The organism is Rhodococcus sp. IEGM 1241, assembly GCF_033142365.1.
In the GTDB taxonomy this organism is placed as follows: domain Bacteria; phylum Actinomycetota; class Actinomycetes; order Mycobacteriales; family Mycobacteriaceae; genus Rhodococcus_F; species Rhodococcus_F erythropolis.
The window spans coordinates 1,442,977-1,557,237 of sequence record NZ_JAWLSE010000001.1; the positions used below are offsets into that span (position 1 = coordinate 1,442,977).

Genomic DNA, 114,261 nt, shown 5'->3' on the forward strand with positions numbered 1-114,261 from the left:
GACGAACTGATCGAACTGATTTCGGATCGGGTGATCGGGCCACCGCCGGTGATTCCCGACGGCGTGACCTGGCGCGTCAAGCTCGAGGCGTGGGCGAATCAGGAGTATGCCACGATGCTGAGTCGACCGTGGTGGCTCAAGCTGCCCATCACGGCTCCACCGACCGGGCCCAACAACATGGCGTGGCTCGACGCGGGTCTGAGCGCTCTCGATGGTGTCGCTCTGAGTGCCGCGTCGAAGTTCCAGGTGGTGACCAACGTGTCGTTGTTCGTCATCGGCCGCGCCCGATTCTCGGCTGACCTTGCTACTCGTTCAGCGCAGTCGGAAGATGACGACGTCGCATACGGTGCTCTCATTGCTCGTGTCATCAATCGGGAGGAATTCCCCCACCTGAGTGCCGCAATCGAGGAGGGTGGCTTCGAGGACGGCAGCCCGGAGGGTGAGGCCGCCGGCGACGATGCCTTCGATTTCAGTTTCTCGCTTGGCTTACTGCTCGACGGAATCGAGAAGCTGGTGCAGCGGTCAGGACACCAGCGCGGTGGCACTGACGTCGTCGATGATCAGGTCGGTGATCAGCCCGCCCCGTAGTGCACCCTCCAGTGCGGGCAGTTTTGCTGTTCCGGCGACGATGCACACGCGCCTGGCGACCTTCTCGAAAAGGTCCAGTCGTGGGCCGCTCGCGCGCTCGTTGAGTTCGATTCCGCGGTAGCTCCCGTCTGAGCGGAAGAACACGGTTGCGATGTCGCCGACTACTCCGTCGCGTCGAAGTGCTTCTGCTTCATCGGGTTCGAGGTATCCGGCGGTGTAGACGTGACTCGGGACGTTGCCGCCCGGTACGCCGATGCTGAAGACTGCCAGGTCCATTCGCTTTTGCATGTCCAGTACGCGTTTGATACTTCGTTCGCGCCACAACTGCTCCCGGGTCTCCGGGTAGTCGAAGAATGCGGGGACCGGAAATCCTTGGGGGAGAGCGCCGTAGGCGTCGGCGATGGTTCTGATGATGTCACTGGCGTACGAGATTCCGGTGGTGCGAGTGTTCGCTGCGCCGTTGAGTTGCACGACGTACGAGTTGTACGTGCGTTTGGGGGCAAGGTGCTTGCTGACTTCACTGAGAGTGGTTCCCCAGGCGATCCCCATCACCATGTCGCTGTCGAAGAACGACGCGAGTAGGCGTCCGGCAAAGGTTGCGACCTTCTCGAGTCGCTCGAGATCGCCCACCAGTTCCGGCACCGTCACCACGTGGGCACGCACTCCGTACCGTTCCGAGAACTCGCGTTCGATGCGAGGAGCCTGGCCGTGCGGGGTGCTGATCTTGATCTCGACGAGGCCTGAGGTGCGCGCGTAGGTGATCAATCGGGAGACGGTGGATCGGGACACCCCCATGTCGCGGCCGATGGCAGCCATGGTCTGGTCCTGGAAGTAATAGAGGCGTGCGGCCTGAACGGCGTCGGCGATGCGAGGGTCCGCCGGATCGGAGGTAGCGGAGTCGGAAGTGGGAGTTTCCATGGGTTCGTCCTGTCTGCACGTACGTGCAAGAGCACTGAACCGAATCTTATCCGAGTCGGACCAGGTTGAGCCGCTCGATCACGCAAAGTCCCAGAAGTGTGTCTGTTACCCGCGTTACGGTGCGCAAATGACGCATTTGCACATATGTGCACGAGCTATGCGTGAATGTGCAATGGGCTTTACGCTACGGGTGCAGCAATCCAAACTATGACATGCATCACAACGAAGTGAGGGTGGGGATGGAGAAAGCCAAGCGATTGGGGCTTCCAGGCGAGTTGGCAGCCGAGTTCGCCGGAACGATGATCTTGATCTTGTTCGGCGTCGGAGTTGTGGCGCAGGTTGTGTCCGGCGGGAGCGGTGGGGGTCTCGGCGGACACGACAGTATTGCGTGGGCCTGGGGACTCGGCGTCATGTTCGGCATCTATGTCGCAGGCCGGGTGACGGGTGCTCATCTGAACCCCGCAGTGACCTTCGCCTTCGCGATCTTCCGGGGATTCTCCTGGCGCAAGGTGCTGCCGTACACCCTGGCGCAGACCGCTGGAGCCTTTGTCGCCGCGTTGATAGTCCGGTGGAATTACAACGACATGCTCAATGCGATCGATCCCGGACACACAACCGCCACCCAGACGATCTTCTCGACGATGCCCGGAAACGGAACGCTTCCGGTCAGTCTCGGCTCGGCTCTGATCGATCAGATCATCGGCACCGCCATCCTGTTGTTCCTCATCGTTGCAGTCACCGATTCTCGTGGAACTCCGCCGCTCGCGAATCTCGCGCCGTTTGTCGTCGGATTGATCGTGGTGGGAATCGGATTCGCCTGGGCGACCAACGCGGGGTACGCCATCAACCCGGCGCGCGACTTCGGGCCACGACTGGCGTCCTTCATCACCGGCTACGGCAGCGCCTGGCGAGATCAGTACGGGAGCTTGTATTTCTGGGTGCCCATCGTGGGACCCCTGATCGGCGCTCCGATCGGAGTGTTCCTCTACGACAAGCTGGTTGGAAGATTCCTGCCTGACGACGAGTCGGCGGAGGAAGCGACCGAAGAGCCGGCGTCGATACCGGCGTGACCGCGAAACATTATCTCTGACAGTCAATCTCTCGTACTTTCTTTCGATACCAAAGGGGTAGCACGATGACGCAGTTCGTAGCCGCGATAGACCAGGGAACCACCTCCACACGTTGCATGATCTTCGATCACAGTGGGCACGTAGTCGCTGTCGAACAGCACGAGCACACACAGATCTTTCCGCAGGCAGGCTGGGTCGAACACGATCCGATCGAAATTTGGGACAACGTCCGCAACGTCACCGCGGGCGCTTTGGCAAACGCAGACCTGACCGCGGCCGATATCGCGTCCGTCGGCATCACCAATCAGCGTGAGACAGCGGTGGTGTGGGAACGCGCCACCGGAAAACCCGTCTACAACGCAATTGTCTGGCAGGACACACGCACCGATCGAATCTGTACTGCACTCGCCGGCGAGGACGGGCCGAAGAAGTACACCGAAGTCACCGGATTGCCTTTGGCCACGTACTTCTCGGGTCCCAAGGTCAAGTGGATTCTCGACAACGTCGAGGGGGCGCGTGAGAAGGCCGAAGCAGGAGAGTTGTGCTTCGGCACGATGGACACCTGGGTGCTGTGGAACATGACCGGCGGCGTCGACGGCGGAGTGCACGCAACCGACCCCACCAATGCGTCGCGCACCCTGTTGATGGATCTCGACACTCTCGCTTGGGATTCGGCGATCTGCGCCGACATGGGCATCCCCGAATCGATGCTCCCCGAGATTCGCAGCTCGTCCGAAACTTTCGGATTCGTACGCGAACGCGGAACGTTGTCCGGTGTGCCGATCGCCGGAATCCTCGGCGATCAGCAAGCAGCGACTTTCGGTCAGGCCTGCCTCTCACCCGGAGAAGCGAAGAACACCTACGGAACCGGCAACTTCGTGCTCCTCAACACCGGCACCGAAAAGGTGATGAGCAAGAACGGTTTGTTGACTACGGTCTGTTACAAGATCGGTGAGCAGCCAACGGTTTACGCTCTGGAAGGATCGATCGCCGTGACCGGTTCGCTGGTCCAGTGGCTTCGGGACAACCTCGGCATGATCGACAACGCGGCCGACATCGAGGTCAATGCGCGCTCGGTGGACGACAACGGTGGCGCGTACTTCGTGCCTGCATTCTCGGGTCTGTTCGCACCGCACTGGCGCGCGGATGCCCGCGGTGCCATCGTCGGTCTGACCCGGTTCGTGAACAAGGGGCACCTTGCCCGGGCGGTACTCGAAGCGACTGCGTACCAGAGCCGTGAGGTGATCGAGGCGATGAACCTCGACTCGGGCGTCGACTTGAAGGTACTCAAGGTCGACGGCGGAATGGTCGCGAACGAACTCCTCATGCAATTCCAGGCCGATCTGCTCGACGTCGAGGTGATCCGCCCTGTCGTTGCGGAGACCACGGCATTGGGCGCTGCGTACGCCGCTGGTCTCGCGGTCGGGTACTGGGAGAGCGAGGACGACATTCGCAGCAACTGGGCGAAGGACAAGAGCTGGACGCCGTCGATGGATTCGGCCGAGCGTGAGCGGCTGTACGCAGGCTGGCAGAAAGCCGTCACTCGGACACTCGACTGGGTCGACGCAGACTGATAGCGGCGCCCGAATTTCTACCTATTTTCAAGTGAAGGAACCCTTTTCATGAGCACAGCACAAGCATTGAGTCCGTCCTCGCGGGCGGAGTCGCTGAAGAAGTTGGAAGAAACCGAACTCGACGTCCTGGTCATCGGCGGTGGCGTGGTCGGCGCGGGTAGCGCGCTCGATGCCGCAACTCGTGGTCTGAAGGTGGGCTTGGTGGAGGCTCGTGACTTCGCGTCCGGAACCTCGAGCAGGTCCAGCAAGTTGTTCCACGGCGGACTGCGTTACCTGGAGCAGTTCAATTTTGCGCTCGTGTTCGAGGCACTGCGTGAGCGTTCGCTGGTTCTGAACTCGCTGTGCCCGCATCTCGCGAAGCCGGTGCCGTTCATCTACCCGCTCGAGAAGTTGATCGACCGGCCGTACGTCGGTCTGGGCATCGGCGTCTACGACGTGATGGGCGCAGGCCGCGGGGTTCCCTCACACCACAAGCATGTGGGAAAGAAGAAGACTCTCGAGTCGTTCCCTTCCGGAAAGCGCTCTGCTATCAGGGGTTCGGTCAAGTTCTACGAGGGCCAGGTAGATGACGCCCGCCACACGATGATGCTGGCGCGCACAGCAGCCGAATACGGCGCACTGTGCGTGAACAGCACCCGCGTAATCGGTTTTCTCCGTGAGGAGGACCGCGTTGTCGGAGTGAAGGCAGTGGATCTGGAAACGGGTCGCGCGTTCGAGATCCGTGCTCGTCAGGTCATCAACGCCGCCGGGGTCTGGACCGACGAGATCCAGGAAATGGTCGGTGGGCGAGGGCAATTCCAGGTTCGCGCTTCGAAAGGTGTGCACCTGGTCGTCCCGCGAAACCGCATCAACTCCTCTACCGGAATCATCACGCGGACCGAGAAGAGTCTGCTGTTCGTGATCCCGTGGGGAAGCCACTGGATCATCGGTACGACGGACACCGACTGGAACCTCGACCTCGCGCATCCGGCAGCGAGCCGAAGCGATATCGACTACATCCTCGGACATGTCAACAAGCTGCTCCAGGACGAGTTGACGCACGAGGACGTTGTTGGTGTGTACGCGGGACTGCGTCCGTTGTTGTTCGGCGAATCGGACTCGACCAGCACTCTCTCGCGTGAGCACGCGGTGTCGAGTCCGGTTCGAGGGTTGACGGTGGTCGCCGGTGGCAAGTACACGACCTACCGCGTGATGGCCAAGGACGCAGTCGATTCCGCGGTACACGGACTCGAACAGAAGGTGCCGAAGTCCTGCACCGAGCGTATCCAGCTGGTGGGTGCCGACGGCTATTTTGCCGCACACAACAATCGGCATCTCACCGCTGAGCGCACCGGGCTCCACGTTTCGACCATCGAGCACCTACTCGGGCGGTACGGAACTTTGGCTGACGAGTTGTTCGAACTCATCGAGGCGAGGCCTGAACTGGGGCAGCCGTTGGACTCCGCCACTGAGTACCTCAAGGCGGAGATTCACTACGCCGCGAGTCACGAGGGTGCGCAGCATCTCGACGACATCCTCACCCGTCGTACCCGCATCTCCATCGAGGTGACCGACCGCGGCGACGCGGCAGCCGCGGAAGTAGCCGAACTGGTTGCGCCGGTGCTGGGTTGGACTCCCGAGCACATTGCCGAGGAGATCGAACACTACCGGTTGCGTGTTGCAGCCGAGCGGGAATCGCAGGAGCAGCCCGATGACCTGACCGCTGATGCGGCGCGCCTTGGTGCACCGGACGTTCGCACCGGAGTCACTGTCGGACAGGTTTGAACCTGAGACACCACCGATCGGCCGGGGCACTGCGTCCCGGCCGATCGGCCGAACTGGCTCGGTGTCAAGCGAACTCGTCTGGCGGGCATTCGGGGAGGTCGATCGTCACCACAGCGCCGCCGTTCGGATGGTTCGAGAAGTTGATACGAGCGCCGATGACCGCCGCTTGCCCGACTACGATCGTCAAGCCGAGGCCCAGGCCCGAGTTCGGGCCGCGTTCGACGCAATCGGTCTGAAATCTCTTCGGCCCCTGACGAAGCCACTCTTCAGTGAAGCCGCTTCCCCGATCCCGCACCGTGATGCGGGAGTGGTCGACGTCGACATTGATCGGCGGCTTTCCGTGATTTCGAGCATTCAAGATCAGGTTGGCGATGATCCGCTCGAGCCGACGTGCGTCGGTGTGCGACACAGGGGTCCCGTGAACTCTCACTTCGCACTCCACCCCGGTGGTGGAAATCGCGTGGTGAACCACCGGTGCCAGTTCCACCGATTGGATGTCAGCCTGCTCGGACGTGGTGTCGAGGCGGGCCACTTCGATGACGTCCTCGGCAAGCCTTCTGAGTTTATGGACGCCGTCGCGCACCAATTCGGTAGGCCTACCTGGCGGCAGAAGCTCTGCGGCGCCGACCAGTCCGGAGATGGGTGTTCTGAGGTCATGCGCGATGTTGGCTGTCACGCGCTTCTCGGCGTCCAATTGTCCCCGCAGCGCATCCGACATTGCGTCGACCGCATCCGCCAGCTCGGTGATCTCGTCGTCGAAAAGCGACCAGGTGACCGAGCGGACGCGGATGTTCGCTCCGGTGGACACTTTGCGAGCCGCACGGGCGGCCGAGCGCAATCGATACGACATCGCGAGTCCAAGCAGCACACCCAGGACGGCACCCGCTGCGATCACTGCGATGGTGGCATTGCGAAGTGTCCGATCGACGCTGGCGATCGATTCCCGCTGCGCGGTGTACGGGACGCGAATCGCCACCACCTGAGTGTTGACGTCGGCAGCAGCCCAGACAAATGGCTGGTCCCCGCTGTCGACAAGGTAGGTGGCACGTTTGCCGCCCGCCACGGCCTGACGCAACTCTTCCGGAACGTCGAGACCATCTGTGGTGGCGCGGAACAGCGCACGCATGCTGCCCGTTTCGTCCTGCAGCACCAGTTGGAGATTGCGATCCGCTGCCGCCCGCGCTGCATCCTCTTGGTTGTGTGAAAAGGTTTGATGCATCACGGTACTGAGCGTGATCGAGGCGACGGCAATCACGAACGTGATGGCCGCCGCGATCTTCCACTGAAACGACAACCTCCTCCCGGTGGACGGGAGCTTGGCGGCGAGATCCCGCGATCTCACCGATGGTTGTCCATCGTGTAGCCGAACCCCCGGACGGTTCGGATCTGTTCGGAGCCGATCTTCGTGCGCAAACGTTGAACGTGAACGTCGACGATGCGCGTATCGCCGCCCCAGTCGTAATCCCAGACGTCCGATAGCAGTTCGGAGCGAGACCAGACTTTGCGCGGCACACTCACCATGACCAGGAGCAGCTTCATTTCAGTGGGGGTGAGTGCCACTTCGGTGCCCGAACGCGTGACGGTCACCAACTCGCGATCGATCTCCAGATCGCCGAGAATCACGATGTCTTTCTCCGTACCGGAATGGGATTCGACCCGCCGGAGCACACTTCGGATACGGGCCACCAGGACACCGCTGTCGAAGGGCTTGGTGACGTAGTCGTCGGCACCGGCTTCCAATCCGAGAACGATGTCGACCGGGTCGTCGCGCGCGGACAGCATGATGACCGGCACCGACAGTTCCTCACGAATGCGTCGGCACAGGCTGATTCCGTTCAGGTCGGGAAGCATCACGTCGAGGACGGCGATATCCGGCTTGGCGTCGACCGCCAAATCCATTCCGGTCAACCCACCCGATGCGGTGATCACCCGAAACCCGTTGCGTTCGAGATTCAATTGCGTTGCTTCGCGGATGACAGCGTCGTCTTCGACCAGCAAAATCAACGGATCGGTCATCGGCCTTCGCTTTCATGGGAACGGAACACTCTCAAACCCTTCACCGGTCCACTTGTATGCAGTCGACGATTGACAGAACTCCGGAATGCCGGGGTCTTTGCACAGGTCGACCATGACCGACAATCCTCCGGTTGAGCCGACGACGTAGCGTCCTGGGTCTTGCACTCCGAAGACTTTGTGAGCGCCCGATTCGTCGATCTGGTAGACGAATCCGGCGACCATGAAGCTGACCGGTGGGGCCGGTCGTCCCCAGATGCCGACAGACTCGCAGGTGAAGACATTGACGACGGCATCTTGCCAAACGGCGTCCGTCACGTGGGAGTACCGGATTTCGAAGGGGAAGTTCGCATCACCGCACAGTCGGAGACTGTCCTTGACCGCATCGGACACTTCCGGGTCTGCTCTGAGGAGGGCAACAGGATCGATGCTCAAGCCCTGTGAGAGATCCGAGGGGTCGAGTGATGCTGCGATATTCGGAGTGGGTTCTGATTCAGGCTCGGTGGAACAGGAGGCGAGAGCAAACGCGACCGGCAGGCAAACACCGGCGAGCATCGCGCGGCGACGGCGATCAATCACGGATGAACTCCGTTCCATCCCAGTGGAACTCGGTCCGAAGCGGTGGACGGGGGCAACATTCGAACTCCGGTGGCCGCGGATCCGTTTCCAGGACAGACAAACTCGCGGCGCGTTGACCGCTGACGATGAACTTTCCGCGCTCTTCGACGGAGAACAGGCGCTCACCCAGTTCGGGATTGTCTTCACTCGAACCGGCCTTGCCGCTGCGGTAGACGTAGCCGGCGAGGTTGACCGAAATCGATACTCCGGTCCCGGGTTGGTGGGCCGGTTGGCACGGATACACATTCATGACGACCAGTTCGGTCTCCGGCACGATACGAGGTGCGCCTGGATCGAGAAGGATGGATCCGACAGAGATCGGATACCAGTCCGGGCACGATCGGAGTTCTGTCTTCACGCCCTCCGACACCCCTGGGTCGTCGAGAAGCGCACGGCCCAACCTCGAATTCTCGGCAACCCGTCTGGCCAGGTCGGCGGGCTGTGTGACGGACAATCCGGTGGAAGCGACATCGCCTTCGATCACAACACCCTGGGTGGACCCGCATCCGGTGATCACGGACGCTCCGACGGCCGCTGTCGCGAGTGCCGTACCGAACAGCCTGCGAGTGCGGCCTGTTCGGCCCTCGCAGATCTCATTCCGATACAACACTTTCCCCTCCCCGGCCGGTGCGAACTGTCTCATCGGCATGCGCACTTTCATACGATCACACGTGATCTCGATATCGGCGTTTCACCACTCACCGTTACGTAATCGTATGAATGTCGGGAACGTCGGGAGTTGGTACGCGACCGCCGGAATTCTGTTACGAAACCGATGGAATCAGGCTTTTAGAGTGATTCACGTCGATGTTCGCCATTTGGGGTGAACGGACCCGAATTTCTGTATCGAGGAGCGTGAGAGCACATGCCTGATGTTCTGCTGACCAACAAGTCTCGGCGCCTGCGAGTGTTGCTTGCCGTACTGACGATCGGAAGCGCGTGCGCCATGACCGCGTGTTCGAGTGAAGACACCACTGCACCTGAAAGCGGTTCGACGGCTACGTCAGTGGTCGCGGCGTCCGCGACCACACCCCCGCTGACCACGGTGGCACCTACGTCGGAGACAGTCGAAAATTCGAGTTCGGCCGGCAGTGCGGACGAATCCACCCCGGGAGTCCCGGCGGGTGGAGCAGCACCGGCCTGGACGCCGGTCTCGGCCAGCGCAGTTGCCCCTGCGGCCCCTGGTCCGGCTACCGGGTCGACCAAGTGCACCGATCAGATCAACTATGCGGGCGATCCTCGTTCGAATGCAGAGATCAACAGCATCGGAGAGCAGATGGGTTCATGCCCGGCCCCGCTCCCATCCGGTGCCGTCGAACCCCCCGAGAAGTGCACTGACCAGATCAACTACGGCGCTGACCCTCGTTCCAACGCCGAGATCAACATCATCGGGGAACAAACCGGGATCTGCCCCGAGCCGATACGCCCCTAGCGAGTTCGAAACCTGAGCAGTAGTCGGGAATTCGACCAAGGGTGGAACCAGGGGGAGATCGGAATGACAAGCAGGGCAGGTGGACGTTCGATCGACGGTGTTGCCGACGATGCGTCCCGAGGGGATCGTGACGCGATTGCGGAACTCCTTCAACGCATCGTGCCTTTGGTGACGCGGCGCTGTCGTGCCGAATTGCGACCGGTCGACGCTGACCGTATTGCCGTCGGAATCTGCCGTTCCGTCCTGGCCGATATCCAGCGACGACGACGCGCCGGAGAAGCGTTCCTTGCGCATCTGTACGACGCGATCAGTCGCGAAATCGATTCGCTACCCGCATCCAGTCGACTCACTCTGCCGTTCGTTGATCTGTCGGCCGTCGAACGCAATGTCTTGGTAGCTCGCATCGTTGTCGGTTTCGACGTGCGCGAGACGGCGCTGTCACTGAGAACAACAACGAGCGCCGTCGAACTCGTCCAACACCGCGCGCTGTCCAAGATCAGACGCGGCAGCCTCAGCGGCGCCTGAGCCAACGCTCGAAAGTCAACAGCTGCAACCCTTCGCAACTCCCGGCAACCTCACGCAACTCTTTCTCTTCGCCCGTGACCTACACGACACTGCATGGCGACGAGTGATCGAGAACGAGGAGTGTGACGGTGGTTCAACGGACGGCGCAGAAGCCGGCAACGTCAGGATCGAAAAAGACCGGGGCCAAGCCTCATTCAGGGCTGGACCGGGATGCATTGCTGAAGGCGTACGAGAAGATGTCGCGCATCCGCGCGTTCGAGGATCGATTGCACGAAGAGAATGCAACCGGTGACATCCCCGGCTTCATTCACCTCTACTCGGGCCAGGAAGCCATCGCGGTGGGAGTGTGCGAGAACCTGAGCGACGCCGACTACATCGGATCCACTCACCGCGGTCACGGGCATTGCATCGCCAAGGGCTGCGATCTGAACGGCATGATGGCCGAGATCTTCGGCAAGGACGACGGCCTGTGCCGCGGTAAGGGTGGGTCGATGCACATCGCCGACCTGTCCGTGGGAATGCTGGGTGCCAATGCGATTGTCGGCGGAGCCCCGTCGTTGGCGATCGGCGCTGCACTGAGTGGCAAGACACTTCGAAACGGCGTCATCGCAGCGTCGTTCACGGGAGACGGTGGATCCAACCAGGGAACCGTCTTCGAGGCGATGAACATGGCTGTGGTGCTGGATCTTCCGATCGTCTTCGTGATCGAGAACAACGGATTCGGTGAAGCAACAGGAACCGACTACGCGGTGGGCGCACCCGACATCGCCGCCCGCGCTGCATCCTTCGGAATGCCTGCCGTCAAGGTGGACGGCACCGACTTCTTCGCGGTCTACGACGCAATGGCGGAAGCCTCCGAGCGAGCCAGGACCGGCGGTGGCCCCACCACGATCGAGGCGGCCGCATTCCGTTGGCACGGCCACTTCGAGGGTGACGCGCAGCTGTATCGCACGGCGGAACAGGTTGCGCAACTGCGGGAAACCAAGGATCCGCTCAAGAATTTCCGTAGCAGTGTGGATGCGAAGAAGGTCAGCACCGCTGATCTGGACGCGGTGGACGAGCAGTCGCGAGTGCTGGTGGACGAGGCGGTGGCGAAGGCGCGCGCCGCAGCGTACCCACCAGTCGAAAATCTGCTGACCGATGTCTACGTGTCGTACTGAGGAGCCCGAGATGACAAGCGTGGAAGCCACGAACGTGTCGAAGAAGACCTACCGCGAGGCCGTCAAAGAGGCCATCGCTCAAGAAATGCAACGAGATCCGAGCGTCGTCCTGATCGGTGAGGACGTACGCGGTGGGCATGCCGGTACCAATCCCGATCTGGAGACGAAGAAGATCGAGGCATTCGGCGGTGTCCTGGGTGTCACCAAGGGATTGTGGACGGAGTTCGGATCGGAGCGTGTAATCGATACCCCCATCACCGAATCCGCGATCATCGGAATGGCTGCCGGAGCCGCACTGACCGGACTGAGGCCGGTCGCCGAGCTGATGTTCATGGACTTCTTCGGAGTCTCCTACGACGCGCTCTACAACCAGGCTGCCAAGTTCCGCTACATGTTCGGTGGCAAGGCCAGAACTCCGCTGGTGGTGCGAGGCATGATCGGCGCCGGCTTCTCTGCCGCTGCGCAGCACTCTCAGTCTCCATACAACGTGTTTGCTGCGGTGCCTGGCCTGAAAGTGGTCGCTCCGTCCAACGCCTACGACGCCAAAGGCCTTCTCATCCAGGCTATTCGGGACGACGATCCTGTTGTGTTCTGCGAGCACAAGGTGCTCTACGACCTCAAGGGCGAGGTGCCGGACGAGCCGTACGCGATTCCGTTCGGCGTCGCCAACTACACCAGGCAGGGCGACGACGTCACGATCATCGCTTTGTCCGCAATGGTGAACCGCGCCAATGACGTAGCGGACAAGCTGGCCGCCGAGGGTATTTCGGTCGAGGTTGTCGATCCTCGTACCGTCTCACCATTGGACGAGGACGGCATCCTCGAATCCGTCGCATCGACCGGACGCGTCGTGATCGTCGACGAATCCGCCGCCCGCTGCGGTTTCGGGCACGACGTGGCCGCGCTGATCGCCACCAAGGGATTCAACTACCTGAAAGCGCCGATCGAACTGATCACGCCGCCACATACTCCGGTTCCGTTCTCACCGACCCTCGAAACTGCCTGGCTGCCTGACGCTGCGCGCATCGAAGAGTCGGTTCGCAAGCTGGTGAGAGCCTGATCATGGCTGACATCAAAGCTATCGACATCCCCAAATGGGGGCTCTCCATGGAGGAGGGGTTGGTCAACGCGTGGCTCATCGAGGAAGGTGACTCGTTCACCAAGGGCCAGTTGATCTGTGAGATCGAGACCAGCAAGATCACCAACGAACTGGAGGCGCCGTTCGACGGTGTTCTCCGCAAGATCGTCGGCATACCGGGGCAGACTCTGCCCGTCGGTGCCGTGATCGGTGTGTCCGCCGATGCGTCCACGACGGATGCGGAGATCGAGCAGTTCCTCGCCGCTCGCGGCGCAACCGCGCCGGCGGAAGAGCCGGCACCCTCACCAGTTGCCGAACCGGAGGCTCCCGCGACACCTACGGCTACACCCGCTGCGAAGGTGGTTGTTGCAGCGAAACCTGCACCAACCGGTTCCACCGTCGTACCGAGTGTTCTGCAGGGCACGACGCAGAGCGACGTGTTTGCGAGTCCTCGAGCACTCCGACGTGCCGAAGCGCTCGGAATCGATCTCGCCGCCGTAGTGGGTACCGGCCCACTCGGGCGGATCAGTGTCCGAGACATCGACGACGCGATTCGTGACGCCGGTGGCACTGTTGCGACAGTAGCGCCGGCCACGAGATCCGGCCTCCCGCTGCGATCAACCGCCGACGACAGTGCCGTGCCTGCCACCCCGGTCGCACGCAGAACTGCCCGATCGCTGGGCGTAAACCTGCACGATTGTCGTCCGACAGGCTCGCGGGGACGCGTCTGCGTCGCCGACGTGCACGACGCCGCTCGTTCCGCGCAGCTCCTGCCAGAAGCGGCGGCTCAGACGGGAACCATTGCCGTCGAACCCGAGTACGACACAATTCCGTTCACGCCCATGCGATCGGCAATCGCCGGCAGGTTGCAGGCGTCCAAGCAGCAGGCTCCCCATTTCCGGCTCACGGCGGATCTCGAGCTCGATGCGCTCCTCGCTCTGCGCAAGGAGATCAATTCGACTGTCCCGGCTGTCAAGCTGTCGGTCAACGACTTCATCGTGAAGGCCTGCGCGGCTGCGCTGATGAAGGTGCCGGACGTGAACGTCCAGTTCGATGCCGCGAACGAATCGGTTCTTCGATTCGCGTCGGCGGATGTCTCGGTGGCAGTTGCACTTCCGACCGGGCTGATCACGCCCATCGTGCGTAGCGCGAACACCAAGTCGTTGGCGGACATCTCCGGTGAGGTGCTCTCGTTGGCCACCAAGGCGAAGACCGGCAAACTCCGTCCCGAAGAATTCCAAGGCGGAACGTTCACGGTGTCCAACCTCGGCATGTTCGGGATCAAGGCATTCGACGCGATCATCAACCCGCCCCAGGGAGCGATCCTGGCCGTAGGTGCGGGGGAGAAGCGGGCCGTGGTGGTCGGCGACAGTGTTTCCGTCCGGACCGTGATGACCGTGACCCTCTCGTGCGATCACCGGGTGATCGACGGAGCCTTGGGTGCGACCTTCCTTCGGGAGCTCCAGCGCTTTGTCGCTTCTCCCGCGCTGATGTTGGTGTAAGGGGCTGTGGTGGAAAGCAATACGTCGAAGAAGTACGACGTTCTTGTCATCGGTGGTGGCCCCGGTGGTTACGTGGCGGCGATCCGGGCCGCCCAGTTGGGGTTGAACGTTGCGCTGGTAGAACGTGATCGCCTCGGCGGCATCTGCCTCAACTGGGGTTGTATCCCCACCAAAGCGATGCTTCACGGCGCGGACGTCGCGCATACCCTGAGCGAACTCGACAAATACGGATTCAGTTCGGCGTCTGTCCAGTTCGACATCTCGAAGTTGGTGTCGTTCAGCCGAGGGGTTTCGGAGAAATTGTCCGGCGGTGTTGCCTACCTGATGAAGAAGAACGGCGTAGACGTCATCTCAGGCACCGCGAAGTTGGTGGACAAGGGCGTCGTGTCCGTGGAAGGTCAGACGTATCGAGCCGACCACGTGATCATTGCAACCGGCGCCCGGCCGCGTTCGATTCCCGGGGTTGCCCCCGACGGTGATCGGGTGTGGACCTACTTCGAGGCGCTCGTCCCGAAGGAACTACCGAAGTCGCTGCTCGTGATCGGGTCCGGCGCGATCGGAGTCGAATTCGCCAGCCTGTACCGCGATCTCGGCACCGAGGTGACCATCGTCGAGATGGCACCACACATCATGCCGGTCGAGGACGAAGAGATTTCGGCGTTCGTTCGCAAGCAGTTCGAGAAGCGTGGCATCACGATTCACACCGGAGCCGCGGTGTCGGCGGTGACCGTCGGCGCCGACGCCGTCGAAGTGAACGTGCAGACGAGCGACGGTGTCCAGGCGGTGACCGTGGACCGGGTGTTGGTGGCTGCCGGGATCACCGGCAACGTCGAGGATCTGGGGTTGGAGGCTCTGGGCGTCGAGATCGAGCGTGGTGCGATCGTCACCGACCAGTGGTGCCGTACCAGTGCCTTCGGGATCTACGCGATCGGTGACGTCGCGGGCGCTCCATGTTTGGCGCACAAGGCAAGTCACGAAGCTGTCCTGTGCGTCGAAAAGCTGGCAGGCGTGCCCGATGTTCATCCGCTCGATCGCGACTACGTTCCGGGATGCACGTATGCCCGCCCGCAGGTGGCGAGTCTGGGTCTGACGGAGAAGCAGTGCACCGGTACTGGTCGCACGCTGCGGGTCGGACACTTCGACCTGCAGGCGAACGGCAAGGCATTGGCGATCGGCGAGGCCGAAGGCTTCGTCAAGACGATCTTCGACGCCGATACCGGGGAACTGCTCGGCGCGCACATGGTCGGTCCGGATGTGACCGAGCAGATCCAGGGTTTCGGTATCGCCCGATCCCTCGAAGCCACCGGCGATGATCTCGCCGAGGTCGTGTTTGCTCATCCGACGCTCTCGGAGGCAATGCACGAGTCTGTGCTCTCGGCGCTGGGGAGACCCCTCAACGCATGAGCACAGTCCGCGTGCGTGAACGCCGTCCTACGTTCACGCACGCGGACAACTCTGCAACCGGGTGCAACGCTCGCTTTCGATGACCCCATCACATAGGACTGGAGTGTGATCGGCGCAACGAATCGACTCGAACCGGCCCTGGGTAGTGGTGAAGACCCGGCGCAGTACGCACGTGTTCTCGAATCCGTGTACGAAGCAACGATGTCCGGGCGCAAACCGCCCGCGCGCCCGCGCTCCGTGATCGCCGATTCGTGGTCGCGTCTGCGCGCCCTCGGTCTCGATCCGGAGCGGTGTTCGATCACGAAGACCACTCGTGCCTCGGAGATCGAAGAGAGTCGGGGTGCGGCCGGAATGACGGAGATCTTCGACGAGGCGGTACGCGGTCTGGCACCGCTCGTCGGCCCGGACGACGCGAGTTTGATAGTGGTGGCGGACCGACAGGGTCGCATCCTCTGGCGCCACGGGCCCGGTCGAATGCTGGATCGGGCCGAACGCCTCGGGATGATCGAGGGTGCGTCGTGGACCGAGGAAGCTGTCGGTACCAACGGGATCGGTACTTCGTTGGCATCAGGTTCGGCAGTGCAGGTGTTCTCGGCCGAGCACTACTCGCGCTCGCAGCATCCGTGGACTTGCTCCGGGGCGACGGTTCGGGATCCGCGTAGTCGCCGGGCGCTCGCCGTCGTCAACGTCGCCGGCGCCGCAGGCACTGTCCACCCGTCCACTCTCGCTTTGGTGGACAGTGTGGCCAGGCTGGCGGAATCCGCACTGCGGGAGAAGCATCGAATCGGATTGGATCGGCTTCGGATGATCTCGGCGTCGACGCTGGCTCGCGCGAGTCAGCCGACAATGGTTGTGGACCGTAGTGGCTGGGTTGCTGCGGTGGACTCGATGGCGCCGATCTACCGAATTGCACTACCGAAAGCGATGAGCAGCGGCGAGCATTGGCTCCCGTCACTCGGATTGTGTATGTGCGAGCCACTGCCGGGCGGCTGGCTCATCCGTCCTCAGGTGAACCCGGCGTCTGGAAATGTCTGTGCCGAAGTCGAATTGGACCTGCGAGATCCGAATGCGATGGAACTGCGGTACTCCTCGGACTTGGGAGGTTGGAGTATCGACCTCAGCCCGCGGCATTCGCAGATCCTCCTGGCTCTGACACAGGCGCCCGAGGGTCTCACGGCCTCGCAGCTCGCCTCAGAGTTGTTCGGCGATCCGCGTAAGACGGTGACCGTCCGGGCCGAGATGTCGAGGTTGCGTAAGCGATTGGCTGGAATCGTGCTGGCTCAGCCCTATCGCTTCGACCCGGCGGTGAGGGTAAAAACCGTCCCTGCTGTGCGCCTTTATTAACCGCGGGGGGTTAATAAAGGCGCACAGCAGAGCGGCGCGAACGCCGCACCTGCGCGTACTCGTAGCCGTTCTGCCAGGTCACGGTGGCCACCAGCACCCAGATGATCCACGTGGCGCTCATGTGCGTGCCGACAATGCCCATGACGATGGGGACGGCGGTGCAGGGGAGCGCCCAGCCGAGCAGCCACCGTCGGTCCGATCGCGCAAACAGCCCCGCCACGGTGCTGATTCCGAAATAGACTGCGATGCTTCCGCACAACAACCACCGCAGGTTCGCGGGTGTGTGTTCCGCGCCGTGTTCGGTTGCCGCTCCGAGTCCCGCGACCAGAACCGCGATAGCGCCGGTGGTGAAACAGTGCAGTGCCATGTCGATGCGAGCGGGAAACTTCTCGGGCTGCAGGTGCGGAACACCGGCGTGGCCGTAGAGAAGCGAGAGTGCCCACATACCCGAGAGCAGGACAAACGATCCGACTGCGAGGCTGACGACCGTGGAGTCCCAGGTGAGCTTCGAGGCCGCAGAGATCACGAGGATCACACCCTCACCCAGCACGATGATGACGTACAGGCCCAGCCGCTCGGCAAGATGAGCCCGATCGGAGTGCAGGGCTTCGAGTTCGGGCATCCGGTCGTCCTTGAACCCGCGAACCTTGATGATGCGGTCGAGCTTTTCCTGCGCGTCTTCCATGATCGCGCTGCCGGAGACGACGAACATGATCAGCAGATCGATGGTCACACCGGCAGTCCAGAGCCAGAACCGAGTTTCACCCTCGAACCAGAACGAGACGATCCACGGGATCACACCGAGAGACATCTGGGCGATCGGCCAGTCCACGACTATCTGGCCGTTGTGCCACACCCGACTCGCCAGCAGGCGTACGGCCACGTAGGCGACAGCGAAGGCCAGCGCATGGTTGTCGTGGATGCCGGCCACGGCCGCCATCATGACTGCCAGTCCGAACATGGCGATCAGCATGCTCGGGATTCGGACGCGGTCGCCGGCAACGTTGCCGTACATCGTGAACGTCGCCCACGCGGTCCAGAACGCGAGATAGAGCAAGGCGTAGAGCGCGACATCCGACCACGACGGCGAACCGTGGAGCAGGTGAGCCAGCTGACCGATACCGGCAACCACGACCAGGTCGAAGAACAATTCGATCCATGACGCGTGTCGCTCGAGCACCGCCTTCTGCTTCGAGTCTGGTTCATTTCCGAGTTCCGACATAAAGCTCAGTATCGGTTATCGGCATCAACAGTGCTGGTAGGCAGCGAGGTTGTCCGTTTTTTCGAAGTTGTGCTTATGCTGTCCGCGCTCACGCGCGCGCCGTCCGGGAGGGGCATGCAAAGGCGCAACTCGACGCCGTCGACCACATGACGAAGAAGTACGCACAAGAGTTGGCAGACAAGGGCTGACGTCGTGAACGATCCACAGGGCAACAGGGCGTTGTGTTTTCGAGAAGCCATGGCGCACGTGTGCTCACCGAGGCTGCCGGACGCTCCCATCTGGATCGCATGCACCGTCGATGCCGTCGTGGACGGTGGTGATCACAAGATCGTGACAGGATCGGTGGACGACGCCTGGCACTGCGAGGCGAATCCACTGACCTATCACCGGCGTGTATTCGGTACGCACTCACCGTCGTGAGTGATCCACGAAAGGAAAGCCATGTATGTACTGGTGGACAACGGCCGCGTCAGCGTCCGCGATGTGGACAACCTGAAGGCCTTTCACGTCGAGGTGACAGGCGACATACCCGATTCCGAACTGGACGAGCTCTTGCGCCTTCGGAATTACGGATACGTCAGCGGCGGTAGTGCATTCATCTCGGTAGCCCGTGTTCGCGAGAGCGCCACGGACGTCGACGGAGTGGCGGCGATGGTCGACTACGCCCAGAGCAGGGGCTGGGTCGACGACGACGGTGAAGCGTTGCAGGCGCACATCGTTCGCCGGCAGTAGCGGGAACGCTCAGACCATGTCGTTCTTCTGCAGCCATCGCAGCGTCGGCCAGCCGCAGAACACCGGGAGCCAGCAGGTCAGGACTCGGTAGAGCAGAACCGACGGCACAGCGATGCTTGCCGGCAATCCGAACGCGGACAGGCCACCGATGAGGGCGGCCTCGACGGCTCCGACGCCACCCGGTGTCGGAGCTGCCGAGGCGAGGGTTCCACCGATCATCGTCACGATGGTGACGGTGATGAACGTGGTTCCGCCGCCGAATGCCTCGACGCTTGCCCACAGAGCCAGGGCGGCACCGAGAGTTGTTGCAGCGCTGCCGCCCACGATGATGAGGAATCGGGTCGGGTTTCGTGCAAGTTGGCTCAGTTCACCCAACACCTCGGTGATCTGAGGACGCAGATCGTCGCGCAGCCACCCACGAAGTTTCGGAATGAACATGAATGCACCGAGAACTCCGAGCGCGACGCCACCCGCCAGATACAGAACAGTGGATCCCGGGATGAAGTGCGAGAGGTTCGTATCGCGTCCGGCGACGATCGAGAAGAAGATCAGCAAGCCGACGTGGGTGACCACCTGAACCGTCTGTTGAAGCGCGACTGCGGCCGTTGCACGGACGGTACCGAGCCCGCCCTTCTGCAGGAACCGCACACTCAGGGCGAGCCCGCCGACTCCGGCCGGAGTTGTCGTCGCGGCAAAGGTGTTGGCCACCTGCATGATCAGGAGGTTGCGGTAACTGACCATCGACGACGCACAGGCCCACAGGGCCGCTGCCGCGCCGACGTACGTCAGTGCGGAGACGCCGAGGCCGAGCAGTGCCCACCACCAGTTGGCTGTCTTCAACTCCGTGATGAATGCGGGTACCTGGCTGATGAACGGATAGGCGACGTAGACCAATCCGATGAGCAGAACGAGCTGGATCAGTTGATTGCGACTGAATCGGGTGACCTGTGCGGGAGCGACCTTTTCGATCCCGTTCTTCGCGCCGACCTCGTCTCGGATCTCGGTCATCAATTTTGCGGAATCCTCGGCGGTCCGCCGAATTCGGTTGGGCAACGCCGAGGTGGTCAATCGGCCGGAGGCAGCGAGAATCGTGTCTGCGCCTTGCGCACGAATCGCGGCGTCCACCGCTGCGTCGACGCCGAACAGTGATGCGGTGGCAAAAAGAAGTTGGGCGTTGTCGGACTGCATCTGAACTTCGGTGGCGCCGAATTCGGAGTACGCGTAGCCGCCGAAGAGGATCGTTCCGCCCTCGACGCGAATCTCGGAAGCGCGCAGGTCACCGTGCGCCATCTGATGTACGTGAATGGTGTGCAGTGTTTGCCACAACGCGTCGATCAGTTTGGAGGATTCTTCCTCGTCCGCCTGGTTTTCGACGGCGACGGCAAGTGGGATACCGCGGGGGCTCGGGCGGGCGTACATCTCCCATCCGCGATCGAGCACCGAGATGGCGACGGCTTTGGAACTGGCCAGACCGATGTCGGCGAACGCGATACCCATCAGTGCGCGATGTTCGACGGCGCGCCGAAGCGATCCGTAAGGGGGAGGAGTTTCACGGTTCCGGAACGAGATCCAGCGGAACGTCTGTCGAATTGCTCCGCTGCTTCGCTGGTTCTGTCCGTACAACTCGACAATCAGTTCGTCGAACGGTTCGTCGTCCGGAGCCTTGTCGATGTCGGCGGACATGACCAGCGGGCCGATTCCCGAAGGACTCACGACGCGGAAAGCGGTGACGCGGTAACCACGCCGCGCGAGCACGCGTACTGCAGAGTCCAACGGCACTTCGAGGGCAGGTGTGCCGACGGCAAGAACGATCACCGCGCCGATCAGATATCCGACGGCGAGACCCAGCATCGATCGGGCGGGAACGATCGAGCTGACGATCAGGTGAATGGGCGCAAACAGCAGAAGCAGCGTCCACCATGCTCGTCGCCACTTTTTCGGTAGCCACGGACCCGAGACGGTGAGCACCGCCGCGAGCATCGCAATCCACCGCGGATCGTCGAGAAATTGGGACAGGAACGTGGCGTCGAGTCGGTCGGGGACGTCGAGGTGCCACTTGGGTGCGGCGAGTCCTGTGCCGGTGAACGACAGCGCGAGTCCGGCGCACAGGCCGGCAGCGGCGTATCCGGCCAGCAACTTCCATCGGCGCCCCACGATGAGCCCGATCAGAATGGCAAACGGTAACGCCAGGATTGCGATGCCGTAGAGGAGGTACACAGTGTCGGACAGGCTCGGCGACAGCACTCCGACGATGTTGGACACCGACGTTTCGAGGGCGTCCCACTGACTTCGGGTGATCAGAGAGCCCGCGATGACGCCGCCGAGCAGCACGGCAGCGATCGCGACCCGCATGATGTCGCTCGTACGGCGGTGCAGTGGTGGCAGGAGGCTTCCCGTTACCGGGATCTCCCGTCCGTCTACTCGCATCTCGCCAGAACTCTCTTCTCTCGGGGGTTACCGACCGTCTCAGTTACCTCGATCAAGGTACCGCGTGGGGGTTCGGCGCCTGGGAAGCCGGACCTGTCGTTACCTCCTCGATGCCAAGCAACATTCGCTTCGGCCCCGCGGCGGAGGGCTTCGGCGCGTAAAATTCACTTTCCGGACGTTCGTTCATTTCGACGACAGGGAGTGCGTATTCATGAGCCCCGACTCCAGCGGTGTGGACGGTCGGGTTCCTGACCTGCCGACCCCGTCGACCAGAATTTCCGTCACCGAGGACTATGCGGCCGAGATCGACGAGCTCTCGAGTCTCAAGCACAAGCTCGGCGGACTCGAGCCCTCAGAGTTCGCGGATGCCTGGAAGCAGGGCTACCCGTACGAGAAGAAGATGTCGCGCCGCGAGTACGAGCGGAAGAAGCGGCGTCTGCAGATCGAGTTGCTCAAGCTGCAGCTGTGGGTCAAGGAAACCGGGCAGAAAGTGCTCATCATCTTCGAAGGTCGCGATGCTGCCGGTAAGGGAGGGTCGATCAAGAGGTTCACCGAGCATCTCAATCCTCGTGGTGCCCGGGTCGTCGCGCTCGAGAAGCCCACAGACATCGAGCGAACGCAGTGGTACTTCCAGAGGTATGTCGCACACCTACCCAGCGGCGGCGAGATCGTGATGATGGACCGGTCCTGGTACAACCGCGCCGGTGTCGAACGAGTGATGGGTTACTGCACGCCGACTCAGTACCTCGAGTTCATGAGAGAGACCCCGGACTTCGAGCGGATGCTCGTCAACTCCGGGATCCATCTGCACAAGCTGTGGTTCTCGGTCAGCCGGGAAGAGCAGTTGGCGCGATTCGCAGCCCGTCGAACAGACCCGGTGCGTCAGTGGAAGCTCTCACCGACTGATCTGGCTTCGCTCGACAAGTGGGACGACTACACGCAGGCCAAGGAAGCGATGTTCTTCTACACCGATACCGGGGATGCGCCCTGGACGGTGATCAAGAGCAACGACAAGAAGCGCGCCCGCCTCGAAGCGATGCGTCACGTGCTCGCCAGCTTCGACTATCCCAACAAGGATCACCGGGCAGTCGGTACTCCGGATCCCTTGATCGTCGGGCCTGCTTCGGCCGTATTCGAAGAGGGCGAGCACGTGAACGTGGAGTTGCCTCAGCTCTAGCGCAGATGATCGCTCAGATCGAACTGGCCTCTGCCCACAGATTGATGCCGCTGTCCTTGGCGTGCTGATCTATGGAGGCCAGTTCGGCTGTGCTGAATTCGAGATTGTCGAGCGCGCCGACGTTGGCTTCGAGTTGGGCGACGCTGGATGCACCGATCAATACCGAGGTGACCCGCGAATCGCGGAGTGCCCAGCTCAGTGCCAGCTGAGCCAGCGACTGGCCGCGGTCTGCCGCGATGTCGTTGAGCGCGCGGATGTGGGTGAGAGCGTCGTCGGTCAACCACGACGGATCGAGTGACTTACCTTGGGCGGCGCGAGAATTCTCGGGGACGCCGTTCAGATACCGGTCGGTGAGCATGCCTTGCGCGAGCGGCGAGAACGCGATGACGCCCACTCCGAGATCGTCGACAGCCGAAAGCAGGTCCTGTTCGATCCACCGATTCAGCATCGAATAGCTCGGCTGGTGGATCAACAAGGGGACCCCCGCAGCGGCGAGCAGTGCGGCGATTTCACGGGTGCGCTCCGGCGAATACGAACTGATACCCGCGTACAGCGCCTTGCCCTGCTGGACGGCACTGATCAGCGCGCCTGCGGTCTCGTCGATCGGAGTCTCGCCGTCGGGGCGATGGCTGTAGAAGATGTCGACGTAATCGACTCCGAGTCGGCCGAGCGACTGGTCGAGGGATGACAGCAAGTACTTGCGGGAACCGCCGAACCCGTAAGGACCGGGCCACATGTCCCACCCGGCCTTCGACGAGATGACCAATTCCTCGCGGTACGAAGAGAAATCCTCACGCAGGATCCTGCCGAAGTTCGTCTCGGCGCTTCCGTACGGCGGCCCGTAGTTGTTGGCCAGATCGAAGTGCGTGATTCCTAGATCGAATGCCCGCCGCAGGACTGCGCGCTGGTTCTCGATCGGTACGTCGTCGCCGAAGTTGTGCCAGAGCCCGAGCGAGATCGCCGGGAGTTTGAGACCGCTCCGACCGGTTCGGCGGTAGGGCATGGCTTCGTAGCGGTCCTGCGCGGCGACGTACTGATCGGACATGGTGCCTGCCTTCACATCGGTGTGGTTGAGCATTTACTCCCGACCATTATCGCCGACGGCATTCAGGTGTGCTGAACACTCGGGCGGCCCGTACGAAAATGCTTGCGGGTTAAAGCAATTCGATCGCTCTTCTGGACCGACGTTCAGGTTCGAGTCACAGTGCCGGGCGGCGGTGACGTCGACCACGTCTGGGTTCGCATCTAAGGGAACAGTAAGGAATCGCGGTTACCATGGTCACAGTCGATCGGCGATACCGATCGCCGATTCGCTTCGAACATGTTGCCCAGCAGCCGGATCCGGGGTCCGGCGAGGAGATCTATGTCGACGCAGTCCGTAGTGCACGCACAATCATCCGCAGACGAAGCCGTCGTGGGGGATTCGTCTCCGCCGGGTGGTGGAAGCCGGCGTTATCTCGAGCAACTGATCAGATACGACGTGCCGGCGTCGCTGGTCGTCTTCCTGGTGGCGCTTCCCCTGTCCTTGGGAATTGCTATCGCCTCCGGGGCACCGATCATGGCCGGTCTGATCGCCGCCATCGTCGGCGGAGTAGTGGCCGGAGCGGTGGGAGGTTCACCGCTGCAAGTCAGTGGTCCCGCAGCCGGCCTGACCGTGGTGGTCGCCGAACTGATCGGCAAGTTCGGGTGGAAAGTCACCTGCCTGATCACCGTCGGCGCCGGAATTCTGCAGATCGTGTTCGGGCTCAGCCGAATTGCCCGTGCGGCACTGGCTATTGCGCCGGTGGTGGTGCATGCGATGCTCGCCGGTATCGGCATCACCATTGCGCTACAACAGGTTCACGTGTTGTTGGGCGGAAGCTCGGCCAGTTCGGCGCTGGACAATCTACGGCAGTTGCCGGCACAGATCGGTGCCCTGCACGTCGAGGACTTGATGATCGGACTCGTTGTCATCGCCACTCTTCTCGGGTGGCGCTATCTCCCCGCGGGCGTCCGGAAGGTGCCTGCGGCATTGGTCGGCATCGTATTGGCAACTCTCGCTTCGCTCCTGCTGCCGATCGACGTCGAACGTATTGCTCTCGACGGATCTTTGTTGGACTCGATCGGACTTCCCGCTCTGCCGGACGGCCAGTGGCTCGGCGTCGCAACCGGCATCCTGACCATCGCCCTGATCGCCAGCGTCGAGAGTCTGCTCTCGGCCGTGGCTGTGGACAAGATGCACTCGGGCCCGCGCTCGAACTTCGATCGCGAGATGCTCGGCCAAGGTACTGCGAACATGGTGTCCGGGGCGATTGGCGGCCTGCCCGTCACGGGTGTGATCGTACGCAGCGCCACCAATGTCGAAGCCGGGGCGAAGTCCCGTGCGTCGTCGATCATGCACGGCCTGTGGATTCTGCTGTTCTCGGCTGCGCTCGCCGGGTTGGTGCAGCAGATTCCGAAGTCTGCGCTTGCCGGACTGTTGATCGTCATCGGCATTCAACTGGTCAAGCTGGCGCACATTCGGTTGGCGCGACGGACCGGTGATCTGTGGGTGTACGGCATCACGGTGGTCGGCGTCGTGTTCTTGAACCTGCTCGAGGGCGTGCTGATCGGATTGGCGTTGGCGATCGCCCTCCTGGTGTGGCGTGTCATCCGCGCATCGGTCACGGCAGAAGAGTTGGGTGACAAGGATTCCGGGAAGTGGCGGGTGCTGGTCGAAGGGTCGTGCACCTTCCTGGTGCTGCCCAAGCTCACCTCGGTACTCGCCGGCATCCCGCCGCGGTCCGACGTCACCGTCGAGTTGTCCGTCGACTTCCTCGACCATGCCGTCTTCGACGTCATCGAAGAGTGGGCGAGGCAGTACGAGTTGGCAGGTGGTTCGGTGATCATCGACGAAGTTGGCTCGGTGAGTATGGAGAGCGCGACCACCGGTCCGCCGAAGCGCGGCGCCGCAGTCACCGACCTGCGCGGATTGCTCGCTCCGTGGGGTAGTTGGCAACCACAGGCTTCGGGAAGGAATCTGAGCAGCCCGCCAGCCTTGCGACCCATTCTCGACGGGGTGTCCAACTATCATCGCCATCGCGCCGAAGCGATACGGCCGCACATGGATCAGTTGCGCGACGGCCAGAATCCCGACTCTCTTTTCCTTACCTGCGCAGATTCGCGAGTGGTGCCGAACATCATCACGAGCAGTGGCCCAGGTGACCTGTTCACTGTGCGCAACGTCGGAAACTTGGTTCCTGCCGGCGGCCGCGATACGTCGGTGGAAGCGGCACTGGCCTTCGGGATCGACGAGTTGGGTGTCAGTTCGGTGATCGTGTGCGGACACTCGGGTTGCGGCGCGATGCAGGCACTCCTGACGAACAGTTCGTCGGAAGCGGGAGTTGTCGGTGAGTGGTTGAGGCATGCGGAGACGAGCTTGCAGGCATATACGAGTGGCCATCCGGTGGCGCGTGCTGCGGCCGAGGCGGGTTTCTCGGAGGTCGATCAGCTCGGAATGGTCAATGTTGCAGTCCAATTGCAGACTCTCGAACGCCATCCTCTGGTCGGTCAGGCCCGTGTGGACGGTCGCCTGCGTATCGCCGGACTGTTCTTCGACATCGGCTCGGCTCGGGTCATCGAAGTGACAGCGTCAGGGATCGGCGAGTTGATCGAGACCTGAAGGGGCTATTCGGGTCCGGGCTGATCCCTGAGTTCGACCAGCAGGCGAGCCCCGCCGAGCGGACTGTCGTGAAATGTCGTACGTCCGCCGTGCAGGGCCGCCTGCTGCGCCACCAGTGCCAGGCCCAAACCGGAACCCGTCTTGCCTGCCGTCGATCCGCGAGTGAAGCGTTCGAAGACGCTCGAGCGTTCCTCGGCCGGTATTCCGCAACCGTTGTCGTCGATCGTGATCGTGACGGTGTCCGGTGAATCGACCGGGCGGGCGAGGGTGATGCGCACCGTGCTCGCGCCGCCGTGGCGGACTGCATTGGTGATCGCGTTGTCGAGGATCAACCGGATTCCGCCGGGAAGGGCCCGGATGCAATAGGGGAGTGGGGAATCCACCGTGACGACGCTGACATCGACGCTCGGGTGGTGGCGTCGTGCATCGTCGGCCGCGATGTCGCATACCTCGGTCAAATCGGTGTCCTTGAAGTCCTCAGCCGTCGACAACTCGCCCTTCGCCAGTCGCTCCAGGTCCCGGAGAGTCGATTCGACGCGGCCCTGTGCGCGGGCCAGATCTGTGAGGATCTCACGTCGCTGCTCGTGGTCGAGATCGTGAATGGACAACACTTCGATGTCGGTTCGCATCGCCGTCAACGGAGTTCGGAGTTCGTGAGCCGACGCGGAAGCAAAGTCCCGAGCGGCAGCAAGGGCCGAGTTGGTCGCGGCCTGTGCCCGGGCGACGTCGCTGAGCATCGATTCTGCTGCTGCGGCAAGCTCGTCCGCTTCACGGATGCCGGAAACCTCGGTGGCGAGATCGGGATCTCGCCTGGCGATCCGGCGGGTCAATTCCACGAGTGGGCGCACCGCCGGGCCACCGAACAACCATCCCAACGCGGCTGCGGCCGCTACGGCTCCGACGCCGAAGAACGCAACCTGACGCTGTTGGTCGACCGTGATGTCCCGCGCCTCGGCATAGGGAACCGCCAGCGAGACCAGGGCATTGATTCCGTCGGCCTCGGCGGTGTAAGCCCGGTACTTCGTACCGTCCACGTCGACGGTCGCCGAGCCGACCGGTAATTCGGGCAGTCGCGTCGGGGTACTGGATTTGACGGTTCCGTCGGTGTCGGAGCGGATGGTCACGGAGAACGCTCCGCCGTCTCCGAATGCGCCGAGAAAAGGTCCCGCTGTTGCCGCATTGGCCACGATGACCGTCGATGCCGTCTCCAAGCGACGGTCCAACTGCGCCAGATTGTTTCGTGCGATAGCCAGTGCAACGACCACGCCGAGTGCGATGACGATGAACGTCGCCCCCAGTGCCGCGGCCGCGGCAACGCGAGTTCGTAGTGAGAAGCGGCGACGCTTCACGGGTTCTCCCGAAGCACGAACCCGACGCCGCGAACGGTATGCAGCAGACGAGGTGAACCGCCGGATTCGAACTTTCGACGCAGATAGCCGATGAAGACGTCCACGACGTTCGTGTCGGCCACGAAGTCGTAGCCCCACACGAGTTCGAGGAGACGTTCGCGAGTAAGCACGATGCCGGAATTGTGAGCGAGGACTTCGAGTAGCTCGAATTCGCGTTTGGTGAGCGGTACTTCCTTGCCGTCGACACGAACCCGGCGACCGGAGAGGTCGATGTCGAGGTTTCCGACGCGCAGGGTGTTCGTTCCCTCGGAGTGATCGCCGGCCGGAGTGTTGCTGCGACGGAGCATTGCGCGGATCCGGGCAACCAGTTCGGCGAGGACAAACGGTTTGACCATGTAGTCGTCTGCGCCGGATTCGAGCCCGGCGATGCGATCGTCGACCGAGTTGCGTGCGCTGAGCACGCAGATCGGGATTTCGTTGCCGGCGGCACGAAGCGCCGTCACCACGCCGGTGCCGTCGAGCACCGGCATGTTGATGTCGAGGACTACCGCGTCCGGTCGCTTGTCGGAGATCACTCGGAGCGCGTCGGCGCCGTCCACTGCCGTCAGTACGGTGAATCCCGAGAGCCGCAATCCGCGTTCGAGTGAGGTCAGGACGTCTGCGTCGTCGTCGACTACGAGGATTTTCGGTATCTCGGTCACAGTCCCATTGTGCCTTGCCTGGTACGTCGGGTTTCGCCGATCAGACCGGCAAGTCGGTACCGTCCGGACGCAAACCGGCCATGAACACCGCGACCAACCGCGGGACCAGGTTCGGCATGGCCTCGTCGGACAATTCGATTTGCGGGCGCGTCAGTTTGGCCAGAGCCATGACGAATTCGAGCGGTTGCAGATCGGCGCGAACCAGTCCGGCGCTCTGAGCGGCGCCGATCGTCGCGGTCATCTTCGATTTCGTCACCTCACGCACCGCCAGAACTTCGGGCGCCAGCTCGGTGAAACTGCGTTCCACCAGTGCAGGAATGAGCGCACCCAGGCGCAGTTCCACGAGGCGGTCCACCAGCGTGTGCCACGCGTTTGTGGGATCGGTGGACATTGCCGTGAGTGCGATGTCGGCAGCCTCGCGAACATCGGTCAGTGTTGCGACGGCGACGGCGGTCACGAGGTCCTCGCGCGTCGGAAAGTTCCGATACAGCGTGGCGATGCCCACTTTCGCGAGTTCTGCGACTGCGTCGAGGGGCGCGTCGTGCCCGCGCTCGGTGAACACCGCTCGTGCGGCGTCGACTATTGCGTTTCTGCGTTCACGTGCATCGGCTCGCACATTCACCTCCGGTATTGACAGTTCATCATAACCGGAGGAATATCTTCCACAAATAGTGGAGGAAAAACTTCCACTTAGGGAAGGTAGTTATGAACGCCGAAGTTGAAGCACGGGACCGCAAGAAGTTGGTGGCTGTGGTGTTGGGCTTGTCCGCCGTGATCGGGCTGATGCTGCTTGCCTTCGTACTGCCCTCGGTCAACAGTGGCCCGCACGAACTGAAGTTGGGCATCACCGGTCCAGCTCCGGCAACCGAACAGATCAGCACCTCGCTCGAGGCGAGTAAGCAAGGCGCCTTCGATACTCGAGAATTCGCTGACGCCGACGCCCTGCGTGACGCGATTCGGAATCGCGACGTGGTCGGCGGAATCGCCGTTGATGCCAACGGTCCTCACGTGTTGATCGCGACTGCAGGCGGAACCCCGATCGCCCAGACCCTGACCGGGGTGGCCAACGGCCTCTCGGAGGCCTCGGGGGCAAAGGTGCCCGTCGAAGACGTTGTGCCGCTGACTGCGGACGACCCGACCGGTGCTGGGCTCACGGCATTGGCCTTGCCCTTGGTGTTCGGCGGAATCATGCCTGCTGTTGTTCTCGTGCAACTGTTTCCGCGCAGCATTGTCAAGCGAGTGTTGGGCGCTGCCGGCGTCGCGGTTGTCGCGGGTTTTGCACTGACTGCCATTCTGCAGTTCGGCACCAACAGTCTTGACGGAAACTACCTGCTCACCGCGCTCGCACTCACCATGGGCATGTCGGCCATCTCGCTGCCCATTCTGGGACTCGAATCCCTGCTCGGGATGAAGGGATTTGCGTTGGGTGCCGTCACGATGATGTTCATCGGAAACCCACTCTCGGGGATGGCGACAACTGCCGCGTGGTTGCCCACAGGCTGGGGTGCATTGGGGCAGCTGCTCCCACCTGGCGCCGCAGGAGCATCCGTCCGTTCGATGGCGTTCTTCGACGGCCATGGCGCCGCCACGCCACTTCTGGTGCTGGTGTGCTGGATTGCCGTCGGGATCGCGCTGTGCGTCGCCGCCGGCCGGAAGAAGGCGTCGACCCCCGTGGTCGAACCCGAGGCTGCGCTGGTCTAGCCGGCGGGGCTTGCGTACGGGGTCAGGTCGGGAATCGGCCAGGCCCCGTCAACGCGTTCCACGACCAGTTCGACGACCACGGTGTCCTCGTCCATCGGTAGAGGTCGGAGGATTCGGGGCTTGCCCGCCTCCCATTCGACGTTGATGCCCGCGGAGGTCAAAGCGTCCTGGTCGATGACGGCGACGATCAGTGGCAACGTGAGGTCGCCGAACACCAGATCGAGCACCGAATCGAGCGCGTCCGGGGTGGTTGCGCGAATGAATCCCGCCTCGTCGTAACTGATTCCGCGCGTCGAGACCTCGTACTCACCGAAACGCTTGCACGCTTCCCAGTCGTCGGCGATGGCGACGTGGACGAGTCGTTGTCCGGTCATGCAGTGCTCCTGTAGTGTTCGAAATAATGAAACGTCAACGTAGCATTAATTGAGTGGCACGGTAGTAGGGGACTTGATGGAGCAACCGCGAAGACGTGGGAGAACCAGCGACGCGGAGCGAGCTGATCGACGCAACGAGATTCTCGACGTTGCGGTCGACTCGTTTCGAGAAGTCGGGTTCGCTCGAACGACCATCGACGCCATTGCCACGGCGGCCGGCGTCGCCAAGCGCACCGTGTACAGCTATTTCGGCGACAAATCCGCGGTCTTCGCTGCTGCTGTTTCGCGTCAGCACGCGTATGTCGAGAACGCCGGTGGCGACCAGTCGGACCTGCTCGCCGCTGCAGTGGACATCGTCGTCGCCCTGCACAGCGACAACTCGATTGCGCTGCACCGCATGATGATCGGCGAGGCCGTGCAGTTCCCGGAACTGGCCGCCGCGTTCTACGAATCCGGCCCGGCCAAGTCGATTGCCTTTCTGGAGATGATATTGATCGATCAGCACGGCCAGAAGGCTGCGCTGTGCGCGGATCAGTTGTACACGTTGCTGCTCGGGGAGGAGCACCGGCAGCGACTGCTCGGGCTCGCTTCCGAACCGACAACAGAACGAGCTGCGCAACTTGCAACTCGTGCGGTGGGATGCGTTCTGGGATCTGATCGGTAGGCTCGACTGGGTGAGTAACTCTGTGGTCTGGTTTCGACGTGATCTGAGGGTAGGTGACCTTCCCACCCTGAGTGCAGCGTCGGATGCCGGCGGGCAGACGTTGGGTTTGTTCGTTCTCGACGAGAACCTGCTCGGACCGGCAGGCTCACCCCGCCAGGATCAACTGTTCGCCAACTTGACGGCGCTCGATCATCAACTCGACGGAAAACTGATGGTTGTTCGAGGTGATCCGGCGGACGCGGTGCCCCGTGTAGCGGAATCCGTTGGCGCCGAAGAAGTTCACATCAGTGCCGACTACGGACCCTACGGCCGACGGCGCGACGCGGCCGTGGCGGAGCAGGTGGAGTTGATCGCCACCGGATCTCCGTATGCCGTGGCGCCCGGACGCGTCACCAAGGCGGACGGTGATCCGTACAAGGTGTTCACGCCGTACTTCCGTCAGTGGATGGAACACGGTTGGCGGGGCCCCGCGTCGACCGATGCGCAGACGGTCCGTTGGTTCGATCCGAGCGACAAGGAGGGTGGCCCGCGCCGGGTGAGTATCCCCGCGCCATCCGCCGCCGTCAGCGATTTCGTCGGTGAGGTCGGCGCCCTCGAACAGTGGAAAGAATACTGTGCGAACGATCTTGACCGGTACGACGACGAACGAAATCGGCCTGACCTCGACACCACGAGTCGGATGTCGATTCCGCTCAAGTACGGCACGATCCATCCGCGAACGATGTTGGCAGATCTCTCCAAGCGACTGGGCGACGGCGCTCAGGCTTACCGTCGCCAGTTGGCGTGGCGAGACTTCTACGCAGACATCCTGTTTCAACGCCCCGACAGCGCGCGGAAAAACTACGACGACAAGTTCGACCGTTTACGTCACGACGGTGGAGTGGACGCAGACGCCGCCTTCACGGCCTGGTGTGAGGGCAAGACCGGCTTCCCGATCGTGGATGCCGGCATGCGGCAACTCGCGGCTGAGAACTGGATGCATAATCGGGTGCGAATGATCGTCGCGTCTTTTCTGGTGAAGGACCTACACATTCCGTGGTGGCGTGGCGCACGGTTCTTCATGTCGCATCTGGTGGACGGTGACTTGGCCTCCAATCAGCACGGGTGGCAGTGGACTGCAGGGTCGGGCACAGATGCTTCGCCCTTCTTCCGCGTCTTCAACCCCATCACGCAGGGAGAGAAGTTCGATCCCGACGGCACATACGTCCGTCGGTGGGTTCCCGAACTCCGCGATGTTCCCGGGAAGGCCGTCCACTCGTTGAAGGCGATGCGCCCGGTCGACTACCCGGACCCGATCGTCGATCACGCGCATGAGCGTGAGGAAGCCTTGCGCCGGTACGGCGAGATCAAGGGCTGAGTGCTCAGTGATCTGCGGGCGCTACGCGGAGGCGGTTTCCGTCCAGATCTGAAATGACGAATGTCAGACCGAAGACATCTTCGTTTGGCTCTTCGACGACCTCGACACCCTTGGCCACCCACTCGTCGTAGATCGCCCGAATTTCATTGCTCCCGCCGTCGACCAATATGCCGACTTCGAAATTGCGCGGAGTCGCGGGATCGAGGTCGCGGGACTTGCCGCTCCACAGTGCAAGGACCACGCCGCCGCCGAGGTCGAAGGTCATGTACCGAGGGCTGAGGACCTCAGGCTTCGCGTCGAACAATTCGCCGTAGAACGCTGCTGCGGAGGCGGCATCGCTGACGTAGATCAGAAACTGGTTGGGTAGTCGCACTGTGGTTTTCCCTCTCCCGTTGATGTTCGGGCCACCGGCAGCGGGGCGTGTGCCTGGTCGTGCGGGGCCGTGTTCAACACTTCCCGCGCGCCGGACGAATGTCCAAGAACGAGTGCGTCTGAGAGGCAGATGGATTACTTATGACGACTGCTGCAGTCACACCGCACTGAGGTGGTACCCGACGCTCAGGTTCGGGTAGTAGCCGTCGATGTAGCTCGAGATGAAGTAGTGATCAGGGTCGGTGGTGCGAGTTCCGTCGGTGTCGAACTGGGGATAGTCGTTGGCCATGAAGACGGCTTGTCCGCCGCCGGGAGTGGAATAGACGACGTCGACCGTCAGGCCGCGCGGGTCCTGGTTGTATGCCGTGACGATCTCGGTCTCGTGGGGCGCGAGCGACTGGCGTGGGCTCTGCATCCACTGTCCGTAGGGGTTGTCGGCGCCTTCGAGATGAATTGTCTGTTCGGTGTCGTTGCTGATCGTCATCGTGATGGTGTTGCCGGTCGTGGGAAGAGTTCCGGCACTGGCGATTCCGCTCAATCCCAAAGTGAGGGCGCCGGCGGCCAGAGCTGTGATTGCGGCAACTACGTAGCGTGGGTTCGTCATCGTCGGTGTCCTTTGTCCGGGTGAGCGTTCGGTTGGCTCTCTCGAAGACAATGATGTCGGAGTGGATCGATGTCGTATGTCCACTTCCGGGACCCTGTGCAGGAGGAACGGTGTGTCCACCGATCGGGGGACACCTACTCCGACACGGAGACAGCTTCGACCTTTCGCTCGCCGGTGACCAGCAGTCCGATCAGTGCGGCGGCCGCGAGAACCATGACGAGTGCGCCGTAGCCACGCGTCGTATCCACCAACCCCACCTTGCCGACCAGGTAGCCGGCCAGCAATGCCGGAAGGCTGTTGGCCAGATATGCGATGACGTAGACGGTGGACAACAACCCCGCGCGTTCGTGGTTCTCGGCCAGCGGCATGACAGTGAGGATGGTTCCCTGGAATCCTGCTCCGAAGCCGATCCCGGCAACAGCCGTACCAACCAGAATCAATACTGCAGAGGATGTTTCAGCACCGATGAGTGTGACTGCCACCCCGAGCACCAAGGCGGTGGTTCCGATCAGCATCACGGTTCGGCCGCCGAGTTTGCGGAAGGTGAGCACCGCTGCGGCTCCGAATCCCGTCAGTGTTGCGACCATGATGGCACCGATGAGCGAGCTGTGAACGTCAAGTGCGTTGCGCGCCAGCGCCGGTCCGAGCGAGAGGTAGAAACCGCCCAGCGCCCAGACCGCGATCAGGCACGGTGCAGTGAGCGCAATCATGGTTCGGGCCTCGCGAGGAACAGCAAGGGTGGGGCGTAGCGACTGCCAGGCTCCGGGGCGTCCGCCCGAAGTCTCGGGAGCGGCCCAAACCCCGAGGATCTCGAGGACGACGAGTACGAGAAGGACCAGGTAGACAGTGCTGGTTGGCCTGGGCAGGTGCTCGCTGATGAGACTCGAACCCACGGCTCCGACGGCAAGCCCCACTGTCGGAGCAACGCTGTTGATAATCGATCCGCGTCCCGGAGTGCGTTCGAGGTCGATCAACGCCGAACCCAAAGCGCTGATTGCAGCGCCGGTGGCAACACCCTGCACGACCCGGGCAATCAGCAGAATGGTCAAACCATCGGCGGAGGCGAACAGGGCGAGCGAGACCGCCTCCAAGGCGAGCGCTCCGAGCAGGACCGGGCGCCTGCCGATGTGATCGGACAGGGATCCGGCGGTCAAGAGCGTGGCGAGCAATGCGAGAGCGTAGATGCCGAACACGAGCGTCGACGCGAGCGAGGAGAATCCCCACAACTGTTGATAGTGCTCGTACAACGGTGTCGGGGTCGCGGAGGCGCCCAGGAACGTAGCGATGATGACGGCGATGAGTGTGAAAGCGACGCCTCGCCCCAAGCGTGGGCGTGAAGTGCTCTCGGTCGGTGGTGAAATGGTCGTTGTCATTGTCGTAGCGCTTCCCGTGCGGGTGGTGAAGACTTCAAACGCAAATACTTTGCGTTTGGGACGCTACGCCTGGCCGTAGCCTAATGCAACATCTTTGCGTTAGTATTGATTTATGAGTCCGTCCGCAGGTCCGCGCCCCGGTGGCCGCAGTGCGCGCATCCAACAGGCAGTGCATGCGTCGGCGCGCAAGTTGTTGGAACAGCGTGATCGGGCAGAGATCACGGTGCCGATGATCGCGACCGATGCGGGTGTGACCCCGTCGACCATCTATCGGCGGTGGGGCGACATCAACGAAGTCTTTGCCGACGTCTCGATCGAGAGATTGCGACCGGACGCCGACCCGCGTGAAACGGGTTCGCTCCGAGGGGATCTGACGATCTGGGCGCAGGACTATCTGGAGGAGATGTCTGCGCCCGTCGGTCGCGCATCGCTGCGAGATGTGCTGATGAGCGACGACCAGACGCACGCACCGGACGGCACGAAGAAGTTCAAGTGCGCCTTTTTCTGTCGGACACAGATCGACGTGATACTAGCTCGTTGGCCGGAAGCTGCTGACGTGGATGGTGATTCGGTAGTGGACCACGTGGTGGCACCGATCATCTACCGAATTCTGTTCGACCTCGAACCGGTCGCGCCGCAGCGAGTTGCGGAATTAGTGGATCAGACACTTGCGCTCGCGGCGCGGGTCGGTGCCGAAGGCTGATCGCTGCGTAGCCGGGCGTGGACGTGCATGTCGTGCCAGCCGTCGGCGTGCCTGGCGGAGCCTCGTCGAACACCTTCTTCGCTGAAGCCTGCTTTGGTGGCGACTCGGCACGATCGTGGGTTGTGGATCGATTTGTGCGAGTTCCAATCGATGAAACCCTACTTCGCGGAATGCCCACTCGGACAGTGCAGTTACGGCCTGGGTGCAGAGTCCACGGCCTCGTGCCGCTGGGGTCATCCAATACGCGAGCTCGGCAGTGCCGTCCCACAAATTCACCCCCTTGGCTGCGATTCGGCCTAGGAGTTCATTCGTCTCGGGAGTGGTAATCGCCCAATGGCATTCGGATTCGCTTGCCCACCCGTCTCTCCACTGGGTGAGCCAACCCCGTGCTTCGTCGATCGAGTCGGCGCGGCGGATGTGCCAACGCTGAATCGACGGATCGCGAAAGGCTTCCATGACGGCCGGTGCGTCGTCGTGGGTCCACGGTCGGAGAATCGCGGAAGTCCCGACGCGGATCGAGGGTTGGTCCATCCCCTCGAGATAGCCAGTGGCGATCGCGGGGGTGGTCAACTTGGGCATGTGAAGCATCATCGCCTACCGGTCCGGCTGCGGGCAACGATGTGAACTCATGTCGCTATCACTGCCACTCTTCGTTCAGGCGGCGCGCAGATTCCAGAGTTGCGATCGCCTCTTCGGTGTCAACTCGCGCGAGGACCAGTGCACTTACTGTGCAGGAGAGAAGGATTCGAGTGCGGTCTGAGAGCGTGGCGTCTGTCTCGGTCGGAAATGTGGCTTGTAGCCCGCTGCGAATTGCAACGGCAAGTTCTTGCCGATAGGCGCGGATCACGGCTGCCACCGCATCGTCGTGCGCGCCGAGTCCGGCAGCCGTATTGAGAAGTAGGCAACCGCGCCGAGGCGAGTCGGCGGTCATGGTGCCGATCGCGTGCTCAAGCGAGTAAAGGTAGTCGTCGACGGCGTCTGCCCCGGGATTTGTCGTGAGGCCGCGCAGACGTGGCCGGATGACATGTTCGAGGTACATCTGCACGGCGGCGTCGAACAATCCGCGCTTGTTGGTGAACGAGTTGTAGAGACTTGACCGACTCAGCCCCGTCGCGGATTCGAGGTCTCCGAGTGAGACGCCTTCGTATCCGCGTGCCCAGAAAACGTCCAAAGCGGCAGCGACCACGGCTGTTGTGTCGAATTCTTGTGATCTGCCCATCAAAGCCTCGCTCTTTCTGTATCGTTCGGTCCAGTATATATTGGACCGAACGATACAGAATTCACTCGAAGCAACAGGAGTTCACCGATGGACGTCGCCGGCTACATCTTCGCGGGACTGGCCGCAGCAGTGCACGTATACATTTTTGTCCTCGAATCGATTCTCTGGACGGCACCGAAGACCCGCGCCACGTTCGGCGTGAAGTCCGAGGAAGAGGCGATCACCACGCAGCCGCTCGCCTTCAACCAGGGCTTTTACAACCTTTTCCTGGCGATCGTGTCGGCGGTCGGCATCGTGATTGCGGCGACCGGCTCCGCGTCGGTCGGAATTGCCCTCGTCCTGGCGGGCACAGGATCGATGGTTGCCGCGGGATTGGTGCTGATTCTCTCGTCTCCCGACAAAGCCCGCGCAGCCGTCGTGCAGATGCTTTTCCCAGCTATTGCCGTTGTTCTGCTGGTAATCCACCTGCTTTGAGTGGTCTCTATCCGCCGCCGAGCACCAGTGATTCGATCAACGCAAAAGCACCGTTGAGTGCTCCGCAATCGAAGGCTTCGGCCAGGGCGTAACCGATGACAAGTTCGTCGGTGCTCGGCGTGCTCGACCAGACTGCGTCGGTCTGTCTGGGATCGGATTCCTCGTTCTTGGAGAAGTGCCCGATCCGCAATCCGTCGCGGGTGAATGCACTGTTCGCGTCGTCGACTGGGGCGAAGTTCAAACTCACGCCGTCGACGAGTGCCGAGACAGAGTACGAGCGACGGGACAGAAACCCTTCGCCGACAGTGAGTTCGACTTCGTCGCCACCGACAGTGAAGAACAAGTCGGCGGCGGCGCGCGTTCCGATGGGTGTGCCTTCGCGGCGCGGGGAATCGACTCGACGCGTCAGCAGAGCGTGTGAGTTGCCGTTTCGGACGTCAACGACCCCCGTGTCGACATCGAACGAGATCTCGACTTTTCCGTGAATCGGGTCTTTTGCGGCGTATTTGACCGTCACTGTGCCTACCCCCTGTAAGTGTGAACTCGGGTCCATAATACGTGGTGGGAGCGTTGTCCAGTATGCCCGAATCCAAAAAAATAGTGCCGAATGACGCGCGTTTGCGGCCAAATGCTTCTACGCTGGGTCTTGGGTTTGTTGCGCATCCCACAACGGTTTTTCCCACGCCAGACGAGGAGCGCCTATGAGGTTGTCGACTACTTGTTCTGTTGCTACGAAGGCTTGATCAAGCCGGAATTGCCTCTGCCGGATGGTGCTCGAGACCCATCCGGCAGAGGCAATTCTGCATCAGTTCGGGCCTTCAGCCGCCGGCGAATTTTTCCGAGGTGCCGAGATCGATCGGCAACGCGATGCCGGTGATCCCGCGCCCTGCCGGCCCCACCAGATAGAACACCGCATCCGCAATCACTTCGGGGTCGACCCACGGGTGGGGCAGCAGATTCAGCTTCGACATGATCGGAGCGGTATCGGCGAGGACAGGATTCTCCAAGTCTGGACGGAACGCACGAACCATCGGTTCGTTGTCGATCATCGTCGTTCGCACATTGCCCGGGTGTACAGAGTTGACCCGAATGTCCGCCCAGCCGAGTTCGTTGGCCAGAGACTTCGCCAACCCCCGAACGGCGTGCTTCGACGCGGAATAGTGTGCGATACCCGGCACGCCTCGAAGCCCGGCCATCGAGCTGATCAACACGATGGATCCACCTCGATTGCCGTTCATGATGTGCGGAATCGACACCTTGGTCGTCAACCAAACGCCGGTGACGTTGATGTCCATCAGCTCGCGGAACTCTTCGGCGCTCAGGTCCCAGGACAATTTCGCCGACGCCGCGATTCCCGCGTTGGCGATCACGATGTCCAGTCGGCCGAGTTTCTCGACTCCGGCGTCGACCGCTGATTTCAGGGCATCGAGGTCGCGAGTGTCCGCGACGGATGCGACGATGCGCCGGCCCTGAGCTTCGACCAGGGCGACGGTCTGGTCGAGGTCGGCTTCGGTGGCCATGTCGTACCCCGCTGTTGCGACCGGCGCGCACAGATCCACCGCGATGATGTCCGCGCCCTCGGACGCGAGCTTGACGGCATGTGCGCGCCCTTGACCGCGCGCCGCTCCGGTGATGAATGCGACCTGACCGTCCAAATTGCCCATCGAACTTCCCCTGCCCGTCTGAATCGTTGAAAACTGGAACGTGTTCATACTGCTACGTTCGACGCGAGCCAGGCAGGGGAATTCTCTGAATCCTTATCCGCGAAGGAGTTTGGACAACTCGTCCAGTACGCTCGCGTCCTCGATGGTCGACGGGACCGTGTACTCCTCGTTGTCGGCAATCTGCCGCATGGTCTTGCGGAGGATCTTGCCGGAACGAGTCTTCGGTAGTGCAGCGACGACGGTGACGTCCCGGAACGTGGCGACGGCACCGATCTGGTCTCGCACCCGGGCGACTAGTTCCTGTCGGAGTGTTTCGGGATCGATGTCGACGCCGGACTTGAGCACGACGTAGCCGCTGGGGCGTTGCCCCTTGAGTTCGTCGTGAATGCCGATGACCGCGCATTCGGCGACAGCCGGGTGGCCGGCGACGACGGCCTCCATGCTTCCGGTCGAAAGGCGATGTCCGGCAACGTTGATCACGTCGTCACTTCGTCCGAGCACGAAGACGTAGTTGTCCTCGTCGATGTATCCGGAGTCGCCGGTGAGGTAATAGCCTTCGAAAGTCGACAGGTAGGACTTCACGTACCGGTCCTCGTCACGCCACAGTCCGGCGAGTGTTCCGGGAGGAAGCGGCAGGCCGATCACGATGTTGCCCTCGGTGCCCGGACCCACGAGTTCGCCCTTGCCGTCGACGATTTCGACGCGGTATCCGGGGCAGGCGACGGTGGGTGAGCCTGCTTTGATCTCCATCGGTTCGAGGCCGCGCAGGTTCGCGCAGATGGCCCAACCGGTTTCGGTCTGCCACCAGTGATCGACCACCGGGCGATCGAGAATCCGAGTAGCCCACTCGTAGGTGTCGGGATCCAAGCGCTCGCCGGCCGCGAACAGTGTGTCGAGCGACGAGATGTCGTACTTGGCAGGCTCTTTTGCATCCGGGTCGGCCTTGCGGACCGCGCGGATCGCTGTCGGAGCGGTGAAGAGTGCCGACACTTTGTATTCGGAAATGATGCGCCAGAATGCACCTGCATCGGGGGTCCCGACGGGCTTGCCTTCGTACATGACCGTCGTAGCTCCGGCGAGCAATGGCCCGTAGACGATGTAGGAGTGGCCGACCACCCAACCGACGTCTGAGGCGGTCCACCAGACCTGGCCGGGGCTGATGTCGTAGAGATTCTTCATCGTCCACGTCAGGGCAACGGCATGGCCACCGTTGTCCCGGACGACGCCCTTGGGCTTACCGGTCGTTCCCGAGGTGTAGAGAATGTAGAGCGGATCCGTCGCGGCGACCGACACCGGGTCGGCAGGAGTTGCATCGGCGATCAGCTCGTCCCAGTCGAACCAGGCTGCGGCACTTGACTTGTAGTCGGCAGCTGCGCCGGGAATCTGCTCGCGATTCTTCACGATCACGGTGTGCGCGGGCGTGGCGGACAGTTGCAGAGCCTTCTCGACCATCGGCAGGTACTCGATTGTTCGTCCGGGTTCGAGGCCGCCGGACGCCGTCACGAGCACCACTGGACCGGCGTCGTCGATACGGGTTGCGAGTTCCTTGGCCGCAAAGCCGCCGAACACCACCGAATGCACCGCTCCGATACGTGCACACGCGAGCATCGCGATCGCGGCCTCGGGGATCATCGGCATGTAGATGATCACGCGGTCGCCCGCCACCACACCCTGATCTTTCAAGACGCCGGCGAAGAGTGAGACCTGCTCGAGCAATTCGGCGTAGGTGTAGGTCGTCTTGGCTGGGACCATCGCGGAGTCGAAGATCAACGCGGTCTGATCGCCGCGGCCGTCGCGGACGTGCCGATCGAGGGCATTGAAGCTCGTGTTGAGCGAAGCATCCGGGAACCAGCGATAGATCGGCGCGGCAGAATCGTCGAGAGCCTTCGTGGGGGCGACATCCCAGTCGACGGCCCGCGCAGCGTCGAGCCAGAACTTCTCCGGCTGATCCATGCTCTCGCGATATGCGTCGGCATACGTGGTGTGGGACGCCTGCTCGGAAGAGCTCATCGACGTGTGTCCTCTCGTGAACTTCGCTTACCGGTGACCTGAAACACCTTAGGTCACCGTCAGTGCGGTGCGCCTCAGTAGCGGTGCGGGTACCGTCCCTTTGCGCCGGGCGGGCCCGTCCCGTCGGCCAGTGGCGCGTAGGGGTGGGATAAGCCAGGGACGGAAAGGGGGATCGATGTGACAGGTGCAGCGCAACGCGCAGGCTTCTGGGGAGTCCTCGCTCTGCGTGACTTCCGACTGCTGTGGACCGGCGACGCAGTCAGCGGTATCGGAAACGGTGTCACGACCGTCGTACTGCCGCTGGTCGCGCTTCGCGAACTGGACGCGAGTAGCTTCCAGATCGGTGTGCTGGCATCGGCAGTGTGGTTGCCGTGGTTGATCGTCGGACTACCTGCCGGTGCCTGGATCGACCGGCTGCCACGGCGTCCGATCATGATGATCGCGAACGCTGCGTGCGCGCTGCTCTTCGCGAGCCTCGCGATCGCCGGCTTCCTGGAGGCGATGACATACGGCCACCTGCTCCTGGTCGCGCTGCTCACCGGTACAGCCACGGTCTTCTTCCAGGCGGCCTATCACTCGTATCTCCCCACGGTGCTCGCCGAAGCGGATCTTGTCGAAGGGAACTCGAAGATTCAGGGCGCCGAGGCCGCAACTCGGGTGATCGGCCCAAGCGTCGGTGGGCTGGTGGTTGCAACTGTCGGGCTTGCGGCCGGTCTGGTTGTCGACGCGTTCACGTTCGCCTTCTGCTTCGTATGCATCTGGCTGATTCGTGTGCAGGAGACCGTCCATCGCGGACAGAATCAGCGGGAACCGTTGCGACGGCAGATTGCGCTCGGACTGCGATTCGTCGCCGGTGATCCGTATCTGCGGTCGATCGTCGTCTACGGCACTCTGCTCAATTTCGGTCTCACCGGGTACACCACGATTCAGATCGTGTTCTTGGAAAAGACGGTTGGTGTGGGGGAGTTCGGACTCGGGCTTCTCTTGGCGATTGCCGGGGTGGGCGGAATTGTCGGATCGATGATCGCGCGCCCGCTCGGCCGCAGATTCGGCACTGCCCGAAGCGTTCTCATCTGTCAGTTGGTAACGGGACCGTTCATCCTGTTGGCGCCTCTGACGACGTACGGTGCCGGCCTGTTCTGGTTCTGCATCGGCGGCATGGTGATGGTTGCGGGTGTCGTGTCGTGCAACGTGGTGCTCGGCAGTTTCCGTCAAAGTTACTGTCCGCCGGACCGCCTCGGACGAGTAGTGGCAACGAGTATGTTCCTGCTGCACAGCAGCATTCCGCTCGGTGCGCTGACGGCAGGCTACCTCGGCGACGCGGTGGGACCGCGCGGGACGATGTGGATCATGGCCTGCCTGATCGCGCCGTGTGGATTGGTCCTGCTCTTAGGCCCGCTCCGCGGGATCCGCGATCTACCGAGTCGGCCGGCGATCTCGCTGCGGTAGAGAATTACTGCGGTAGAGAATTACTGCGGTAGAGAATTACTGCGGTAGAGCCGCGGCGGCCTCTTCGCTTCGAATCGCGATGCGAAGAGTCGCGAGCATGAACAGTGACACTGCGAAACCGAAAAGCGCGCCGAACTGGTCCTGCGTGAACAGATAAACCTGCGTCACCAGAAGGCTCACGATGAGGGATGCACGCAGGAGTCTCAGGGCTCGCAGGTACGGACCGCGGAAGAGGAACCACACTCCCAGAACCACAAGAACTCCGGTTGCGACGGTGGAGATCTGGACCACCAGATCGGAGACGTCGTCGGCCTCGACGACGTTCTCGGACACCAACGCGTAGATCACCTGGACAATCGCCAGAAGAGCCTGCAGTACGAACAGGGTCAGTACCAGTCGGCGGACGACACGGTGCCGGAGCAGTTCCTCAGCACGGTGGAAGAACGCGTTGCGGCCACGAGTGATCTTCGATTCGATACCGCCGGTCGGCGGAGTCTGTGAATGCAGGCCGGCCTTGATCGAATCGACGAGGTCGGTGAGGCTGCGGTCTTCGACGCCGTCGAGTACGCGGAGGGCGTGGTTGTACTGGATCTCGTCGAGCTGACCGAGAGCGAGGTCCGAGAGCGCTCGCGCCCCGATGGCGAGCCGATGACGATCATTCATTCCGCGCCGAATCACCACCTCGCGCGCGGCAAGATAGAAGAGAACGAAGACGACGTACATTATCGCGATGGCAGGCTGGTAGAAGTAATCGACGTCGGCGGTGACGAATTTTCCGACCTCGTCGATGAAGAGACCGAATCCGATTCCGCCGACGAGCGTGGCCAGGTCACGCGTGCGAGAGCCTTCGGTGATGGCGGTCGCGACGATGGCGACGGCCATCAGCAATCCGCCCCAGAGAACGTGTGCGATGTGGAGGGCGCCGCCCCCGATCTGGGGATAGCCCGTTGCCGCCAGATAAGCGCGGGTGATCAACACGGTGGCGATGCCCGCGAACAGGAACAATTCGAAACGAGCGAGTGCCGCGCGGTCGTAACTGTGCGGCAGCGTCAGCGCATTCCGGTCCTTCGTCGTCATTGCGGAACTCCCAGGTTTCGATAGCGCGCGATACGGGAGGACTGGCGATCGGTGTCCGACTCTTCGGCAAGCATGAAGAGTTCGTGCGCTATCGCAGCCCCTACCCTCTTGGAGAATTCCACGGGTTCGTCGGCCGCGTCAGGCGTTTCGGGAATGATCGCGTCGATCACGCCGTCTCGAAGCAGATCCAACGAACGAATGCCCTGCGCTGCCGCCATCTCCGGTGCGTGACTGATGTCGCGATGGACGATCGCGCTTGCGCCTTCCGGCGGCAGGGGAGCGAGCCACCCGTTCTGTGCCGCGAGTACCCGATCGGCGGGCAGCAGCGCGAGCGCCCCGCCGCCTGTTCCCTGACCGAGCAACACCGACACTGTCGGGGTCTTCAGCGTCACGAGGTCGGCGATGCAACGGGCGATCTCAGGGGCCAGTCCACGTTCTTCAGCTTCTTTGGACAGCGACGCGCCCAAAGTGTCGATCACGAGGACAAGCGGGAGTTGTAGTTCTTCGGCAAGTTTCATGCCCCGTCGCGCTTCCCTGAGCGCGGCCGGTCCCATCGTGGTGAGCGCGGATTGGCCACTGCGGTCCTGGCCGAGCAGGATGCACGGAAAGCCTCGGAAGCGGGCGAGCGAGAGCAAGATCGTCTTGTCGGTTTCACCCTGCCCGGTGCCGCTGAGCGGTACCTGTTCAGTTGCGGCATGGCGGAGCAACTGCCGGATGCCGGGTCGATCGGCCCGGCGCGAGAGCATCACCGACTGCCAGGCGGGAACATCGGGAATCTCGGGTGAGGGAATCGGGTCCGTGGCCGCCCGGGCCGGGGGATCGGTGAGCACGCACAACGCTCGATTGACCAGCAGACGGAGGCGGTCGACGGGTACGACGCCGTCGATAACGCCGTTCCGATACAAGTTTTCGGACGTCTGGATACCGTCGGGAAACTTTTCGCCGTACAGCGATTCGTAGACACGGGGTCCGAGGAATCCCACCAGAGCACCGGGTTCCGCGACGGTGATGTGGCCGAGGGATCCCCACGAGGCAAAGACCCCGCCCGTGGTGGGATTGCGCAGGTATACCAGGTAGGGCAGGTGTGCCGCTTTGTGAACAGCCACTGCCGCAGCGATCTTCACCATCTGAACGAAGGCGACGGTGCCCTCCTGCATCCGCGTTCCGCCAGAGGTGGGCGAGGCGAGCAGCGGGAGTTGTTCTGCCGTAGCACGTTCGACGGCGGTCACGATCCGCTCGGCCGCGGCGACTCCGATGGAACCGGCGAGAAAGCTGAATTCACAGGCAATTACCGCGACTCGACGGCCCCGAACCGTACCGACACCGGTGACGACGGACTCGTCAACTCCGCTCTTCTCGCGGGCCTTCGCCAGGTCTTCTGCGTATTTCGGGCCAGGTCCGACGTCGACGGGCGGGGAGTCCCAAGAGACGAAGCTCTCGGGATCGAGTACCGCAGTGAGTAGTTCTTCGGCCGAGATTCGCACAACGTCCTCCAAGTAAGCAGCACCCCGTCCAGGATGAACCTACCTGGACGGGGTGCCGCCGGGATCGCGTGGCGCCAGTTGTGCGCCGGAGAATCAGCGTCCGAACGCCTCTTTCCACGAAACGACCTTGCCGATACGAAGGATGGAGCGCTGGTAGATCTTTGCCGCGATCATCGACAGCGCAGCAGTCACGACCAGCATCAGCAGAATTGTTCCCACGATCTGGAACGGAGAAGCAACGCCGGCGGAAATGCGCAGGGGCATGAGGATTGCCGAGAACGGCGGAATCCAACTCAACACGTTGCTCAGGGTTCCTTCTGGATTGCTCACCGAAACGAAAGCCACGCTGACCATCGCCATGACGAGCAGCGCGAGAGGCATCGCGGTGGCGTTGACGTCCTCCTGCCGCGAGACCATGGACCCGGCGGCGGCGTACAGCACGGCGAAGAAGAGGAAGCCGAGAATGAACCACCCGAGAGTGCCGAACAGAACGCCGATCGCGGTGCCCGTCACGGTCAGGACGCCCGTCGCCAGTCCGGTGGCGACGCCCGCGACGGCATAGGCAGCCATCTGCATCAGGCCGACAGCACCGATTCCGAGAACCTTGCCCCACAACAACTGCAGCGGACGAAGAGTGGAGAGCAGCAGCTCGACCACGCGACTGGACTTCTCCTCGACGACGCCCATCGCCACGTACGTTCCGAACAGCAGGATCTGCATGTACAGGAGCACCACAGCAGCGATCGACATCGCTATGCGTTGGCCCTGTTCGGGATCCGGGGGATCGATGGCATCGATGGTGACCACTGCGGTGGACGTAGCTTCGGCGAGCTGAGCCGGATCGATCCCCGCGGCGGAGAGCGCATTCGATTGTGCCTGTTGTGCAACGGAACTCTCGATGACGGCGCGCAGATTCGTGGGCACTTCCTTCTTGGTCACGACAGTGACGCCGCCGCCCGATCCAGCGATCACGGCCACGTCGAGGTCGCCGTCCTTGACCTGGTTTCGTGCGGTTCCGTCGTCGGAAACCTCCGTCACCGTCACCGGATTTCCGAGGGTGTCGCCGATGGACACCATCGTGGCACTGAGTGATTGGTTGCCGACCAAGCCGATCTTCGACTTGTCCTCGTCGCCGCCGGAGAAGAGTGAGAAGGCGATGATGCCGCCGACGATCGCGACCAGGATGATGACGTTGCTGATCACAAAACTCTTCTTCGAGATCTGCGTCATGAATTCGCGTCGGGCGACCAACCCGATGGCTCGACCTCCGCTCAACTGGTTGCTCATGCGGCTACTACCTCTCGGAACAGATCGGTCAGTGACGGACGTCGTAGCGTGAACTCGTGCACCGGTCCGGTTTTCAACGCTGCATGCAGGATCTGCTGATCGTCGGCGGTTCCGTCGACGCTCAGGAGCGTTCGACCGTCGAGGTGGCTCAGTGTGGTGACACCGATCAGATGGTGTGCCCAGCCGACCGGCGCGTCAGGGGCGAAGACTTCGATTCGGCCGTCGCCCTTGCCTCGTAGTTCGTCGACGGTTCCGATCTCTCGCATGCTGCCGCGGCTGATGATGCCCACGCGATCGCACAAGCGCTCCACCAGATCCAGCTGGTGGCTGGAGAAGATTACGGGAACACCGGTGCGAGCCTTCTCGACCAACACGTCACTCATGACATCGACCGCTACGGGGTCAAGGCCCGAAAACGGTTCGTCCAGAACGAGTACCGCTGGATCGTGAACCAGCGCGGCCGCGAGCTGCACACGTTGCTGATTACCGAGGGACAGGGAGTCGACGGTGTCCTTGACGCGTTCGGCGATACCCAGACGTTCGGTCCAGCGCTCTGTCGCCGCATGCGCATCGGCTTTCGAGAGTCCATGTAGCTCGGCCAGATAGGAAAGTTGCGCGCCCACCTTCATCTTGGGGTAGAGGCCGCGTTCCTCCGGCATGTATCCGATAGTGCGACGCACGTCGAGGTCGACGGGTTTGCCGCCGAGGCGAACTTCCCCCGAATCTGCTCCGAGCACACCCAGCGCAATGCGCATCGTGGTCGTCTTGCCGGCGCCGTTGCTGCCGACGAATCCGAAGATCTCGCCTGGTCGCACTTCGAAACTCAGGTTGTCGAGTGCAACGACGTCGCCGTAGCGTTTCGAGATGCTGTCGATCGTGAGGGTGGCTGACATGGGTCCTTCCCATCGGTCGAGTGGTGCGCTTCGGTAATACGGGTCAGAGGTCGAACTCTTCGGAATCAATCGGATCCGGGTCTGGATTGGTCCACGAGAGAATCATCGCGGGCGTGCACGCGCCGATCAGCATTGCAGTCAGTGCCAATAAACCTCCCGAGTAAGGCAGTCTCTCTACATTCCACTGCACCGACGAGGTGAAAATGAGGAAAATGGCGACAATGAAGACCAACGATTGAGTCACGCTCAACCCGACGGAACGGGCGTCGTTGCGTTGCTGGATCTCCCATTCGTCCAACGCCTGCCGCGGAGCATCCCCTTGCCGGCCCGACACGATTTGAAGTGAGGACCACGTCGGCAGGAACAGCAGGGTGAGGACCGGCCATGCCACGGCGAAGAGCGGATTGAACAGGCATGCTGTGCTGACGGCAACCATCGTGGTGAACAGGACCGCCAGGGCGACGACGAGTACGCGCCGACGTCGACGGGTTCGCCAATTCGGGAGCCAATGTCGGAACGTCTCCTCGTTCTGCAGGAACCGCCGAGTGCGGTGGGCCTGGTAGCGGTCGATCAGATTTGATTCAGGCACTTGGCTTTTCACTCCCCTCGGTAGTGCGGTCAGATCGGTAGACCTCCGTCGACAGTGCATTCCGGTAGACCTCCGTCGACAGCGGCCCGAACTCCGTCCGGGAGAACACCGCCTCCACCGGGAGGTCGAACACCCAGCAGATTCGGAATGCAAGATCCAGGCTGGGGTAGTGGTCACCGCGTTCGAGTGCCCCCACCGTCTGCGGATTCACGTCGACGAGTTGCGCAAGCTGTGCCCGGCTCATCTTCCGCTCGGCGCGAAGCACTCCGATGCGATTGAAGATGGGGAGCGCGTCTCCCCGCCGGACTGGGCTCATGCATCAAAGTGTTGTAAAAACCCAACAGTTTGTCAACACGAACCGCGATTGTTCCGCTTCTGGGGCGTGCCGGCGGATAAGGTTCGGGCAACGGAAGGGGCTTGGCATGGTGGTCGAACAGTTGGTGCTCGAGGAGTCCGGCCTGGTCGTGCAGGTGCGTGAGGATGGTAGCTACTGCGTGGGACCGCAAGGGCGCGAGGCGGTCTGGCGCGATCCGATGGAGAAGGGTGCAGTCATCGGTATCGGGCAGCACACTCCAGGGGACGTTGAGGGTGAATCGTGGTGGGTCGTGTACGGCCAGTCGGACGCCGGGGCAGACGTCACCGTTCGACTCGAGGATGGATCGCACGTGCCGGTGGGCCGTATCGGTGAGATTTTCGCCAGCGAATGGGTGAGTACCCCGCAGCAGGCGTTGCTGTACCGGTCCGATCGCCCGGTGGAGTCGCAGCCCACTAAACTGTCTGTGCTGTTCGCCAGGCCGAAGTTCATGCCCAAGGCGGCGTTTCCGGAGAATGATCGCTTGTAGTTGCAGCGAGCTGCCGTCGGGAGGCTGGCAGCCATCTTCTCGAAACATTACGGTACGTACTGTACTGTTTTGGAATGACAACTTGGCCGAACGACCTCGCAGTAGTGCAAGTGCGCGTAGCGCGACCCACCGACAGGCTCGACGACGTGATTGCGTTCTATCGCGACTGTCTGGGATTGCCAGAGCTCTATCGGTTCTCCGGTCATGCCGGGTACGACGGAATCATGCTGGGTCTGCCGGATTCGAACTATCACCTCGAATTCACGACCCACGAAGACGGAAGCCCATGCCCGGCGCCGACGCAGGACAACCTGTTGGTGCTCTACTTCGCCGGCGAGTCGGCGATGTACGAGGTAGTTCAGAGGTTGGGGGAAGCAGGGCACGAACCCGTTGGCGCCGAGAATCCGTACTGGGAGGAGAATGCGGGGATGACTTTCGAAGATCCCGACGGCTGGCGTCTGGTGCTCATGCCGCGGCCGGTGCTGTAGATGGTGCGCGCCCGCGACGAGCGGATCGACGACGCCGTTCTGGCGGCAACCCTGGAGTTGTTGGGGGAGAACGGATATGCGGAGCTGTCGATCGGTTCGGTAGCGACGAGAGCGGGCGTGCATCGACCCGCCATCTACCGGAGATGGCCGTCGAAGCGGCATCTGGTGGTCGACGTTGTCGTGGCGCACATCGGTACTGATCCAACGCCGGACACCGGCGATCTCAGGGCAGACCTGGTCGCCGGCATCACGACATTGGTTGTGGGACTGAGTGAAACGGTAGTCGGTCGGATCCTGCCCGCGTTGGTCGCGGATCTGGCGGCGGACCCGGAATTGGCGCGGGATTTCCAGTCGGCATTCTTTCAGCCTCGACGCGATTCCACTGCGGCAGTGCTGGAATCGGCGCGGCTACGCGGCGACATACGGAGCGACTTCGACCTGGACTTCGTCCTGGACGCGCTGGCGTCGCCGATCTATTACCGAGCGTTGTTCCGTCACTTACCGCTGGACGCGCTCCTGGCCGAGCAGTCCGTCGATTCTGTGCTGCTGACGTTGACTCCCCACGAAAATTCTTGAAGCCGTTTCGATTCAGTTCAATTCGACTGGATCAGGCCCGACACGGCTGTCGGTGTTCAGCGCTGCGATGGCCGCTGACTCGTCGGCATCGAGTGCGAAGTCGAAGATTGCGGCGTTGTCGCGCATGCGGGCAGGCGTGACCGACTTCGACAGAACGGTGTGACCCTGTTCGAGATGCCAGCGCAGAATGATCTGTGCCGGGCTCTTGCCGTGTGCTGCAGCAATTTTCCCGATGGCCGGGTCGTCGAGGATGGTTCCCTGTCCCAATGGGCTCCAAGCCTCGATTTCGATGCCGCGACTTCGCGCGTACTCCCGTGACGCGTGCTGTTGCAGTCTGGGGTGCAATTCGATCTGGTTGACGGCCGGGGTGGTCGCGCTGTGTTGGGCCAGCAGTTCGAGATGCTCGGGCAGGAAGTTGGACACACCGATCGCCCGGGTGCGGCCGGAGGCGAGAATTTGCTCGAATGCCGCCCAGGTCTCGACGAACAGGCCCTTTGCCGGCGCGGGCCAGTGAATCAGATAGAGGTCGACGTAGTCGAGTCCGAGCTTGTCGAGGCTGGTGTCGAAAGCGGCGAGTGTTCGGTCGTGGCCCTGATCGTCATTCCACAGCTTGGTGGTGACGAACAGCTCTGACCTAGGGATATCCGAACCTGCGATGGCGCGGCCGACCCCGGCTTCATTTCCGTAGATCGCGGCCGTGTCGATGTGGCGGTAGCCGATCTCGAGAGCTGCGGCAGTGACCTCTTCGGTCTGTGCGTCCGGTACCTGGAAAACGCCGTACCCGAGTTGCGGGATGGTGATCGGCTCGCCGGTGGTTCCGTGAGTCAGTGTGCGGTCGGGGATCGACAACATTGAAGAGTGCCTTTCGGGACTGGGATGTGGCAGCTCGACGGGGGATCATGTCATCCGCGGGCCACCTATGCCGCGCATGCAACTATTGCGTGCGCCTGATAAATAGTTGCACACGCGGGTTGTCTGCGCAAGCGGAGTCGATCGGCTACTCCTCGAAGAGCTGTCCGTTCTCCATTCGCCACCGGCGCGTGCTTCGGGTGGACTGCAGCATGCGTCGATCGTGAGTGACCAGAAGGAGGGTTCCCTCGAAGGATTCCATCGCCTGCTCGAGCTGTTCGATCGCCGGAAGGTCGAGATGGTTCGTCGGCTCGTCCAGTACCAGTAGGTTCACGCCGCGAGCTTGGAGCAAAGCAAGTGCAGCCCTTGTTCTTTCGCCGGGGGACAGGGAAGCGGCAGATCTGAGTACGTGGTGTCCGCGCAGGCCGAACTTGGCGAGCAGAGTACGGACATCGGCATCGGGCCAGTCCGGAACCTGAGCGCCGAAGGCCTCGACGACTGGTTGATCACCTTCGAACAATCCACGCGCCTGATCGATCTCACCGATCGCGACACCGGAACCCAACGACGCGATGCCCTCGTCCGGGACGAGTTTGCCGAGCAGGACGTTCAGGAGGGTGGTCTTGCCTGCCCCGTTCGCGCCCGTGACGAGAATTCGATCGCCCCAGTCGATCTGCGTCGTGACCGGACCGAACGTGAACTGACCGCGAGTTACCTTGGCGCCGTTCGTGGTCGCGACAACGGAACCGGACCGCGGCGCCGCCGCGATCTCCATACGAAGTTCCCACTCCTTGCGCGGTTCCTCGACCACTTCGAGTCGCTCGATGCGGCGTTGAGTCTGGCGGGCTTTCGCGGCTTGCTTCTCCGTCGACTCGGTCCGCAATCCGCGTCCGATCTTGTCGTTGTCCTTGGCTTTACGACGCGCGTTGCGGACGCCGTGTTCCATCCAGTTGCGCTGCATCTGTGCGCGATCTTCGAGATCGGAGCGGGTGCCTGCGTATTCCTCGAACGCCTCGCGTGCGTGCTGGCGGGCGATCTCGCGTTCGGCGAGGTACGACTCGTAGCCGCCGTCGTACACGGCGATGTCCTGTTGTGCCAGATCGAGTTCCACGATTCCGGTGACGGTGCGCGAGAGGAACTCGCGATCATGGCTCACGACAACCAGTGCTGCGCGCGTCTCGGCGACAAATCGCTCCAACTGCTCGAGACCGCGTAGGTCGAGATCGTTGGTGGGCTCGTCCAACAAGAGAATGTCGTAGCGCGAAAGCAACAGTGACGCGAGGCCGGCGCGCGCGGCCTGACCGCCGGACAATGCCGTCATATGTGCATCGAGTGGAACTCCGAGACCGAGTTCTTCGACCACCTTCTCAGCGCGCTCGAACAGATCGGCGCCGCCGAGAGCCAGCCAGCGTTCGAGAGCCGGAGAGTACAGATCCTCCTCCGCTTCAGCCAGGGTTTCGGCCGCGGCGTTCATGACCGCCTCGGCGTGCGCGACGCCGGTGCGTCGGCCGAGGAACTCGAGGACGGTCTCGCCCTCGATGCGGTCGGGTTCCTGCGCGAGATAGCCCACCGCAGCGTCTGGCGGGCTGAGGATGATCGAACCTTCGACGTCGGCAGTTCCGATTCCCGCCAGTGCAGTGAGAAGCGTCGACTTGCCGGCGCCGTTCGCGCCGACGAGGCCGATGACGTCGCCGGGCGCGACGGTGAGATCGAGGTCGGAGAACAGAGTGCGTTCTCCCCGGGAGGCAGAGAGGCCGCTGATGCGCAGTGTTGCAGTCACCTGAGAAGTATCCCCGGCGCTGTGCGCCTGTGTTAATCGGTGCTGTGCGCCTTTATTAACCGCGGGCGGTTAATAAAGGCGCACAGCAGTCAGTCACGGACCAGGTGGTACCAGCACGGATGTGCCGCACGGACCGGAAGTGGCGATTCACTCACGTCGGCGGCCGTACTCGAGGCCATCGACCAACCGTCGAATACTCGCATGACGTCCTCCTCGGAGACGCCATGTGGCATCGGCCAACGGTGACCTGGCCCGAATGCGAACATCACCATGGACGCCCCGGGTGCGGTGATCGCGTTGACCGACCTCCCGTAGTCGCGTCGTTGATGATCGGTGAGCCCGTGAAAGCAGCCGATGTCGAGCACCAGCATGTGCCCGCCGTCGACTGCAATGTGCAGGTCTGCCGCGTCCTCGTGGAGGAACCGGACGTCGACGTGTGCTTCACGCGCGTGAATGCGCGCTTTGTCCAGCGGTTCCTGTTCGGCGTCGACGCCGGTGACGTGCCACCCGCGTTGCGCCAGCTCGATGGAATGGCGTCCGGTGCCGCAACCGATATCGAGTGCGCGGCCACCTTCCGGGAGGGGAATCGCATCCAGAAGGCCGGACAGTTGAGCGTCGAAGCCGTGACCGGTGTGCTCCCATGGAGTGACGCCGACCTTGTAGGCGAGGCGATATCCGAGATTCATCGCTCTCTCTTTTCTCGAGGCGATTCGATTACTTGTATTCCAAGGTAGACCGGCATTTCGGGTGCGACAAGGGTGCGAAGAGGAGGTTCGGTGGGGAATGCCTCCTGGCGCCCGTGCGTTGGATCCACATATGACCGAGACCAACGATGTGACCTCTGTACCGACCATTGTTCTGAACGACGGTAAGACGATCCCCGCACTGGGATTCGGTGTGTTCCAGGTTCCGGACGACGAGACGCAGGAAGCCGTCTCCACCGCCCTGAAGACCGGCTACCGCAGTATCGACACCGCCAAGATCTACGGCAACGAGGTGGGCGTCGGCCGCGCGATCGCCGAATCCGGCATCGCCCGCGAAGACCTGTACATCACGACAAAACTGTGGAACGACGATCAGGGCTACGACTCGACGCTTGCCGCCTTCGACGCCAGCCTCGACAAGTTGGGTCTCGACTACCTCGATCTGTACCTGATCCACTGGCCGGTTCCGTCCAAGGACTTGTACGTCGAGACCTTCAAGGCATTCCAGAAGCTCAAGGCGGACGGACGGGTTCGATCCATCGGCGTCTCCAACTTCACCATCGAGAACCTCGAGCGTGTCATCGGTGAAACCGGTGAGGTGCCGGTCCTCAACCAGATCGAGCTTCACCCCAAGTTCAACCAAGCCGAACTGCGCGCCTTCCACACCGGCAAGGGAATCGCGACGGAAGCGTGGAGCCCGCTCGGCCAGGGAACTGTTCTCGGTGACCCCGTCATCACCGCTATCGCCGACGCTCATGGCGTCACCGCGGCTCAGGTGATCATTCGCTGGCACCTGCAGATCGGAAACGTGGTGATTCCGAAGTCGGTGACCCCCGAACGTATCGCCGCAAACTTCGATGTCTTCGGATTCGAACTGACGCCGGAACAGATCAACGCGATCGGTGCTCTCGACGACCCGGCCGGCCGCATCGGCCCCGACCCGGTCACGCTCGGCAGCTAGAACTTCCGGTAGACCCACGAACGGCACTCCCGCAATCGCGGGAGTGCCGTTCTGTCGTGCGAGGTCAGTTCAGGTGCGTGCGATGTTCTGCAGTGAATGCGATGTGCTCGTCCGCGCGTCCGGTGCGGAGCTTCTCGACCCACTCGGGATCGGCGAGCAGCGCGCGTCCGATGGCAACCATGTCGAATTCACCTCTATCGTACTGAGCTTCGAGACGCTCCAGCCCCGTGACAGCCGATGCGGCGTCGCCGGTGAATGCCGTCGTGAACACGGAGTCGAGTCCGACCGAGCCGACGGTGATGGTCGGCAACCCGGTCAGCTTCTTCGTCCAGCCGGCGAGGCCGAGCTTGCCGTCTTCACCGTCGAGTTCAGCGAACGCCGGTTCCCAGTGGCGCCTCGTCGACGGATGCAGAACGTCGACGCCGGCGTCGACCAGGGGAGTGAGGATGCGGCCGAGTTCAGCCGGGCTCTGGGCGATACGAGCGTCGTAGTGGCCGGACTTCCACTGTGAGAATCGGTAGACGATCGCGAACTCGTTTCCGACAGCCTCTCGGATTGCGGCGACGACCTCGGCCGGGAAGCGGGTGCGGGCTTCCAGTGATCCGCCGTATTCATCGGTGCGGACATTGGTTCCGGCCCACAGGAATTCGTCGAGCAGGTAGCCGTGCGCTCCGTGCAACTCGAGACCGTCGAAACCGGTGTTCTTCGCGTTGAGTGCGGCGTCGACCCACGACTGCTTCAAGGTGTCGAGATCCGAGGTGGTGAATTCTCGTCCCAGACGGGTGCCGTCCAGCGCCAGGCCGGAGGGGCTGACGGTCTCGACCTCGGGGTTCAGACGCGAGTTTTCGCCGCGCTCGACTCCGAGGTGCCACAGCTGAGGAATGATCGATCCACCCTCGGCGTGCACGGCGTCGACTACCGACTTCCAGCCGCCCAGGCTCGAATCACCGTAGATGCGCGGTACGCGGGTGTGCGGGCCGGCTGCCGGGTCCGGGATATAGGTGCCTTCCGTGATGATCAGGCCGACCCCGCCCGCTGCGCGACGACGGTAGTACTCGGCCACGTCGGCGCCGGGGATTCCGTCAGGAGAGAAGGCGCGAGTCATCGGGGCCATCGCAAAACGGTTGCGCAACGAGAGTGATTTGACCTCGAAAGGCTCGAAGAGGCCGCGCAACGCGGAGGCCTCGGGTGCTGTCGATGTGTCGGGAAGAGTCACGGGTTTGTTCAACGCGGCGGACCCTCGACCTATTCCGCCGCCTGACTTTATCTCACCGAAATCTGCAAAAGGTTGCGTACGTTCGGTTTTCGATTGATGCCCACGTCGACCAAACTTAGTTTGTGCATTAACTATTAACATGCGATATGGTCGTGCGGAAAGTTCTTGAGGGCGGTATCGAGCACGAAAGAGGACGCGCGAGCATGACAACAACGGTGCCGGACGAGCGGACCGGAGAGCTGGAGCCGATTCCGGAGCGGCCGTACCCGAAGCGTCGTGATCCCAAGGGGTCGTGGATGTTCGACATGATCAAGACCACCGATCACAAGAAGATCGGGATCATGTACATGATCACGGCTTTCGTGTTCTTCTTGATCGGCGGCCTGATGGCCCTGTTCATGCGTGCGGAACTGGCTGTCCCCGGGATGCAGTTCCTCTCGAACGAGCAGTTCAACCAGTTGTTCACCATGCACGGCACGATCATGTTGCTGCTGTACGCGACGCCCGTCGTTTTCGGCTTCGCGAACTACATACTTCCGCTGCAAATCGGTGCCCCGGACGTGGCCTTCCCGCGCTTGAACGCATTCGGCTTCTGGCTCTTCACTTTTGGTGGTTTGATCGTACTCGGCGGATTCCTCACGCCGGGCGGCGCTGCCGACTTCGGTTGGACTGCGTACACCCCGCTGTCGGGTGCGGTGCACAGCCCCGGCGTCGGAGCCGACCTGTGGGTCTTCGGACTGACAGTAGGCGGTCTCGGCACTATTCTCGGTGCGGTCAACATGATCACCACGGTGATCTGTTTGCGCGCACCAGGCATGACGATGTTCCGGATGTCGATCTTCACCTGGAATATCTTCATCACCAGCATCCTGATCTTGATGGCGTTCCCGCTACTGACCGCCGCATTCATGGGACTGTTCGTCGACCGCCATCTCGGTGGACACATCTTCGACCCAGCGTCAGGTGGAGTTCTGTTGTGGCAGCACCTGTTCTGGTTCTTCGGGCACCCCGAGGTGTATATCATCGCGCTGCCGTTCTTCGGCATCGTCTCGGAGATCTTCCCGGTCTTCAGCCGTAAGCCGATCTTCGGATACACCGGTTTGGTTTACGCGACACTGGCGATCTCAGCTCTGTCCATCGCGGTGTGGGCTCACCACATGTATGCGACGGGTGCTGTTCTCCTGCCCTACTTCTCGTTCATGACGTTCCTGATCGCCGTGCCGACAGGTGTGAAGATCTTCAACTGGATCGGCACGATGTGGAAGGGGCAGTTGACCTTCGAATCGCCGATGCTGTTCTCGGTCGGCTTCCTGATCACCTTCCTCTTCGGTGGTCTGTCGGGCGTTATTCTCGCGAGTCCGCCGATCGACTTCCACGTCACCGACACGTATTTTGTTGTCGCCCACTTCCACTACGTGGTCTTCGGTACGGTCGTGTTCGCCACGTACGCCGGTATCTACTTCTGGTTCCCGAAGATGACCGGTCGCATGATGGACGAGCGCCTCGGCAAGTGGCACTTCTGGACCACGTTCGTCGGCTTCCACGGCACTTTCCTCGTCCAGCACTGGCTCGGTGGCGAAGGTATGCCCCGTCGTTACGCCGACTACCTGCCCTCGGACGGATTCACGGTGCTGAACTCGGTGTCCACGATCTTCGCCTTCGTGCTCGGCGCGTCGACACTGCCGTTCATCTGGAACGTTTTCAAGAGTTACCGCTACGGCGAGGTGGTCACCGTCGACGATCCGTGGGGTTACGGAAACTCGCTGGAGTGGGCGACCACCTGCCCACCGCCGCGTCACAACTTCACCGAGTTGCCGCGCATCCGTAGCGAGCGTCCGGCGTTCGAGCTGCACTACCCGCACATGGTGGAGCGAATGAGGGCGGAAGCGCACGTGGGCCTCACCGGGCAACCCACGTCGACGTTGGAGAAGAGTGACGATCGTCGCCAGATTGATTAGTGCGATAATAGTTACTGCACTAATCAATCTGGTAACATCGGATTCATGACGACGAAGGCTCCGCAGACGCAGATGGACGATCCGCTGGCTCTCGACCGGCAGGTGTGTTTTGCACTTGCGGTCGCGAACCGGGCAGTCCTGTCCGTCTACCGGCCACTGCTCGAGCCGATGGGCCTCACACATCCCCAGTATCTGGTGATGCTTGCCCTGTGGGGGAAGTCGCCGATGGCGGTCAAGGAAATCGGGCAGGCATTGCAGCTCGATTCGCCGACACTCTCGCCGCTCCTCAAGCGACTCGAGGCGTCCGGGTTGATCACGCGAACCCGTAGCCGCGCCGACGAACGTCAACTCGACGTCGACCTCACCGAAGCCGGTGTGGCACTGCGTGACGAGGCGGAGAAGATCCCGCCGGCGGTTGTCGCGAAGCTCGGCGTCAGCCTCGCCGAACTCGAAGAACTCCACAACGTTCTGACGCGGGTCAACGAGGCCGCGCTCCGCGCCGGCGCTTTAGACCAATGAGAGAAATGTGATGACCACATCTGAAAGAAACGTGACGACTGCGTCAAGACCGATGCGTACCGAACAGGTGACTTCCGTGACTTCCAAAAAGCAACGCACGAGCCCGAATCCCCTTCAGTGGTTGGGTTATTCAGTGGGGCGCAAGTTGCCCGATTCGATGCAGGACTGGGTGCGAAACGACCTGATCGGTGACTGGGCTGTGCCACGTCACCTGATCCGCAGCATGGTGCCGTTCATTCCCGTCTTCGCGGCCTTCATGCTCTTCCCCGGGCCGTGGGCCCTGCGGGCGTCGATGGTGCTGCTCGGAGTGCTTCTGGCGCTGTTCTATTCGGTCTCCTACATGGCTCAGAACAGGTCGCGTCGCCTCGAGCGTCACGGTTTGCCTTCCGACCTCGAGAACCCGAAGAAGATCTCGCGCCACGACGCCGAGAAGGCCGCCTACGAGAAGTTGCACGGCGGCCCCGCGACCTAGACGCTTCGGTCAGATGCCGTGAAGGGCGCTGCCGCCGTTCATCTCGCAGACGCCCTGCTCCATGGCCGCCGAGAAACCACCTTCAGGGTCGGTCGAGCGAAGAGCCGATTCGACGTCCTGCTCTACCAGGTATCCGTTGATTGCGATCGCCGCGGTTGAACCTGCAGCCGCAGCATTGATTACCTGTGCGCGAGGGTCGACGACGTTGCCGGCGCCCCAGATACCGGGAACACTGGTGGCGCCGGAATGATCGACAGCCACGAATCCCGTGGGGCTGGCTTTGCAGCCGAGTCGCGTCAGATGTGCGTCGTTCGGAACGAAACGCGGCGCAACGAACAGTGCTGAGCGCGCAACCAGTTGGCCGTTGTCGAGTTCGACGGCTTTCAGTTTGCTTTTCTCGCAGACCAATCCAGATACCGATCCGTCGGCAACCGTCACTCCTCGGGCAGCCAGTCGCGCGCGTTCGTCGGGGGTGAGCGAGATCTTGTCGGGGAAGAACGTCACATCCGACGACCACTGTCGGAGTAGAAACGCCTGGTGAAGTGACATCTCGCGAGCGTCGCCGCCGAGAACGCCGATCGGTTGGTCGCTGATCTCGTACGCATGGCAGTACGGGCAATGGAGCACGCTTTGCCCCCAAAGCTCCTGGATTCCTGGTATTTCCGGGAGTGAATCCCGTAGGCCGGTGGCAACCAGCACAGTGCGAGTTTCGAGCGTCGTGCCTCCCGACAGTTCGACGACAAAGCCGGGTTCGATACCGCGCCAGGAGATGTCGACTACGTCGTCGCGTTTGAATTCGACTCCGTACGTCTGTAATTCGCTGCGTCCGACGGCGAGCAACTCACCTGGCGCCATGCCGTCTCGCGAGAGGAAGCCGTGCATGTGTGCTGCCGGTGTGTTGCGCGGTTTGCCGGAATCGATGACGGCGACCGAGCGCCGAGCACGACCCAACACCAGGGCTGCACTGAGTCCGGCGGCGCCACCGCCGACGATCACGGCGTCGAGGATCTCTGTTTCAGTGTGTGTTCGCATGAGCACAGATTGCTCGCGGAGGAGGTTCGTCAGCAACTAATGTTGCCATTTCTGGGAATCGTCGTCAGACTCGGCACCATGAATGTCAACGGTCCGCACATCGATGCCGCCATCTCGCAGATCGGCGCGCGCCTCAAACGCATTCGTACACAGAGGAACGTCACGCTCACAGCGCTGTCCGAGTCCACCGGTATTTCGAAGAGCACCCTGTCGAGGCTCGAAGCGGGGGAGCGTCGACCCAGTCTGGAGTTGCTGCTTCCGATCGCGCTTGCCCACCAAGTGCCGTTGGACCAACTGGTTGCGGCACCACAGGTCGCCGATCCACGTATCCAGAGTGCGCCTCGAAGCGTCAGTGGGCGAACGGTATTGCCGCTGACTCGGCAACCCGGTGGGCTGCAGGCATTCAAGATGACCATCCCGGCAAGCCAGACGGACCCCGACCCGCAAGTGCACGACGGCTACGAATGGCTGTACGTCTTGTCGGGGAGGTTGCGGTTGGTGTTGGCCGATCACGACATCGTGATGGGTACGGGTGAAGCTGCTGAATTCGACACCCGAAACCCGCATTGGTTCGGTAGTGACGGCGGCGGCCCGGTCGAGGTACTGAGTCTGTTCGGCCCCCAAGGAGAACGCATCCACGTACGGGCCAAGCCTTCGCCGAAGTGATGGCCAGTCATACTTTCATTCGATGCTGCCGGAAGCGAAGAGGACAGTGAGGATCCGTGCGAATCGAAATTGACGACCTGAGTCGGGATGTGGTCCGTGCTCTACTGACCGAACATCTCGCCGACATGCATGCGACCTCGCCCGCGGACAGCGTTCACGCGCTGGACATCACCGGGCTGACGGATAGCTCCGTGACCATGTGGACGCTGTGGAGCGAAGGTGACGATCTACTCGGTTGTGTTGCACTCAAGGAACGGTCGTCGACCGGTGGCGAGATCAAGTCGATGCGAACCTCATCGGTAGCTCGAGGGCGTGGCGTGGGTACGCGACTTCTTCAACACGTCGTGGACGAGTCGAGACAACGAGGTTACCGGCAACTCGAATTGGAGACCGGCACACAGGACTTCTTCGATCCGGCACGCCGACTGTATGCGAGATTCGGGTTCGTCCCGTCTCCACCGTTCGGAAACTACCGCGAAGATCCGAACAGTGCATTCTTCGTTCTCACCCTGTGAGCAGCTCTCATTCGGTGAACATTCTGGCAGTTATTCGTCGTACTGCGCTCTCGGAGTTCATGATTGCGGTGTCGAGCACGAGCCGTTCCGTGGTCCACGGCTCGTAGTCTCGATCCAGGATTTCCTGCCACGTAGGTAGTACAAGATCCGGGATGTCGACGACTCGCCGTTCTGCGCGTCTGCGATGCTCGTCGGGATCCGAACAGATGACTTCGACACTGAGCAAGCGCGCCGAATTATGTTGTGCGGTAGCGGACCAGGCGTTTCGTGTCGCCTCGACTGGGTTGACGCATTCGACCACGACCGAGAGTCCCAGTCGCAATTGTTCGGCGGCGAGCGCGTACCCGGTGATGTATCCGGCGGTCCCGGATACATCAGCGATACCGCTGCGGATCAGCGACTGTTCGATGGTATCGATCCGCACGTAGGGGATCTTGTGATGCTGAGCAAGCACCCGCGCGATCGTCGATTTGCCGGTGGCCGGCAAACCACCGATCACGACCAGTGCCGCGTCGGCCGACGGCTGGGGGTTGTGTACGGCATCCACCATCCCCGCAATGTACGGGGCGTCGTCGATTCACATCGACTCGCCCCGTACTCCTCTCAGTTCGAGGTCGCGAACTCTCGTGCTTCGAACGCCAGGTCGTCGGCGGCGGATTCCATCCGTGCCGTCGCACGGTTGGGTGCTGTCAGCACGGCGACAATCGGAACTGCCAACGCCAGCAGGCCGAGAACGAAGACGGGGAAGAGGAATGAGAACACTTCGAGTCCCTGCGGCGCCGGGGCTGCCGCGTCGTGAACAACCTCGACTGCGGCCATTCCGGTGTAGTGCATACCGACGACGGCGATGCCCATGATGATTCCGGCGACAAAACGCAGAATCGTGGACTCGAGCACCATGGTGAACCACAGTGCAGCGGTTCCGGCGACGACTGCGATGAGAACCGACAATGCAACGAAGAGCAGGTCGTAGTGGATCTCACCCTGAAAGCGCAAGGCGCGCATGCCGGTGTAATGCATGATGTTCACGGCGAGACCGGTCACCACGCCGCCGATCAGAAGCCGCGTCCAGCGGAATTCGGTCCCGATGATCAGCAGACCGACAAAAACAGCACCTACTGAGATGATCGCGGAGATCACGGTCCATCCGAGGTTGTATCGAATGGGACTGCCGGGGACTGCGAAGCCGAGCATGGCGATGAAGTGCATCAGCCAGATGGCGACACCACCGATCGACAGGGCAGCCATGGCTAGCCATCGCATGCGTGTGGCGGTTGTCGTCGCCGACGCTGAATGCCTGGTGCACGCCAGGCCGACTACCGACCCGACCACGGACACGACGTAGGCGAGCCCGAGCAGCCAGATTCCCATCGAGAAATGGTGCATTTCATCCGACATGCCAGTTCCTTTCGGCGACGATTCGCATCTGGTGATTCATCTAGACGACTGCTTCAGCTGCAAGTCGTTCGAGGGAGTACTCGGTGACGGCGATCAGCGCGCGTTTGGCCGATTCGCGGTTTCGGGCGTCGATCTCGATCATGGGAACGCGGTTGGGTAGCGCCAATGCCTGCCGGAGATCGCTCGCCGAATGGATTGGTGCGCCGTCGAAACGGTTGACCGCCACAATGAACGGGAGCCCTCGCGCCTCGAAGAAGTCGACTGCAGCGAAGCTGTCTTCCAGACGGCGCGTGTCGACCAGAATGACCGCACCGATCGCACCGGTGATCAAGTCGTCCCACATGAACCAGAAGCGGCGCTGTCCCGGGGTTCCGAACAGATAGAGGACCAGGTCGTCGGCGAGAGTGATGCGCCCGAAGTCCATCGCGACCGTCGTGGTGCTCTTGTCGGGAGTGGAACCGAGATTGTCGATACCGTCGCTGGCGTCGGTGACCATTGCCTCCGTGCGAAGGGGGACGATTTCAGAGACGGTCCCCACAAGCGTTGTCTTGCCAACACCGAAACCCCCGGCGATCACGATTTTTGTCGATTTCACGCGAGACGATGAGTCAGAGTGCCCGAAGTCCACTGAGGGTCCTTTCGATCAGTTCGCGTCGCTCGACTCGAGATGCGTCGCTTCGCAGAGTGGCATGTATTTCCAGTGATCCGGCTACTACGAGGTCGGCAACCAGTACCCGCACGACTCCGATCGGAACACCGAGGTGGGCAGCGATCTCGGCAATCGAGATCCGCTTCTCGCAGAGTGCGACGATCGATGCACGAATATCCTGCGGTGCAAGATTGTTCGAGACCACGTCCTCGATCGTCGCGATGATCGCTTCGAGCGGGAGGTCGATGGACGGCAGGGTCCGACCTTCGGTGAGCGCGTACGGCCGGACCAAGCTGGGTTCGGCGTCGTCGTAGTCGGATTGATGGTGAGGCATCGAACTCAAATACCCTGCGACGTTCGCGGGGCAATGTCCATCGTGGTCCCGACGCGATCGACGAGAGTCGCCATTTCGTAACCGATCTGGCCGATGTCGCATCCGGCGACAGCGAGGGCGGCAAGGTAAGCGCCGCTACCGACGCCCATGAGAAGCAGGTAGCCGTTCTCCATCTCGACGACGGACTGCATGACGGCCCCACCGTCGAAGAGGCGTGACGCCCCCGCGGACAGGCTGGCGAGTCCGGAAGTGACAGCGGCCAATTGATCCGCCCGATCGAGCGGAAGGTGTGTGCTCGAGGCGGTCAACAACCCGTCGGCTGAGACGATGATCGCGTGACTCACACCCGGCACGTCTCGGGCAAAAGCCGAAACCAGCCAGTCGAGTGCGCGGGGAGTCTCCTGGGCTCCGACAGTGTTCACTGTTCTCCTTCATCGTTGTGCAACATCGTGGACGATTCGAAAGACTGTCCGCCATCGGGCTGATGGTCGGCGGCGCGCCGACGCCCTCGTTGTACTCCGGATTGGTAACTGCTCCAACCACGTTGGACGTCCGCCGGATTGGATGCATGGCGCTGTGTCGTACCGCCTCCGCCGACGGCACCAGGAACCAGGCGGGCTCCGCGGTCTCGAATGGGCAGACCGGAATCGGCGATCTTGGTGACCGGCATCTCGAACGAGGTTCGAGCGGCCAGCCAGCCTTGATCCGCGTCGGTGGTCCACGAACTGCCGGTGGAAGCCGCCGAAGTCTCCGCCGTCGGATCCACGAGCCACTCCGACACCATCCGGGCGAAAATCGGCATCGTGGTCGGAGCAGAGGGTACGCCGTTCGAGTTGCCGTCGCCCGCGCCGTCAGCCCTCGCCGATGCGCGAGCAGAGAGCCCGTCACGGGTGCGTGAGGAGAAGAATGCCGCAGTATTTGTCGGCATCGGGGCTGAGAGTCGGTGCCGCGGCGGCGGGGTTGTCGACGGTTGTGGACCCACCGGGATCTCGGGACCCTGTGCCGGCGAGGCGAATTCCGGCGACGGAGTACGAACGGGAAGGGACGTCGATGTGCTTGTGCCCTCGGGATCGGGCAGAGGAGCGAAGGACGACACCGAGGTGGCGGGTGCAGCAGTGGTCGGAGTCGAGGTGCTGACTGCCGGTACTCCACTTGTGCCCGGAGTGCGACGTGGCAATCCCGAAGGCGCTGTTGCCGTAGGAGTGGATTGCGGTGTGATCGGGGCGAACGTCTCGGTCCGATCGGTACTGTTACCGGGCGTTCGACGCGGGAGATCAGCGAAACTTCTGGTCGCAGGCCGCGGGGGTGCGGATTCGGTCGGGACGGGCTGTGACCATGACGGTGCAGGCGGTGTGGGAGGGGGAGTCCGATCGAGCGTGGGAACGGGTCCGGTTCGCGGCGTGCGGATCTCGGGTCCCCGAGACGAATCGAGTATCGACGTCGGTAGGAGCACCGTTGCGGTGATGCCGCTGTGCGTCGATGACGTTGCCGTCGGGCGCAGGCGCACAGAGATGTTGTAGCGACGGCTGATTCGGCTCACGACGAACAAACCCATGCGACGCGCTGTATCCGCGCTCATCTCGCCGCCGGCGGCGAGGCGCTCGTTGGCATCGAGGATATCGGCAGGCGACATGCCGATACCGAGATCTGCGATCTCGACGATCATGGAGCCGTCGATAGTGCGGGCAGCGTTGATGGAGACGGTGGTCTCCGGTGGGGAGTACCGCAGAGAATTGTCGAGCAGCTCAGCGATGAGGTGAACGACGTCCGGGGCAGCATGACCGGTGACGACTCCGGGCGGGATCTGCCCGAGTTCGACGCGTCGATACTCCTCGACGCCGGATACCGCGGCGCGAAGCGTATCGCCGAGAGCGACGGGGGCGGTCCTGGCGCGGCGTACATCGGTTCCGGCGAGAACCAGCAAGTTGTCGCCATTTCGACGCATTCTCGCGGCGATGTGATCGAGCCGGAACAGATTCTCGAGGCGACGCGGGTCGTCTTCGTCCTGCTCCAACTGTTCGATCAAACCGAGTTGCTGGTCGACGAGGGACTTATTGCGCCTCGACAGCGTTTCGAACATGTCGTTGACCTGGCGCCGCAGGGTGGCCTGCTCGCCGGCAAGCGTGATGGCCTGACCGTGCATGTCGTCCACCGCGCGCGCAAGCTCGCCGATTTCCTCGTGGGTGCGGATCGGGACACGGGCGAAGTCGAGTTCGTCGGTACTGGCACCTGCGCGAATTCGTTCGATCGCGTCGGGGAGTCCGCGTCGTGCGGCCTGCAATGCGGCAAATCGCAACCGGCGGATCGGATCGATGAGCGATCGGCTGATGACGAGGGCGATGGCCAGTGCCAGCAGGACCGCGCCGAGCACGATTGCAGTGTCACGGAGTGCTGCGGTTCGTGCTGCATTGGATTCGGCGGTGACGGTGTCGCCGAACTCGGTGACGGTGGTGTCGGTCAGGCTGTTGTACTGGTCGTTTCCGGATTTCAGATCGGCGCCGACGCGGCTCCCCAGAGGAGAGGTCGACGGAGTTGATCCGAGGGCGTTGATCCGGTTCTGAGCAGAGTTGCTGAGGGTCTGGACGGTGTCGTTACTCCCGTCGATGGCCAGAATGTTGTTCAGAGCGACCAGTTCGGCACCGGCAGCACTGACCATCGACGTACGAGCTTGCTGGTCCGGATCACCGGAGCCGAAGAGGATTCGTTGTTCGGCCAGCGCTCGTCGCGCTTCCCAGAGTGCGGAGAGTCGACCACCTTGTTCGCGCAGGACAGGGCGTTGAGAATGCTCGACGACGCTGGTGAAGGTGCTCGAGAGTGCGCGCGAGACTTCGCCGACCCGCGAAACCAAGCGTGCGGGAGCCACCGCGCCGGCGGCGATCTCCTCGGTGATGGAACGGCTCTCGGCGAGCGCCGAAGTCACTTGGTCGTTGAGGTCGCCGTCGGACTGGAACGCGCGCGCGGCGTCTACCAGTTGGTCCATTGCGTCCGAAACTGCTTGTGTTGCCGGGCCGGTGTCAGTGCGTGCCGATGCGGCTTCGGCGAGTTCGTACAGTGCGGATTCGAGGTTGATCGCCGCGGGCACTGCGAGGGCACGCTCGGACGAGGAACTCAGCTGTGCGGCTTCTTCGAGTTCTGTCTGAACTCGAAGTGCGCCGAGGACGACGGCGACGATCATCGGCAATGCGAGAACGGCGATGACCTTCCATCCCAGGCGCCATTCGCCGATCGACCACCAAGAGGTTGTCGTGTGTGAATCGTGTTTCATGCGGAACATGGCCCCTTCACGTCAACCCCCCGTGGGTCATTGCCCGAACCCCTTCAATCCGGTTTGACCAGAAGGGGTAGTTAGCTGAACGGTAACAGACTGTTCGCTGGCTCGCTACATCCCAGTTGGCTTCATGGATCGCCGATGACTATATCCGGATTGTAAGGCCAGGTGAAAGGGTAAACGGACAAGTGCGGCGAATGGGATAGCCGGGTTGTTCGATTCGGTAACTCGTCGACTCGTTGATATGCGGCGGGCGGGAATCTCCGGAGGATCTGCCTCAGGACCTGACATAGAGGACACGTCCGAACGAGGCGCACTCGCATGTCAGACTGTGGAAACCGCACCGATGACCGAATCGAACCTTGGAGACATAGTGGGTGGACCTGCTCGCGACGCGTTGCGCGCGATCGCCGAACTGCTCGCCCCTGACAGCGCTGTTGTCATCGACCGGGTGACGCTCGCGATCGAGTATCCGGAACGGTATGTCGAAGTACAGAACGAGCTGTACTCACAGACGTTCGAGAAGCCGCACCCGGAATTGGCGTGGTTTGCTCTCGTCGACGCGTTGCACGACCGAAAACTCCTGGTCTGGGTGGACTGGAACGAGGACGCTGCCGAGGTTCTCGGTCAGCTACGAGCGCTCGAGTCGGCGCCCGCAGGATCGTGGGAGTGGGCGCAGAGTGTTGCCATGGCCTTCGATCGAGCTGCCGGACTCGAATCGCTTCTCGCTCGAGTCGGCGACAACATCACCGAGACGGGCGTTTCACTTGCCTGGCTCGACAGCGACAGCGATACGTTTCTCATCGCGCTCGTCCCGAGTGTTCACGGTGCAACACTCGTCGAACTCGCGCTGGCAGCCGGGCACTGCGTGCGCGTGTTCTAGAGTCTCAGCGTTTGCCGAGCAGGCGGCGCAATCCTTCGATTCGATCGCTCAGTCTGGGCGGCGTGCGCTCGGGATCCATCAGTGCATTTTCAGCGAGCACGTGGTCTTCGCCGTCGACTGTATTCCGGTCGAATTCGCGCAGACTGCGAGCGTCGGAGGTCGAGAGAGCGCGAACCGTCGACAACAGTGACTGCTCACCCAACGCGTCGTCGACTTCTTCCTCGGTGACGTCGAGGTGCTCGCTGAGTAGCCGGCGCCTCAATCCGATGATCGAGGCGCGCAACTCGACATCTGCGTCGTCGTCGGATTCGACGGCGATGTCGCACTCGGTGTCGAAGCCCATCGAACGGTTGTTGAGGTTCGACGACCCGATTCGCAGGAGGCGATCGTCCATCACGAGGACCTTGGCATGCACGTAAATTGGTGCGCCGGAAGAGGTCACGGGATAGAACGCACCGAACCGGTCGTGGATATCGGCCGACCACAGCAAATGCAGCAGGTCGTGGCGTGCCCCGTCCATCGCCTTTTGTTCGAGCCATCCATCGGCATTGCGCGGAATGACCAGAACGATCTCCGGCCCGTCGGCCTCACGTAGACGCGCGGCAATCGCCTCGGCCAGCGTGCGTGAGGCGAGGTACTGGCTTTCGATGTACAGCGTGTGTTCTGCCCCGGCGATGGCCGCGAGATAGAGCGCCTCGATCTCGCGTACCTCTGTGCGTTCGCCGAGTTCCGGCAGCGTTCTGGCGATGGCCACGTCGACGACGCGCAAGGTAGGAGCCAAATTGACCGGCCACGGCGTCGCAGTGCTCTGGACCGGTGGGAGGTCCTCTCCGGTTGCGGATTTCCAGCGTGCCCGCGCTAATTCGCCGATGGCCGCGGCAGCATTGCCGTCGACCGCCGTGGTTGCGTCATGCCAAGGGCCGTAACGTCTTCCGCTCGGTGTGATCCGGTAGTCGTTGCGGTCGACGTGATCCGAGGTGTCCCAGCGGTCCACCGTCATGTCGATGCCGCCGCAGAATGCCAGAGCGTCGTCGATGACGATGATTTTCTGATGGTGCGCCGCACCAACCGGGTGGGCACCGTCGATCTCGAACCGAAGGCGCTCGTCGGTCAGCCAGTTGGACACGAAGACGGGAGTCATGCCGCGCCCAATTGCGGTGAACGCGCCGATGTTCCATTTGAGTACGAGGATTTCGAGGTCGGGTTTCTCGCGGACCAGCCAGCGGAGGAACATTCCCAATCGGTTGGGGCCGTCGAGCGTCTGCTTGCCTGGTTCGAGTTTGATGCGCGTGTCGAAGTCCCAGCCGATCAACATGATTCGCTTCTCGGCTTGCAGCATTGCGGACTTCGCATGATGAAAGTAGTCAGCGGCGTCGACGATGCAGGCAAGATTGTCGGCCGGTTCGATGCGCCAGCAGGTTTCGCCCGGAATCAGTATTCTGTTCATTCGCCGATTCCCAGGTACGCGGTCAGTTCGCGCGCCGCCGCTTGGCCGGCGCGGTTGGCTCCGATCGTCGACGACGACGGTCCGTATCCCACCAGGTGTACGCGAGGGTCGGCTTCGACCTGCGTGGCGAGGCGCCCGGTCATCGGGATTCCGCCACCCGGTCCGCGCAGGTGCAACGGCGCCAGGTGATCGAGTGAGCTACGAAAACCGGTGCACCACAAGATGACATCGGCGTCGACGACGGTACCGTCGGCCCACTTCACGCCGTTCGGAAGGATTTCGGAGAACATCGGCAGACGATTCATCACACCGCGCTCTCGCGCTGCCTGGATGGCAGGCGTCACGGGGAGGCCGGTCACCGAGACAACGGATCCCGGTGGCAGGCCGCGTCGTACACGATCTTCGACCATGGCAACCGCAGCGCGGCCGATGTCCGGCGTGAACGTCTCGTCGCGGAACTCGGGTTCGCGCCGCGTCACCCAGGTAGTGGTCGTGACGCGTGAGATCTCGTCGAGCAGTTGGACGGCCGAGATACCGCCGCCGACCACCACAACATGTTTGCCTTCGAACTCCGCAGCGGTTCGATAGTCCTTCGTATGGAGTTGTCGGCCACGGAAGGACTCGGCCCCGCGATAGTGGGGGATGAAGGGGCGCTCCCAGGTTCCCGTCGCGTTGATCAAGCCTCGCGCCGCGAACACTCCCTGGTCGGTTTCGATTCGCAGTCGCTCTTCCCTCGGACACACCACCCGTGTGTGTACCGGGCGGTGGACGGGAAGTTCGAATTGCTTTTCGTACAGTTCGAAGTAATGGGGGACCGCCACCGATGCAGGCACTTGTTCGGCGTCTGTACCGGTGGTTTCCGCAAAGGACATCCCCGGGAGGTCGTGCACACCGTTGACGGTGCTCAGTGTCAGGCTCGGCCAGCGGAACTGCCACGCTCCACCCGGACCGGACGCATGATCGAGCACCACGAACCCCGATTCGGGTTCGATTCCGAACTTGCGCAGGTAGTACGCGGCGGAGAGTCCGGCCTGTCCCGCGCCGATCACCACCACGTCAACCGGGTGTGGTTGCTGTGCGGCAAGGTCGTCTGTACTCATCGGTAATCTAACCTCCTGATGTACAGAACTTAGCTGCAGAGAAGTATGCGGACGGTAGCGGCGCCTCGGAACTCCCGTGTGTCGAGCCTTCCAGAAACGAAAGTGAGCGGACATGATCGGGTTCTCCCGTGACGGCAACGTCGTGACCATCGAGTTGCAGCGTCACGAGCGTCGTAATGCGCTCAGCGCCGAACTCTGCATCGCAATACGGGACGCGATGAACGCGGCAGTCGCCGAGCATGCGCACGTTGTCGTCATCACCGGTGAGGGATCGGCGTTCTGTGCAGGCGCGGACCTCTCCGGCGACGTCTACATGGAGGGCTTCACCGACCGCTTGTTCGAAATGCTCCGGTCGATCGACACGGCGCCCATCCCCGTCATTGCCGCTGTCAACGGTCCGGCCATCGGCGCCGGTACCCAGCTGGCCATCGCGTCGGATCTGCGCGTCGTGGCACCGACCGCTCGCTTCGGAATCCCCGCGGCCACCCTCGGAGTCTCGGTGGACAAGTGGACCATGCGTCGGCTCGCGTCGCTGGTCGGCGGCGGTCCGGCGCGTACCATTCTGCTCGGCATCGAACAGATCGGCGCCGAGGAAGCTTTCACGCGCGGTCTCGCCAACAAGCTCGGAACCCTCGACGACGCTCAGGAATGGGCGCACCGCATCGCCAATCTCGCACCGCTGTCGTTGCGGCACATGAAGATGGTTCTCAACGACGACGGCACCATGGAGGAACAGTCTCCCGAGCAACTCGACGCCCTCCACGCCGCCTGGCTCAGCGAGGACGTCCAGGAAGCCCGCGCCGCCCGCATCGAGAACCGCCCTCCCGTATTCAAGGGAAAGTAAAGCTCGTTGCAGGGAAAACAGGCACCAGGCACGCGGGACAGATAGTGGCTACGCTCGTCTGAATGAAGAAGACGACGGTTCTGGGAGTTGCGGCTGTTGCCGCGGCGACAGGGTGGGTGGCGCGAGCCGCATGGGGAATCCCGACGCAGATCGGGGCGTCGCGAAACACAGTGCAACCGTATGCGGCGATGTCCCCGCGATACCGGGACCGCCAGTTCCACAACTCGGAGCCCAGCAGCACTCTGGTTCCGGGCACCGATGCCGGGATGTTCAAGTCGATGGCTACACGGGGGTCGACGGGTCGGCCGCGTCAGCCGATTCCGTTGGCAACTCCGCTGGCGCCGTCGGTAGCGGGTGACGCGGCCGTGACGTGGTACGGCCATTCGAGTGTTCTCGTCGAGGTCGACGGTTACCGCGTTCTCGCCGATCCGGTGTGGAGCGAACGCGTATCACCCTCGGCCACAGTAGGTCCCGCACGTATGCATCCCACTCCCGTGGCCTTGGCTGATCTACCGACGGTAGATGCGATAGTCATCTCGCATGATCATTACGACCACCTCGACATGGCGACGGTCAAGATTCTGACTCGCACCCAGACCGCTCCGTTTGTCGTTCCGATCGGTATCGGGGCTCACCTGCGGCACTGGAAGGTGCCAGAGAACCGGATCGTGGAATTGGACTGGGACGAGTCGACAAAAATCGACGACCTGGTTCTCACGTGCACCGAGGCTCGTCACTTCTCCGGTCGTGGCCTCGTCCGGAACACGACGCAGTGGGCGTCGTGGGTATTCGCCGGTCCGAAGCACCGGGTGTTCTTCGGCGGAGACAGCGGATACACATCACGTTTCGAACAGTTGGGTGAAACCTATGGGCCTTTCGATCTGACGCTTCTCCCCGTGGGCGCGTACGACGTGCGCTGGCCGGACATTCACATGAATCCGGAAGAGGCAGTGCAGACACACATCGACCTCAACAAGGGCGACGGATCGCGCGGTGTCTTCGTACCGATCCACTGGGCGACCTTCAACCTCGCGTTTCACTCGTGGTCGGAGCCGATCATTCGCCTCAACGAGTCGGCCGCAGAGGCGGGCACAACAGTGTCGGTCCCGATGCCTGGCGGCAGGATCGACGCGTTGTCACCGACACCGCCGTCGAAGTGGTGGATACCGCTGGGCTGACTGCGGCCCTTGCTCGAAAGTCACCCGGGATCTTCCTCAATCCAGTCGGATTCCGAACCAACCCCCACGTTGGTACTGCAGTTGATGTGTCACGTGTTCACTGGTGAGGTCGGGATCGGGTTGTCGTTTCGGTTCCCATAGTTGTGTGACACTTTCGGATGCGGATGCGATGCCTTCTCCGTCGAGGGTGACAACCTTCTCGTCCATTCCCAGCTGAGGCCATGCAGTTGCGACATCGATCGGCCCGGCAGGCGGCATCGGAGCCAGCAAATACTCACCGCGCACTGAGCCCGAGCGGCTTTCAGCCGTGCGTAACTCCAGCAGCGAGCCTCGCGTTCTTTGCGCGGTGGTCACCGATGATCCGTCCGCGAAACCGAGGCCGAGGAGTAGCGGCGCGCTGAAATGTGTGAACGTGGGACGCCCGTCGTAAGTGCCGAGACTCAGCGATAGTGCCGGATCCTCGTAGCGGGCATCAATCGCGAACATCATCCCGAACGAGTAGACCCGAATCGCCGACAACCAGACAACCACGTTGTCGGTCCGGTTGAGGTCGAGAGAAATCGGCAGGTCGACGGGCCGTTCGCACCGAAGCGCCTCGTCGAGACCGTTGTAGACGTATTTCATACCGTTCCTCGATGGCCTTCTCTGCTCGTTCCGACCAGCATCGCAGAACCGCGGCCCACGGGTGTGATCTTCGTGTAGCCGTCATTGCCACACGAGTCCGACCCTGATTAGTTGCTCCGGGTGCGTAATCTTTGACCATGGCTCACGAGCACACCAGTTCAGAAGAGACAGCAGTGGCGGTAGCGCCTGAGCGATTGCCGGACGACGTCGACGTCGCCCGCGGTCTGACCGCCGATCAGGTTGCAGCAAGGATCGCGTCGGGACAAACCAATGATGTACCGGACCGGGCGTCCCGCTCGGTCAAGGACATCATTCGCGGCAACGTCTTCACTCGCATCAACGCGATCCTGACCGTGTTGTTGGTGATCGTGCTCGCGACGGGTTCGATCATCGACGGCATGTTCGGGTTGTTGATCATCGCGAACAGCGGTATCGGCATCATCCAGGAGATCCGCGCCAAGCGCACGCTCGACGCTCTGGCCATCGTGAGTCAGGCCAAGCCCATGGTCAGGCGTGACGGCGTTGCCGTGGCAATGGCGCCCAAAGATGTTGTGCTCGATGACATTATCGAACTCGGATCCGGTGACCAGATAGTCGTCGACGGTGAGGTGGTCAGTTCTGCCGCACTCGAGGTCGACGAATCGCTGCTCACCGGTGAGGCTGATCCGGTTCACAAGGCGAGCGGCCAGCAAGTGCTGTCGGGCAGTTTCGTTGCCGCAGGCAGCGGCGCGTACCGCGCCACCAAGGTCGGTGGAGATGCATACGCGGCCAAGCTGGCCGAAGAGGCGAGCAAGTTCACCCTCGTGCATTCGGAACTGCGCAGCGGTATCGACAAGATCCTGAAATTCATCACCTATCTGATGATTCCGGCGGGAGCGCTGATCATCTTCAATCAGCTCTTCACGATCGGCTTGCCGATCCGACCCGCCCTCAACGGCATGGTGGCAGCGCTGGTTCCGATGGTTCCCGAAGGCCTTGTGCTCATGACGTCCATTGCTTTTGCGGTCGGGGTCATCCGATTGGGCAAGCGCCAGTGTCTCGTTCAGGAGTTGCCGGCGATCGAAGGCTTGGCCCGTGTCGACGTGGTGTGCGCGGACAAGACCGGAACGCTGACCGAGAACGGCATGCGTCTGTCCGAGGTCGATGTCGCACCGGGTGGATCAGGGGAGTCTGCAGTCAAGTCCGCGTTGAGCGCGATGGCCGCGTCCGACCCTCGCCCCAACGCGAGCGTTCTGGCGATTCGCGAGTCTCTCTCCGACGATTCCGGCTGGGGCGAAGCCACCGCGCTCGCGCCGTTCTCCTCGGCGAAGAAGTGGAGTGGCCAGTCGTACGGCAGTCACGGCAACTGGGTGCTCGGTGCCCCGGACGTGCTGCTCGATCCAGACTCGGAGATGGCCCGCAAGGCAGAAGAAGTGGGTTCGAGCGGGCTTCGTGTCCTCATGCTCGGCAGCAGCAACCTTCCCGTCGACGACGCCGACGCGCCGGGCACCGTCACCCCTGAGGCTCTGGTCGTACTCGAGCAGAAGGTGCGTCCGGACGCGCAGGAGACGTTGGAGTACTTCGCGAGCCAGAAGGTCGCGGTCAAGGTCATTTCCGGCGACAACGCGGTTTCCGTCGGCGCCGTTGCCGGTTCCCTCGGGCTCGAGGGTGGTGACCGTCCCATCGACGCGCGGGATCTTCCCAGCGATCAGGAAAAGCTGGCGGACACTCTCGACGGAGCAACGACGTTCGGTCGAGTACGACCGGATCAGAAGCGGGAAATGGTCGCTGCCTTGCAGTCTCGCGGACATACCGTCGCGATGACCGGTGACGGCGTCAACGACGTGCTCGCCCTCAAGGACGCCGACATCGGAGTCTCGATGGGTTCGGGCAGTCCGGCGACCCGAGCCGTGGCCCAGATCGTGCTGCTGGACAACAAGTTCGCGACGCTCCCGTACGTCGTCGCGGAAGGCCGCCGAGTGATCGGCAACATCGAGCGTGTGTCGAATCTGTTCCTGACCAAGACCGTCTACTCGGTGGTGCTTGCGTTCCTGATCGGCATCACCGGCGTCCTGTCCCAGGTCTTCGACTTCGAACCGCTGCCGTACCCGTTCCTGCCCCGCCACGTCACGATCGCGGCGTGGTTCACGATCGGTATCCCGGCCTTCATCTTGTCTCTGGCACCCAACAACGAGCGCGCGCGAACCGGTTTCGTGTCCCGCGTGATGCGTCTGGCGTTGCCGTCGGGCCTGATCATCGGCATCACTACGTTCATCTCCTACGTGTTGGCTTACCAAGGCCCGGACCAGACGGAAACCCAGAAGATCCAGGCCGGAACCAGTGCACTCATCACGTTGATCATGATCGCCGTGTGGGTCCTGGCCGTCGTTGCTCGGCCGTACGTGTGGTGGAAGCTCGTTCTGATCGGCGGTTCGGTTGCCGGGTACCTCATCCTGTTCGCGCTGCCGTTCACTCGTGAGTTCTTCAAGCTGGATCCGAGCAACGTCGCTGCGACGACGCTCGCGATCACCCTCGGTGCTATCGGCGTTGTGCTCGTGGAACTCTCGTGGTGGATCAGCGCACGCCTGCACGGGGAGAAGCGGAAGATATTCGCGACGCCCGACGACCTGCCCGGCGAGCACCACCATGCCCACAGTGAGTAAGTAGTTTCAGCGCCTGAACATCTGCACCCAGGCAATGCGATCGCCGCCGCGCTTCTTGGCCCGGTACATCGCATTGTCTGCGTGCTCGATCAGTTCGTTGACAGCCCGATCCGGTAAGTCCGTCTCGGGACAGAGGTAGACGCTGACGCCGGTACTGGCGGATACGGGATAGGGATCGGAGTCGGACGAGACCGCCGAATGTATCTCGGTGGCGACCTGTTCGATATCTCCTCGATCGACTCCGCGCAGGACGACGAACTCGTCGCCGCCGATTCGCGCCACCACTGCCTCGGGCCCGGCGGCAGCGATGAGGCGGTCAGCGACAGCGGTCAACGCGTCGTCGCCTGCTACGTGACCGTGCGTGTCGTTGAGGATTTTGAACGAGTCGACGTCGATGAGCAGTGCGATCAGAGCCTGCGTTCGATCACTGCGCAGCAGATGCTGTGCCTCGTCCTGGAGTCCGCGGCGATTGAGTGTCGCGGTGAGGTAGTCCCGGTGGGCGTTGCGTGCGTCGTCGGTCAGGCGCAGCCAGACGATCTGCAGAATCCACGCGGTGGAGAAAACCACACCGGCAACCATCAGATAGAGATTCACGACCACCCAGTCGTCGTTGACCGGCTCGGACATCGCCATGGCAGCGAGCGTCGTGCAGACAGTAAGAGCCCAGCCGATGTGGGTCACGGCAACACGCGGACTGTGAACTATCGCCGCGTAGAAGCCGATCATGATGAACAGGACGCAACCCAGCGTTCCGACGAACGCTGTGCGAACCGCGAAGAAGAGCGTGACGGCGAGCCAGAGGTCGGCCCAGACGACAAAGGCCACGGATTGGCGCCAGGTGGGCCACGATTCGTTTCGCACCCAACGGCAACCGGCATACACCCCGCTGATGGTCCCGACTGCGAGGATGGACCGTGCAAGGGCGGAATCGGAACCGAAGCGGCTCAACTGCATGGTCACCGCGATCAGGGCGAAGAGGAAACACCACACTGCCACCAATTTCCGTCCGGGAACGGTCAGCCCGCGAGTGTCGAGGAATCGGGGGAGCCAGGTGTAATCGGTGCGATCCGACCACCACCGGGACAGCAGTTCACGCGTGGGGTGGGGGTCGCTCCCCGTCCCGCGCAGTCCTGCATTCAATCCGGGCACCTGTCGATGTCGATGGGTGGTCAATCAGCTATTGGCGGGTTAACGCTACCTCGAGTTGCGCGCGGCTCGAACGCACGGACCTGCTTTCTGGCGTAGAGGCCGTCGACCTGTGAGAATCGAAGGGCGCGGAGGAACGATTCCGCCGAAGGATGTGCGTCAGCACCGGGAGAGGACACGGACATGGGTTTCTTGGACAACGTCAAGGGATTGGTCGAAAAGGGCCAGGAGCTCGCAGCGGAGAACTCCGACAAGGTTCACGACGCGATCGACAAGGTCGCCGACATCGCCGACGACAAGACCGGCAACAAGTACGGCGATCAGATCGACAAGGCAGCCGAGGCCGCCAAGAAGGCTGTTCCCGAAAAGCAGTAATACCGGATTCGGCCATACCGTTGCTCAGGGGCCCGTAACCGAAAAGGTTGCGGGCTTCTGTGCGTCCGCTGGGTGAACTCCCAGGGTCGGCGGGCAGAATGAACGCGTGAACTTCACCTGGATTCTGCTGGTTGTCATTGCCGCCATCGCAGTCACCGGGCTGTCCAATCGACGAAACCTGCAGGCCCCGCTGGTCCTGGTGACCGTGGGCTCGGTCGCCTCCTTCATCCCCGGTATGCCGCGGCCCGAACTGGACCCCCACGTCATTCTCGGTGTGGTCCTGCCGCCGCTTCTCTACTCGGCCGCTCTCAAGTTCTCGGTCGCGACCTTCAAACGCAACCTTGCGCCCATTCTGCGTCTCGGCGTCGGAATGGTGCTGGTGACGGCGTTCGTGGTTGCCTTCTTCGCCGAATGGATGGTTCCCGAGTTCACTATCGGCGCCGCCCTCGTGCTCGGAGCTGTGATCGCGCCGACCGATGCCGTCAGCGCGGTGGCGGTCGGTCAGAAACTCGGGCTCCCGAAACGAGTTATCGCCATCCTCACGGGCGAAGGGCTCGTCAACGACGCGACCGCGCTGACCCTCTTCACCGTCGCGGTCGCTGCCGTGACCGGAACGCGAATTGCGACGGATTCCCCCCTGTTGTTCTTCGCGTACGAAGTAATCGGCGGCGTTGTCGTCGGCTTGGTGCTCGCGTTTGTCGTCAAGTTCGTTCGCGCCCGCATGTACGACTCTCCACTCGAAACCGGCTTGGGGCTGGTCCTTCCGTTCGCTGCCTACCTGGCCGCTGAAGAACTACACGCGTCCGGTGTTCTGGCCGTCGTGGTTGCTGGTCTGGTGATCGGGCACTATTCGACGGACGCGTCGATCATGACCAGGCTGCAGGAGCGCTCGGTGTGGTCGAGCCTGGACACGCTCCTCGAGATGTTCGTCTTCGCGTACATGGGGCTGCAACTGAGCTTCGTGATCGACGATGTTGTCGCCGACGGACTTCCGGTGCTTCACGTGTTCGCGTACGGTCTGGCAGTCCTGGCCGTGGTCATCGTGATTCGGCCGGTGTGGCTGTTCCTGAGCTACTCCCGTGTGCGATTCGGTGTAACCCTGCGCCGTGATCGCGAGAATCAACTGACGTGGAAACAGAATCTGGTGGTCTCGTGGGCGGGAATGCGTGGTGTCGTCACTCTTGCTGCGGCCGGCGGTATCCCGTTCGCGCTCTCGTCCGGCGAGCCGTTCCCCGGACGCGGCGTCATTCAGGCGATCGCGTTCATCGTCGCGGTCGGGACACTGCTCATCCAGGGATCGACCTTGCCGTTCCTGATTCGTCGTCTCGACGTCGCGGATCCCTATGAACAATTGCGTACCCAGGAACAGATGGAGTTGGCACGCAACATTTCTCGCAAAGCCGGTGAGAAGGCGTTGGCCGACGCGGCCGCGCACCCTCCATCCGGGATCGATGGAAAGGAATTGCAGGCAATCGTCGAGCGCGTACGCCGCTCGATGCAGGCGAGGCTTCAACTCCAAGAGGTCGACGAGGACGCCGATCGCGAGGCCGCCCTGTGGAATGCGGGAGCGCTCTTCGACAAATTCCGGCATCAATCCCTTCGCTCGCAGCGAGTCGCACTGATCGCCGCGCGCGACGACGGAGATCTCGACGACGAGGTATTGCGTACCGTATTGGAAGGACTCGACATCGAAGAGGCCGCAGCCGAGGAACGTGTCAGGCGTCGCCGAGCAGGCAGCGCGGGCAAATAGAGGGGAACACTGCGTATGACGGTTCGGAGTTCGAGGGTTCGCGCAGGCTGGGGAGTCGTGGTGGCGAGCGCGCTCCTCGTGAGCGTCGGCTGCGGATCGGATGCCTCGCCAGATGTCTCTGTCACCGACAACGCAACCACGACTACCCCGCCGGTCGAGAGCAGCGCGCAACGCGGCGTCGTGTTCGACAGTGAACCCTTCACCAGCACAGCCGAAGTGGCGGCGTCCGGAGCGAGCGCGGTGAAAATCCTGTACGGCTCCACCTCCGGTATCGACGGCCGGGAGACCCAGGTATCGGGAACCGTGTTCACACCGCCTGGAACGCCGCCGGAGGGCGGTTGGCCGATCGTCTCCATCGGCCATGGCACGACGGGTATTTCGGACGACTGTGCGCCGTCGACCTCGCCGACCCTCTTCGGCACGATCGGCCTGGTCGCGCCGTTCCTCGACTCGGGATACGTGGTCGCTGTATCCGACTTCGAGGGCCTCGGCACTCCGGACCCGCATCCTTACCTGCAACCGGACACCGCGGCGTTCAACGTCATCGACGCGGTTCGAGCGGCGCGCAACGTCGTTCCGGACACCTCGACTCGGTGGGCAACTCTGGGGCTTTCCCAAGGCGGGCAGGCTTCCTGGGCAGCGGCCGAGGAAGCCGACACCTACGGCGACGGACTGGAATTCGTCGGTGCAGCAAACCTGTCCCCGGCAGCGGACATCTCGCCGATCATCTCGAGTGATTCCGAGGTGAATCTGTCACTGCCTCAGCAACTGCTGCTGCCCTATGTACTCGAAGGGCTGTCCCTCACCCATCCGGAGCTCGAACGAACCGACTACGTGCGCGGCGCATTCGAGCAGAACTACGACCTGCTCACCTCGTGCCTGACCTCTCGCGCGACGGAGAAGTTGGGTCTTGTCGGAAAGGTGACGCCCGCCGACACCCGGCCAGCTACCGCCGAGGACGCGGACCGAATTCACGCGTGGCTCAGCGACGTTGCTCTCCCACGTCAACGCGCGAGCGGTCCGATGTACGTAGTCGTCGGTACCAATGACAACCTCATCCGTCCGGAATGGACCGAGGCGGCCGTCGAACGTGCCTGCGCCGAGGGTGACGTCATCGAATTCCAGGCGCGACCGGGCGAAGGTCACGCGGACGGCGCCGCTGTGCCGGGAGCTGTTGCGTGGGTGAAGGATCGATTTGCAGGTGTTCCGGCACCGAATACCTGCGGGTCGTGAATCGATGACGGCGTCGGCACGAATCCGCGCACTTGCGCTGGCATTGCCAGAGGCAACCGAGCGGATCAGCCACGGTGAATCGTCGTGGTTCGTGCGCAAAGCGCCGCAGTTCGTCACCATGGCAGATCACCACCACGACGATCGCCTCGCGATCTGGGCCGCGGCCCCACCTGGGGCGCAGGCAGATTGGGTCAGTCGCGATCCGACGAGGTTCTTCGTCCCCCCGTACGTGGGTGGCCGGGGATGGATCGGTGTGTACCTCGACGTTCCGAGTGCCGACGAGACCGAGGACGAGAAATTCTGGAACGACGTAGCCGACGTCGTCGAAGATGCGTACCGCACGGTGGCTCCGAAAACACTGATCCGGAAACTGGACGAGGATTCGCGTTGAGTCCGGCCGTGGTCGCGCTTCTCAGCGTGCTGATTCTCGCAGTGGCCGGGGCACTGACAGCGGTGTGGATGCGCACCAGACGTGAGGTGACCACCCCGACCGAGCGTGCCGTCCATGCCGCGCTCCATACGGCTTCACTTGCCGCGCGGCCACTTCGGCGTGGACTCGACAAGAATTCGGCCGCCGAGGCGGCGCCTCACCTACGCGAGCTGACCGGCGGTTCCGGTCTGGGCCTCGCAGACGCGTCGGGAAATCTGCTGGCGTGGGACGGCCGTCACGAAGCGTTGTCCGATCAATTCCACGACGCCGCCATTCGCGCGATCGAAGGCGAACGCCGGGTGCTCGTCACCCACTCGGACCTGGTGCGCGGACCGAGCGATCACCATGTGCGAGCGCTGATCGCTCAGCCCCTGCTGATCGAGGACATCGGCGTGGTCGGCGTGCTGGGAATCGTCACCAGCGAAGACCCGTGGCCGGGAATGCTCGGAGCGGTCACCGAGGTGGCTCGATACGCCTGCAGCCAGATCGAACTCGCCGACCTCGACGCGTCCAGAGCCCTGTTGGATCGAGCCGAAGTGCGTGCCCTCCGCGCGCAGATCAGTCCCCACTTCATCTACAACGCGCTCAACACGGTCGCGTCGTTCGTTCGAACCGACCCGGCGCGGGCCAGAGAACTGATCCTCGAGTTCGCGGACTTCACCCGGTACTCGTTCCGATCTGCGGGTGAGTTCACCCTGCTTGCCGACGAGCTACGCAACATCGATCGTTACCTGACCCTCGAACGCGCGCGATTCGGGGAGGCGCTGAACGTCCGCCTTCAGATAGCACCCGAAGTGCTCAACGTGGTTCTTCCCTTCCTGGCTCTCCAGCCGCTGGTCGAGAACGCGGTTCGTCACGGCATTTCGAGTAAGCCGGAGGGCGGGACCGTGAGCATCGTGGCCGCGGACGAGGGACCTGACTGCATCATCAGCGTCGAGGACGACGGTGTGGGGATGGACCCTGAACTACTGCGTTCCGGCTCACTTGACGCCATCGAGTCGGGATCGGGACGACCCAGCGCACGCGAAGCTGCTCACGTCGGTTTGGCCAACGTCGACGACAGACTTCGTGCCGCGTTCGGCAACGACTACGGACTCGTGGTGGAGACAGCGCCGGGTGCCGGTACGAAGGTCAGCATGCGTGTTCCCAAGTTCAAGCAGGGTATTCACGTCTGATTCTCGCCTTCGATGATCAGGCTGAAACCGTCGTGGGAACATGGACCTGTTGTGAACGAGACTGACACTGATGCCCAGCTGACCGTCCTTGCCGTCGACGACGAGAAACCAGCCCTCGACGAGCTGGCCTTCTTGCTGCGCGCCGAGGACTCGGTGGCGCACGTTCACACGGCATCGGATGCGACGACTGCGTTGCGGATACTGCGCGGTGGAAGCATCGACGCGGTATTTCTCGACATCAACATGCCCGGACTCGACGGTCTCGAACTGGCCGGCATCCTCTCCAATTTCGCGACGCCACCACCCGTGGTGTTCGTGACAGCGCACGACGATCGAGCTGTTGATGCCTTCGACCTCGGTGCCGTCGACTACCTACTCAAACCGCTCCGCGAGGAGCGTCTCGCTCAGGCCGTTCAACGGATCGTGGGGTTGGCCGGGCGCACCAAGAGCGAGAACAAGCCCGAAGCTGCGTCCACCGACGAGGTGATCCCGGTGGAACTGGGCGGCGTTACGACGCTCGTTCAACGCTCCTCGGTGGAGTGGGTGGAAGCCGACGGGGACTACGCGCGTTTGCACACCGCCGGGAAGTCGCACCTGGTACGCATCCCGATCTCGACACTCGAATCACGCTGGGCCGACGCGGGCTTCTTGCGCGTGCACCGCTCCTACCTGGTGTCTTTGGCGCTGGTCACCGGCATCCGCACAGTAGGCAGCGGATTGGTGGTCTGTCTGCGCCCGCACGGAGACAAGCCTCCCGTCGAACTTCCGGTCAGCCGCAGACACACCCGTGAACTCAAGGATCGACTGGTTCGTGCGCCCAAGCAGAGCTGGTTGTCACGGTGACGTCGCAGTCCGATCCTCCGCAGCGTGAGCGCGTTGTGTTGGCGCAACGTAGTGGCGCACGGATCGTCCGTACGCGGGTGGAGGTGCAGGAACAGACCGAAGTCGGCGACGCCATGATCCGCGGTCTCGTTCGCGCGCAGTTGGGGCTGGCGATTCGCCTTGCCGTCGTCGCAGCCGGGCTCCTGTGTGCAGTACCGCTTCTGACGCATCTCTTCCCGACATTGTCGGAGGTCGCAGTCCTGGGCATCCGGTTGCCGTGGCTCGTGATGGGCGGCGCCGTGTATCCCTTGCTGTTGACCACAGGCTGGGTGTTCGTGCGTCGTGCGGAGCGAAACGAGCAGGACTTCAACGACATCGTGGACGACTGAGCGCGGCGCTGTGGGAGGACAACCTATCCCGGTGCTGACGGTGCTCGGCATCGTTGCGGCGGCCGTGGCAACCGTGGCTATCGGAATCTACGGCGTTCGGCTCGCTCGTACCACCTCGGATTTTCTCGTCGCGTCCAGAACCGTCAGCGCGCGGTGGAATGCGACAGCCATCTCCGGTGAGTACCTCTCCGCTGCTTCGTTTCTCGGCGTGGCCGGGCTGGTCGCGAAATACGGCGCCGACGCCCTCTGGTATCCCATCGGATTCACCGCCGGATACCTCGCCCTGCTGCTGTTCGTCGCAGCACCGCTTCGGCGTTCCGGTGCATACACCGTCCCCGATTTCGCCGAATTCCGTCTCGGCTCACCGCGATTGCGCAAGCTCGCAATGCTCGTCGTCGCGATGGTGTGCATCCTGTATCTGATTCCACAGTTCCAAGGCGCGGGACTGACGCTCAACATTCTGCTCGGGGTTCCCAGCTGGATCGGCGGCGTTGCTGTCGGGGTCATCGTCATCGCCAACGTCGTCGGCGGCGGGATGCGCTCGATCACCTTCGTTCAGGCCTTCCAGTATTGGCTGAAACTGACTGCCGTCGCGATTCCCGCTGTGGCACTGACCTTCTACTTCTTCGGCGATCATCACGACGTAGGCGCGTCGATGCCGCCGACGGTCACCACTGCGACGACCGTCGACATCACCACCGACGTCGTCGTCCAGGTATCCGAGCCGGTGGCGGTCAGCGGCGGCACAGTCGACGGGCGAGTGGTCGAAGGAACCGTGACTCTGGGCCCGGGGGAGCACACCCTCGGTGAAGGCATGTCCATGGTTCTCGACGCGGGAGCCGCGGTTCCCGTCGTCGCGGGAGCGCCTGCGCAGAACTCGGATTGGATCACCCCGGGTTGGGGTTTCGGTGGGCCGCACCCGATGTATCAGGTGTACTCGCTGATGCTCGCGACCTTCCTCGGAACGCTCGGTCTGCCTCACGTTCTCGTCCGGTTCTACACCAACCCCGACGGCCGGGCCGCTCGTCTGACCTCGCTTGCAGTTGTCGGTCTGGTCAGTGTGTTCTACCTGTTTCCGACACTCCTCGGCGTCTTCGCTCGCCTGTACGTTCCGCAACTTCTGATCACGGGCACCTCCGACGCCGCGGTGTTGCTGCTGCCGGGCTCGGTGTTCTCGGGGTGGGGCGGACAACTGCTGGCAGCCCTCGTGGCGTCCGGTGCCATTGCCGCCTTCTTGTCGACGTCGTCCGGATTGCTCGTCAGCATCGCGGGCGTCGTCAGTACCGATGTTCTCCGCGGACGAGTTCGAGACTTCCGTATTGCAGCGCTCCTGGCCGGGCTCGTTCCGCTCGTGCTGTCGCTGGCGGTGGTGTCGGTCGACCTCTCGAGAACCGTCGGGTTGGTGTTCGCGGTCGCCGCGTCGACGCTCTGCCCACTGCTCGTGTTGGGTATCTGGTGGCGCGGTCTGACTGCCGTCGGCGCGGGGGCGGGGATGGTTGTCGGTGGATGTGTTGCGGGCACTGCCGCCACTGTCGCCGTCCTGGGTGGTTTGTCGGAGGACGTCCTCGGTGGCTGGCCGGCAGCCATTTTCGCGTTCCCGGCTGCGGTGAGCGTGCCGCTGGCGTTCCTCACGATGATCGTCGTGAGCAAGGTGTCGTCGAAGCAGATACCGGCAGATATTGCGCGAATCTTCACGCGGATGCACGCCCCGGAACGGCTCGGAATGGGCTCCGATCGCGAAGACGATCTCCGCCAACCCTGACTTTCACCGCCCGAACCCTCTGCCGTTGGTCGCGCCTGCCTGACCGTTCGGCGCAGCGCGCGACTGCTCACCGTGTGACTGGCGCCACAGCGTCTTCATGTGACTCCGATCTCACTAACGTCTGTGCGTAGTTCACTTCACACGCGAGGCGAGGAGCCGGCAGTGTCCACAGCAGAAATCAGTGAGGGGTCGCCGCAAGAGCGACGCACCCCGGATGCCCAGGCATTCATAGACATGCAAGCGAGTCCCGAATTCCAGGAACTCCGAACGCGTCTGCGCAAGTTCGTTTTCCCCATCACTGCATTCTTCCTGCTCTGGTATGCGGTGTACGTCGTCCTGGCTACCTATGCCCACGACTTCATGGCCACCAAGGTCCTCGGCAACATCAATCTCGGCATCATCCTCGGTCTCGGGCAATTCGTCACGACCTTCGCCATCACCGCGTGGTACGTGAAGTTCGCCGGTCGTGAGCTCGATCCCCGCTCCGCTGCCATCCGTGAAGAACTGGAAGGTCCCGCACAGTGATCACCACACTCGCCGCGTCCGGAACGGACGTAGGAAACCCCGCCTTCAACATCGCGATCTTCCTCGCGTTTGTCGTTGTGACCATGACGCTGGTCATCCGCGCCAGCCGGACCACCAAGAAGGCGTCCGACTTCTACACCGGCGGTGGACAGTTCACCGGCCCGCAGAACGGGTTCGCCATCGCCGGCGACTACCTCTCGGCGGCATCGTTCCTCGGTATCGCAGGTGCGATCGCCGTGTACGGCTACGACGGCTTCCTGTACTCCATCGGATTCCTTGTGGCCTGGTTGGTTGCATTGCTTCTGGTCGCCGAATTGCTCAGGAACACCGGCAGATTCACGATGGCAGACGTCCTGAGCTTCAGGCTCAAGCAGCGTCCGGTGCGCATGGCGGCAGCCCTGTCCACCCTGGCCGTTTCCCTCTTCTACCTTCTTGCCCAGATGGCCGGCGCCGGTGGACTTGTCGCCCTGCTGCTCAACATCGACGGCAAAGTGGGACAGTCGATCGTCGTCGCGATCGTGGGTGTGCTGATGATCGTGTACGTCTTGGTCGGCGGCATGAAGGGCACCACCTACGTACAGATGGTCAAGGCAGTTCTGCTGGTTGCCGGAGCCGGAATCATGTTCGTACTCGTTCTGTGGGCAGTGCGCGGCAACTTCTCTCAGTTGCTCGCCAATGCGCAGGACATGGTCAACAGTTCCACCACCAAGGGTGTGCAGGGACGAGACATCCTCGGACCCGGTGCCAAGTACGGTCTTTCCGGAATGACGAAGCTCGACTTCATCTCTCTCGGAATCGCTTTGGTGCTCGGCACTGCGGGCCTGCCGCACGTGCTGATGCGCTTCTACACGGTGCCCACTGCCAAGGAAGCTCGCCGCTCGGTGACCTGGGCGATCGCGCTCATCGGTGCCTTCTACCTGTTCACACTGGTTCTCGGCTACGGCGCGGCCAGCATGGTCGGACCGGACAAGATCTTGGCAGCACCCGGTAAAGAGAACGCGGCCGCTCCGTTGCTCGCCTTCGAGCTCGGTGGCACCATCTTCCTCGGCATCATCTCCGCGGTGGCGTTCGCGACCATCCTCGCCGTCGTTGCCGGTCTCGCGATCACTGCTTCGGCGTCGTTCGCTCACGACATCTACGCCAGTGTCATCAAGCGCGGCAACGCAACCGAGGAGCAGCAGGTTCGAGTTTCTCGAATCACCGTCGTGGTCATCGGACTCGTCTCCATCGTTCTCGGCATCATGGCGATGGGGCAGAACATCGCCTTCCTGGTGGCCCTCGCCTTCGCAGTGGCGGCCTCGGCGAACCTGCCCACCCTGCTGTACTCGCTGTTCTGGAAGAAGTTCAACACCACCGGTGCGCTCTTCAGCATCTACGGCGGTTTGGTCAGCTGCTTGACGCTGATCGTGTTCTCCCCGGCAGTGTCGGGCAAGCCGTCGTCGATGTTCCCGAACTCCGACTTCGCCTGGTTCCCGCTCTCGAACCCCGGCATCGTCTCGATTCCGCTGGCATTTGTCCTCGGCATCGTCGGTACGTACATCGGACGCAACAAGATCGAAGATCCGGCAAAGCAGGCGGAGATGGAAGTTCGCTCCCTCACCGGCGTCGGCGTCGAAAAGGCTGTCAGCCACTAAGAGGGGCAAAGCCCCGTGCGTCTTTCTGGTACCTCTGGTTACGGAAAAGGCGCACGGGGCTTATTGTTCTGCCATGGCAAAGCTCACAGTGAAAATCGACGTTCCGCTTCCTCCTCAAGAAGTGTGGGACAAGGCCTCCGATCTCAGCGGCTACGAAAACTGGCTCGTGGTTCACGACGGATGGCGCAGTGAACTTCCCGAGCAATTGGGTGTCGGCACCGAGATCAGCTCGGTCGTGACGGTGAAAGGCCTGCGCAACCGCGTTCGGTGGACCATCAAGAAGTACGACGTCCCGAAGGCGATCTCGCTCAAGGGAGACGGCAAGGGCGGGGTCAAGCTCGGTCTCGAACTCGATGTGAAGGCAAAGGGCGACGGATCGGAACTCGCGCTGACAGTCGAGTTGGGCGGCGCGCCATTGTTCGGCCCGATCGGTTCGAGTGTGGCGCGGGCGCTCAAAGGCGATGTGGAGAAGTCGCTGGCCCAGTTTGTCCAGATCTACACCTAGTTTGTAGAGATTTCCACATGGAGCTACTTCACCGCTAACATGAGTTAGGATTCTTTTCGGCGGGATAAACCGGGCATCGGTTGGTTATTGATTCGGGTCCCGCCGGAAAGGATTCGATCAATGTCGTCTCGTCATGGGTACGGCGCACCACCTGCGTCCATGCCTCGATCCGTGCAGGTTCTGATCGGACTCTTGGCGGTAGTTGCAGTCGGTGGAACCGCAGCATTTGCCGTGACGTTCAAAAGCGTCAGCGACAAGGGAGAACTCGGTGCGGGCGCCGCTGCAGCTGCGACGGCAACCAACTGTGACAACCCGGAAACCGTGACCGTGGCGGCCGATCCGTCGATCGCCTCGGGACTCGAAGCTGTCGCCGCTGCCATCCCCGCCGCGGATCTCGGATGCAGCTCGCTCAGCGTGACGCCGCAAGATCCCGTGCTCACCGTCGCGGCGATCGCAGACGGTACGGCGCCCGCACTGTGGATCCCTGATTCGAGCGAATGGCTGGACAAGGTTTCGGCAAGCGGGCAGGAGATTCGCCGGATCAGCAGCTCGGTCGCCTCCACCCCGGTTGTCGCCGTCTCCGCGCCGGATGCCGAGGCACCCGGCGCATGGACGGATGTCCTCGGCGCTCCATCGCTGCACATCGGCGATCCCCTGACCAGTGCTGTCTCCAGCGCGCCGATCGTGGCGGCCTTTGCCGAGACCCAGTCGCGGGGCGGGGACCTCACATCCATCTCGGCAGCCCTGGTGCCGGTGGCACAAGCGCAGTACGGAAATCTGAAGGAAACTGGTTCGACCGGGCGCATCCAAACCGTGGACGCGTCCGGCGGAACCGCGGTGACTACCGAGCAGACCTTCGAGGCTTATCTCGCCGCACATGCGGACAGTCGACTCACCGCGTCGGTACCGTCGTCCGGTTCGGTCTTCATGGACTACCCGATGGCAAGTGTGGGTGCAGACTCGTCGGCGGCGGACGACGCCGGCAAACTGCTGGCGGCAGCGCTGGCATCGGACACCGGGCGCTCCGTACTTGCCGGCCTCGGGTTCCGCGGCGCGGATCAGGCCCCACCGGTAGCCGGTGGAGTGGGAAAGGTTGGCTCGCTGGTGCCGTCCGATCCGTCTGTGGTCACCAAAGCGCTTGCGCGGTACGAGATTCTGTCCAGGCCTTCCCGCGCGCTGGCGGTTGTCGACGTCTCGGGGTCCATGGACTACATGCAGGACGGGGTCACTCGAATTACCGCGACGGCGCAGGCCGGTGACATCGCGATCCGAATGTTTCCTGCCAACGCACAATTGGGTCTCTGGGCGTTCTCCGTAGACCTCGGTGACGGGACGGACTACCGCGAACTCGAACCTGTCGCCCGTATGGATGCAACTGAAGGTGGCACGGATCATCGGAGCAAACTGCTGTCTCGGATCGACAACCTCTCTTCGATCGTCGGCGGCGGAACAGGTTTGTACGACAGCGTTCTCGCCGCGTATCGGTCCATGCAACAGTCCTACGATCCGGTCTCGATCAATTCGGTGATTCTGCTTACCGACGGTGCCAACGACGATCCGTCGGGTATCGCCCTGCAGGAACTTCTCGACACCCTGACTCGCGAGCAGGACCCAACGCGGCCGGTACCGATCATCACCATCGGTGTCACCGATGATGCCGATACCGATGTGCTCGAGCAGATTTCGACTCTCACCGGCGGTAACAGTCACTTCGCTCCGACACCGGCAGACATCCCGAAGGTCTTCGTCGGCGCGATCAGTGGGCGCGCCGACTGAACTACTCGAGAACGGGTGCGTCGGCGCTGTCGGTAATCCATTCGGTTGCGAGCTTCTCGAGGGTTCCGTCGGCGTAGAGCGCATCGACTGCCGCGGAGACGCACTCGGTCAGCGGACTGTTCTTCTCGAGCACCAAACCGAAGAATTCGGTGACTGCGTTGGGCCGCGGAAACTGACCCACGATGACCGACCCGGGCAGTTCGTTCTCGGTGATGTGAAATCCGGTCGGGATGTCGACGACCAATGCGTCGATCTCGCCCGCGGCCAGCGCAGCTTTCGCGTCGTCCGTGGTCGCGAACTCGCGTGGCGCAGTGGTCGGAACAATCGTGTCGGTGATCGCCGCGAGGCTGGTTGAACCGGTCTGAGCGCCCAAACGGTAGCCGGCCAGATCCGCAAGATTCTTTGCACCGGCGGCCTTGCTTCCGCGTGAGGCGATCACCGACTGCGCCACTGCGTAATACGGCGAGCTGAAGTCGACGTTCGCGCGGCGATCCCCGGAAATCGTGAACTGATTGACGTCGAAGTCGAAATCCTTGGGGCCTGGTTTCAATGCGTCGTTGAAGGCGACAGTGGTGAAGCGAACCTGGTCGGTGTTGTACCCGAGCTTGTCGACGACCGCCCGGGCCACCGCACCCTCGAGGCCTTTGCCGTTCGACGGATCGTTGTCGACGAACCACGGCGCGTACGCCGGTGAGTCAGTGGCGATGGTCAGGACACCGTCTTCGAGGGTGGTCCCGCTCTGGGGTCCGCACTTGTCCACTGCGGTGGTCGAGGGAAGTTTGGTGAACGCCTCGGGAACCGTGGTGGTGGTATCTGCTGCCGCAGGTGCCTCCGGCTGCGACGAACACGAGCCCAACAAGATCGAGGAAGCGAAGATCGCGGTTACGGCAACTGCGCGTCGTGTCATAGGCACTAGGCCATCTTGCCTGTTTGTCCGGTCTGGACGTGACGGGGGTCTCGTGTGAGCGGAGTTCACGCAGCTGAGCGTCGCAGTGCAAGGCGCTCCGACGGTGTCGTCCCACCCCAGACTCCGTGCGGTTCAGCGGTCTCGAGTGCAAAGGTCAGGCAGTCCCGAATGACCGGGCAGCGGAAGCACACCTGCTTCGCGGAACTCTCCCGTGCAGCCCGATTGCGTCCGCGCTCTTCACCCGGCGAATAGAACACCGCCGGGTCCACTGTTTTACAGGTGGCGAACATCCGCCAGTTGTTGTCCACCAACGGCTCCACGGAACTGCGAACTGTCATCGTGGTCTCCTCTCCCATCGAGAATCCAGTCTTGCCCGTGGCCTGGCACAGCGGCAGGTTTCCGATCCATCAGATTTCTACTGCCAGACGCAGCGCTATCCAGCACAATGAGGAGATGGCAACGACGGATCGGGGTCAGATCACTCTCGACGGCACAACCGTGTCCGTGACCAATCTGGGCAAGATCCTCTACCCCGAGAGCGGCACCACGAAGGCCGAAGTCATCGACTACTACACCCGTATCGCCGCAGTCATGCTTCCGCATGTCGTCGGTAGACCTGGTACTCGTAAGCGTTGGCCCAACGGTGTGGACGGTCAGTCCTTCTTCGAGAAGAACCTGGCGTCGTCTGCCCCGCAGTGGCTCACGCGTGCGGCGCTGCAGCATTCTGATCGCGTCGTCACTTACCCGATCTTCGATTCCGTTGCATCCCTGGCGTGGCTGGGGCAACAGGCGGCACTCGAATTACACGTTCCCCAATGGCGATTCGACGGTTCCGAGCGTGGTCCGGCGACACGACTGGTATTCGATCTCGACCCGGGCGAAGGCGTCGGATTGGCCGAGTGCGCCGAGGTGGCGAGGTCGATTCGAGATCTGGTCGCAACTCTGGGGTGGACTGCCTATCCGGTAACCAGTGGTAGCAAGGGAATCCACCTCTACGTACCACTGGATCGAGCCTTGGACGGCAGTGGTGCGTCGACTGTCGCCAAGCAGATCGCCACCGGGCTCGAGAAGCTTCACCCGGATCTCGTCACCGCGACGATGGCGCGAAATGTCCGGGCAGGCAAGATCTTCGTGGACTGGAGTCAGAACAACGCAGCCAAGACCACCATTGCGCCGTATTCGATGCGCGGTCGCGATCAACCCTATGTTGCCGCGCCGCGCAGTTGGGACGAACTCGACGATCCGAAACTGCGCCACCTGCTGTTCGACGAGGTTCTGGAGCGCGTCGAATCCGACGGTGATCTGCTGGGCGATCTGGATCCGCCGGTCTCGGCGGCTGTAGCCGATACGTTGGCGCACTATCGCAACAAGCGGTCGGCCGACCGGACACCGGAGCCGATCCCTGCTGCGGTGGCCAACGAGACAGCGGGCAATACCTTTGTTATTCAAGAACATCACGCCAGACAATTGCATTACGACGTTCGCCTCGAGCGGGATGGTGTGCTTGTGTCCTGGGCAGTCCCGAAGGGTGTGCCGACCAGTGCCGGAGAAAATCGGTTGGCCGTGCACACCGAAGATCATCCGCTCGAATACGCCACGTTCTCGGGCACGATTCCGAAGGGGGAGTACGGCGGCGGTTCGATGACGATCTGGGATTCCGGGACATACGAGACCGAGAAGTGGCGTGAAGACGAGGTGATCGTGCGCTTGAGTGGGGAGCGGGTGCAGGGACGCTTCGCGCTGATCCGGACAAAGGGTGATCAGTGGTTGATGCATCTGATGAAGGATCAGAATGCGAGTTTCGGAACGGAGTTTCCCAAGAATCTCGAGCCGATGCTTGCCACCGCTGGAACGCTCGAAGGTCTCGACCCGCAGGAGTGGGCCTTCGAAGGAAAGTGGGACGGGATTCGAGTGATTCTCGAATATCATTCGGGCACAATGTCGCTTCGCAGCCGCGCGGGTAACGACAAGACCCGGGACTATCCAGCCCTTGCCGGGTTGGCCGAGGTGCTGGACGGTCATGACGTGGTTCTCGACGGTGAGGTGGTGGCGTACAACGACGCGGGAGTTACAGATTTCGGCCTCCTCCAGCGAGGTGGGGAACCGGTGTTCCTGGCCTTCGATCTTCTGTACCTCGACGGAGTGTCTTTGCTGCGGAAGTCCTATTCGGATCGCCGCACCGTGTTGAATGCGTTGGCGGGCAAGGTCGGTGAGCTCGAGGTACCACCGCAGATCGAGGGCACGGCGGAGAACGCCTTGGAGGTGAGTACCGATGCCGGGTGGGAAGGGATTGTCGCCAAACGTCGTGCATCGGTCTACCTTCCAGGGCGGCGGGGGTCGAGTTGGATCAAGGTGAAGAACTGGCGCACCCAAGAGGTGGTGATCGGTGGGTGGCGCACCGGGCAGGGCAATCGAGCGCAGGGGATCGGGGCGCTGCTCATGGGAATTCCGGGTGAGGACGGATTGACCTACGTGGGGCGCGTCGGTACCGGCTTCAGTGATCGTGATTTGGAGTCACTGCTTGCGGTGCTGGAACCGTTGCGTCAGAAGGAAAGTCCGTTCGAGGAGGAACTTCCAGCAGATGACCGCAAGGGTGCGGTGTGGGTGAGGCCTGAACTAGTCGGTGAGGCGCGGTTCATGGATTGGACGGGGACCGGACGCCTTCGCCACCCGAGTTGGCGGGGTCTGCGGGAGGACAAGAAGCCGGGCGATGTCACAGGGCGAGAATAGGTTGCGTCGACGACGGCCCGGCTAGGTCTGATCCAGCATCGTGAGATAGGCATCGAGCTGAGCCGCGCCGGCGAGAAGGTTGCGACTGCGTGTGGTCAGCCGGTCTTGCCAGGATTCGAGGAACGCTGCCAATGAGTCCGCTCCGCCGGCCTCGCGCAGCGAATCGAGAAACTGGGCGACTTGCGACAGTCGGTAGCCGCCGCGCCGCAGCTGCCGCGCGATCTCGGCGTCGCGCACACACTCCGGACCGTATTCGCGATAACCCGTTGCTCGTTCGCGCTCGGGGTGCAGGATGCCGTGCTCTTCCCACGTGCGCAGTGTCGCCGGATGAACGCCGAGACGGCGCGCAAGCTCACCGACCGTCAGCGCTGGACCGTGGACCAGTGCCGGTGCCATGGTGGACAGAGTCCCCAGCGTTGCGGCTACCTCGGTGCGAGTTCCTCGCTCGGCGAGCAGTGTCACGTGTGCACTGTCGATCAGGCGGTAGGCGGACTCGGTGTCGCCCTGGTTGGTCGCACGCATGATTTCCGTGGCCCGCTGGTGGCCGTGACCGCCGCGCAATACGAGGAAAGTTCGCAGGGCCTGCGCGTGCACTGGGGTGTATCGCCGGTAGCCGGCGTTGCTGCGATCGGTCGGAGGAAGGACGCCGGCGTCGTCGTAATTGCGGATCGCCTGTGCGGACAACCCGTGTTCACGGGCAAGGTCGATGGGCCGCACTGATCACCTCCGATTGAGGCTTTTCACGGTATACCCCAGGTAATTGTTGTAAAAGTTTCACCCGAATCTTCAACGATACTGTCGAAGGCAGTCCACCTTCGAAAGGGATGATCATGTCCACTGCCCCAGCGCTGAGTGAGCTCGGCCGCCAACTCGAAGACGCGGCAAGTCTTGGTCGTGCCGTCGACGAAGTGCTCGCAGCACGAACCGAGGTGCCGGCTCTGCTCGCTCTCGGCGAGCCGACTCATGGGATCAAGGCTTTTCCGTTGCTGCGCAACGAACTTCTCGGCCAACTGGTCGAACGAGGATATCGGTCGATCGTGCTCGAAACAGATGTCTTTGCGGCATTGCTTGTCGACGAGTACGTGAACGGGGGAGAGGCGGACATCGAGAAGGTGCTCGCCACAGGCTTCAGCCACGGATTCGGTGCGGTACCGGGAAACCGCGAACTCGTCGAATGGCTACGCGAGTACAACGACGGCCGCGCTCCGGCTGACCGAGTTCGCTTCTACGGCTTCGACGCTCCGGTGGAGTACTCCGGTGCACCGAGCCCGCGCCGCGCACTGTCTGCGGCAGGTGACTTCCTGCCCGCCGCGTTGCGGCCACAATCTCTCGACGACGCCGACCTTTTACGGGTTCAGGACGCCGACTGGACCAACCCGGCGGCGATGTTCGATCCGGCTGCGTCCGTCGGCAACTCCGATCATGCTCGCGCTCTGCGCATCATTGCGGACGACCTCGGCAGCGTCCTGCGGCGCGCCGCACCAGTGCTGCGACCCGTCGACCCGGCCGGGTACGACCTGGCCCTTGCACATTCACGCACCGCTCTGGGGCTCTTGCGCTATCACTCCGCGATGGCGAGTTCCGCTCCTGATCGCATTGGAACACTGCTCAGTCTGCGTGCCGAGATGATGGCCGAGAACCTGCTGGCGGTCGTCGCCCAGGAGCAGCGACGCGGGCCTAGCCTGCTGTTCGCACACAATGCCCATCTCTTGCGAGTGCCGTCCGACATGCCGGTCAACGGCGACGTGGTCAGTTGGGGGAGCGCCGGCTCACTTGTCGGACTTGTCCTCGGGGAGCGTTACGTATTTTTGGCAACCGACGCCAACCCCGACAGTGATCCGGGCACTCTGCAGGGAGCGTTGGCCGATGCGACCGGTCGGCGTGCCCTGTTCTCGACTCCGGCCCTGCGAGCCGCGCTCGGCCCGTCGATCACCGCGGGAGAAGCGATCCTGCCAGGGCATCTGCCGCTGAAACCTTCGGAGTTGGACGGCGCCGACGCGGTCATCTTCGTCGCGGATACCGACGGGCAGCGTCATCAGTACTGGTAACAGCGTCAGGGGCAGAGCGCGTGCGAGAGTATCGCGACGGTGTCCGGCTGGTCCTTCGGCGTCGACGTCAGCGTCACGGTGAACGCACGATCCGGCGTCGCACCGGACAGCGTGTAGTACCCGTAGATCCCGCCACTGTGGCCGGTATAGGTGACGCCGCAGGGAAGTTCGGTGGCGCCGACGCCCATCCCGTACCCGAGCCCCTCGGCTTCGGTGGCGCCGACCTGAGGGGTGGTCATCTCGGCAAGCTGCTCGGCCGGCACCACCTGCCCGTCGAGTAGCGCGCGCCAGAAGGCGTTCAGGTCTGTGCCCGTCGAGACCATCGCTCCGGCAGACCAGGGGATCGACGGTTCCGTGCGGGAAACATCGGTCAGGCCACCATCGAGATCCTGATAGCCCGTCAGGTGATCGCCCCTGATGTCGCGCTCACCGGCCGCCGGGAGGTACGTGTCTTCCAGGTCCAGCGGGTCGAGTATCCGAGACTGAAGTTCGTCGGCGTAGCTGCGGCCGGTCACCGATTCGACGAGCATTCCGAGAACGATGTAGTTGGTGTTGGTGTAGACGAACGACGTTCCGGGGACGAATTGCGCCGGTTTGCCGAGGGCGATGGCGACCGCGGCGGACGGCGTCAGCGTTCGGTCCTCGTTTGCGGCAATCCATTCGTCGGCGCCGGGTTCTCCGGCGAACTCGGGTAGGCCGCTGCGATGTTGCAACAGTTGCCGCACGGTGATTGCGCTACCGTCTGTGCCACTGCCGTCCATGTCACTGCCGTCCATGTCACTGCCGTGCAGTAGGCCCGGGAGGTACTGCTCGATCGGTGCGTCGAGGTCGACCTTGCCTTCGGCCACCAACTGCAGGACGAGTGAAGCGGTGAATGTCTTTGTCACACTTCCGATCCGGACCCGATCATTCTTGCCGATCGAATCGCCGTTGGTCCGATTGGGTACGCCGCTGGTCATGACAGCCGTCGTGGTGCCGTCGTCGAGTGTTGCGATCGACCCGACGACACCCGACCTGGTGAGTCCGTCGAGATCCGATTGAATCTCCACTGCGCGCTGGAGCGTCGAGCAACCGATCAGCGCCGTGGTGGCTCCGATGATGACCGCGGCGACAAGGACGTATGAGCGCATGATTTCGAATCTAGGGATCCGCCGGCTCCGACGGATCCAGGAAATCCCCGATCATTCCCTGATCTTTGCCAGGCCGGGACGTAAGGCCTGTTTGTCGAAAACCGACAAATGGGATCAATGATTCCTGTCCGAACACCACGTCTACGCCGTTAACATCCGAACGAAGTGTTTGTTTTCACGTGTCTTACCAGTTCACGGCTATCGAGGTGCGCTGCCGCGCGCCGAAACGACTCCCACGAAGGACGGATGCATGAAGAAGTCGACACTCCGCACGGGAACGGTCGCTGCTCTGCTGACCGGAAGCGTCCTGTTGCTCTCCGCTGCCCCCGCCTCGGCCGACCCGGGGAGCCTCGGTAGCGGCGGCAGTAGCGGGAGCTCCGGCAGCCTGGGAAGCGCAGGAAGCATCAGCAGCGGATCAGCCGCCCTCCCCATTCCGAGTCCGGCAGGCCTGATCGCGCTGGCAGCAGCGAGCACTCAGACCGGAAAGCCCTACCAATGGGGCGGAGTCGGGCCGAACTCGTGGGACTGCTCCGGGCTGGTGCAATGGGCGTTTCGGCAGGCGGGAGTGAATCTGCCAAGGACCAGCCAACAGCAGGCCAACGTCGGACAGCCGGTTCCTCGGTGGGCCCTCGCGCCCGGCGATGTCATCACCTTCTACCCCGGTGCGACGCACGTCGGCATCTACGCCGGATTCGGAATGGTGTTCAACGCCTACGGAGTTGGTGTTCCGACCGGACTGACGCCGCTGGCGGATCTGCCGATCAACAACATCCGCAGGTTCTAGAACCTGCACAGAACCTTCACAAGTCCTCCCAGGTTCATCCACGAGGGCCGAATACAGTCAGTTCCATGAGTCAGCGAAGATTGCTCGTGGTCGACGACGAGGTCAGTATCTGCGAGTCCATCGCAGCGAGGCTGCGTGCCGAGGGCTACGACGTCGAGTTGGCATTCGACGGTCCCAGTGCTGTGACCCGCTGCGAGCAGATGGACGCCGACCTAGTGGTGCTCGACGTGATGATGCCGGGATTCGACGGCCTCGAAGTCTGCCGCCGCATCCAGGCCGTGCGCCCGGTGCCCGTGCTGATGTTGACCGCTCGTGCCGATGAAACCGACATGCTGATAGGTCTCGGCGTCGGGGCCGACGATTATTTGAGCAAGCCGTTCAGCATGCGTGTCCTCGTCGCCCGTGTTCAGGCATTGCTTCGGCGCGCTGATCGTGCGGAGCACGCTGCTCGCCCGGTGGCCGACTTGCTCGAGTTCGGCGACGTCGTGATCGACCTGACCGAACGTCGAGTGCGTCGTGATACGCAGGAAGTCCACCTGACTCGCACCGAATTCGATCTCATCGCCTACCTGGCGGAGCGGCCGCGAGCGGCGATCCCGCGGGAGTCGCTGCTCGAGGAGATCTGGGGCTGGGGTGAGGGAGCGGGTAGTCGGACCGTCGACAGCCACGTCAAGGCTCTACGACGCAAGCTCGGACCTTCCGTGATCCGGACCGTTCACGGCGTCGGGTACGCCTGGGACGTGCCGCGATGAGCGGCGTCGACCGACTCTTTGCACGGTGGCCGCGGCCGCTGGACCCGATGCGATCGTTCAAAGTGAAGGTCGGCCTCCTGGTTGTCGCAGCGTTGTTGTTCGCCGCGGGCGGTTTCTGGCTGACGTCGCAACAACCATTTCGTTTTGCTCTCCTGACAGCGTTGGTTGTCGCTCTCGGAGTTACACAAGTGCTCGCACACGGAATGACGTCACCGCTTCGCGAGATGACAGCCGCGGCGAAGGCGATGGCGCGCGGCGATTATTCGCGGCGGGTACGAGCGACTTCCCGCGACGAAGTAGGCGAACTCGCCCATGCGTTCAACCGGATGGCCGAGGACCTCGGGGCCGACGACCGGTACCGCCGCGAGTTGATCGGCAACGTCTCCCACGAATTACGGACGCCCATCACCGCTTTGCAAGCCATGCTCGAAAACGTCGTCGACGGTGTCGAAGAACCGGATCCGGCGATGATGAAATCGGCGTTGCGGCAGACGGAACGACTGGGAGCGCTGGTGGCCGACCTTCTCGACCTCTCGAAACTCGAGGGTGGCGCCATGCCGTTGAAGCGCCGCCGTTTCGAGGTCGAGCCGTTCCTACGTGAGCTGTCGAGTGTGAGTGCGGGCGACATCGAGATAGACGTCAAGCCTCCGAAATTGTCCGTGGTAGCCGATCCGGATCGCCTCCATCAGGTGGTGACCAACCTGGTGGACAACGCGGTTCAGCACGGGAACGTCGACACGAAAGTTGTCATCCGAGTGCGTACCGGCAGTGCAGGGGAGTTGGTGCTCGATGTCCACGACGACGGCCCCGGCATCGAGCCACAAGCCCGTGAGCGAGTGTTCGACCGCTTCATCCGCGGCGGATCGACCGACGGGGGTACCGGGCTCGGCCTCGCGATCGCGAAGTGGGCGGTCGAATTACATGACGGCAGGATCGCCGTCGTCGATGCCCCGTCTGGCTGCTGCATTCGAGTAGTGCTGCCGCAGAGCTGAATCAAAGTTTCCAACGAGATCGAGAGATCTCGCGATGGCGCATGCCTTCATCAGACATTCGCCTGTAGTTCCGAACCCGAAATTTGAACCCGAAACATGGGAGATCACATGAGCGCTCCAATAATCATTCCGCCGAAAGCGCCGATACCTGTTGCAAAACCCAAGCGACCCAGCCGGTTCTGGCGTCCCGATCGCACGTCGATGGCCACCCGCTCGATGCTCGTCGGCGCGAGCGGCGTTGGGGCGCTGGCGGCCCTGATCCTCGATCCAGGGTTCGTGAGTATCGCGTACGTGATCGTCGGTGTCGGCGTAGTGATCGTGTTCGGGATTCTGACGCCGCCGCGGATGTCTACGACGCAGTGGGCCGCCGCGATGGGGATGCTCGCACTTCTGGGCGTTGCCGCCGTTCGCGGTGCGGAGTGGTTGGTGTTCCTCTGCGTCGTAGCTGCGTGGGTTCTGTTCACGTGGACTCTGATCGGCGGGCGGACGTGGACCGGAATACTTCTGGGAACGTTCGCTCCCTGGCGGGCACCCCACCGGACGGTCAACTTCGTTCGTCGTCGAAAACTCGCTACCCGCTCCGCTCCGCGGGTGCCGGCGGCGCGAGTTGTCGTCGTGAGCGCAGTGTCGATTCTTCTCCTGCTGATTTTCGGATCTTTGTTCGTGAGTGCGGATCCGGAGTTCGCGAAGATCTTCGGCGGCTTCGCTCCTGCCATCTCGGTGTCGAACCCGGGGGCACGGATCTTTGCCGGCGTGGTGATGGCGTTCGGCACGCTGGTTGCGGTGTACCTGCGTCGCAGAACGCCGACGGTGGACGCGTTTGCACCTGCGCCGGCGACGCCGTTGCCGATGTGGGAGTGGGCGGTCCCGCTCGGAGTACTCAACGTGCTGTTCCTCGGTTTTGTTGCAGTACAGACGAAGACGCTGTTCGGGGGAGACGAGCACGTACAGGTGACCGACGGACTGACCTACGCGGACTACGCGCGTGAGGGTTTCTGGCAGCTCATGGCGGTTACCGTGCTGACGCTGCTCGTCATCGCCGTCGCAGTGCGGTACATCGACCGCCGCGACGCTGGATCGAGGCGTCTTGCCCGCGGACTGTTGGGTGCACTGTGCCTCTTCAGTCTGGTGATCGTGGCATCCGCTGTGCACCGGATGTGGTTGTACGAGAATCAGTACGGTTTCACGGTGCTCCGGGTCAGCGTCTTCGCGACAGAGCTGCTTCTGGGCTTCGTGTTCGTGTTGTTGCTCGTCGCAGGTATTCGGATGTCCGGGAAGTGGCTGCCCACAGCCGTTCTCGCCACTTCGGCCGTCGCGCTGCTGGCCTTCGCGGTGTTCAACCCCGATGCGTACATCGCGCAAAAGAACGTGGAGCGGTTCGAGGGCGGCAAGAGCATCGACGTTTCCTACTTGCACGGGCTCTCTGTCGACGCGGTACCTGCCTTGGATCGTCTACCGGAACCGCAGCGTTCATGTGCCTTGAGCAGATATCGATTCGGAGTGCCGGGTACCACTGCGCCCTGGGAGTTCAACGCAGCGCGTGAGAAGGCGCGCGACATCCTGGAAGCTCGCCCGGTGGGGCCGTGCCTGCAGATGTACACGGTCGGATAGACGCAGGGCGATTGTGCAGCCGCACGGCAGGTATCGCGCGCGGCTGCACAATCGGCGAGCGTCGCCTGTTCGATCAGTGCACGGCGAGTGAGATTTTCTCCCGTTCCTCCGCGGACACCACGTCGCGGGTGGAGCGTAAGTCGACCGTCACGCTGTTGAGTTTGCCGCCGTAGCGGAACGTGCCCGTGTCCGCGAACTCTTCCGCGACCGGGCTTCCCCGGTTGATGCCGACGTCGAGCTGTTCGTTCATGCTGAAGATCGCCCGAGTGGTCTTCTCGATCCGGCCCTCGGAGACCACCTCGTCGTCGACGCTCAGGGTTGCGGTTCCACCCTTGCCGATTCCGCCGCCGTCGTACTCGAAGTGGACGGACACCTCGCGTGCATTGGGTGCCAGCGGGTTGCGCCCACGCACGAAGGTCCGACCGCCGCCGCTGAAGTTGTAGCAGTAGACGGGGACGAAATCGAGTATGTACAAAGCGAATCCGCCGAACCGGCCACCGAGGCTGACCAGCATGCCGTCGGCGACGCTACCCAGACTTGCGGTCAGCGTGTACGAGCGGTTGAAGAACGTCGGCGCGGCTTTCTCGACCAGGCCGTTCATGTGTGGGTACAGCGTGAGGGTCTTGCGGCCCATCATCGGATGCGGGGGTCGTGATTCCGCGGTGGCGTGGCGACCGACCGTTCTGTCGTCCAGCGGCAACACCTGATATTTGGCCGCCTCGACGAGGAACTTTTCCTTGAGCCGGGCCAGGATCTCGGGATGCTCGTCCGCGAGATTGCGGGCCTGCGACCAGTCGACCGAGGTGTCGTACAGCTCCCAACGGTCTTCGCTCATCGGTGTGAGCTCGAGGCCGTGAGTGGCCATCAGCCAGGGTGCGCGGTGGGCCGTGACTGCGGTCCAACCGTGATCGTAGATTCCGCGGTTGCCGAAGATCTCGAAATACTGTGTGGTGTGGCGCTCTTCGGCGTCGGGCTCGGCGAAGGTGTAGTTCATCGCCACGCCTTCCATCGGTTTCTGGGTGACCCCGTCGACGCTGGTCGGTGCCGGAATGCCGGCAGCTTCCAGGATTGTCGGCGTGATGTCGACGCAGTGATGCCACTGCTCCCTGATTCCTGGCTTGTCGATCCCCTTGGGCCAGTGGGCGATCAGACCGTTTCGGGTACCGCCGTAGTGGGACGCAACCTGCTTGGCCCACTGGTACGGGGTGTCGAGAGCCAGAGCCCACGACGCCGGATAGTGCGGGTAGCTGGTTTCGGTCCCCAATTCGTCGTAGCGCGCCAGTACGTCGGATGTCGCACTCTTGTAACCGTTGAGGCCGGCGAGGTAATTGAACGAGCCCTCCATGCCGCCCTCGGCGGAGGCGCCGTTGTCACCCAGCATGTAGAGCACCAGAGTGTTGTCGAGTACACCCATTTCCTGCAACCGGTCGACGAGCCTGCCTACCTCGTCGTCGGTGTGCTCGAGAAATGCCGCGTACAACTCCATCAAACGGGCCGAGACCTTCTTCTGGTCGTCGTCGAGTTCGTCCCAGTGCGGGAGCCCCGGAGCCCAGGGGGCCAACTCGGTGTCAGGAGCGACGACACCCAGTTCCTTCTGCTTTTGGAGGGTGATCTCACGTTGGCGATCCCACCCGTGATCGAATTCGCCGACGTACTTGTCCAGGTAGCGGTCCGGGACCTGGAGTGGAGCGTGGCACGCGCCGAAGGGGAGGTAGCAGAACCACGGCTTGTCCGGGTCCATCGTGTTGACACCCTCGACCCATTCGATCGCGTGGTCGACGAGATCTTCGGACAGGTGGTAACCCTCCTGTGGCGTCTTGGGTAAGTCGACCATCGTGAAGTCCTCGTAGAGAACCGGGGTGAACTGATCGGACTCGGCACCGAGAAAACCGTAGAATTTGTCGAAACCCTCACGGACCGGCCACCGATCGAACGGCCCGGCAGCGGTGGTCTCCCACGTCGGGGTCTGGTGCATCTTGCCGAAAGCGCCCGTCGCATAGCCGTTTCCCTGCAGGACGCGTGCGACCGTGGCGGCAGAGGCGGGACGGGTCCCGTTGTATCCCGGTGCCGCGTTGGCCATTTCGGAGATGACACCCATACCGACACTGTGGTGGTTGCGCCCGGTCAGTGTGGCGGCACGCGTCGGCGAGCACAGAGCCGTGGTGTGGAATCGGCTGTATTTCACGCCGGTTTCGGCCAAACGCTCGGCGGTGGGGGTGCGGCACGGGCCGCCGAACGCGGAGGGTGCGCCGAATCCGACGTCGTCGATCATGATCAGCAGCACGTTCGGGGCCCCGACCGGCGGGCGAAGCGGTTCCGGGCGGGTGTACGGGGGATTCTGATCGGGGTAGTACACGGCGGCCGCGACGTTCGGCGTCTCGGGAATGATCGGGATGGAATGGCGATTCACCAGCAGGCTCCTTGGCGTGTGCAAAACCGGGTCGATTAAGCAGTCGTCTTAATTTGGAGCGTATCGATCGGAATTCAGTTGGCGGCGTAGGTCTCGCTGACTGGGACAATCACCCCTGTGAGTGGTTAAGGAGTCCCTGCACTCCCTAACCGCGCACAGGGGTGGGTCTTGCGGAATTAAGTCAGTGACTTATATGGTCGGTATATGCCCGCCTCGTTGGATGCCAAGAACGCCATGATCGCCGTCGCCGAGCGGATGTTCGCCGAGCACGGTATTCACGAAGTGTCCATGCGGGACGTGGCGACTGCGGCCGGGCAGCGCAACAACTCTGCAGTTCAGTATCACTTCGGCGGGCGAGACGGTCTGGTGCTGGCCGTATTCCGGCATCGGATGGATCAGATCAATGCAGCGCGACTGACGTATCTCGACGACGTCGACGCCAGTGGGCGGACCGATCTGGTCCGTGCTTTGGTCGAAGCCTTCCTGTACCCGCTGGCCGATTTCATGGCGACGGTCGACGGGTCCAACTATGCGCGGTTCATCGCGAGAATTTCACCGTCAGTAGATACACAAAGTGCTGAGTTTCGCGAGGTCAGTGAAGGAATCAACGAGGTAGTCGGCAGGTTGACGCGGGCGTTGCCGCATCTGCCCCGCCGCGTCGCGGTTGAACGGATCGATCTGACGTTCAACATGAGCGTCTCTGCTCTGGCCATCTTCGAGCAGCGCCGCGAAGACGAAAACCCCGTTGTGCAGGCAGATTTCGATACGACGGTGGATCATCTGGTCGATCTCGCGGTAGGAGCACTGACCGCGCCCCAAAGCGCACACAAACGCACACGAGCAAAGCGGGTGCACGCGTCGACTGACGTGTGACCCCGCGACACGACACGACAGGACGGAGTCATTCGATGGCTACCCTTACATCATCACGAACAGTCCAAATCGGCAATCACACAATCGAATTCGGACCACGCGGAATGAGGCGCAATCCGGAAGGCGTTGAATCGAGGCCGTACGAGCGGTTCACTCTGACACCCGTCACACCGTTCATCGGTGCCGAGATCAGCGATATCGACTTGCGTGATCCGTCGGAGGAGCAGATCGAGGACGTGCGCCGGGCCCTCCTCGAATGGAAGGTCGTGTTCTTTCGGGACCAGCCGATTTCGAGCTTGAATCATCGTGACTTCGCGGCCCATTGGGGTGAACTCGAGGTTCATCCACTTCTCCCGCAGGGAGAGGTCCCGGCAGTCGTCAGATTCGAACGCGGAGAGGACAGTCCAGGAACGGAGAACATCTGGCACGTCGACGTCACCTGGACGAAGACGCCGCCGCTCGGTTCAGTACTTCGGGCGATCGACGTACCGCCTGCCGGTGGTGACACGCTCTGGGCCGATATGGGTAACGCCTTCGACTGCCTCCCCGACGAGATCAAGGACTTGATCGACGGCAAGGACGCCATCCACGATTTTGTGCCGTCCTTCGGACGCGGCATGAGCCCGGAGAAGTTGGAGCAGATGAAGGAGCAGTACCCGCCGGTTCTGCATCCGATGGTGCGTAAGCATCCGGAGACCGGGCGTAAGACTCTGTTCGTCAACAGCCTCTTCACCACCCACATTCCGGATATGGATCCTGTCGAAGGCAACGATCTGCTCAACCTATTGTTCGCGCAGGTCAAGGTCCCGGACTTTCAGTGCCGCTTCAAGTGGGCGCCGAATTCCATTGCCTTCTGGGACAACCGGGCCACCCAGCACTACGCTGCGAGCGACTACTTCCCTCATCGCCGCGTCATGGAGCGGGTGGCCATCCTGGGGGACCGGCCCTTCTGATCTACTCCTGCGGAATGCGGATGATGCACCGGAAGCCGACGTGGCAGGTCGAGGACTCCTCGGATTCGCCCTGCCGCGCGGCAGGGCGATATCGCAAGCAGTAGTTCGGTGCACACAGATGTGAGCCGCCCTTGATCACCCGTCGTGCGTAGGGTTCGCCGGCCAAGGCCTCGGTGGCGAACTCCGCGCGGGGATTGCGAGGAATGCAGCACGACGAGGCCGGCGCGACGTTCTTGGAACTGTGGGCGTGGTCGGACGTGTAGTGATCGGCCGTCCATTCCCACACGTTCCCGGCCATGTCGAGCAGTCCGTAGCCGTTTGGCCGGAACTTTCCGACCGGAGCGGTGCGCTCGTACCCGTCCTCGAGGAGGTTCTCCCAGGGGAACTGGCCCTGCCACACGTTGCCACCGGGCCGCCCGCCCGGAGAGTCGTGATCGCCCCACACGTAGGCCTGGCGATCGAGTCCGCCGCGGGCGGCAAACTCCCACTCGGCCTCGGTCGGGAGTTCCTTGCCGGCCCACGCGGCGTAGGCCTGGGCGTCGAAGTACGACACGTGGGTGACGGGGTGCCGTTCACGTCCCCCGATGTTGCTGTCGGAGCCCTCGGGATGGCGCCAATCGGCGCCGGGAGTGAACGACCACCACCGGGTGTAGTCGTCGAGTGAAACCGGGCCGGGTGGCGAATTGAAGACCAACGATCCCGGGACGAGGAGGGCTGGATCGGCGTCGGGATAGTCGGCGGCATCCGGGGCGATTTCAGCAGTGGTGACGTGGCCGGTTGCCTTCACGAAGCGTCGGAACTCGGCGACTGTCACCGCCGTCGTGTCCATCCAGAATCCGTCGACGGTGACCTGGTGAACTGGGCGTTCTTCCGGATAGAAGTCTTCGGAGCCCATCCAGTACGTCCCACCCGGGATCAAAGACATGTTCTTCGGGGGAGTTGCCGTGGAGTGAGGCGTCGTCATGAATTCAAGAATGGCACGTTGGTCACGCCGATGTAGGGAGAGTCCCACCGAGTGTCTCGACACTTACACGGAGCGTCGAAATGCTCCGTGTCGCAGCCTCCGTAGATCAGGATTTAGGCGAAACAACTCGGATCGACTCCCTTGTCGATCAATCGATCTATTTCGCTGCACTGCAGCCAGTTTGAAGTTGCCGGTCTGGCCAGTGATCGAGACAAGCAGGCCCTTGGGCGAGAGATTACTGGTTCCGCGAGACGGGACAGCCCCCACCTCTCCAGGCGGGGGCTCCGCTCGATGGTGTTAGATTCTGTGACTCGCCTGGATGTCGGCGAGGGTGTTGATCCGTCGCTGCAGGTAACGCGTTTGCGATCCGAACCATGCCGGTGCACATAGCCAAGTCGTCACCGGGGAGACCGTCACGGACGAGTTCACAATCCCGTGGGCCTGGTTCAGCCGCTTCGCCGTACGGGATAGTCCCACAAGGCCGTAGAACGGGATGATCTGCGACCACCAGCGCGTCCAGCCCTCACGTTGATTCCCGGTGAAGCTTGCCAGTTCGCCGTTGATGCGGTCGTACCAGACGAGGTAATAGATTCCGAAGGTGATTACCGTCAGCCACCACAAACCCCACGGCCCTTGTTCCGAATCGGGGTTTGCTGAACCGGTAACTGAATCCCTTGTTGCGTCATTACGCTGTCCTTCGAGTCTGTTGCTCGCACTTTGCTCGGCGAGTGTGCAGTTATCAAACCAGACGGACGGGATTTATGATCAGCCGATCGAGGTGACTCGCATACTTCAAACGCAAATTTGGCTGTGATCACGCGGGAAAGCGCGGCGCCCGAGGTTGGGCCGATGCAATTGTTCGTTGCTTGAGAACGCATTCCCATCTGCGCTTGAGATTCCAAATGTGCCCTCGGCAGGATTCGAACCTGCGACCCTTCCTTTAGGAGAGGAATGCTCTATCCCCTGAGCTACGAGGGCGGGGAGCGTACCGGCAAGCGCTGAAAACCCTGTGCTGCCGGGGTTTTCGCTTCCCGATACTACTGTTGCATCCGCTCGACCTGTCGGCACGAAGCCTCGGGCGTCACAGCTGCGCTAGTCAGTGTAGCGGCCCGCCGACGAGGTCGCGAAGTCGACGGTATCGCCGGGTGCAAGCAGGAGCCGAACCGATCGCACTGATCGCAATGGTGGTCACTGCGGTGCAGGCACGGCATGGTGCGGGAATGACCCGCAGAATCCGCTTCAACGCCTTTGCCATGAACTGCGTCGCCCACCAATCGCCAGGTCTGTGGCGTCACCCGGAGGACCAGTCGTCCAGGTACACGGATCTGAGGTACTGGACGGAATTGGCGAAGCTCCTCGAACGTGGACGATTCGACGGGCTGTTCCTGGCCGATGTGTTGGGAACATACGACGTGTACGGCGGCAATCACGACGCAGCGCTGCGGCAGGGCGCGCAGGTACCGGTCTCGGACCCGCTACTGCTGGCGTCGGCGATGGCTGCCGTGACCGAGCACTTGGGCTTCGGTATCACCGCAGGTACAGCTTTCGAGCATCCGTACCCGTTCGCACGGCGCTTGAGCACCCTCGACCACCTGACGAACGGGCGAATCGGGTGGAACGTGGTCACCGGATACCTCCCGTCGGCCGCACGGAACATGGGCGAGGACGACCAACTCCAGCACGACGATCGCTACGACCACGCGGACGAGTACCTCGAAGTTCTCTACAAGTTGTGGGAAACGTCGTGGGAAGACGACGCGGTGGTGCGTGACAGAACCACCGGGGTCTACACGGACCCCTCCAAGGTTCATCCGATCGAGCACGAAGGCAAGCACTTCACGGTTCCGGGCATCCACATCTCCGAACCTTCTCCGCAGCGGACGCCGGTCATCTTCCAGGCCGGCGCGTCGCCACGCGGGGTTCGGTTCGCCGCCGAGAATGCCGAGGCGATCTTTGTCGGTGCACCGACAAAGGCGATTCTCAAAGACACCGTTGCCCGAATCCGAAACGAACTGACGAAGGTCGGGCGCGATCCGTACTCGGCCCGCATCTACACACTGTTGACGATCATCACCGACCGAACCCCCGAGTTGGCCCAGGCGAAGCTCGAGGACTACCGCAGTTACGCGAGTAGTGAAGGCGCGCTCGTTTTCACCTCGGGGTGGATGGGAATCGACCTCTCCGGATACCGAGCGGACGAGCCGATCGGGAACGTCGAGAGCAACGCCATTCAATCCGCGGTCGCATCGTTTCGTCAGGCCGACGAGAAGGGCGGCGAGTGGACGGTGGGAGACATCGCGGAGTGGGCGGGCATCGGCGGGCTCGGCCCGATCGTTGTCGGTTCCGGGGCGGAGGTCGCCGACGAGTTGCAGGAGTGGGTTGCCGAGACCGACGTCGACGGTTTCAATCTCGCGTACGCGGTGACTCCTGGAACCTTCGAAGATATTGTGGAGCATGTGATTCCGGAGCTGACGAGGAGGGGCGCCTACCAGGGCGACTACGAAGCGGGGACGCTGCGCAACAAATTGTTCGGGCGAGGGGACAGGCTGCCGCTCGAACACCGAGGCCGGAGCTTCGACCGGATCCGCACTGCCGGCTGAGTGGGGATCTCAGGACCAGCCGGACCCCGGCACGTGCACCGAGGTGGTGAGGTCGATCGCCTCGATGTCCGAAGACCTCAGTTCCTCACCACACGCACTACAACCCAGCCTTGCTTCGAACCGCTTTCCACACGCCTTGTGGTGGAGAACGATGTCCGGACCGTCCGCGGATCTGAACCAGCGCTGACCCCACGAGATCATGCACATCACGACGGGGAAGTAGGCGGTTCCCTTTTCGGTGAGTCGATACTCCGACCACTGTGGGCGATCCGGAAGCGGCCGCGTTTCCATCACACCGATCTCGGTGAGGTGCTTCAACCGATCGGCGACGATTGCCGGCGGCGCACCGGTGATCTCGGCGAACTCTCCGTAGCGACGGGCACCGCGGAAAGCTGCCCCGATGATCGCTGCCGACCAGCGATTGCCGACGAGTTCCATCGTGTGAGCCAGGATTTCCGGTCGGCGTTCGGACTTGGTGGAGCGGCGCCTCGACGTTGCTTCGGGCACACTGCGTGAGAAGTCCCCACTCGGCCCCATTTGGGAGTCCAGGGATCGCACGTCGACGTCCTCGCCGCACTCCTTGCAACGCAGGATCGGAGTGAAGTCGTTTCCGCAGGTGCTGTGCCGTAGTGGCGGTAGTGGCGCGGTTTCATTCGGTGCCCACTGCTTCTCCCACGACCACATGGTGATGAGGACCGGCCAGATCGACTGGCCTTTGCGAGTGACCGAGTATTCGTGCCTCGGCGGGTTCTGCTGGTACTCCCGGCGCTCGAGCATTCCGCCGGCCGTCAGGACTGCCAACCGTGAGGACAGCACGGAGTTGGAGATTCCCCCGAGAGCCAGCCAGTCGTTGTATCGACGCGATCCCAAAAGGGCGAACCGCAGAATCCAGAGGTTCCACTCGTCTCCCAGTAGCCCGAGCGTGACCGCCAGTGCGTTGGGTCCGCCCGCAGGCAACTCGGTGACGCCCACCGACGGCGTGGGTGTCGGAGATCCGGCCGACGCCGAAGATCCGGTTGCATTCACTCGTACCACCCCGAAATCATAGGCCGCGAACCCTGCGGCACCGCGAGACCGTACCGAGTGGTCTGCAGAAAGAGTCGGGAATCACTCGATACGGGCAATGAGTAACGCTTCCTGGGTGGTTTGGCAGATCTGGAGTCCGGACTGATCGAAGACCGCGGCATTCACGACTGCTCTGCCGGCATGAGCAGTGGGTGTCGAATGCTCGAAGAGGAGCCACTCGTCCGCTCGCACGGGACGCTGAAACCACATCGTGTGATCGAGGGACACGCCCGTCCAATCCGTATCGAGCGAGTGCTCCTGCCCGATGTCGTAGCCGTGCGGAGTCAGCGCGGTTGCCATCAGCATCAGATCACTGGCATAGGCGAGAGCAGCGACGTGAATCAGCGGATCGTCGCTCAGTCGCTGAGCCGAACGCATCCAGATGTTGCGCGGAGGCGCCGCCGAATGCGTCGTGGGGGACTGCGAATCGAGGGGGGACACACGAATCTCGATGGCGGAGAACTCCTCCCACACCTCACCCAGCCCACCGTCTGCCTCGGCCAACTCCTGCAACGTCACGCACTCAGCGGGCGGGAGTGCGGCGGGTACGGCGCGACTGTGAGTGATGCCCTCGTCGATCGAGGAAGCAGAGACCGTCGAACGGCAGACGAGTCGTCCGTCCTGGTGGACGTCGACGCCTCTGGTGGACAGGCGTTTTCCATCCCGAAGGCGATCTACCGAGAACTCGGTTGCGCGATTCGTCGACCCCGGGCGAAGGAAGTGCGTGTGGACGGAACTGATCGCTTTGCCGTCGGTAACCGTGTGCCCGGCTGCGAGAATCGACTGGGCTACCAGTTGGCCGCCGAACAATTGAGGTAGACGAACACCGTCGTTCGACCCCTGCCACCGGTCCGGGCCGGTCGATTCCAGATCGAAGACGTCGGCGAGACCACTCGTGGGGGCGCTCACGACGCGTGGTTTCGTGCCGGACGGGGCGGACGGGGAAAGAAGCCACTGGTCCGGGCGACGTAGTCGTCGTAGGCCTGGCCTTTGCTCTTACGCATGCCTCGTTCGAGCAAGGCCTTACCGCTGTAGCTCACCAGTAGTTTGATCATGACGATCGGCGAGACGATCGTGATCAGAGCCAATGGATCACCAAGCGCGAGGATGAACAGTCCGACCCAGACACATGCGTCACCGAAGTAGTTGGGATGCCGGGTCCAGGCCCAGAGTCCACGATCCATCACCATTCCCGAATTGGCCGGATCTGCCTTGAAGCGGGAAAGTTGGTAGTCGCCAACCGATTCGAAGACGAAGCCGACGGTCCAGACTGCGATGCCGATCGCACCGAGGACTCCGAGGGCGCGAAACTCGTACATCGTAAACTGGACGGGCAGCGACACCACGAGAATGAGGACGCCCTGGAGGCCGTAGATTTTGCGAATCAGGAACGGAACCAGCGGTCCCTGTTGATGTTTGAGCAGGGCAGTGTAGCGCTTGTCCTGCCCGTGCTCACGGTTTCGGAAACCGATGTAGAGGCCGAGTCGCATTCCCCACACCACGGTCAGTGCCAGCACCACGAGGCGACGCAGATCGTTGCCGTCCGATCCGATGGACGTCAGGTACGAGACGACGGCGACGACGGCGAAGCCAGGCCCCCAACAGATGTCGATGATCGAGTGATTGTTCATCCGGATGGCTACGGCCATCACGACTGCGATGAAGACGAGCACGGCGAGTGCGCTCACACCGAAGTTCCTTGCAAGGTCGCCCAATGGGATGTCGGTCATGCGCGCGCTTTCTGATTGTGGTGGTCGAGCAGTTCGGAAGCGAAGTCCGCGAAGGCTTCCTGTGCGCTCGGATAGGTGTGAGGAGTGCCGAGCCGGCTGGTCACGAGCAGTGCGTCGAGCGCTTTGGCATCGAGTTCTGTGGTGGTGGGCAAGAATTCGGTCGAGCCCTCGACGGCGTCGGCCGAACGCACTCCGTTACCTGCGGTGACGATCACCTGCCCGTTGGTCGTGGACTCGGGATCGACGAGAGCAGTGACCACCGGGGCTACCAGGTCGGCCCCCATGATGTCGATGAATCGTGGGTCCATTCCGGACTCGGTCATCTGCGTAGTGGCATAGGGCAGTACGACATTGGTGAACACATTCCGACTCGCACCTTCGCCGGCCGCGGTGCGGCCCAGTGCGATGACGGCACCCTTACTGGCGGCGTAGGCGGATACGGTGGGTTCGCCGTGCAGTCCTGCGGTCGAGGCAATCATCACGATGCGCCCGAATCCGGCTTCGCGCATCACTCGGGAGGCTTCAGCGGCAACCAGCGCGGTCCCGACGACGTTTGTCGTGATGACGGTGCTGAGGTTCTCGGCGGTGGTGCGATGGAGCATCTGTGGACCGCTGACCGCGGCACTGGTGATGCAGAAATCGAGTCGTCCGAACCGAGTGAGAGCGTCGTCCACCAACTTTCGACCGACCTCGGGGTCGGTGACGTCGTCGTGGTTGGCGACGGCGTGGCCACCGGCTTCGAGGATTTCGTCGACAACCTGATCTGCAGGACCCCGGCCGCTCGCGTCGACGGTGCGATTTCGATTGTTGACGATCACCGTGACCCCTCGGCTCGCGAGATGCAGTGCGACGGAACGGCCGAGGCCCTTACCCCCTCCCGTGACGACGGCAACGCGGCCCGAGAGTGAACTGGCGGTCACGAGGCGATCCGTTCGACGAGCACCGCGACTCCGACACCGGCGGCGCCGCTGACCGCGGCCACACCGTAGCGTCCGTCGCTCCGTACCAGTTCGTCGACGCACGCGCCGACGAGAATTGCTCCGGTGGCGCCGAATGCATGGCCCATCGCCATCGTGCCGCCGTTGGGGTTCATGCGGTCCGGCCCGGCGTCAAGATCGCGGCGGAACCGTAGGCAGAGCGCGGAGAAGGCCTCTGCGAACTCGAACACGTCGATGTCCTGTGGACGAAGCCCGGCTCGAGCGATGACTGCCTCCACGGCGCTCTGGCCCGCCGTGAGCATGAGAACCGGATTCACCGAAGTCGAGGCGGATCCGATGATCCGTGCGCGAGGGGTCAGGCCGGCTCTGGCCGCGGCTTTCTCGGATCCGAGGAGTAGTAGTGCTGCGCCGTCGGCCATGGCGGGAGAGGATCCGACGGTGTGCAGGTGTTCGATCTTGCCGACCTCAGGGTAGGCGGCGAGCGCGAGTGCATCCTGACCGGCGGCGCCGAGCCCTTCGAAGGCCGGAGGCAGCGCTGCGAGTCCCTCTGCCGTCGTCTCTGCCCTGACCAGTTCGTCGTGCGCGATTCCGGCTTCACCATTTCTGCCGGGAACTGGCACAACGGACCGCTCGAATGCGCCGTTGCGCCAGGCCTCGGCAGCCTTGTGCTGGGTTTCGACGCCGTACGCATCCAACTCGTCGCGGGAGTACCCCTCGATCGTGGCATTCAAGTCGGCGGCAACACCCATATGGATGGAGCCGATCTGCGCGATGGTTGCCGGGTCGGTCCACAGCGGTCCGCGATCACTGAACATCGGAGTGCGGGAGACGCTTTCGACGCCACCGGCCACGACGAGGGACACGTCGTCGCTGCGAATGCGGGCTGCGCTCTGGCCGACTGCGTCGACGCCGGATGCGCAGAAACGATTGAGGGTCGCGCCGGGAACGGAATCGCCCCAACCGGCAAGGAGTGCGGCAGTTCTCGCGATGTTCGCGCCCTGCTCGTCCACCTGCGATGCGCAACCGAGAACGACGTCGTCGATCTGCTCTGCGGCGAGGTTCGTTCGACCCTGCAAAGCCTTGGCCAGGTGGACGACAAGATCGACTGGGCTGTGTTCGTGGAGGGCACCTCGCGTCGATGCTCGGCCGCGCGGTGTGCGCACGTAGTCGAGGACAAAAGCATCAGTCATTTTCAACCCTTCAATTAGTAGAGTTACTCTGCTAGTTGTAGTACGGTTGCGATGAAATTACAACCGCCGATGCACGGGTATCTCGGTGACGTCACCGATGCCGGATCGGCAAGGGGAGAGGTCATGACTGTTTCGAACATTTGGATTCTCGGCGGGTATCAATCCGACTTCGCACGGAACTTCACCCGCGAGGGACTCGATTTCGCGAACCTTGCCGAAGAGGTGGCGAACCACACTCTGGCCGCGGCGAAGGTTCCTGCCACCGACATCGAGGTGATCCACGTCGGTAATGCCTTCGGTCAATTGTTTGCCGGCCAAGGTCAGCTGGGTGCGATGCCCGCCACCGTGCATCCAGATCTATGGGGTGTGCCCTCGTCCCGGCACGAGGCGGCGTGCGCATCGGGCAGTATCGCTGTACTTGCGGCGATGGCAGACCTGCGCGCCGGCAACTACGACGCGGCTCTGGTGATGGGTATCGAACTGGAGAAGACGGTTCCGGGTGATGACGCGGCCGGACATCTGGGCGCTGCAGCCTGGGTCGGACACGAAGGTCAGGAAGCAAAATTCATGTGGCCGTACATGTTCGATCGTGTTTCGAAGGAGTACGGGCGGCGCTACGGGATCGACGAATCTCACCTTCGCGCGATCTCGCAGATCAATTTCGCGAACGCGAAGAACAACCCCAATGCACAGACACGCGGTTGGGCGGTACCCGATCTGCTCGGGAATGCAGGCGGCGACGACGCCACCAATCCTGTTGTGGAAGGCGGTGTTCGACGATTCGATTGCAGCCAGGTGACCGACGGTGGCGCCGGGGTTGTGCTGGTGACGGACAAGTACCTCCGTGAGCACCCGGGTGCTGCGGCGACTCCGCTGGCCCAGATCGCGGGCTGGGGTCACCGGACTGTTGGTTTAGGTCTCGAGCAGAAGCTGGCCCGCGACGCCGATAATCCCTACGTGATGCCACACGTTCGGGATGCGGTGATGGGTGCCTTCTCCCGGGCCGGAGTCGACCTGGCCGGGATAGACGGGATCGAAACACATGATTGTTTCACGGCGAGTGAGTATCTCGCGATCGACCACATCGGTCTGACCGCGCCCGGCGAGTCGTGGAAAGCCATCGAGAGTGGTGACATCGCCATGGGCGGCAAGCTACCGATCAACCCCAGCGGCGGTCTGATCGGCGGTGGTCATCCGGTGGGTGCCAGTGGTGTTCGAATGCTTCTCGACGCGGCCCATCAGGTGACGGGAAAGGCCGGCGGTTTCCAAGTCGAGGGTGCGAGCCGCTTTGCGACGCTCAACTTCGGTGGAAGTACGGCCACCACCGTCAGTTTTGTCGTCGACGCAGTTTCCTGAAAGTGCAGCCCAGCCTTTCCCCATCAGTCGAAAAGAGAATTCCATGGACGTCGAAATCGTAGGCAAGTTGTTGTCCACCCTTCCCGCCGATGACGATCACCCGTATCGCACCGGCCCGTGGCAACCCCAGACCACCGAGTTCAAAGCGGACAACCTCGAAGTCGTATTCGGTGAGGTTCCGAAAGACCTCGACGGTGTCTACCTGCGCAACACCGAGAATCCGCTCCATCCCTCGATGAAGGCTTATCATCCCTTCGACGGCGACGGAATGATTCACATCGTGGGCTTTCGTGACGGAGAGTCGTTCTACCGCAATCGATTCGTACGGACTGACGGGTTGGCGGCCGAGCAGGATGCCGGCGGCGCCTTGTGGGCCGGACTCGCCGAGTCTCCCAAACTCAGTCGCCCCGAGGGCGGCAAGGGTGCGCGCACTCGGATGAAAGACGCGTCCAGCACCGACGTCGTCGTTCACCGGGGGACTGCTCTCACCAGCTTCTACCAGTGCGGAGATCTGTATCGTCTCGATCCGATGTCGGCGGAGACACTCGGAAAGGAAAGCTGGAACGGCAAGTTCCCCTTCGAATGGGGTGTGTCCGCGCATCCGAAGGTGGACGACAAGACCGGAGAAATGCTGTTCTTCAACTACAGCAAGGAAGCGCCGTACATGCACTACGGCGTCGTGGACTCGGCCAACGAGTTGGTCCACTACGTCGACGTCCCGCTTCCCGGTCCGCGGTTGCCACACGACATGGCCTTCACGGAGAACTACGCGATCCTCAACGACTGCCCCTTGTTCTGGGATCCGGTTCTACTGGAGAAGGGCGCGCACGTCGCGAATTTCCATCCCGATATCCCGCTCCGTCTCGGAGTCATCCCACGCCGCGGAAACACCGCTGACATCAAGTGGTTCGAGGCCGATCCGACCTACGTCCTGCACTTCGTGAACGCCTACGAAGAGGGGGACGAGATTGTTCTGGACGGTTTCTACCAGGGTGATCCGGAGCCGTCGGACAACGGTATGGGCAATCAGTGGGAGCGCGCCTTCCGTTTCCTCGCTCTCGATCGCATGCAGACCCGGCTTCACCGCTGGCGTTTGAACCTGGTCACCGGAGCCACGCGTGAAGAGCAACTCAGTGACTCGATCACCGAATTCGGCATGATGAACGGCAATTTCGCGGGTGAGAAGTACCGATACGCCTATGCGGCTTCTGGTAAGCCGTCGTGGTTCC

110 protein-coding genes and 1 tRNA gene (2 of these 111 cut by a window edge) are annotated in these 114,261 nt (G+C 62.5%); 57 read left to right on the forward strand and 54 right to left on the reverse strand.

Annotation, left to right across the window (positions count from 1 at the left end; genetic code table 11):
* On the forward strand, positions 1-588 hold the 3' portion of the coding sequence (locus tag R4P70_RS06945; RefSeq protein WP_019744910.1) for a TetR/AcrR family transcriptional regulator. 216 nt of this gene lie to the left of the window's left edge; only the last 588 of its 804 coding nucleotides appear in the window; its start codon lies off the left edge, out of view; its stop codon occupies positions 586-588.
* Here the strand turns inward: R4P70_RS06945 and R4P70_RS06950 are convergent.
* Positions 523-1,506: a sugar-binding transcriptional regulator gene (locus R4P70_RS06950; RefSeq protein WP_007733475.1), complete on the reverse strand. Its 984-nt coding sequence runs from the start codon at positions 1,504-1,506 to the stop codon at positions 523-525. The two genes, R4P70_RS06945 and R4P70_RS06950, sit on opposite strands and share 66 nt — an antisense overlap.
* A gap of 239 nt (positions 1,507-1,745) precedes the next feature.
* On the opposite strand from R4P70_RS06950, the gene R4P70_RS06955 reads away from it, so the two are divergent.
* The 3 genes from R4P70_RS06955 to R4P70_RS06965 all read left to right on the forward strand — a co-directional run bounded on the left by R4P70_RS06955 (position 1,746) and on the right by R4P70_RS06965 (position 5,914).
* Positions 1,746-2,576, forward strand: a complete 831-nt coding sequence (locus tag R4P70_RS06955; RefSeq protein WP_021345269.1) for an MIP/aquaporin family protein — start codon at positions 1,746-1,748, stop codon at positions 2,574-2,576.
* 65 nt (positions 2,577-2,641) lie between these two features.
* Positions 2,642-4,150 (forward strand): glycerol kinase GlpK, encoded by a 1,509-nt coding sequence (gene glpK / locus R4P70_RS06960; protein ID WP_020908780.1) that lies wholly within the window; start codon positions 2,642-2,644, stop codon positions 4,148-4,150.
* Positions 4,151-4,198: 48 nt separating this feature from the next.
* Entirely contained in the window at positions 4,199-5,914 is a 1,716-nt protein-coding gene (locus R4P70_RS06965; RefSeq protein ID WP_021332223.1) for a glycerol-3-phosphate dehydrogenase/oxidase, read from the forward strand.
* A gap of 64 nt (positions 5,915-5,978) precedes the next feature.
* On the opposite strand, the gene R4P70_RS06970 is transcribed toward R4P70_RS06965, so the two are convergent.
* Genes R4P70_RS06970 through R4P70_RS06985 form a run of 4 tightly spaced genes read right to left on the reverse strand, consistent with a single transcriptional unit; the run spans position 5,979 to position 9,155 of the window.
* Positions 5,979-7,256 (reverse strand): HAMP domain-containing sensor histidine kinase, encoded by a 1,278-nt coding sequence (locus tag R4P70_RS06970; RefSeq protein ID WP_317830579.1) that lies wholly within the window; start codon positions 7,254-7,256, stop codon positions 5,979-5,981.
* Positions 7,253-7,930, reverse strand: coding sequence for a response regulator transcription factor (locus R4P70_RS06975; RefSeq protein ID WP_019744905.1), 678 nt, complete (start codon positions 7,928-7,930; stop codon positions 7,253-7,255). The genes R4P70_RS06970 and R4P70_RS06975 overlap by 4 nt, the downstream gene beginning before the upstream one ends.
* Before the next feature lie 12 nt (positions 7,931-7,942).
* Positions 7,943-8,506 (reverse strand): hypothetical protein, encoded by a 564-nt coding sequence (locus tag R4P70_RS06980; protein WP_060938161.1) that lies wholly within the window; start codon positions 8,504-8,506, stop codon positions 7,943-7,945.
* On the reverse strand, positions 8,499-9,155 hold the full coding sequence (locus tag R4P70_RS06985) for a hypothetical protein (RefSeq protein ID WP_020970476.1): 657 nt from the start codon (positions 9,153-9,155) through the stop codon (positions 8,499-8,501). Before R4P70_RS06985 ends, R4P70_RS06980 begins: the two co-directional genes overlap by 8 nt.
* A gap of 255 nt (positions 9,156-9,410) precedes the next feature.
* Between R4P70_RS06985 and R4P70_RS06990 the strand changes: the two genes are divergently transcribed.
* The 7 genes from R4P70_RS06990 to R4P70_RS07020 all read left to right on the forward strand — a co-directional run bounded on the left by R4P70_RS06990 (position 9,411) and on the right by R4P70_RS07020 (position 16,990).
* On the forward strand, positions 9,411-9,977 hold the full coding sequence (locus tag R4P70_RS06990; RefSeq protein ID WP_317830580.1) for a hypothetical protein: 567 nt from the start codon (positions 9,411-9,413) through the stop codon (positions 9,975-9,977).
* Between the two features lie 63 nt (positions 9,978-10,040).
* Complete coding sequence (locus R4P70_RS06995; protein ID WP_317830581.1) at positions 10,041-10,502, forward strand: RNA polymerase subunit sigma; 462 nt, start codon at positions 10,041-10,043, stop codon at positions 10,500-10,502.
* 236 nt (positions 10,503-10,738) lie between these two features.
* The gene (locus R4P70_RS07000) at positions 10,739-11,662 is read left to right on the forward strand and encodes a thiamine pyrophosphate-dependent dehydrogenase E1 component subunit alpha (RefSeq protein WP_044479496.1); all 924 of its coding nucleotides are present in this window, start codon (positions 10,739-10,741) and stop codon (positions 11,660-11,662) included.
* 10 nt (positions 11,663-11,672) lie between these two features.
* Complete coding sequence (locus tag R4P70_RS07005; protein WP_019744899.1) at positions 11,673-12,722, forward strand: alpha-ketoacid dehydrogenase subunit beta; 1,050 nt, start codon at positions 11,673-11,675, stop codon at positions 12,720-12,722.
* 2 nt (positions 12,723-12,724) lie between these two features.
* Positions 12,725-14,242, forward strand: coding sequence for a 2-oxo acid dehydrogenase subunit E2 (locus R4P70_RS07010; RefSeq protein WP_060938165.1), 1,518 nt, complete (start codon positions 12,725-12,727; stop codon positions 14,240-14,242).
* A gap of 6 nt (positions 14,243-14,248) precedes the next feature.
* A complete protein-coding gene (gene lpdA, locus R4P70_RS07015) occupies positions 14,249-15,646 on the forward strand; it encodes a dihydrolipoyl dehydrogenase (protein ID WP_317830582.1) in 1,398 nt (465 codons plus the stop codon).
* A gap of 105 nt (positions 15,647-15,751) precedes the next feature.
* Positions 15,752-16,990: a helix-turn-helix domain-containing protein gene (locus R4P70_RS07020; RefSeq protein ID WP_283568398.1), complete on the forward strand. Its 1,239-nt coding sequence runs from the start codon at positions 15,752-15,754 to the stop codon at positions 16,988-16,990.
* Between the two features lie 10 nt (positions 16,991-17,000).
* Here the strand turns inward: R4P70_RS07020 and R4P70_RS07025 are convergent, their stop codons facing one another.
* Positions 17,001-18,212: a low temperature requirement protein A gene (locus R4P70_RS07025; RefSeq protein ID WP_113683277.1), complete on the reverse strand. Its 1,212-nt coding sequence runs from the start codon at positions 18,210-18,212 to the stop codon at positions 17,001-17,003.
* Positions 18,213-18,404: 192 nt separating this feature from the next.
* Here R4P70_RS07025 and R4P70_RS07030 point away from each other — a divergent pair, with 192 nt between their 5' ends.
* Positions 18,405-18,632, forward strand: coding sequence for a flavin reductase family protein (locus R4P70_RS07030; protein WP_244891470.1), 228 nt, complete (start codon positions 18,405-18,407; stop codon positions 18,630-18,632).
* 21 nt (positions 18,633-18,653) lie between these two features.
* Entirely contained in the window at positions 18,654-18,944 is a 291-nt protein-coding gene (locus R4P70_RS07035) for a hypothetical protein (protein ID WP_317830584.1), read from the forward strand.
* 9 nt (positions 18,945-18,953) lie between these two features.
* On the opposite strand, the gene R4P70_RS07040 is transcribed toward R4P70_RS07035, so the two are convergent.
* Entirely contained in the window at positions 18,954-21,371 is a 2,418-nt protein-coding gene (locus R4P70_RS07040) for a YbhN family protein (RefSeq protein ID WP_019744892.1), read from the reverse strand.
* 211 nt (positions 21,372-21,582) lie between these two features.
* On the opposite strand from R4P70_RS07040, the gene ppk2 reads away from it, so the two are divergent.
* A complete protein-coding gene (gene ppk2, locus R4P70_RS07045; protein WP_020970466.1) occupies positions 21,583-22,548 on the forward strand; it encodes a polyphosphate kinase 2 in 966 nt (321 codons plus the stop codon).
* Positions 22,549-22,561: 13 nt separating this feature from the next.
* On the opposite strand, the gene mgrA is transcribed toward ppk2, so the two are convergent.
* On the reverse strand, positions 22,562-23,593 hold the full coding sequence (mgrA, locus tag R4P70_RS07050; RefSeq protein ID WP_084325292.1) for an L-glyceraldehyde 3-phosphate reductase: 1,032 nt from the start codon (positions 23,591-23,593) through the stop codon (positions 22,562-22,564).
* Between the two features lie 318 nt (positions 23,594-23,911).
* On the opposite strand from mgrA, the gene R4P70_RS07055 reads away from it, so the two are divergent.
* On the forward strand, positions 23,912-26,188 hold the full coding sequence (locus R4P70_RS07055) for a SulP family inorganic anion transporter (RefSeq protein WP_020908762.1): 2,277 nt from the start codon (positions 23,912-23,914) through the stop codon (positions 26,186-26,188).
* A gap of 5 nt (positions 26,189-26,193) precedes the next feature.
* Here R4P70_RS07055 and R4P70_RS07060 read toward each other — a convergent pair whose 3' ends face one another.
* Genes R4P70_RS07060 through R4P70_RS07070 form a run of 3 tightly spaced genes read right to left on the reverse strand, consistent with a single transcriptional unit; the run spans position 26,194 to position 28,854 of the window.
* Positions 26,194-27,537 carry a sensor histidine kinase gene (locus R4P70_RS07060; RefSeq protein WP_020908761.1) on the reverse strand — a complete coding sequence of 448 codons (1,344 nt, stop codon included), beginning with the start codon at positions 27,535-27,537 and terminating at the stop codon, positions 26,194-26,196.
* Positions 27,534-28,238 carry a response regulator transcription factor gene (locus R4P70_RS07065; protein ID WP_003939853.1) on the reverse strand — a complete coding sequence of 235 codons (705 nt, stop codon included), beginning with the start codon at positions 28,236-28,238 and terminating at the stop codon, positions 27,534-27,536. The genes R4P70_RS07060 and R4P70_RS07065 overlap by 4 nt, the downstream gene beginning before the upstream one ends.
* A 40-nt stretch (positions 28,239-28,278) precedes the next feature.
* Positions 28,279-28,854: a TetR/AcrR family transcriptional regulator gene (locus R4P70_RS07070; protein WP_020970464.1), complete on the reverse strand. Its 576-nt coding sequence runs from the start codon at positions 28,852-28,854 to the stop codon at positions 28,279-28,281.
* Between the two features lie 89 nt (positions 28,855-28,943).
* Here R4P70_RS07070 and R4P70_RS07075 point away from each other — a divergent pair, with 89 nt between their 5' ends.
* Positions 28,944-29,939, forward strand: coding sequence for an ABC transporter permease (locus R4P70_RS07075; RefSeq protein WP_317830585.1), 996 nt, complete (start codon positions 28,944-28,946; stop codon positions 29,937-29,939).
* Here the strand turns inward: R4P70_RS07075 and R4P70_RS07080 are convergent.
* Positions 29,936-30,313 carry a DUF952 domain-containing protein gene (locus R4P70_RS07080; RefSeq protein ID WP_060938171.1) on the reverse strand — a complete coding sequence of 126 codons (378 nt, stop codon included), beginning with the start codon at positions 30,311-30,313 and terminating at the stop codon, positions 29,936-29,938. The two genes, R4P70_RS07075 and R4P70_RS07080, sit on opposite strands and share 4 nt — an antisense overlap.
* Positions 30,314-30,389: 76 nt before the next feature.
* On the opposite strand from R4P70_RS07080, the gene R4P70_RS07085 reads away from it, so the two are divergent.
* A complete protein-coding gene (locus R4P70_RS07085; RefSeq protein ID WP_317830586.1) occupies positions 30,390-30,977 on the forward strand; it encodes a TetR/AcrR family transcriptional regulator in 588 nt (195 codons plus the stop codon).
* Between the two features lie 10 nt (positions 30,978-30,987).
* Positions 30,988-32,334: a deoxyribodipyrimidine photo-lyase gene (locus R4P70_RS07090; protein WP_317830587.1), complete on the forward strand. Its 1,347-nt coding sequence runs from the start codon at positions 30,988-30,990 to the stop codon at positions 32,332-32,334.
* Between the two features lie 4 nt (positions 32,335-32,338).
* Here R4P70_RS07090 and R4P70_RS07095 read toward each other — a convergent pair whose 3' ends face one another.
* The 3 genes from R4P70_RS07095 to R4P70_RS07105 all read right to left on the reverse strand — a co-directional run bounded on the left by R4P70_RS07095 (position 32,339) and on the right by R4P70_RS07105 (position 34,683).
* Complete coding sequence (locus R4P70_RS07095; RefSeq protein ID WP_020970460.1) at positions 32,339-32,707, reverse strand: VOC family protein; 369 nt, start codon at positions 32,705-32,707, stop codon at positions 32,339-32,341.
* A 156-nt stretch (positions 32,708-32,863) separates the two neighbouring features.
* Complete coding sequence (locus R4P70_RS07100; protein ID WP_020970459.1) at positions 32,864-33,310, reverse strand: hypothetical protein; 447 nt, start codon at positions 33,308-33,310, stop codon at positions 32,864-32,866.
* A gap of 134 nt (positions 33,311-33,444) precedes the next feature.
* A complete protein-coding gene (locus R4P70_RS07105; protein WP_046379047.1) occupies positions 33,445-34,683 on the reverse strand; it encodes an MFS transporter in 1,239 nt (412 codons plus the stop codon).
* Between the two features lie 112 nt (positions 34,684-34,795).
* On the opposite strand from R4P70_RS07105, the gene R4P70_RS07110 reads away from it, so the two are divergent.
* Complete coding sequence (locus R4P70_RS07110; protein ID WP_020970457.1) at positions 34,796-35,386, forward strand: TetR/AcrR family transcriptional regulator; 591 nt, start codon at positions 34,796-34,798, stop codon at positions 35,384-35,386.
* Here R4P70_RS07110 and R4P70_RS07115 read toward each other — a convergent pair.
* A complete protein-coding gene (locus tag R4P70_RS07115; protein WP_317830588.1) occupies positions 35,336-35,977 on the reverse strand; it encodes a GNAT family N-acetyltransferase in 642 nt (213 codons plus the stop codon). The genes R4P70_RS07110 and R4P70_RS07115 overlap by 51 nt on opposite strands.
* Positions 35,978-36,023: 46 nt before the next feature.
* A complete protein-coding gene (locus tag R4P70_RS07120) occupies positions 36,024-36,605 on the reverse strand; it encodes a TetR/AcrR family transcriptional regulator (protein WP_317830589.1) in 582 nt (193 codons plus the stop codon).
* 87 nt (positions 36,606-36,692) lie between these two features.
* Between R4P70_RS07120 and R4P70_RS07125 the strand changes: the two genes are divergently transcribed.
* On the forward strand, positions 36,693-37,079 hold the full coding sequence (locus R4P70_RS07125; protein WP_317830590.1) for a DUF1304 domain-containing protein: 387 nt from the start codon (positions 36,693-36,695) through the stop codon (positions 37,077-37,079).
* 7 nt (positions 37,080-37,086) lie between these two features.
* Here R4P70_RS07125 and R4P70_RS07130 read toward each other — a convergent pair whose 3' ends face one another.
* From R4P70_RS07130 to R4P70_RS07140, 3 genes are all read right to left on the reverse strand, one after another.
* The gene (locus R4P70_RS07130) at positions 37,087-37,596 is read right to left on the reverse strand and encodes a hypothetical protein (protein WP_317830591.1); all 510 of its coding nucleotides are present in this window, start codon (positions 37,594-37,596) and stop codon (positions 37,087-37,089) included.
* Between the two features lie 301 nt (positions 37,597-37,897).
* Entirely contained in the window at positions 37,898-38,743 is an 846-nt protein-coding gene (locus R4P70_RS07135; protein ID WP_020908748.1) for a mycofactocin-coupled SDR family oxidoreductase, read from the reverse strand.
* Between the two features lie 93 nt (positions 38,744-38,836).
* Positions 38,837-40,753, reverse strand: coding sequence for a propionyl-CoA synthetase (locus R4P70_RS07140; protein WP_317830592.1), 1,917 nt, complete (start codon positions 40,751-40,753; stop codon positions 38,837-38,839).
* A 177-nt stretch (positions 40,754-40,930) separates the two neighbouring features.
* Between R4P70_RS07140 and R4P70_RS07145 the strand changes: the two genes are divergently transcribed.
* Positions 40,931-42,202 carry an MFS transporter gene (locus R4P70_RS07145; RefSeq protein ID WP_020908746.1) on the forward strand — a complete coding sequence of 424 codons (1,272 nt, stop codon included), beginning with the start codon at positions 40,931-40,933 and terminating at the stop codon, positions 42,200-42,202.
* 36 nt (positions 42,203-42,238) lie between these two features.
* Here R4P70_RS07145 and R4P70_RS07150 read toward each other — a convergent pair whose 3' ends face one another.
* From R4P70_RS07150 to R4P70_RS07175, 6 genes are all read right to left on the reverse strand, one after another.
* Positions 42,239-43,279 carry a hypothetical protein gene (locus tag R4P70_RS07150; RefSeq protein ID WP_020908745.1) on the reverse strand — a complete coding sequence of 347 codons (1,041 nt, stop codon included), beginning with the start codon at positions 43,277-43,279 and terminating at the stop codon, positions 42,239-42,241.
* On the reverse strand, positions 43,276-44,763 hold the full coding sequence (locus R4P70_RS07155) for a carboxyl transferase domain-containing protein (RefSeq protein WP_317830593.1): 1,488 nt from the start codon (positions 44,761-44,763) through the stop codon (positions 43,276-43,278). The genes R4P70_RS07150 and R4P70_RS07155 overlap by 4 nt, the downstream gene beginning before the upstream one ends.
* Positions 44,764-44,856: 93 nt before the next feature.
* A complete protein-coding gene (locus tag R4P70_RS07160; RefSeq protein ID WP_019744870.1) occupies positions 44,857-46,050 on the reverse strand; it encodes an ABC transporter permease in 1,194 nt (397 codons plus the stop codon).
* Positions 46,047-46,943: an ATP-binding cassette domain-containing protein gene (locus R4P70_RS07165; RefSeq protein WP_317830594.1), complete on the reverse strand. Its 897-nt coding sequence runs from the start codon at positions 46,941-46,943 to the stop codon at positions 46,047-46,049. The genes R4P70_RS07160 and R4P70_RS07165 overlap by 4 nt, the downstream gene beginning before the upstream one ends.
* 43 nt (positions 46,944-46,986) lie before the next feature.
* Positions 46,987-47,532, reverse strand: coding sequence for a hypothetical protein (locus R4P70_RS07170; RefSeq protein ID WP_317830595.1), 546 nt, complete (start codon positions 47,530-47,532; stop codon positions 46,987-46,989).
* Positions 47,525-47,848: a helix-turn-helix transcriptional regulator gene (locus R4P70_RS07175; RefSeq protein ID WP_317830596.1), complete on the reverse strand. Its 324-nt coding sequence runs from the start codon at positions 47,846-47,848 to the stop codon at positions 47,525-47,527. The genes R4P70_RS07170 and R4P70_RS07175 overlap by 8 nt, the downstream gene beginning before the upstream one ends.
* A gap of 106 nt (positions 47,849-47,954) precedes the next feature.
* Between R4P70_RS07175 and R4P70_RS07180 the strand changes: the two genes are divergently transcribed.
* From R4P70_RS07180 to R4P70_RS07190, 3 genes are all read left to right on the forward strand, one after another.
* Positions 47,955-48,374, forward strand: coding sequence for a hypothetical protein (locus tag R4P70_RS07180; protein ID WP_317830597.1), 420 nt, complete (start codon positions 47,955-47,957; stop codon positions 48,372-48,374).
* 74 nt (positions 48,375-48,448) lie between these two features.
* Positions 48,449-48,862, forward strand: coding sequence for a VOC family protein (locus R4P70_RS07185; protein ID WP_021332241.1), 414 nt, complete (start codon positions 48,449-48,451; stop codon positions 48,860-48,862).
* A complete protein-coding gene (locus R4P70_RS07190) occupies positions 48,863-49,438 on the forward strand; it encodes a TetR/AcrR family transcriptional regulator (protein WP_007733408.1) in 576 nt (191 codons plus the stop codon).
* 12 nt (positions 49,439-49,450) lie between these two features.
* Here the strand turns inward: R4P70_RS07190 and R4P70_RS07195 are convergent, their stop codons facing one another.
* The 3 genes from R4P70_RS07195 to R4P70_RS07205 form a co-directional block, all read right to left on the reverse strand.
* Positions 49,451-50,290 (reverse strand): aldo/keto reductase, encoded by an 840-nt coding sequence (locus tag R4P70_RS07195; RefSeq protein WP_317830598.1) that lies wholly within the window; start codon positions 50,288-50,290, stop codon positions 49,451-49,453.
* Between the two features lie 145 nt (positions 50,291-50,435).
* A complete protein-coding gene (locus R4P70_RS07200; RefSeq protein ID WP_084325231.1) occupies positions 50,436-52,067 on the reverse strand; it encodes an ABC-F family ATP-binding cassette domain-containing protein in 1,632 nt (543 codons plus the stop codon).
* 89 nt (positions 52,068-52,156) lie between these two features.
* Positions 52,157-52,753, reverse strand: a complete 597-nt coding sequence (locus tag R4P70_RS07205; RefSeq protein WP_020908736.1) for a class I SAM-dependent methyltransferase — start codon at positions 52,751-52,753, stop codon at positions 52,157-52,159.
* Between the two features lie 130 nt (positions 52,754-52,883).
* Between R4P70_RS07205 and R4P70_RS07210 the strand changes: the two genes are divergently transcribed.
* The gene (locus tag R4P70_RS07210; RefSeq protein ID WP_019744860.1) at positions 52,884-53,732 is read left to right on the forward strand and encodes an aldo/keto reductase; all 849 of its coding nucleotides are present in this window, start codon (positions 52,884-52,886) and stop codon (positions 53,730-53,732) included.
* Between the two features lie 64 nt (positions 53,733-53,796).
* On the opposite strand, the gene R4P70_RS07215 is transcribed toward R4P70_RS07210, so the two are convergent.
* Positions 53,797-54,948 carry an NADH:flavin oxidoreductase gene (locus R4P70_RS07215; RefSeq protein ID WP_019744859.1) on the reverse strand — a complete coding sequence of 384 codons (1,152 nt, stop codon included), beginning with the start codon at positions 54,946-54,948 and terminating at the stop codon, positions 53,797-53,799.
* Positions 54,949-55,151: 203 nt separating this feature from the next.
* On the opposite strand from R4P70_RS07215, the gene ctaD reads away from it, so the two are divergent.
* Genes ctaD through R4P70_RS07230 form a run of 3 tightly spaced genes read left to right on the forward strand, consistent with a single transcriptional unit; the run spans position 55,152 to position 57,897 of the window.
* Entirely contained in the window at positions 55,152-56,906 is a 1,755-nt protein-coding gene (gene ctaD, locus R4P70_RS07220; RefSeq protein WP_046379038.1) for a cytochrome c oxidase subunit I, read from the forward strand.
* 45 nt (positions 56,907-56,951) lie between these two features.
* A complete protein-coding gene (locus R4P70_RS07225) occupies positions 56,952-57,425 on the forward strand; it encodes a MarR family winged helix-turn-helix transcriptional regulator (protein WP_019744857.1) in 474 nt (157 codons plus the stop codon).
* Positions 57,426-57,477: 52 nt separating this feature from the next.
* The gene (locus tag R4P70_RS07230; protein ID WP_042451127.1) at positions 57,478-57,897 is read left to right on the forward strand and encodes a DUF5313 family protein; all 420 of its coding nucleotides are present in this window, start codon (positions 57,478-57,480) and stop codon (positions 57,895-57,897) included.
* Between the two features lie 9 nt (positions 57,898-57,906).
* Here R4P70_RS07230 and R4P70_RS07235 read toward each other — a convergent pair whose 3' ends face one another.
* The gene (locus R4P70_RS07235) at positions 57,907-58,935 is read right to left on the reverse strand and encodes an NAD(P)/FAD-dependent oxidoreductase (RefSeq protein ID WP_069146491.1); all 1,029 of its coding nucleotides are present in this window, start codon (positions 58,933-58,935) and stop codon (positions 57,907-57,909) included.
* 33 nt (positions 58,936-58,968) lie between these two features.
* Here R4P70_RS07235 and R4P70_RS07240 point away from each other — a divergent pair, with 33 nt between their 5' ends.
* Both R4P70_RS07240 and R4P70_RS07245 read left to right on the forward strand, forming a co-directional pair.
* The gene (locus R4P70_RS07240) at positions 58,969-59,595 is read left to right on the forward strand and encodes a helix-turn-helix domain-containing protein (RefSeq protein ID WP_019744854.1); all 627 of its coding nucleotides are present in this window, start codon (positions 58,969-58,971) and stop codon (positions 59,593-59,595) included.
* 56 nt (positions 59,596-59,651) lie between these two features.
* Positions 59,652-60,110, forward strand: coding sequence for a GNAT family N-acetyltransferase (locus tag R4P70_RS07245; protein WP_019744853.1), 459 nt, complete (start codon positions 59,652-59,654; stop codon positions 60,108-60,110).
* A gap of 7 nt (positions 60,111-60,117) precedes the next feature.
* Here the strand turns inward: R4P70_RS07245 and R4P70_RS07250 are convergent, their stop codons facing one another.
* Genes R4P70_RS07250 through R4P70_RS07275 form a run of 6 tightly spaced genes read right to left on the reverse strand, consistent with a single transcriptional unit; the run spans position 60,118 to position 65,756 of the window.
* On the reverse strand, positions 60,118-60,660 hold the full coding sequence (locus tag R4P70_RS07250) for an AAA family ATPase (RefSeq protein ID WP_029255988.1): 543 nt from the start codon (positions 60,658-60,660) through the stop codon (positions 60,118-60,120).
* Positions 60,661-60,713: 53 nt separating this feature from the next.
* Positions 60,714-61,508, reverse strand: a complete 795-nt coding sequence (locus R4P70_RS07255) for an MHYT domain-containing protein (protein ID WP_019744851.1) — start codon at positions 61,506-61,508, stop codon at positions 60,714-60,716.
* Between the two features lie 40 nt (positions 61,509-61,548).
* A complete protein-coding gene (locus R4P70_RS07260; protein WP_003940118.1) occupies positions 61,549-62,136 on the reverse strand; it encodes a GTP-binding protein in 588 nt (195 codons plus the stop codon).
* The gene (locus R4P70_RS07265; protein ID WP_097387028.1) at positions 62,117-62,491 is read right to left on the reverse strand and encodes a DUF742 domain-containing protein; all 375 of its coding nucleotides are present in this window, start codon (positions 62,489-62,491) and stop codon (positions 62,117-62,119) included. The genes R4P70_RS07260 and R4P70_RS07265 overlap by 20 nt, the downstream gene beginning before the upstream one ends.
* A gap of 5 nt (positions 62,492-62,496) precedes the next feature.
* The gene (locus R4P70_RS07270; protein ID WP_003940329.1) at positions 62,497-62,913 is read right to left on the reverse strand and encodes a roadblock/LC7 domain-containing protein; all 417 of its coding nucleotides are present in this window, start codon (positions 62,911-62,913) and stop codon (positions 62,497-62,499) included.
* Positions 62,910-65,756, reverse strand: coding sequence for an ATP-binding protein (locus tag R4P70_RS07275; protein WP_317830599.1), 2,847 nt, complete (start codon positions 65,754-65,756; stop codon positions 62,910-62,912). The genes R4P70_RS07270 and R4P70_RS07275 overlap by 4 nt, the downstream gene beginning before the upstream one ends.
* A 349-nt stretch (positions 65,757-66,105) precedes the next feature.
* On the opposite strand from R4P70_RS07275, the gene R4P70_RS07280 reads away from it, so the two are divergent.
* Positions 66,106-66,642, forward strand: a complete 537-nt coding sequence (locus R4P70_RS07280) for a hypothetical protein (RefSeq protein WP_229756536.1) — start codon at positions 66,106-66,108, stop codon at positions 66,640-66,642.
* A 4-nt stretch (positions 66,643-66,646) separates the two neighbouring features.
* On the opposite strand, the gene R4P70_RS07285 is transcribed toward R4P70_RS07280, so the two are convergent.
* On the reverse strand, positions 66,647-68,089 hold the full coding sequence (locus tag R4P70_RS07285; protein ID WP_060938182.1) for a phospholipase D-like domain-containing protein: 1,443 nt from the start codon (positions 68,087-68,089) through the stop codon (positions 66,647-66,649).
* Positions 68,086-69,189, reverse strand: a complete 1,104-nt coding sequence (locus R4P70_RS07290; protein WP_317830600.1) for an NAD(P)-binding domain-containing protein — start codon at positions 69,187-69,189, stop codon at positions 68,086-68,088. Before R4P70_RS07290 ends, R4P70_RS07285 begins: the two co-directional genes overlap by 4 nt.
* 112 nt (positions 69,190-69,301) lie before the next feature.
* Between R4P70_RS07290 and R4P70_RS07295 the strand changes: the two genes are divergently transcribed.
* Both R4P70_RS07295 and R4P70_RS07300 read left to right on the forward strand, forming a co-directional pair.
* Positions 69,302-70,033 (forward strand): enoyl-CoA hydratase, encoded by a 732-nt coding sequence (locus R4P70_RS07295; protein WP_019744845.1) that lies wholly within the window; start codon positions 69,302-69,304, stop codon positions 70,031-70,033.
* Positions 70,034-70,095: 62 nt separating this feature from the next.
* Positions 70,096-71,211 (forward strand): MBL fold metallo-hydrolase, encoded by a 1,116-nt coding sequence (locus R4P70_RS07300; RefSeq protein ID WP_019744844.1) that lies wholly within the window; start codon positions 70,096-70,098, stop codon positions 71,209-71,211.
* Positions 71,212-71,247: 36 nt separating this feature from the next.
* Here R4P70_RS07300 and R4P70_RS07305 read toward each other — a convergent pair whose 3' ends face one another.
* Complete coding sequence (locus R4P70_RS07305) at positions 71,248-71,835, reverse strand: hypothetical protein (RefSeq protein ID WP_069146434.1); 588 nt, start codon at positions 71,833-71,835, stop codon at positions 71,248-71,250.
* Between the two features lie 137 nt (positions 71,836-71,972).
* On the opposite strand from R4P70_RS07305, the gene R4P70_RS07310 reads away from it, so the two are divergent.
* The gene (locus R4P70_RS07310; RefSeq protein ID WP_019744843.1) at positions 71,973-74,477 is read left to right on the forward strand and encodes an HAD-IC family P-type ATPase; all 2,505 of its coding nucleotides are present in this window, start codon (positions 71,973-71,975) and stop codon (positions 74,475-74,477) included.
* 6 nt (positions 74,478-74,483) lie between these two features.
* On the opposite strand, the gene R4P70_RS07315 is transcribed toward R4P70_RS07310, so the two are convergent.
* Positions 74,484-75,626, reverse strand: a complete 1,143-nt coding sequence (locus R4P70_RS07315; RefSeq protein WP_133727926.1) for a GGDEF domain-containing protein — start codon at positions 75,624-75,626, stop codon at positions 74,484-74,486.
* A 180-nt stretch (positions 75,627-75,806) separates the two neighbouring features.
* On the opposite strand from R4P70_RS07315, the gene R4P70_RS07320 reads away from it, so the two are divergent.
* The 12 genes from R4P70_RS07320 to R4P70_RS07375 all read left to right on the forward strand — a co-directional run bounded on the left by R4P70_RS07320 (position 75,807) and on the right by R4P70_RS07375 (position 87,999).
* Complete coding sequence (locus R4P70_RS07320) at positions 75,807-75,998, forward strand: antitoxin (RefSeq protein ID WP_003940164.1); 192 nt, start codon at positions 75,807-75,809, stop codon at positions 75,996-75,998.
* Between the two features lie 106 nt (positions 75,999-76,104).
* Complete coding sequence (locus tag R4P70_RS07325) at positions 76,105-77,748, forward strand: Na+/H+ antiporter (protein WP_019744841.1); 1,644 nt, start codon at positions 76,105-76,107, stop codon at positions 77,746-77,748.
* Between the two features lie 15 nt (positions 77,749-77,763).
* Positions 77,764-78,981: a lipase family protein gene (locus tag R4P70_RS07330; RefSeq protein ID WP_019744840.1), complete on the forward strand. Its 1,218-nt coding sequence runs from the start codon at positions 77,764-77,766 to the stop codon at positions 78,979-78,981.
* Positions 78,982-78,985: 4 nt separating this feature from the next.
* Positions 78,986-79,372 carry an MmcQ/YjbR family DNA-binding protein gene (locus R4P70_RS07335; RefSeq protein ID WP_070385550.1) on the forward strand — a complete coding sequence of 129 codons (387 nt, stop codon included), beginning with the start codon at positions 78,986-78,988 and terminating at the stop codon, positions 79,370-79,372.
* On the forward strand, positions 79,369-80,586 hold the full coding sequence (locus R4P70_RS07340) for a sensor histidine kinase (RefSeq protein WP_019744838.1): 1,218 nt from the start codon (positions 79,369-79,371) through the stop codon (positions 80,584-80,586). The genes R4P70_RS07335 and R4P70_RS07340 overlap by 4 nt, the downstream gene beginning before the upstream one ends.
* A 51-nt stretch (positions 80,587-80,637) precedes the next feature.
* On the forward strand, positions 80,638-81,429 hold the full coding sequence (locus R4P70_RS07345) for a LytR/AlgR family response regulator transcription factor (RefSeq protein WP_060938188.1): 792 nt from the start codon (positions 80,638-80,640) through the stop codon (positions 81,427-81,429).
* Entirely contained in the window at positions 81,426-81,797 is a 372-nt protein-coding gene (locus R4P70_RS07350; RefSeq protein WP_003939880.1) for a membrane protein, read from the forward strand. The genes R4P70_RS07345 and R4P70_RS07350 overlap by 4 nt, the downstream gene beginning before the upstream one ends.
* Positions 81,798-81,807: 10 nt before the next feature.
* Positions 81,808-83,559 (forward strand): cation acetate symporter, encoded by a 1,752-nt coding sequence (locus tag R4P70_RS07355; protein ID WP_020970427.1) that lies wholly within the window; start codon positions 81,808-81,810, stop codon positions 83,557-83,559.
* 162 nt (positions 83,560-83,721) lie between these two features.
* Positions 83,722-84,084 carry a DUF485 domain-containing protein gene (locus tag R4P70_RS07360; RefSeq protein WP_003939976.1) on the forward strand — a complete coding sequence of 121 codons (363 nt, stop codon included), beginning with the start codon at positions 83,722-83,724 and terminating at the stop codon, positions 84,082-84,084.
* Positions 84,081-85,718, forward strand: a complete 1,638-nt coding sequence (locus tag R4P70_RS07365; protein WP_003939876.1) for a cation acetate symporter — start codon at positions 84,081-84,083, stop codon at positions 85,716-85,718. Before R4P70_RS07360 ends, R4P70_RS07365 begins: the two co-directional genes overlap by 4 nt.
* A gap of 73 nt (positions 85,719-85,791) precedes the next feature.
* Positions 85,792-86,223 (forward strand): SRPBCC family protein, encoded by a 432-nt coding sequence (locus R4P70_RS07370; RefSeq protein ID WP_003939735.1) that lies wholly within the window; start codon positions 85,792-85,794, stop codon positions 86,221-86,223.
* Positions 86,224-86,343: 120 nt separating this feature from the next.
* Positions 86,344-87,999 (forward strand): substrate-binding domain-containing protein, encoded by a 1,656-nt coding sequence (locus tag R4P70_RS07375; protein ID WP_317830601.1) that lies wholly within the window; start codon positions 86,344-86,346, stop codon positions 87,997-87,999.
* Between the two features lies 1 nt (position 88,000).
* Here R4P70_RS07375 and R4P70_RS07380 read toward each other — a convergent pair whose 3' ends face one another.
* Entirely contained in the window at positions 88,001-88,906 is a 906-nt protein-coding gene (locus tag R4P70_RS07380) for a transporter substrate-binding domain-containing protein (protein ID WP_020970424.1), read from the reverse strand.
* Between the two features lie 65 nt (positions 88,907-88,971).
* Positions 88,972-89,244 carry a WhiB family transcriptional regulator gene (locus tag R4P70_RS07385; protein WP_019744832.1) on the reverse strand — a complete coding sequence of 91 codons (273 nt, stop codon included), beginning with the start codon at positions 89,242-89,244 and terminating at the stop codon, positions 88,972-88,974.
* A gap of 115 nt (positions 89,245-89,359) precedes the next feature.
* Here R4P70_RS07385 and R4P70_RS07390 point away from each other — a divergent pair, with 115 nt between their 5' ends.
* Positions 89,360-91,636, forward strand: a complete 2,277-nt coding sequence (locus tag R4P70_RS07390; protein ID WP_317830602.1) for an ATP-dependent DNA ligase — start codon at positions 89,360-89,362, stop codon at positions 91,634-91,636.
* 21 nt (positions 91,637-91,657) lie between these two features.
* Here R4P70_RS07390 and R4P70_RS07395 read toward each other — a convergent pair whose 3' ends face one another.
* A complete protein-coding gene (locus R4P70_RS07395) occupies positions 91,658-92,353 on the reverse strand; it encodes a TioE family transcriptional regulator (protein ID WP_020908712.1) in 696 nt (231 codons plus the stop codon).
* Between the two features lie 107 nt (positions 92,354-92,460).
* Here R4P70_RS07395 and R4P70_RS07400 point away from each other — a divergent pair, with 107 nt between their 5' ends.
* Positions 92,461-93,684, forward strand: a complete 1,224-nt coding sequence (locus tag R4P70_RS07400) for an erythromycin esterase family protein (RefSeq protein WP_317830603.1) — start codon at positions 92,461-92,463, stop codon at positions 93,682-93,684.
* A gap of 5 nt (positions 93,685-93,689) precedes the next feature.
* On the opposite strand, the gene R4P70_RS07405 is transcribed toward R4P70_RS07400, so the two are convergent.
* The gene (locus R4P70_RS07405) at positions 93,690-94,814 is read right to left on the reverse strand and encodes a serine hydrolase domain-containing protein (protein ID WP_317830604.1); all 1,125 of its coding nucleotides are present in this window, start codon (positions 94,812-94,814) and stop codon (positions 93,690-93,692) included.
* 250 nt (positions 94,815-95,064) lie between these two features.
* On the opposite strand from R4P70_RS07405, the gene R4P70_RS07410 reads away from it, so the two are divergent.
* From R4P70_RS07410 to R4P70_RS07425, 4 genes are all read left to right on the forward strand, one after another.
* Positions 95,065-95,598 (forward strand): NlpC/P60 family protein, encoded by a 534-nt coding sequence (locus tag R4P70_RS07410; protein ID WP_029255974.1) that lies wholly within the window; start codon positions 95,065-95,067, stop codon positions 95,596-95,598.
* Positions 95,599-95,663: 65 nt separating this feature from the next.
* A complete protein-coding gene (locus R4P70_RS07415; protein ID WP_317830606.1) occupies positions 95,664-96,350 on the forward strand; it encodes a response regulator transcription factor in 687 nt (228 codons plus the stop codon).
* A complete protein-coding gene (locus R4P70_RS07420; RefSeq protein ID WP_020908707.1) occupies positions 96,347-97,342 on the forward strand; it encodes a sensor histidine kinase in 996 nt (331 codons plus the stop codon). The genes R4P70_RS07415 and R4P70_RS07420 overlap by 4 nt, the downstream gene beginning before the upstream one ends.
* Positions 97,343-97,450: 108 nt before the next feature.
* Positions 97,451-98,953 (forward strand): DUF4173 domain-containing protein, encoded by a 1,503-nt coding sequence (locus R4P70_RS07425; RefSeq protein ID WP_317830607.1) that lies wholly within the window; start codon positions 97,451-97,453, stop codon positions 98,951-98,953.
* Between the two features lie 73 nt (positions 98,954-99,026).
* On the opposite strand, the gene R4P70_RS07430 is transcribed toward R4P70_RS07425, so the two are convergent.
* Positions 99,027-101,363, reverse strand: coding sequence for an arylsulfatase (locus tag R4P70_RS07430; protein ID WP_317830608.1), 2,337 nt, complete (start codon positions 101,361-101,363; stop codon positions 99,027-99,029).
* Positions 101,364-101,567: 204 nt separating this feature from the next.
* On the opposite strand from R4P70_RS07430, the gene R4P70_RS07435 reads away from it, so the two are divergent.
* Together R4P70_RS07435 and R4P70_RS07440 are read left to right on the forward strand one after the other, a co-directional pair.
* Positions 101,568-102,236, forward strand: a complete 669-nt coding sequence (locus R4P70_RS07435; RefSeq protein ID WP_021332258.1) for a TetR family transcriptional regulator — start codon at positions 101,568-101,570, stop codon at positions 102,234-102,236.
* Between the two features lie 35 nt (positions 102,237-102,271).
* Positions 102,272-103,189 carry a TauD/TfdA dioxygenase family protein gene (locus R4P70_RS07440; protein ID WP_029255969.1) on the forward strand — a complete coding sequence of 306 codons (918 nt, stop codon included), beginning with the start codon at positions 102,272-102,274 and terminating at the stop codon, positions 103,187-103,189.
* A 1-nt stretch (position 103,190) separates the two neighbouring features.
* On the opposite strand, the gene R4P70_RS07445 is transcribed toward R4P70_RS07440, so the two are convergent.
* The 3 genes from R4P70_RS07445 to R4P70_RS07455 form a co-directional block, all read right to left on the reverse strand.
* Entirely contained in the window at positions 103,191-104,153 is a 963-nt protein-coding gene (locus R4P70_RS07445; RefSeq protein WP_069146427.1) for a formylglycine-generating enzyme family protein, read from the reverse strand.
* Between the two features lie 297 nt (positions 104,154-104,450).
* Positions 104,451-104,774 carry a DUF4234 domain-containing protein gene (locus R4P70_RS07450; RefSeq protein ID WP_317830609.1) on the reverse strand — a complete coding sequence of 108 codons (324 nt, stop codon included), beginning with the start codon at positions 104,772-104,774 and terminating at the stop codon, positions 104,451-104,453.
* A gap of 284 nt (positions 104,775-105,058) precedes the next feature.
* Positions 105,059-105,131 (reverse strand) — tRNA-Arg (locus R4P70_RS07455).
* A 242-nt stretch (positions 105,132-105,373) separates the two neighbouring features.
* On the opposite strand from R4P70_RS07455, the gene R4P70_RS07460 reads away from it, so the two are divergent.
* The gene (locus tag R4P70_RS07460; protein WP_317830610.1) at positions 105,374-106,753 is read left to right on the forward strand and encodes an LLM class flavin-dependent oxidoreductase; all 1,380 of its coding nucleotides are present in this window, start codon (positions 105,374-105,376) and stop codon (positions 106,751-106,753) included.
* 9 nt (positions 106,754-106,762) lie between these two features.
* Here R4P70_RS07460 and R4P70_RS07465 read toward each other — a convergent pair whose 3' ends face one another.
* The 5 genes from R4P70_RS07465 to R4P70_RS07485 all read right to left on the reverse strand — a co-directional run bounded on the left by R4P70_RS07465 (position 106,763) and on the right by R4P70_RS07485 (position 111,676).
* The gene (locus tag R4P70_RS07465) at positions 106,763-107,779 is read right to left on the reverse strand and encodes a helix-turn-helix domain-containing protein (protein WP_317830611.1); all 1,017 of its coding nucleotides are present in this window, start codon (positions 107,777-107,779) and stop codon (positions 106,763-106,765) included.
* An 81-nt stretch (positions 107,780-107,860) separates the two neighbouring features.
* A complete protein-coding gene (locus R4P70_RS07470; RefSeq protein ID WP_317830612.1) occupies positions 107,861-108,727 on the reverse strand; it encodes an acyl-CoA thioesterase in 867 nt (288 codons plus the stop codon).
* Positions 108,724-109,506, reverse strand: a complete 783-nt coding sequence (locus R4P70_RS07475) for a DUF1295 domain-containing protein (protein ID WP_317830613.1) — start codon at positions 109,504-109,506, stop codon at positions 108,724-108,726. Before R4P70_RS07475 ends, R4P70_RS07470 begins: the two co-directional genes overlap by 4 nt.
* Positions 109,507-109,544: 38 nt before the next feature.
* Complete coding sequence (locus tag R4P70_RS07480; RefSeq protein ID WP_084325249.1) at positions 109,545-110,468, reverse strand: SDR family NAD(P)-dependent oxidoreductase; 924 nt, start codon at positions 110,466-110,468, stop codon at positions 109,545-109,547.
* Entirely contained in the window at positions 110,465-111,676 is a 1,212-nt protein-coding gene (locus tag R4P70_RS07485; RefSeq protein WP_019744813.1) for an acetyl-CoA C-acyltransferase, read from the reverse strand. Before R4P70_RS07485 ends, R4P70_RS07480 begins: the two co-directional genes overlap by 4 nt.
* Positions 111,677-111,799: 123 nt before the next feature.
* Here R4P70_RS07485 and R4P70_RS07490 point away from each other — a divergent pair, with 123 nt between their 5' ends.
* Together R4P70_RS07490 and R4P70_RS07495 are read left to right on the forward strand one after the other, a co-directional pair.
* Positions 111,800-113,032: an acetyl-CoA acetyltransferase gene (locus R4P70_RS07490; RefSeq protein WP_020970394.1), complete on the forward strand. Its 1,233-nt coding sequence runs from the start codon at positions 111,800-111,802 to the stop codon at positions 113,030-113,032.
* A gap of 43 nt (positions 113,033-113,075) precedes the next feature.
* Positions 113,076-114,261, forward strand: the 5' portion of a protein-coding gene (locus R4P70_RS07495; protein ID WP_019744811.1) for a carotenoid oxygenase family protein. 332 nt of this gene lie beyond the right edge of the window; 1,186 of the gene's 1,518 nt are visible here — the first part of the coding sequence; its start codon is at positions 113,076-113,078; the stop codon falls past the right edge of the window.

What these genes read in the sequence shown, in the direction of transcription:
- ppk2 (WP_020970466.1), top strand. Translation starts at nt 21,583, where the DNA reads ATGAGCCCCGACTCCAGCGGTGTGGACGGTCGGGTTCCTGACCTGCCG.
- R4P70_RS07185 (WP_021332241.1), top strand. Translation starts at nt 48,449, where the DNA reads ATGACAACTTGGCCGAACGACCTCGCAGTAGTGCAAGTGCGCGTAGCG.
- R4P70_RS06990 (WP_317830580.1), top strand. Translation starts at nt 9,411, where the DNA reads ATGCCTGATGTTCTGCTGACCAACAAGTCTCGGCGCCTGCGAGTGTTG.
- R4P70_RS07135 (WP_020908748.1), bottom strand. Translation starts at nt 38,743, where the DNA reads ATGGGCAATTTGGACGGTCAGGTCGCATTCATCACCGGAGCGGCGCGC.
- R4P70_RS07420 (WP_020908707.1), top strand. Translation starts at nt 96,347, where the DNA reads ATGAGCGGCGTCGACCGACTCTTTGCACGGTGGCCGCGGCCGCTGGAC.
- R4P70_RS07285 (WP_060938182.1), bottom strand. Translation starts at nt 68,089, where the DNA reads ATGAACAGAATACTGATTCCGGGCGAAACCTGCTGGCGCATCGAACCG.
- R4P70_RS07435 (WP_021332258.1), top strand. Translation starts at nt 101,568, where the DNA reads ATGCCCGCCTCGTTGGATGCCAAGAACGCCATGATCGCCGTCGCCGAG.
- R4P70_RS07295 (WP_019744845.1), top strand. Translation starts at nt 69,302, where the DNA reads ATGATCGGGTTCTCCCGTGACGGCAACGTCGTGACCATCGAGTTGCAG.
- R4P70_RS07310 (WP_019744843.1), top strand. Translation starts at nt 71,973, where the DNA reads ATGGCTCACGAGCACACCAGTTCAGAAGAGACAGCAGTGGCGGTAGCG.
- R4P70_RS07040 (WP_019744892.1), bottom strand. Translation starts at nt 21,371, where the DNA reads ATGCGAGTAGACGGACGGGAGATCCCGGTAACGGGAAGCCTCCTGCCA.
- R4P70_RS07225 (WP_019744857.1), top strand. Translation starts at nt 56,952, where the DNA reads ATGACGACGAAGGCTCCGCAGACGCAGATGGACGATCCGCTGGCTCTC.
- R4P70_RS07300 (WP_019744844.1), top strand. Translation starts at nt 70,096, where the DNA reads ATGAAGAAGACGACGGTTCTGGGAGTTGCGGCTGTTGCCGCGGCGACA.
- ctaD (WP_046379038.1), top strand. Translation starts at nt 55,152, where the DNA reads ATGACAACAACGGTGCCGGACGAGCGGACCGGAGAGCTGGAGCCGATT.
- R4P70_RS07265 (WP_097387028.1), bottom strand. Translation starts at nt 62,491, where the DNA reads ATGCCTCACCATCAATCCGACTACGACGACGCCGAACCCAGCTTGGTC.
- R4P70_RS07305 (WP_069146434.1), bottom strand. Translation starts at nt 71,835, where the DNA reads ATGAAATACGTCTACAACGGTCTCGACGAGGCGCTTCGGTGCGAACGG.
- R4P70_RS06975 (WP_019744905.1), bottom strand. Translation starts at nt 7,930, where the DNA reads ATGACCGATCCGTTGATTTTGCTGGTCGAAGACGACGCTGTCATCCGC.
- R4P70_RS07150 (WP_020908745.1), bottom strand. Translation starts at nt 43,279, where the DNA reads ATGACGACGAAGGACCGGAATGCGCTGACGCTGCCGCACAGTTACGAC.
- R4P70_RS07460 (WP_317830610.1), top strand. Translation starts at nt 105,374, where the DNA reads ATGACCCGCAGAATCCGCTTCAACGCCTTTGCCATGAACTGCGTCGCC.
- R4P70_RS07075 (WP_317830585.1), top strand. Translation starts at nt 28,944, where the DNA reads ATGAACGCCGAAGTTGAAGCACGGGACCGCAAGAAGTTGGTGGCTGTG.
- R4P70_RS07190 (WP_007733408.1), top strand. Translation starts at nt 48,863, where the DNA reads ATGGTGCGCGCCCGCGACGAGCGGATCGACGACGCCGTTCTGGCGGCA.
- R4P70_RS06965 (WP_021332223.1), top strand. Translation starts at nt 4,199, where the DNA reads ATGAGCACAGCACAAGCATTGAGTCCGTCCTCGCGGGCGGAGTCGCTG.
- R4P70_RS07440 (WP_029255969.1), top strand. Translation starts at nt 102,272, where the DNA reads ATGGCTACCCTTACATCATCACGAACAGTCCAAATCGGCAATCACACA.
- R4P70_RS07115 (WP_317830588.1), bottom strand. Translation starts at nt 35,977, where the DNA reads ATGATGCTTCACATGCCCAAGTTGACCACCCCCGCGATCGCCACTGGC.
- R4P70_RS07230 (WP_042451127.1), top strand. Translation starts at nt 57,478, where the DNA reads ATGCGTACCGAACAGGTGACTTCCGTGACTTCCAAAAAGCAACGCACG.
- R4P70_RS07175 (WP_317830596.1), bottom strand. Translation starts at nt 47,848, where the DNA reads ATGAGCCCAGTCCGGCGGGGAGACGCGCTCCCCATCTTCAATCGCATC.
- R4P70_RS07385 (WP_019744832.1), bottom strand. Translation starts at nt 89,244, where the DNA reads ATGACAGTTCGCAGTTCCGTGGAGCCGTTGGTGGACAACAACTGGCGG.
- R4P70_RS07205 (WP_020908736.1), bottom strand. Translation starts at nt 52,753, where the DNA reads ATGAATCTCGGATATCGCCTCGCCTACAAGGTCGGCGTCACTCCATGG.
- R4P70_RS07240 (WP_019744854.1), top strand. Translation starts at nt 58,969, where the DNA reads ATGTTGCCATTTCTGGGAATCGTCGTCAGACTCGGCACCATGAATGTC.
- R4P70_RS06995 (WP_317830581.1), top strand. Translation starts at nt 10,041, where the DNA reads ATGACAAGCAGGGCAGGTGGACGTTCGATCGACGGTGTTGCCGACGAT.
- R4P70_RS07280 (WP_229756536.1), top strand. Translation starts at nt 66,106, where the DNA reads ATGACCGAATCGAACCTTGGAGACATAGTGGGTGGACCTGCTCGCGAC.
- R4P70_RS07085 (WP_317830586.1), top strand. Translation starts at nt 30,390, where the DNA reads ATGGAGCAACCGCGAAGACGTGGGAGAACCAGCGACGCGGAGCGAGCT.
- R4P70_RS07485 (WP_019744813.1), bottom strand. Translation starts at nt 111,676, where the DNA reads ATGACTGATGCTTTTGTCCTCGACTACGTGCGCACACCGCGCGGCCGA.
- R4P70_RS07275 (WP_317830599.1), bottom strand. Translation starts at nt 65,756, where the DNA reads ATGAAACACGATTCACACACGACAACCTCTTGGTGGTCGATCGGCGAA.
- R4P70_RS07250 (WP_029255988.1), bottom strand. Translation starts at nt 60,660, where the DNA reads ATGGTGGATGCCGTACACAACCCCCAGCCGTCGGCCGACGCGGCACTG.
- R4P70_RS07390 (WP_317830602.1), top strand. Translation starts at nt 89,360, where the DNA reads ATGGCAACGACGGATCGGGGTCAGATCACTCTCGACGGCACAACCGTG.
- R4P70_RS07400 (WP_317830603.1), top strand. Translation starts at nt 92,461, where the DNA reads ATGATCATGTCCACTGCCCCAGCGCTGAGTGAGCTCGGCCGCCAACTC.
- R4P70_RS07195 (WP_317830598.1), bottom strand. Translation starts at nt 50,290, where the DNA reads ATGTTGTCGATCCCCGACCGCACACTGACTCACGGAACCACCGGCGAG.
- R4P70_RS07255 (WP_019744851.1), bottom strand. Translation starts at nt 61,508, where the DNA reads ATGTCGGATGAAATGCACCATTTCTCGATGGGAATCTGGCTGCTCGGG.
- R4P70_RS07120 (WP_317830589.1), bottom strand. Translation starts at nt 36,605, where the DNA reads ATGGGCAGATCACAAGAATTCGACACAACAGCCGTGGTCGCTGCCGCT.
- R4P70_RS07140 (WP_317830592.1), bottom strand. Translation starts at nt 40,753, where the DNA reads ATGAGCTCTTCCGAGCAGGCGTCCCACACCACGTATGCCGACGCATAT.
- R4P70_RS07180 (WP_317830597.1), top strand. Translation starts at nt 47,955, where the DNA reads ATGGTGGTCGAACAGTTGGTGCTCGAGGAGTCCGGCCTGGTCGTGCAG.
- R4P70_RS07000 (WP_044479496.1), top strand. Translation starts at nt 10,739, where the DNA reads ATGTCGCGCATCCGCGCGTTCGAGGATCGATTGCACGAAGAGAATGCA.
- R4P70_RS07370 (WP_003939735.1), top strand. Translation starts at nt 85,792, where the DNA reads ATGGCAAAGCTCACAGTGAAAATCGACGTTCCGCTTCCTCCTCAAGAA.
- R4P70_RS07375 (WP_317830601.1), top strand. Translation starts at nt 86,344, where the DNA reads ATGTCGTCTCGTCATGGGTACGGCGCACCACCTGCGTCCATGCCTCGA.
- R4P70_RS07110 (WP_020970457.1), top strand. Translation starts at nt 34,796, where the DNA reads ATGAGTCCGTCCGCAGGTCCGCGCCCCGGTGGCCGCAGTGCGCGCATC.
- R4P70_RS07165 (WP_317830594.1), bottom strand. Translation starts at nt 46,943, where the DNA reads ATGTCAGCCACCCTCACGATCGACAGCATCTCGAAACGCTACGGCGAC.
- R4P70_RS07445 (WP_069146427.1), bottom strand. Translation starts at nt 104,153, where the DNA reads ATGACGACGCCTCACTCCACGGCAACTCCCCCGAAGAACATGTCTTTG.
- R4P70_RS06955 (WP_021345269.1), top strand. Translation starts at nt 1,746, where the DNA reads ATGGAGAAAGCCAAGCGATTGGGGCTTCCAGGCGAGTTGGCAGCCGAG.
- R4P70_RS06950 (WP_007733475.1), bottom strand. Translation starts at nt 1,506, where the DNA reads ATGGAAACTCCCACTTCCGACTCCGCTACCTCCGATCCGGCGGACCCT.
- R4P70_RS07035 (WP_317830584.1), top strand. Translation starts at nt 18,654, where the DNA reads ATGTATGTACTGGTGGACAACGGCCGCGTCAGCGTCCGCGATGTGGAC.
- R4P70_RS07425 (WP_317830607.1), top strand. Translation starts at nt 97,451, where the DNA reads ATGAGCGCTCCAATAATCATTCCGCCGAAAGCGCCGATACCTGTTGCA.
- R4P70_RS07405 (WP_317830604.1), bottom strand. Translation starts at nt 94,814, where the DNA reads ATGCGCTCATACGTCCTTGTCGCCGCGGTCATCATCGGAGCCACCACG.
- R4P70_RS07005 (WP_019744899.1), top strand. Translation starts at nt 11,673, where the DNA reads ATGACAAGCGTGGAAGCCACGAACGTGTCGAAGAAGACCTACCGCGAG.
- R4P70_RS07210 (WP_019744860.1), top strand. Translation starts at nt 52,884, where the DNA reads ATGACCGAGACCAACGATGTGACCTCTGTACCGACCATTGTTCTGAAC.
- R4P70_RS07160 (WP_019744870.1), bottom strand. Translation starts at nt 46,050, where the DNA reads ATGAGCAACCAGTTGAGCGGAGGTCGAGCCATCGGGTTGGTCGCCCGA.
- R4P70_RS07335 (WP_070385550.1), top strand. Translation starts at nt 78,986, where the DNA reads ATGACGGCGTCGGCACGAATCCGCGCACTTGCGCTGGCATTGCCAGAG.
- glpK (WP_020908780.1), top strand. Translation starts at nt 2,642, where the DNA reads ATGACGCAGTTCGTAGCCGCGATAGACCAGGGAACCACCTCCACACGT.
- R4P70_RS07490 (WP_020970394.1), top strand. Translation starts at nt 111,800, where the DNA reads ATGACTGTTTCGAACATTTGGATTCTCGGCGGGTATCAATCCGACTTC.
- R4P70_RS07025 (WP_113683277.1), bottom strand. Translation starts at nt 18,212, where the DNA reads ATGTCGGAACTCGGAAATGAACCAGACTCGAAGCAGAAGGCGGTGCTC.
- R4P70_RS07125 (WP_317830590.1), top strand. Translation starts at nt 36,693, where the DNA reads ATGGACGTCGCCGGCTACATCTTCGCGGGACTGGCCGCAGCAGTGCAC.
- R4P70_RS07380 (WP_020970424.1), bottom strand. Translation starts at nt 88,906, where the DNA reads ATGACACGACGCGCAGTTGCCGTAACCGCGATCTTCGCTTCCTCGATC.
- R4P70_RS07320 (WP_003940164.1), top strand. Translation starts at nt 75,807, where the DNA reads ATGGGTTTCTTGGACAACGTCAAGGGATTGGTCGAAAAGGGCCAGGAG.
- R4P70_RS07290 (WP_317830600.1), bottom strand. Translation starts at nt 69,189, where the DNA reads ATGAGTACAGACGACCTTGCCGCACAGCAACCACACCCGGTTGACGTG.
- R4P70_RS07100 (WP_020970459.1), bottom strand. Translation starts at nt 33,310, where the DNA reads ATGACGAACCCACGCTACGTAGTTGCCGCAATCACAGCTCTGGCCGCC.
- R4P70_RS07105 (WP_046379047.1), bottom strand. Translation starts at nt 34,683, where the DNA reads ATGACAACGACCATTTCACCACCGACCGAGAGCACTTCACGCCCACGC.
- R4P70_RS07410 (WP_029255974.1), top strand. Translation starts at nt 95,065, where the DNA reads ATGAAGAAGTCGACACTCCGCACGGGAACGGTCGCTGCTCTGCTGACC.
- R4P70_RS07010 (WP_060938165.1), top strand. Translation starts at nt 12,725, where the DNA reads ATGGCTGACATCAAAGCTATCGACATCCCCAAATGGGGGCTCTCCATG.
- R4P70_RS07415 (WP_317830606.1), top strand. Translation starts at nt 95,664, where the DNA reads ATGAGTCAGCGAAGATTGCTCGTGGTCGACGACGAGGTCAGTATCTGC.
- R4P70_RS07080 (WP_060938171.1), bottom strand. Translation starts at nt 30,313, where the DNA reads ATGACCGGACAACGACTCGTCCACGTCGCCATCGCCGACGACTGGGAA.
- R4P70_RS07330 (WP_019744840.1), top strand. Translation starts at nt 77,764, where the DNA reads ATGACGGTTCGGAGTTCGAGGGTTCGCGCAGGCTGGGGAGTCGTGGTG.
- mgrA (WP_084325292.1), bottom strand. Translation starts at nt 23,593, where the DNA reads ATGTCCGATCAGTACGTCGCCGCGCAGGACCGCTACGAAGCCATGCCC.
- R4P70_RS07055 (WP_020908762.1), top strand. Translation starts at nt 23,912, where the DNA reads ATGTCGACGCAGTCCGTAGTGCACGCACAATCATCCGCAGACGAAGCC.